This window comes from Bradyrhizobium sp. Cp5.3 (assembly GCF_000426265.1).
GTDB lineage: Bacteria > Pseudomonadota > Alphaproteobacteria > Rhizobiales > Xanthobacteraceae > Bradyrhizobium > Bradyrhizobium neotropicale.
In genome coordinates, this window is sequence record NZ_AUFA01000005.1 from 223,401 (window position 1) to 337,055 (window position 113,655).

Sequence of the window (113,655 nt, forward strand, 5' to 3'; positions counted from 1 at the left end):
TCGGGCAGATAGGACGCCTTCAACAGGTTCTTGCCGATCTCCGGCCCCGGCGTGCGCGTCATCTGCTCGACGCCGACGACCAGCACGATCTTGGCAGCCCCTGCGGCGATCGCGCGCAGTCCCTGGTGCACTGCGGCGGAGCCGGTCGCGCAGGCGTTCTCCACGCGGGTCGCCGGCTTGAAGCGCAGATGCGGGTCGGCCTGGAGCACCAGCGAGGCGGTAAAATCCTGCGGCGAGAAGCCGGCGTTGAAATGGCCGAGCACGATCTCGTCGACGTCGGAGGCGGCAATGCCGGCGTCCGCCAGCGCCTCATTGGCGACGCGGGTGACGAGGCTTTCGACGGTCTCGGTGTCGAACTTGCCGAACGGCGTATGCGCCCATCCGACGATGCTGGCGGTCATGGTCAATCTCCCTAGGTCTTACCTGACCTAAGTCTTAGCCCATCGATCGCAAGACTTCACGCGGCTTTCAGGGCCTCCAGGGTGCGCTGGCAGATGGCAGTTATGCCGGCCCAGTTCCCGGCCCTGATCTCCGCCGTCGGGCACAGCCAGGACCCGCCGACCGCCACCACATTGGGCTCGGCAAGCCAGGTCGCGGCATTGGCCTCCCCGACGCCGCCGGTGGGACAGAACCGCACGTTCGGGAACGGACCGCCGAGCGCCCGCAGGCCCTTGATGCCGCCGGCCTGCTCGGCCGGGAAGAACTTTGCGAGGTCGAAGCCCGCCGCCAGGGCCATCATCAGCTCGGACGCGGTCGCGATGCCCGGCGCGAACGGCAAGGCGCTGTCGGCTGCGGCCTTCAGCAGATCGGGGGTCAGGCCCGGGCTGATGCCGAACTTGACGCCCAGCTTCTCGACGCGGGCGAAGTCGGCCGGATTGAGGATGGTTCCGATGCCGACGATCGCCTCGGGCACCTCTGACATCATCGCCCTCGCTGCCTCGATCGCAACGGGGGTGCGCAGGGTCACCTCCAGCGTGCGGACGCCCCCGGCGACCAGCGCACGCGCCAGCGGCACGGCATCCTGGATACGCTCGATGGTGAGGACGGGGATGACAGTCGCGGCCTTGAACAGCGCGACGAGTTGGTTCTGTTGGGCAGTCGTGGTCATCGCGTGAATCTTGGCTTTCGTTTCACTTGGTCGCTTATCACTTGGTCGCTTGGCGTGAGGTCGCCGGCCGGTGCCGTTTCTTCGGCGGCATGGCATAGCCCGGAATGATGGCGCCGGGATAGCAGATCACGAGGCTCGCGAGACGGTGACCGGCCTGGGCAGCCTCGACCGGATCGGAACCGGCGAGCCGGGCCGCGATATAGGCCGCGGCAAAGCTGTCGCCGGCCGCGGTGGTGTCGACCACCGGCTTGGTCATCGGCTCGGCACGGATCTCGCTCGTCCCGCCGGGAAAGCGCAGCAGGCTGACGGGCTCGGCGAGCCGGAACACAAGTTCTGGCGCCGGAATGCGCGCCATCAGCTGGTCATGGCTCTCGCCGGGATAGAGCGCGAGCAAATCCTCGGTCGAGGTCAGTACGATATCGGCTGTCGCAAACGCCGCATCGAAGACCTCGCGAGCGACGTCGCGATCCGGCCAGCCGCGCGCGCGGAAATTGGTGTCGAACACGAAGCGGGTGCCGAGCAGCCGCGCGCGCTTGATCGCCGCGAACAGGCGCTCGCGCCCGGCCGGATCGTAGATCGAGAGCGTGATCGCCGAGAGATAGATGATGTCGTAGCTCATCAACGAGTTGAGGATCTCCTCCGTCTCCGGAATATCCATCAGCCGGCGCGCCGCCGCGCTGTCGCGCCAGTGGAAGAACTGGCGCTCGCCCTTGGCATCTAGCTGGATCATGTAGAGGCCCGGCAGCTTGCCCGGCAGTCGCACGACGCGCCTGGTGCCGACGCCCTCCGCGGCCCAGGCCGCGACCATTTCCTCGCTCAAGGCGTCATCGCCGAGCGCGGTGAAATAGTCGACCTTGACCTCGAGCCGCGCCAGATAGACCGCCGTGTTGAGGGTGTCGCCGCCGAAGCCGCGCGAATAGAGGCCGCCGCCCTGCCCGCTGGATTGTCCGGCAGACTGTCCACCTTGGGCCTGCCTGAGCTCGACCATGCACTCGCCGATGCAAGCAACGCTCGCCATCTGTCGACCCACACTGTTCACCGGTTTACGTCAGGCGACGAAGTTGCCGCCAAGCTCGTCTTCGATGTGAATGCGGATGATATCGTCGAAGCTCTGCTCGGCGGTGGTGAAGCCTAGCTCGCGCGAGCGCTTCGCATCGAAATTGCGCGGCCAGCCGCCGACGATGCCGACGATGAAGGGATCCGGCTCGCGCTTGATGCGCGCGGCGACTTTCTCGCCAGCGACGCGCTTCAGGGCGGCAATTTGCTCGCCGACGGTTGCGGACAGGCCGGGCATGGTGAGGTTGCGGCGCGGACCGACAGCGGCGAGATCCATCGTGCCGGCATGGAGCAGGAAGCCCACGGCAGAGCGCGGCGTGGCGTGCCAGTGGCGGACGTCCTCCGAGACCGGCAGGATCGCCTCCTTGCCGGCAAGCGGCTCGCGCAGGATGTTGGAGAAGAAGCCGGATGCCGCCTTGTTGGGCAGGCCGGGCCGGATGCAGATGGTCGGCAGGCGGATGCCGATGCCGTCGAGGAAGCCGCGGCGCGAATAGTCGGCGAGCAGCAGTTCGCCGATCGCCTTCTGGGTGCCGTAGCTGAGCAACGGCGTGTGGAAGAACTCGTCGCCGATCGCGTCCGGGAACGGCGCGCCGAACACCGCGATCGAGGACGTGAACACCACGCGCGGCTTGTAGCCGCCGCCCGCAAGGCGGATGGCGTCGAGCAGCATCCGCGTGCCGTCGAGATTGATGCGGTAGCCTTTGTCGAAATCGAGCTCGGCTTCGCCGGAGACGATGGCGGCGAGATGGAAGATCACGTCCGGACGGCCCGCGATCAGCTTCTCGGCCGCGCCCGGCACGGCGAAGTCACCCGACACGGTCTCGACGGGAAAGCCGGCGTTTTCCGGCTTCTTCGGCTCGACCACGTCATGCATGGTCAATTTTGTGATGTCGCTCTTGCCGAGGCGGCCGTCGCGCAGCAGCCGTTCACAGAGTTTGCGGCCGACCATGCCGGCAGCGCCGAGAACCAGAATGTGCAAGAGCCTACTCCTTCTTATTGGTTAGAGAACGCGTCGCGCTTGGTACTTTCTCTTCGTACGTTTTCTTGGCGCGTTCTCATGGCAGGCCCGCAGGTCACTCCTTCACGGCGCCGGTCATCGCCGACACATAGTGCTCAACGAAGAAGGCGTAAAGGATGACGAGCGGCAGCGAGCCGGCCAGCGCTCCCGCCATCAGCGAGCCCCAGCGGTAGATGTCACCGTCCACGAACTCGTTGACGATCGCGACCGGCACGGTCTTGTTGCTGGTCGATTGCAGGAAGGTCAGCGCGTAGATGAACTCGTTCCAGCACAGCGTGAAGCAGAAGATGAAGGCCGAGATCAGGCCGGGCACCGCGAGCGGCAGCACGATCTTGATCAGGATTTGCCAGCGGCTCGCCCCGTCGATCAGCGCGCACTCTTCGAGCTCGAACGGGATGGTCTTGAAATAGCCCATCAACAGCCAGGTCGAGAACGGGATCAGGATCGTCGGATAAGTCAGGATCAGCGCCAACGGCGAGTCGAACAGGCCGTACTGGAACACGACGGTGGCGAGCGGAATGAACAGGATCGACGGCGGCACGAGATAGGCGAGGAAGATCAGTCCCCCGACGAGATTTGCTCCCTTGTAGCGCAGCCGCACGATGGCATAGGCGGCCAGCACGCTGGCGAAAATCGAAAGCACCGTCGCGCAGACGGCGACGTACATCGTATTCCAGAGCCAGTGCGGGTAGTAGCTCTCGAACAACAGCTTGTGGAAGTGCTTGAACGTCGGATTCCAGGTCCAGAACGGATTGTACCGTTCGAGGTCGAGCAGCTGGTCGTCGGGCTTCACCGACGTCAGCGCCATCCAGTAGAACGGGAACAGCAGGATGAAGACGATGATCGCGAGCGGCAGATAGAGCGTCACGATCCTGCGCGGCACCGACTGCAGATAGCTCATGCCCTCGCTGTGATCGGCACGCGCCGGCGTCGATATGACGGCCTTGAGATCGACTTTCGAGGCAGGAAGATCAGTCATTGCTTTCTCCCTGTTGCCACTTGCGCCGCTGCAGACCGAACCAGGAGACCATGATCGCAGCGAGCAGGAACGGAATCATGGCGCTCGAGATCGCGGCCCCCTCGCCCAGCTGCCCGGCGATGATCGCGCGCTGATAGGACAGGGTCGCCATCAGATGAGTGGCGTTGACCGGGCCGCCGCGGGTCATCGCCCAGATCAGCTGGAAGTCGGTAAAGGTGAAGAGCACCGAAAACGTCATGACGACGGCAATGATCGGCGTCAGCAGCGGATAGGTGATGTGCCGGAACATCTGCCAGCGCGACGCGCCGTCGAGGGTTGCAGCCTCATAGAGCGACGGCGAGACGGTCTGCAGCCCCGCCAGCAGCGTGATCGCCACGAACGGAACGCCGCGCCAGACATTGGCGAAGATCACGCAGATGCGTGCCCAGGTGGTGTCGCCCAGGAAATTGATGTTCTGACTGATCAGTCCGAGATGCTTCAACGACCAGGAAATGATTGAGAATTGCGAGTCGAAGATCCACCAGAAGGCGAGCGCCGACAGCACCGTCGGAACGATGAAGGGAATGAGGACCATTGCGCGCAGCATCGCCTTGAAAGGCATGTGCTCGTTCAACAGCAGCGCGAGGTACAGCCCAATGCCGAATTTGAAGGCGCTGGCGACGAAGGTGTAGAGCAGCGTGTTGGTCACCGACAACCAGAAGATGGCGTCGTCCCAGAGCCACTCATAGTTCTCGGTTCCGATAAACTGCCCGACCCTGCCGATGCGGGTGTCCGTGAAGGACAGCCAGATGCCGAGCCCCAGCGGATAGGCCAGGAAGAAGATCAGGAACGCCATGGCCGGCAGCATGAACCAGAAGCCGAGCCAGTTGCGATTGTGTTTGAGCTGGGTCCAGGCATTGACCTCGCTCATCTGAGGCTTGGCCCGGGGAACTACGACATCAGCCATGCCCGATATCCCTGATCGAAGTGTTGACGAGCGGGCGGCCAGACTGCCGCCCGCTCCGTGACCCTCAGCGATAGATGCGCTTCAGCTGACGCTCGGCTTCCACCATCGCGCCCTTCGCATCCTTGGAGCCGGTGCAATAGTTGGCGAACATGTCGACGACGATGAAGTCGGCGATCGCAGTTGCCGCCTTCTCGCCGACCGTGCCGACGCCGGACGCCGGCAGGGTGCGCTTGGAGGCCTGGGAGAACACGAAGTTCTTGGGATCCGCCGTCCAGATCGGCGCCGACTCATAGGCGTTCAAGGTCTGCGTCAGATAGCCTTGCGCGCCATCCAGCCACTTCTCGTAGTTTTCCTTCTCCAGCATGAAGGCGACGAAGGCCTTCGCCGCGTTCGGATATTTGGTGAAGTTGAAGGCGAGGATCGGCAGCGCAAGCTGCAGCTCGGTCGGCTTGCCGATCGGCCCTACCGGCCAAAGCGCGTGATAGGTGTCCTCGGCAAGCTCCTTCTTGGTCGGATCGGTCTTGGCGGCCACGTAGATCGAGATGCCGTTCGCCGTGCAATAGAGCTCGCCGGCGAGGAACGCCTTGTTGTTGGAGGAATCGTTCCAGGACGGCGTGCCCGGGATGAAGCTCTCGTACAGCGCCTTGCAATATTCCAGCGCCTTTGCCGTCTCCGGCGAGTTGATGATGATCTTGTCGTTCTGGTCGACCGTGTAGGCGCCGTGCCCCCACAGCACCCAGTGCAGCCACGAATTGGCGTCGCCCGACGCATGGCCGAGAGCGAAGCCGGCCGGCGTGTTGTTCGCCTTGAGGGCCTTGCACATCTCGAGGAAGCTGGGGAAGTCCTTCGGGAACTCCTTGAAGCCCGCCTTGTCGAGCGCCGACTTGCGGTAGGTCATGTAACCGCCGTTGGTCGCGACGGGAATGCCGAGCCAGTCGTCGCCGAGCTTGCAGGTCTTGGCGGCCGCATCCGTCCAGCCGCCATATTTCTTGCCGAGATAATCGGCGACGTCGTTCATCTTCAGCACTTTGGTGGGGAAGAGCTGCGGCAGCGTGTGCAAGCCCCAGGCGAGATCGAGCCCTGAGCCGGTATTGGCCGCAACCGACGCCTTCGGCTGCACGTCCTCGAAGGATTCGCTGAACACGTTCATCTCGGTGCCGGTCGCAGTCTTGAACGCCGCGACCATTGCGTTGAACGCATCGTCCTCCTGCGGCACGAAACGCTTCCAGCGCATCACGGTCAGCTTGGCGCCCGGCTCCGCCTTCCACGGCGAGCTCTGCGCCCAGGCCTTGGCGAACTCGAACAGTGCCGGCCCAGTCAGCACGCCGGTGGCAGCCAGAGCCGTTCCGCCTTGAAGCAGAGTCCGGCGGGTAAAGTCTTGCATGTCGTCCTCCCTGTGATGCTTTTTATTGTCTTGCTATGGTCTTGCGCTACGCGTTCAGCCGCTTGCCGGTCGCCTCGTCGAACAAGTGGACCAGGGCCGGATCCGGCTTCAGCCGGACCTTGTCGCCCGGGTTGAACTGATGTCGCTCGCGGAAGACCGCGACGACCTGCTCGCCGCCGATCTTCGCGAACACCTGCGTTTCGGAGCCGGTCGGCTCGACCACGACGATCTCGGCCTCGGCGCCATCGTCGGCGATCGTGAAGTGCTCGGGCCGCACGCCATAGACCGCAGGACGGCCGTCGGAGGCGGTCGGCGCGGTCTTGAGCGGCAGCTTGACGCCGTTCGGTCCCTCGAAGACGGCAACGCCGTTCGTGCGCACATGGCCTTTCAGGAAGTTCATGGCCGGGGAGCCGATGAAGCCGGCGACGAACTGGTTGTCCGGCTTGTCGTAGAGCTCGAGCGGCGTGCCCATCTGCTCGACGATGCCGTCATGCATGACGACGATCTTGTCGGCCATCGTCATGGCCTCGATCTGGTCGTGGGTGACGTAGACGGTGGTCGTCTTCAGCCGCTGGTGCAGCTCCTTGATCTCGGTACGCATGGCAACGCGCAGCTTGGCGTCGAGGTTCGACAGCGGTTCGTCGAACAGGAACACCTGCGGATCGCGCACGATGGCGCGGCCCATGGCGACGCGCTGGCGCTGGCCGCCGGAGAGCTGCCGCGGATAGCGTTCGAGCAGCGGCGACAGCGCGAGAATTTCAGCGGCGCGCTTGACGCGCTTGTTGATCTCGTCGGAGCTCGCGCCGCGCAGCTTGAGCGAGAAGCCCATGTTGTCCCCAACCGTCATGTGCGGGTACAGCGCGTAGTTCTGGAACACCATCGCAATGTCCCGCTCCTTGGGCTGGACATTGTTGACGACGCGATCGCCGATCGAGATCGTGCCCGAGGTGATGTTCTCGAGGCCGGCCAGCATGCGCAGAAGCGTCGACTTGCCGCAGCCGGAGGGGCCAACCAGGACGACGAACTGACCGTCCTCGATCGGAACCGTCACGCCGTGCAGGACTTCAAAATTGCCGAACGATTTCCGCACGTCGCGGATTTGCACAGACGACATCTAGCTCCCTCCTCACGAATCCACGACGCCCCTAGCGCCGCGACCGTCTTGTTCTTTCAGGCTTCACCGACCGAAGCCCGATCTTAACGGGCGACATTGTCGGCAGTTTGTGCGGTTTTGGCAATTTGTCTTTGGTTAGTATTTGCTGGTAGCGCTGTCAACGTTCCTTTGTTTGCGGGAGGGCCTGTGCTATGAGCAGCAAATGGGTCGAAAGCGCACCAAGTCAGGCAAAATCCGGCTGGCGGAAGTCGCCGAGCTTGCCGGCGTCAGCCCGATCACGGCCTCCCGCTTCTTCCGCAATCCCGAGGCCTTGTCGGTCGCCAAGCGGGCCCGGGTCGAAAGCGCCGCCAAGGAGCTCGGCTATGTGCCGAACCTCGCGGCGCGCGCGCTGGCCTCGCAGCGCACCGAGGTGATCGGCGTCCTGATCCCCTCGCTCACCAACAACGTGTTCTCGGACGTGCTGCGCGGCATCTATGATGCCTCCGAAGGCAGCCGCTATTCGATCCAGCTCTCCAACACCCGCTACAGCATCCTCCAGGAGGAGAGACTGTTGCGGCTATTTCTGGCGCAGAAGCCGGCCGGGCTGATCGTCACAGGGATCGACCAGACCGCGGAATCACGCGCGATGATGGAGGCGGCCGACTGCCCGATCGTGCAGATCATGGAGCTCGGACCTAGTCCCGTCGACATGATGATCGGCTTTTCGCACTATGATGCAGCGCGCGCGGCGGTTGCGCACCTGTTCGCGCAGGGCTGTCGCCGGATTGGATTCGTGGGGGCGCGCATGGACCCGCGGGTGCAGCGGCGGCTCGACGGCTATGTCTCGGCCATGAAGGACACCGCGCTGTACGAGCAGCGTCTCGTCGTCACGACCGCCACACCGACCTCGGTGACGCTCGGCGGCGCCCTGTTCGCCGATCTGCTGGCGCGGGAGCCTGGCATCGATGGGGTGTTCTGCGCCAACGACGACCTCGCGCTCGGCGTGCTGTTTGAATGCCGTCGCCGGGAGATCGAAGTGCCCGAGCAGATCGCGATCGTCGGCTTCAACGATCTCGAATTCATGGCAAGCACCGTCCCCACCCTGACCAGCGTGCGCACCAACCGCTATGAGATGGGCCGCACCGCCGCCACGATGCTGGTCGAGGCGATCGAAGGACGGCGACCGGAGGAGCCGGTGCTCGATCTCGGCTTCAAGGTGATCGAACGGCAGAGCTCGCTGGCGCAGCGCGCGGAGAGCCAGCCAATGGTGTCCGAGCTGGTGGCGGATCGAACAAAATGATAGCGTTACCAACCGCCCATGACTAGTATCGCACTTGTGAGGAAATGACCCGCCAGCGGCGGCAAACGATCCATCGTCCGCGCCGTTGGGCATCGCACAAGCCGACAACGCAAGACCGACGCCAGTGCGTTTGCATTGCAGGAGAGACCAATGACAAAAAAACCAACCAACGGGCATGCGCCCGCCAGCAACGGCAGTCGCCGGCACCTTCGTTCCCAGGAATGGTTCAACAACCCGCATAATCCCGGCATGACCGCGCTCTATATGGAGCGCTATCTCAATTACGGCCTCACCCGTGCCGAGCTGCAATCCGGCAAGCCGATCATCGGCATCGCGCAAACCGGCAACGACCTCTCCCCCTGCAACCGCCACCATATCGAGCTCGCCCATCGCGTCCGCGAAGGCATCCGCGAGGCCGGCGGCATCGCGATGGAATTTCCAACCCATCCGATCCAGGAGACCGGCAAGCGCCCGACCGCGGCGCTCGATCGCAACCTCGCCTATCTCGGCCTGGTCGAGATCCTGTACGGCTATCCGCTCGACGGCGTCGTACTCACCACCGGCTGCGACAAGACCACGCCGGCCTGCATGATGGCGGCCGCCACCGTGAACCTGCCGGCGATCGTGCTGTCGGGCGGCCCGATGCTCAACGGCTGGCACGACGGCGAGCGCACCGGCTCCGGCACCATCGTCTGGAAGTCGCGCGAGCGGCTCGCCGCCGGCGAGATCGACTATGAGGAGTTCATGGAGATCGTGGCGTCGTCGGCGCCCTCGGTCGGCCATTGCAACACCATGGGCACCGCCTCGACCATGAACGGGCTTGCCGAAGCCCTGGGCTTCTCGCTGCCGGGCTGCGCGGCGATCCCGGCGCCCTATCGCGAGCGCGGCCAGATCGCCTACGAGACGGGCAAGCGCATCGTCGAGATGGTCTGGGAGGATCTGAAGCCCTCGGACATCCTGACCCGCAAGGCGTTCGAGAACTGCATCGTGATCAACTCGGCGATCGGCGGCTCGACCAACGCGCCGATCCACATCAACGCGCTGGCGCGCCACATCGGCGTGGAGCTGTCGATCGACGACTGGCAGAAATACGGCCACGACGTGCCGCTGCTCGTCAACATGCAGCCGGCCGGCTTCTATCTCGGCGAGGAATTTCACCGCGCCGGCGGCATACCGGCTGTGGTGCGCGAGCTGATGCAGCACAAGCGCATCCATGAGGACGCGGTCACGGTCAACGGCCGCGGCATTGGCGAGAACTGCAAGGATGCGCCCAAGCCCGACAACGACGTGATCTGGAATTACGACAAGCCGCTGGTGAAGGACGCCGGCTTCCTTGTGCTGAGAGGCAACCTGTTCGACTCCGCGATCATGAAGACCAGCGTGATCTCCAAGGAGTTTCGCGACCGCTACCTCAGCAACCCGAAGGACCTCAACGCCTTCGAGGGCCGCGCCATCGTGTTCGAGGGGCCCGAGGACTATCACGAGCGGATCGACGATCCCTCGCTCGACATCGACGAGCGCTGCGTGCTGTTCATCCGCGGCACCGGCCCGATCGGCTATCCCGGCGGCGCCGAGGTCGTGAACATGCAGCCACCCGCGGCGCTGATCAAACGCGGCATCCTGTCCCTGCCCTGCATCGGCGACGGCCGCCAGTCCGGCACCTCGGGCTCGCCGTCGATCCTCAACGCCTCGCCGGAAGCCGCCGCCAATGGCGGGCTCGCGATTCTCAAGACCGGCGACAAGGTGCGCATCGACCTCAACAAGGGCAGCGCCAACATCCTGATCTCCGACGACGAGGTGAAGAAGCGCCACGCCGAGCTGACGGCCAATGGCGGCTTCAAGCATCCGCCGAACCAGACGCCCTGGCAGGAGATCTATCGCAACACCGTCGGCCAGCAGTCGACCGGGGCCTGCATGGAGCTCGCCACGCGCTATCAGAACGTCGCCGGCACATTCGGTGTGGCGCGGGATAATCACTAGCGAGAATCGTCATTCCGGGATGCGCCGCAAGGCGCAGGCCCGGAATCCATACCCCGATCGTGGTTATGGATTCCGGGCTCGCGGCCGCGCCGCGCCCCGGAATGACGCCAGTATTCAAAGGAGAAGAAAAAAATGGCAGACCGCCTCAAGGGAAAACGCGCCGTTGTCACCGCCGCAGCCGCGGGCATCGGGCGTGCATGCGCAATCGCATTCGCGCGTGAAGGCGCAACCGTGATCGCCACCGACATCAACGAGAGCGGCATCGCCAGCCTCGGCAAGGAGGGCATCGCCGAGACGGCCAAGCTCGACGTTCGCAACAGCGCCGACGTCAACGCCTTCGCCAAGCGCATCGGCAAGGTCGATATCCTGCTCAACGCGGCGGGCTTCGTGCACCACGGCACCATCCTGGACTGCTCGGAAGAGGATTGGGATTTTTCGTTCGACCTCAACGTCAAGTCCATGCACCGGACCATCAAGGCGTTTCTGCCGGCAATGCTGGCCGGCGGGGGCGGCAGCATTGTCAACATCTCGTCCTGCGCGGCGCTCAGGCCACCGGCCAATCGTTATGTCTACAGCGCATCCAAGGCGGCGGCGTCGCTCTTGACGCGCGCGGTTGCGCTCGACTTCATCACGCAAGGCATCCGCTGCAACAGCATCTGCCCCGGCACCGTCGAGACACCGTCGATGCTCGACCGTGCCGCCGCCCAGGGCCCGCAGGGCAAGGAGATGTTCATCTCCCGACAGAAGATGGGCCGGCTCGGCACCGCGGAGGAAATCGCGGCCATGGCCGTCTATCTCGGCAGCGACGAAAGCGCGTTCACCACCGGCGTCGACCTCGTCGTCGACGGCGGCTACATGCTCTGATCACGCCTCATCCCGAGAAGGCGCGACCAGCTCCGTCTCGAGGGATAGGCCACGAGCTTCATGGTTCGAGACGCTCGCAAAAGCGGGCTCCTCACCATGAGGGATAGAGAACGGGGATTCTGCATGAACAAGATCGATCTGAACGGCCGCGTTGCCATCGTCACGGGCGGCGCGCAGGGCTTTGGCCGCGCCATCGCCGAACGTTTCGTCGCCTCCGGCGCCAAGGTCGCGATCTGGGATTTTGATGCGAACCTGGCCGAGAAGACGGCAAAGGAGATCGGCGGCGACGCGCGCGTCTTCAAGGTCGACATCACTGACACTGCCGCAGTCGAGCAGGCGCGCGATGCCACTTTGGCTGCCTTCGGCAAGATCGACATCCTCGTCAACAATGCCGGTATCGCCGGCGTCAACAAGAGCGTCTGGGAGACCGACCTCGAGGAATGGCGGAAAGTCCTGCGCATCAACCTCGACGGCCCCTTCATCTGCTGCAAGGCGATCGTGCCCGCGATGCTCAAGCAGAAATACGGGCGGATCGTGAACATCGCCTCGATCGCCGGCAAGGAAGGCAATCCCAACGCGGCGCACTACTCGGCCTCCAAGGCCGGACTGATCGCGCTGACGAAATCGCTCGGCAAGGAGCTCGCCGCGCATGACATCCTCGTGAATGCGGTGACGCCGGCGGCGGCGAAAACCGCGATCTTCGACCAGATGACGCAGCAGCATATCGAGTTCATGCTGTCAAAAATCCCGAAGGGTCGCTTCGTGCTGGTGGAAGAGCTTGCCGCGATGGTGGCCTGGCTTGCATCCGAAGATTGTGCCTTCTCCACCGGCGCGGTGTTTGATATCTCCGGTGGCCGGGCGACCTACTGAGACATTGGACGCCCTTAAGGGGGCGACCATGGGGCTTGCACGTCGGGATTTTGTAAAGCTCGCAGCGGGAGCGTGCGCGCTGCCGCTCGTTGGCCCTGCCTTCGCGCAACTGGCGCCCAATCCCCCGAACATCCGTCCGCCATCGCCGGCCGAGCGCGGCGCGATGGCGCGGCTGGCGCGCGCCTTCATGGACAAGTACGACGTGCCGGCGCTCTCCTTCGCCATCGGCTATGCCGGCGCGATCGTCCACCAGGACGCACTCGGTCTTGCCGATCGCGAGCGCAACGAGGCGGTGACGCCGCGGCATCTGTTCCGGATCGCCAGTGTCAGCAAGATGATCACTTCGGTCACGATCTTCCGCCTGATCGAAGAGAACCGCGTCAAGCTGTCGGACCGGGTGTTCGGCCCTGGTGCGATCCTCGGCACCGACTACGGGCAGCCGCCCTACTCCGCCGGCATCGACCAGATCACGCTCGAGCACCTGTTGACGCACACCGCCGGCGGCTGGAGCAACGACAACCGCGATCCCATGTTCACGCATCCGCGGATGGATCACGCACAGCTCATCGCATGGACGCTCGCCAACCGGCCGCTCGATCGCCCGCCCGGCCAGCGCTACGCCTATTCCAACTTCGGCTATTGCGTGGTGGGTCGGATCATCGAGAAGCTCACCGGCCAGCCCTATGCGGATTACGTCCGCACTGAGGTGCTCGGCCGCTGCGGCGTCTCCGACATGTCGATCGCCGGCAACACCCGCGATCAGCGCCAGGCCGGCGAAGTCGCCTACTACAGCCAGGGCGAAAACCCCTACGACATGAACGTGAGGCGGATGGACTCTCACGGCGGCTGGATCGCGACGCCCGCCGATCTCGTGCAGTTCCTGATGCATGTCGACGGCTACGCGAGGCCGGCAAACATCCTGCGGCCGCGGACCATCCAGACCATGACAACAGCCCCCACGGTCAGCCCGGATTACGCCAAGGGCTTTTGCGTCAACAAATCCGACAATTGGTGGCACAATGGCAGCCTGCCCGGCACCAGCACGATTGCCGTGCGCACCCATGGCGGCTTCTGCTGGGCCGCCTTCACCAACACACGGCGCGGGAATTCCAACATGGACGGCGATCTCGACGAGCTCAACTGGAACATGGCGCGCCAGGTCGGCGAGTGGCGGGTGGCCTGAGCCATGATCCGGGAAGGTGGATGCCTGTGCGGCGCAGTGCGGTTCAAGGCAGAAGGCGAGCCGCTCAATGTCCGCATCTGCCACTGCCGCAACTGCCAGAAGGCGATGGGTTCGCCCTTCTTCGCCCGCGCGCAGTTCGATCAGAAGGCGCTGACGGTCGAGGGCGACACCGCCCGCTATGCCTCATCGGAGCACATCGATCGCGTGTTCTGCACCCGCTGCGGCACGCGTCTGTTCGCCTGGCGGCGCAACGGCACGCTCGCGGGCGTGGCGCTGGCGACATTCGACGATCGCAACGCCTTCGCACCGACCGAGCACATCTGGGTCTCGGAAAAGATCGCCTGGCTGAAGCTCGACGACGGCCTGCCGCAATATTCGACGACGATCCCGGCGTGACGTCAGGATTGGCTTGACGCGGACGCGCTCGCGGCCTGAATGCGCGTCCCCGTTGTCGTGGCGATCCAGATTCCGGCAAAGACCGCGACGATGCCGGCTGCCAGATTCCAGCGCAGCGGCTCCTGCAGCAGCCAGGCGCCGACCAGCGACGCCGTGATCGGATTGACCGTCACCGAGATCGCCACGCGCGTCGGCGTCGTTCGCTCCAGCGCGAAGGCCCAAAGATAGAACGTCAGCGCCGCGCCGAAGGCGCCGAGATAGAAGGCCGCCAGCCATTGCGGCGCACCGAAGCCCGCGACCGGGGCAAAGCTGCCGCGGAGATAGGAGAGCAGGATGAGGCAGGCCGCGCCCGCCGCCATGCTCATCGTCGTGAAGCCGATCGGACTGGAGCGGCGGATCAGCGGCTTCGACCAGATGCCATACAGTGCCATGCAGAGCGCGGCGGCGACCATCAAGAGATCACCACGCCAGGCGCCTGCAGGCGCCGAGGTCAGGTCGGTAAGCAGCGCGACCGCAACCCCCAATGTCGCCACCACAACGCCGACGGATTTGCGCAGTGTCAGCGCTTCGCTGCCGAGCGCGGCCCCGATCACCAGCGTCAGCAGCGGTAGCGTCGACAGGGCGAGCGCACCGCGCGCGGCGGTCGTGAAGATGAGCGATGCATTGAACAGAATTGGAAACAGGGCGAAGAACAGAAAGCCGAGCCCGGCTGCGGCGGCCCAGTCCGCTCGCTGCGGCCAGCGATCGCCGCGCAGGATCGTCAGCGGCAACAATAGCAAAAAGCCGATGCCGAAGCGGAACGAGCCGATCGCAAGCGGATCGATCGCACTGACGAGATAACGCGTGGCGCCGATCGAGGTGCCGCCCAGCGCACTCGACAGCACAGCGGCCAAGACGCCGGAGATCTCGCCCATGTCCTTCCCCATTCACGATTATGCAAACAGCATAGGAGGCGCGCCGAAACAGGGAATGGAATTTCCGTCATGCTGGGATAAATTTTCATCATGACCGCGCCCGATCTCGATCCCGACCTTCTGAAGGCGTTCCTCGCCGTCGCCGAGCATCGCTCGTTCACGCTTGCCGCAGCGGCGCTCAACCGGACCCAATCGGCCGTGAGCGTCCAGATCAGGCGCCTTGAGCAGCGGCTCGGCACAAGGCTATTCCACCGCACGAGGGCCGGCGTCGCTCTAACGGCGGCCGGTGAAGAGCTGCGCGGATATGCGCGTCGCATTCTCGCGCTCAACACTGAGGCGGTCGGCGCACTCCGCGCGCGCAAGATCGACGGCGTGGTCCGGCTCGGCGTGATGGATGATTACGGCACCATCGTCATTCCGCCATTGCTGGCGAGCTTTGCCAAAAGCCACCCGCAGGTGCGAGTCGAGATCGAGACCGGACTGACCGCGACGATGCCGGCCCGGCTCGGCGAGACTTACGACCTCGTCATCGCCATGCATCCGCAAGGCCGCGGCGACGGCGAGCTGCTGCGACGCGAGCAGGCGGTCTGGGCGGCGGCCGCCTCATATCCGGCCGCAGCGCAAGATCCGCTGCCGGTCGCGCTCTACCCTCCGGGATGCCTGTTCAGGCAGTGGGCCGCGGAGGCCCTCGATGCTGCCCGCCTCCCCTGGCGGCTCGCCTTTGTCAGCCGCACCCTTGCGGCGGTGGAAGCGATCGCGGCCCAGGGCCTCGCGGTGACCGTGGTGAAGGCCGGCACCCTGCCTGCCCGCCTGCGGCGCCTCTGCGAGGGCGACGGTCTGCCGCCGCTGCCTGCGGCCGACATTCGCCTTCACCGCGCGCCCAATCTGTCACGCGCATGTGCCCTGCTGGCGGATCATTTGCAGTGGAGCATTTCAGAATCGGCCCCCATATGTTGACCTGAAGCGTCGCTGCACCGCCGGACTTGGCCGGGTCGGCTGCAAGGCCGCAAGCCACAACCAAGGCGGATGAGCCGTGAACATTTCCTTCTATGACCTGTCGGTCTGGGTACTCCCGCTGGTGATCGCCATCACCTTCCACGAAGCCGCGCATGGCTTCGTGGCGCATCGTCTCGGCGACGATACCGCCTGGAAGCTCGGCCGGGTCAGCTTCAACCCGCTCCGGCATATCGATCCATTCGGCACTTTGATCCTGCCGGCGATGTTGTTGTTTGCGCATTCGCCGTTCCTGTTCGGCTATGCCAAGCCGGTGCCGGTGAATTTCCGCAAGCTCAACAATCCAAGGCTCGACATGGTCTGGGTCGCGCTGGCAGGTCCGGCGACGAACATTCTGCTCGCACTCGTCACGGCTCTCGCCTTCCATGCCCTGCCCTGGGTGCCCGCCAGTTCGGCGCAATGGGTCGCCGACAATCTCAAGAATTCACTCGTGATCAATGCGGTGCTGGCCGTATTCAACATGATGCCGATCCCGCCGCTCGATGGCGGAAGGGTCGCGGTCGGGCTGCTACCGCGGCCGCTCGCCTTGCCGCTGGCGCGGCTCGAGCCGTTCGGCATGCTGATCCTGATCGGACTGCTGATCCTGCTACCGCTGGCGGGTTCCCAGTTCGGTCTAAATCTTGATGTTATTTCAGCAATACTGCGAACGTTGACCGGTTATGTGATTCAGGCTGTTTTCTTGCTGACCGGCAACGCGTAATTGAAGCAAGACTCTGAAGACGAGCCGAAGGGCCAGAGGCCAACTTGGTCAAAGCTGCCGATATGCTGATCGCGCGACGAGCCGATACCCGTGCCCGCGCCGATTTTGCCACGTGGAAGATGATGGCCAAGCTCAACGGGTTGTCGGCCCTGCCTCCGGACGCGCAAGGCTTCCTCGCGAGCTACAAGAACCTTCTGGAGCAGATGAGCGAGATGGAAGCGACCGAAACCACCATCGCGGCGGTCTACAAGGCCTATTATGCCGAGATGGGCGGCGCGGGAACCGCACCTGACGTCCGCCCGCGCACGGCCGAGCCGGTCACGGACAATGTCACCGCGTTCCGGCGGCCAGCGCCCAAGCCGAAGAAGGCTCCGTTCGGGGCGGCGGCATACAGCGGAACCCAGAAGCGGCCGCTTCCGGTTGCCCTGATCTTCGCCTGCCTGGTCGTGGTCTACGTCGCGATCCGCTACTACTGGCGCTGACGGCTACCCCAGCTATTTCGGCTTCTTGAAGTTCACGGGCAGGCTGAAGGCGAACTGATCATCCGTGAGCTCGGCCGGCGGAACCGGCACCGGATCCGAACGGCGCACCATGGCTACGGCCTCATTGTCGAAAACGGTGTCGCCGGAGGACTGGGTCACATCGACCGAGACGACATTGCCGCGGCGGTTCAACACCAGGCTGAGTACGACGGACGCCGTCTTGCTCTTCTCCTTGGGATAGCGCTTGTGAAGCTCGAAATAGGCGCTGATCCTCTTGCCCCACTCGGCCGTCAACTTGCGAATGTCCTTGCCGATGCCCCGGTTCGGTGCAGCGGCCTTCTCATCCTCGCGCGCGTTCTCATCCAGCGCCTGCTTCGCCGACTCCTGGGCATTCGGCATTTCCTCGACGGCCTGGGTTTCAACCTTGGCCACCTTCGTGTTTTCCTCGACCGGCTTCTTGGAGTCGTTCTCGGTGACGACCCGGTCCGGGTCTTCGGCTTCCTGAGGCCGATCCTTCGGTAGATCGGTCTCCTTCACCTCGGCCTGCTGCTGCATTTGCTGCGGCTGGAACTGCGAGGCCTCACTGTCCGGGCCCGGCGGCAGATCGGTTTCCGGAAGCTTCGGCGAGGTCATCTCGACGGCGTATTCCGCACCATTGGCCCCGAGGCCATCGTCACCGTCGTCGGCCCGCAGGTTCGCCAGCGCCAGCGCGGCACCGCCAAGATGCAATGCGAGCGCGGCCACTGCGGCCAGAATCCACAGCCGCCGGGATGGTTTCACCTCGATCAAAGGATCAGACATCGCGCTGCCATCAGGGCTGGGGCGCCCCTTGGGACGGCCCAGCCGCCGCAGGAGCCGCTTCGAGCGCCACCAGCTTGACCCGAGAATAGCCGCCGGCACGCAGGATTTCCATCACGCCCATCAGCTCGCCATAAGGCACGGCACGGTCGGCGCGCAGGAACACATATTTGTCCTTGCTCATGTCGGCCATCCCGTTGAGGGAGCCGATCAGCTCGGTTCGTTTGACCGGATTCTCCCCGATCGCCAGCGTCAGATCGGGCTTGATGCTGACATAGGTCGGCTTGTCCGGCTTCTTTTGCGGCGTCGAGCTCGACGTCGGCAGGTCGATCGGCAGGTCGACCGTCGACAGCGGTGCAGCGACCATGAAGATGATCAGCAGCACCAGAATGACGTCGATGAACGGCGTGACGTTGATGTCATGCGTCTCGGAAAAGTCCGCATCGTCGTCGAGGTCGTTGTCTGCGATCGAGGCGCCCATGGTTTACTCCGCCGCGCGCGAATGCATGGTGCCGTGCGTGCGATCGAGATCGCGCGAGAGCAGCCGGGCCGAAGCGCCGGAGGCGCGGCTGACCAGCTCGAGATAGCTCTTCGTCACGCGCGAGAAGTGATTGTAGACGATGACCGCCGGGATGGCGGCGACGAGGCCGATTGCGGTCGCCAGCAACGCTTCGGCGATGCCGGGCGCGACGACCGCGAGGTTCGTCGTCTGCGACTTCGAGATGCCGATGAAGCTGTTCATGATGCCCCACACCGTGCCGAACAGGCCGACGAAGGGCGACGTGGAGCCGATGGTCGCCAGCACGCCCATGCCGATGCGGATGCGCCGCTGCTCCGCGCGCACGATCTCGGCGAAGCTCGAGGCCGCGCGCTCCTTGATGCCGGTATCGCTGGAAAGGCCGGCCGACATCCGTGCCTCGCGCAGCGCTGCCGCCAGGAACGACGGCAGGATCCCCTGCTTGGTGCCGAGCGCCATCTGCGCTTCAGCGAGCGAGCGCGACTCCGCAATCTTCTTCAGCGCCGAACGGAGCTTGCCGGATGCAACCGACAGCTCGATCGACTTCGCGATGAAGACGGTCCAGGTCACGAGCGAGGCGAAGGCGAGCCCGATCATCACCGCCTTCACGATGATGTCCGCGGACATGAACATCACCCAGGGCGACAATTCCTTCATGACCGGCCCGGCCGATTTCTGCGCGCGGTCGGCGGACGCCACCTCGCCGGCTGCCGGACCAGCATCGGTCGACGACGCGGCGGGCGCGGCGGCCGGCGTGGAGACAGCCGGCGTCGTGGCCGCGGGTGCCGCGGTCGATGGCGCGACCGGCGCCACCGCGCTTGGCTGCGGCGCCACGGGAGCCGGAGCGGCCACGGGCCGCTGAGCCGCCGCTGGCGCCGGCCCCGCCGGCTGGGTTTGTTGCTGGGCAGATACAGGGGATGCGAGCCACGTCGCCGCCATCAGCACGGCTGCGGCAAGGCTTGCTTGGAGAGATGTGGTCTTCATACTTCTGCCCAGTAGCGAATGAGATTGTGATAGATGCCCGTCAATTTGACCGTTTCGGGATCGTCGCGCCCGAGCCGTTCCACCAGCGCTTGGATGGCAGAGTCGAGGTCAAAGATCATGCTGCGGGCGTGGTCATCCCGTATCATGCTCTGAAGCCAGAAGAAAGACGCAACCCGGGCTCCCCGGGTCACCGGAGTCACGAGGTGCAGGCTGGTCGAGGGATACAGCACGCAGTCGCCGGCCGGCAACTTCACTTCATGCGAGCCGTAGGTGTCCTCAATCACAAGTTCGCCACCGTCGTACTCTTCCGGCTCGGCCAGAAACAGCGTGACCGACAGATCGGTGCGGATGCGCAGGCCGGTCAGGCGGTCGCCGCGGATCGCGTTGTCGACGTGCAGGCCGAAATGGTGGCCGCTGCTCGCCGCATAGCGGTTGAACAGCGGCGGGAAGATCTGCAGCGGGATCGCCGCGGCGAGGAATCGCGGGTGCGACGTCAGCGCCGAAATGATGCGGTTGCCGAGCTTGCGCGCGACCTCGCTGTCGGGCGGCAACTGCTCGTTGCGCTTGACCATTGCCGACTGCGCGCCCGCGGTAGAACGGCCGTCCTCCCATTCGCTGGCGTCCATGATGCGGCGGAAGTCCGCCACATCATCCTTGCTCAGGACGCCTTCTATGCATGTCAGCATGGCACCTCGTCTGACTCCATCAGTAGCGCGCCGAGATCACGACGTAGGCTGCACGACCCGGTGCTTCGAGCACGAACGGCGCAGAGCTCTGGTACAGCGCGTCGTAGTAGCGCTTGTCGAAGATGTTGTTCACGAACAGCTTGGCCGTCCAGTTCTTGTTGATCTTGGCTTCCGCGAACACGTCGAACCGCCAATAGCTCGGAATCGACGTGCCCTGGTTGGCCGCGAGGAACGTGCCGCCGTAGATCTTCGAGCGGTATACCGCCTGGCCACCGAGTTCCCAGACATCCGTCAATTGATACTTGCTGAGCATGCTGAATGACTGATGTGCCACGTTCGAAAGCGGCAGCCCAACGTTCGTTGTATAGAGGGTCGCGTTGGCCGGCGGGATCAGCGACTTCGTTACTTCCGACTGCATCAGGACGAGACCGCCGAAGACACTCCACTTGTCGGTGATCTTGCCGCCAACTTCAAGGTCAATACCGCGAATGCGATATGCCGCGCCCGCGCTTATGCAGGAGACATTCCCTGACGTAGCCGTGTAGGGGCATGCCGCAGTCGCAGTGGCTGCCGTGACGTTACGCGACTCGCGGGCATTTTCCTTTTCCGTCTGGAAGAGCGCGGCTGTCACCAGCAGACGCCGGTCGAACAGCTCCCACTTGGTACCAAGTTCAATCGCCTTGTTCTTTTCCGGACCGAAGATTTGAGGAACGTTGCCGTTGAGCACCGGCGCAAGGCCACCATACTGAATGCTCGTACCGTCAAATTCGGCTCCGACCGGGTTCGACGAGGTCGCGTAGGCCGCATAAACGCTTCCATTCGGCAGCGGTTTCAAGGTGAGGCCGAGATTGAAGTTCGGCATCCCGTAGTCCTGCTGTTGCTGGCCGAAGACGCCCGAGACTCCGTTGACGGTGCCGAAACCGTTCACCTTGATGTTGTAATCGTCGTAACGGACACCACCGTTCAGGATCAGCAGGTCGTTATAGTTGGCCGTATCCAGCGCGTAGACACTCTTGGTGTCGATCCGAATGTTTGTCGGCTTGCCTGTAAGCCCGCCGGGGATTCCGAACGGAAGGTTCGTGTATTGTGGGTAGAACACGCTAACGCCAGACAATGAATTGCCGGTGAAGCCACCAGGAAGCGCTTCCGAGGCAAGGCCAGTATAGCTGTCGATAGACGACGTTTCGTGGTCGTATTCAAAACCGGCAAGTGCCGTATGCTTGAACCCTACGCCGTCATTGAACTTGTACGTCGCCTCCGTCTGGTTGGCGATGACGTCAGTGGCTTGATAGCGGCTCTGCGGATTTGCCGTAAGCGTGTAGGCCGTGAACGGAGCGCCCGCGGCAAGCGTCGGCGATTCAGGCAGCGTACCGATATAGTTTTGCGTGGAGTGAGAATCCCGGAACCTGTTGGTGATCAAGAGATCAGGCGTGACCTGCACTTCGGCATTGAGCGAGCCGATGTCCTGGCCGGTCCGATAGAAGTCGCGATTGACGAAACCGTACCAGTTGTTGCGGTTGGCGCCGAAATCCGGGAACGGGCCGCCGGCAGTGCTCGCAGTGCTCGGCCGGTAGTACGGGACGCCGAAGTCCGGAAGGCCGGTCAGTTCAGTATGGATGTAGCCGGCGGTGATTTTGACCGCATCGACCGGCTTCCACGTGGTGGCGACGAACGCGCCGTCGCGATTGTCCTTCACGTAGTCGCGCCCGGCGACGCCGGCGTCCTGAAAGAGGCCGCCGGCGCGAATGGCGAACGTCGGATCGATCACCTGGTTGACGTCAAGCACCACGCGCTTGGTCCTGTCGGTGCCAAACGTAGTGTCCATGTTGTAGAAGTTGCCTGCGGTGGTTGCCTGCTTGGTGACGATGTTGATCGCGCCGCCAGCCGTGCCGCGGCCCGCGAAGGACGACGCCGGGCCGCGCAGGATCTCGACCTGCTCGGTGAAGAAGTTCTCCCGGACGCTGACGCCGGCATCGCGCACGCCGTCGATGAAGATGTCATTGCGGGCATCGAAGCCGCGGATGAAGAAGCGGTCGCCAAAGGCGTTGCCGCCCTCGCCCGTGCCCAGCGTCACGCCGGCCGTACTGAGAATCGCCTGCTTCAGTGTCGTGGCGTTCTTGTCCTCCAGGACGTCCTTTGTGAGCACTGTGATCGATTTCGGCGTGTTGAGGATCGGCTCAGGAAATTTACCCGACGCCTGCACGCGGTTGGCCATGTAGGGCGCTGCCGGATTTGCGTATGGGTCAGCGTCTGGCGCAACAGCGGACGGCGCCTGCGGCGCCTGCTGGCGCTGTGCTGCGCGGCGCAGCGCGGTGCGCGCGCGAATCTGCTCGGGCGACGGCTTCGAGGCTGCCGGACGCGGGCGCTCCTTGGGCGCGTCGACCGTCACAGGCGGCAAGTTCGACTGCTGCGCCTGCGCTCCGGTTGAAACCGATGCGACCGCGATCAGGCTCGCAACGGCGGACACCGTCTTGCCCGTTGCCGCATCGAAATTGTTCTCGAAAGACTTTCTCACCGCAGCCGAACGCAACGACCGCGGTGCCAGAACGCCACCCATTTTAAGCCCCACCACATGAAGACGATTGGTCGCATTGTGACAACGCGACGCGATCGTTGGTATCGAGCGAGATAGATGGGGTCAACGCGACGACGGCGGCGATACGATTGAATCGCTCCATTTCAAAACGATTCTAAACTTGTCGACGCCTTGCAATTTGAAACGGTTCTAAAGTTGTAGTTTTTAAGCGTTCTAAACTGTACTTGAATCATTCACTGAGCCGCGCTCGTTTCGCCAGTTGTTCGCGCGCTCACGCGGCAAATGCAGAGGGCGTATCGCATCCCTTGCTTCGGCGCCTTCTCATGTTGCAGCGATCAATCGCTGCTCGGCGGCTTCATCAGCGAGAACAATTCATCGATGGTCCGCTGCGCGACCGCACGGACACGATCGGTGTTGTCCATGCCGGCGATGTTGACGCCGTTCACGACGGCTTTGATCTCGTCGCGAAAGTCGGTGAGGAAGCGCAAGGGATCGCGCTGCTCGTTGGCGACGCGCGCGATCAGGCCCGTGATCAGAATCTGACACGCGATCATCTTGCCGTTCAGCTCGTCCATTACTTGCGCTCCCGTTGTGGCGGCGCTGATATGAACGAGGCCGATTTTCCTGACAACCGAAACGCCGCGGGAGCGATTTAGAACCGTTCTCGCCAAGGCCATGCCGACGACGTCGCGCGCGCCGCCTGCACTCGCGCAGCGCGTTGTACGAGACCATGCGCAGGCATTTCGGACCTCCTGCAGGCAGGCCGTTTGCGTGCGGAAAATGCAGCGCTGCACGCTGTCGCGCCAGGCCGCCTGAAGCCCGTGCAAAGCTTTCCAATTGTTTAGGATTCTCAACCGATAGTGCTGTTTACACTGGAACTTGGCGTGTATTATACAAGCGCGCTGGAACCCTACGATTGCCTCACAATTCGTAGTTTTGGGCATACGAGCCGATAACGAGCCGAAATGAAAAAATCACGGCCGATCCTCTGGATTTTGATCATCGCGGCCGTGGGCTCCGCGGGCTATTACGGGTGGCAGCGATACTCCGCTGCTGAGGCCGGAAAAGCCCAGACCGCACAGAAGGGTCCGGCGCGGGTACCCGCCATTCCTGTGAGCGTTGCGCCGGTCGAGAAGACGGATTTTCCGGTCTATTTGACGGGTCTCGGCACGGTTCAGGGCTTCAACACGGTGCAGGTCCGGACCCGCGTGGATGGCCAGATCGACAAGATCGCCTTCACTGAGGGCCAGATCGTCAATCAGGGCGATCTCCTGGTCGAAATCGATCCGCGGCCGTTCCAGGCCGTGCTCGACCAGGCCAAGGCCAAGAAGCAGCAGGACGAGGCCAACCTCGCCAACGCCAATCTCGACCTGCAGCGCTATACCAAGCTCGGCGAGTTCGCGACGCGGCAGCAGACCGATACCCAGCGCTCCACCGTCGCCCAGCTCACCGCCCAGATCGCCGCCGACGAAGCCGCGATCGCCAACGCCCAGACCCAGCTCGACTATACCCAGATCAAGGCGCCGATCACCGGCGTCGCGGGCCTCCGCCAAGTCGACATCGGCAACATCGTCAACGCCGTTACACAGACCGGCATCGTCACGATCTCGCAGATCGAGCCCATCTCGGTGATCTTCACGGCGCCGGAGGATCAACTTCCCTACATCAGCGAGGGGCAGAAGGCCGGCGCACTCAAGGTGATCGCGCTCACCACCGACGGCAAGAAGACGCTCGCGGAAGGCAAGCTCGCCGTCATCAACAACCAGGTCGACACGACCAGCGGAACTATTCGTCTCAAGGCGGTGTTCGACAACAAGGACCACACGTTGTGGCCGGGACAGTCGGTTTCGACACGGCTGCTGGTGCGCACCCTCAAGGATGCGACCGTGGTTCCGGATGATGCGGTCCAGCATTCGACCAATGGCCTGTACGCATATACCGTCAACCAAGAGAACAAGGCCGAGCTGCGCAAGATCAAGGCCAGCTACTCCATCGACGGACGTTCCGTCGTTGATGAAGGACTGACGCCAGGGCAGCAGGTGATCACCGGCGGTCAATTCAAGGTACAGCCGGGAAGCCTCGTCACCACGACCGTGGCGAGTTCGGATCCCGGCCAGAACAAGGTTCGACAGGAATGACCGAGGGCGGGATTTCGGCACCTTTCATCCGTTATCCCATCGGCACCTCGCTGCTGATGGCCGGCATCCTCTTTGTCGGTCTCGTCGCCTATCCACTGCTGCCCGTCGCGCCGCTGCCGCAGGTGGACTTCCCGACCATCCAGATCACCGCGAATCTGCCCGGCGGCAGTCCCGAGACCATGGCCTCGTCGGTGGCACAGCCGCTTGAACGGCAATTCGCCCAGATTCCCGGCATCGCCCAGATGACCTCGACGAGCTATCTGGGCACGGCGTCGATCACCATCCAGTTCGACCTCAACCGCAGCATCGACGGCGCCGCAAACGACGTGCAGGGCGCGATCAACGCGGCGAGCGGCCAGCTGCCCAAGAATCTTCCCTCGCCGCCGACCTACCGCAAGGTGAACCCTGCGGACGCGCCGATCCTGCTATTGTCGGCGACCTCAGACACCCTGCCGCTCACCAGCGTCAGCGACGCGGTCGACGCCCAGCTTGCCCAGCAGATCAGCCAGCTTTCCGGCGTTGCGCAGGTCTTCATCGGCGGTCAGCAGAAACCGTCCGTCCGCGTCCAGATCGATCCCGCGAAACTCGTCGCCAAGGGCCTGTCGCTCGAGGATGTGCGTAGCCAGATCGCGATCGCCACGGTCGACAGCCCAAAGGGCAACATCGACGGCGAGAAGCGCGCCTATACGATCTACGCCAACGACCAGCTCACCCAGTCAAAGGACTGGAACGACGTCATCATCGCCTATCGCAACGGCGGCCCCTTGCGGATTCGGGACATCGGCCAGGCCGTCACCGGTCCCGAGGACGCCAAGCAGGCAGCTTGGGCCAACGGCAAGCGCGGCGTGTTCCTGGTGGTGTTCAAGCAGCCCGGCGCCAACGTCATCGAGACCGTCGACCGGATCAAGGCAACGCTGCCCCGGCTCGTCGCGGCGATCCCGCCGGCCATCAAGATCGAGGTCATCAGCGACCGCACCACGACCATCCGCGCCGCGGTCGAGGACGTCCAGTTCACGCTGCTTCTGACCATTGCCCTCGTGGTCATGGTCATCTTCATCTTCCTGCGCAGCTTCTGGGCGACCGTGATTCCGACTGTCACGGTTCCGCTGGCGCTCCTCGGCGCCTGCGCCCTGATGTGGGTCTTTGGCTATTCCTTGGACAATCTCTCACTGATGGCGCTGACGATCGCGGTCGGTTTCGTCGTCGACGACGCCATCGTGATGCTCGAGAACATCACGCGCTATATCGAGGAAGGCGCTTCCCCGCTGGCCGCCGCCTACAAGGGGTCGAAGGAAATCGGCTTCACCATCGTGTCGATCAGCGTCTCGCTGGTCGCCGTGCTCATCCCGTTGCTGCTGATGGGCGGCATCATCGGACGCCTGTTCCGCGAATTCGCCGTCGTGCTGGCGATGACGATCTTCGTCTCGATGTTCGTGTCGCTGACGCTGACGCCGATGATGGCCTCACGCTTCCTGCGCGCGCATGGTGAAGTGACCCACGGCAAGTTCTACCAGTGGAGCGAACGCGCCTTCGACGCGATGTTGCGCGGCTACGAATACGTCCTCGATCACGCCTTGAGCTGGCGGCGCACCACGCTCGCGATTTTCTTCGCGACGCTCGCCCTGTCGGTCTATCTGTTCATCCTGATCCCGAAAGGCTTCTTCCCGCAGCAAGACGTCGGCCTGATCACCGCGACGTCGGAAGCCTCCCAGGACATTTCGTTCGCCGAGATGCAGCGGCGGCAGGTCGAGCTCGGCAAGGTCGTGATGGCCGATCCCGACGTCGCCTCGATCGCAATGAACATCGGCGGCAGCGGCCGCGCCGGCAACAACGGCAACATGTTCATCACGCTGAAGCCGCGCGACCAGCGCCAGGCCTCCGCGCAGCAGATCATCGGCCGGCTGCGCCCGCAGCTCGAGAAAGTGTCAGGCGCCCGCCTCTACATGCAAGCGGCCCAGGACGTGCGGCTCGGCGGCCGTCCGACCCGTACGCAGTTTGAGTTTACCCTGCAGGATGCCGATCTCGGCGAGCTCAACGAATGGGCGCCAAAAATCCTCGCCAAGATGCAGACGCTGCCGCAGCTGCGCGACGTCGCGACGGACCAGCAAACGCAGGGCACAACCGTCCAGCTCAAGATCAACCGCGACACTGCCTCGCGCTACGGCATCCAGCCGCAGCTGATCGACGACACGCTCTACGACGCCTTCGGCCAGCGCCAGGTCGCCCAGTACTTCACCCAGCTCAACAGCTATCACGTGATCCTGGAAATCCTGCCGGAGATGCAGGGCAATCTGGATTCGCTCAACAAGCTCTACCTGAAGTCGCCGCTGACCGGCGACCAGGTGCCGCTGTCGACCTTTGCGACCTGGACCACCGATCCGGTCCGGCCGCTCTCGATCAGCCACCAGGGCCAGTTCCCGGCAATCACGATCAGCTTCAACCTCGCGCAGGGCGTCGCGCTCGGTCAGGCCACCGAGGCGGTGCAGAAGGCAATGGCTGATCTGGGCGCGCCGGCGACGCTCAATTCGAGCTTCCAGGGCACCGCGCAGGCATTCCAGCAGTCGCTCGGCACCGTGCCGCTGCTGATCCTCGCGGCGCTCGTCGTGGTCTATCTGATCCTCGGCATCCTCTACGAGAGCTACATCCATCCGATCACGATTCTGTCGACCCTGCCCTCGGCCGGCGTCGGAGCACTCTTGATCCTGATGGCGGCCGGCTTCGACTTCAGCCTGATCGCGCTGATCGGCATCATCCTGCTGATCGGCATCGTGAAGAAGAACGGCATCATGATGGTCGACTTCGCCATCGCCGCCGAACGCGACGAGCACAAGACGCCGGAGGAATCGATCCGTCAGGCCGCGATCCTGCGCTTCCGCCCGATCATGATGACGACGATGGCGGCGTTGCTGGGCGGCGTGCCCTTGATGCTCGGCCACGGCACCGGCGCCGAAATCCGCCAGCCGCTCGGCTACGCCATGGTCGGCGGCCTGATCGTCAGCCAGGCGCTGACCCTGTTCACCACCCCGGTCGTCTACCTCTATCTCGACAAGTTCTCCAACCTGTTCTCGAGCTGGGGCCGTTCGGGCGATGGCGACGGGGACGAGGTGGCCGAGCACGGCACCGTCAAGGAAGCCGCAGAGTAAGCTTGCGCTACCCGTCCTGCGACGGTACAGCGACACTCCCCTTTCACGCCAACGCGATATTTCATGCCCATGCGATCCAAACTGATTGCCTTCACTGCCGCTGCCCTGTTGTCGACGGGCGCCGCGTACGCTCAGCAAGCCGCCAAGAAGAATGCGGCGCCGGCCCACCCCGCGCCAGCCGCAGTGCCGTCGCCCGCCCCGCAAGCGCAGGCCGACGCCGCGCAAGGCAACGCGCAGCAGCCGGGCTGGATCGCGCGCTGCACCAGCCCGAGCCGAGACGCACCGCTCGAATGCGCGATCGAGCAGAACGCCGTCCTGACCAAGACCGGCCAGACCGTCGTCCTGATCAACATCCGCGTCGCCCCCGATACCCGCACGCCGGTGGCACTGCTCCAGCTTCCGCTCGGCCTCAACCTTCCCGTGGGCGCAAAGCTCCAGGTCGACGAAGGCAAGGCGATCGACCTTCAGATCCAGACCTGTGAAAACCGCGGCTGTTATGCCTCTACCCCGATCGCGCCGGATCTGCTCGCGACGCTGAAGTCGGGCAAGCAGTTGAAGGTCTCCTTCCAGAACATGGCCAAGGAGACGCTCACGATCCCGATGCCGCTCAGCGACTTCGCGGCCGCCTACGACAAGATCAAGTAACGGGCGTTTCCTTCCCTTTACTGCCGCGCCATCTGCGCATTGCCGACGGCATCGCCATCGAGCGTCTGGTCGTTGTGCATGGTGACGGTGACGCGCGACAGCCGTCCAGCGAATTCGAACGGCGCCTCGTAATGCGACACGGGGCTGCCGCGGTCGCGGCCAATGTCGAGGCCGGACCACGAGATCAGCGTGTGAAAACCGAGCTGGGTCTGAAGCGACCCGGCCGGCTCGCCATCGATCAGCAGCGTGTATTCGGAGATGCCGGTGCGCGAGCCCTTGGCGGGCGGCTCCTTGCGCACGAGGCGCTCGACATGCACCCCTAGCCGCTGGACGCCCGACGGCACCTTGCGATCCGAGCGCACGATCTGGTGGCTGCCGCCGATGTTGAGGTCGTGCACCAAGAGACCATCCTTGATGTAAAGGCTGTAGCCCGACGTCGCGTCGCCATGCGCGATCAACACGCCGTCGGCGCCCGTCCCATCGATCTCGACATGCGCCTCGATCGTGTAGCTGCGGCTGCGCACGTCGGGCGCAACGTCGGTCGGCACGTGTCCCATGCCGGCATGGAAGACGAAATGGTGACGCGCGCCGTGGAAGCGCGCGGCGTTCTCGGCAAAGCGCGGGCCAAAACGGTCGTCGAGCGGCAGCACGTTGTGCGTCTCGGCCTCCGCCCACCAGAGCGCGATCATCTCGGCCAAACGATCCGGCTGCTCTGCGGCAAGATCATTGGTTTCGGAAAAATCCAGGTCGAGATGAAACAGCTCCCATTTGTCGTTCTCGAACGGCGTGCCCGGTGGATGATAGGCGACCGCCTTCCAGCCGCCGTGCCAGAGGCCGCGATGGCCGAACATCTCGAAATATTGCGGCGAGCGCTTCGATGGCGCCGACGCATCGGTGATCGAGCGCGCAAAGCTCTCGCCCTCGAGCGGCATCTGCGGACAGCCCGCGATCGTGTTGGGTGCCTCGATGCCGATCAGATCCAAGAGCGTCGGCGTGAGGTCGCAGGCATGCACGAACTGGTGGCGTAGCTCGCCCCGGCCCGAGATGGGCTTCGGCCAGTTGATCACGAAGGGATCGCGGATACCGCCGCCATGGGTGTTCTGCTTGTAGCGACGCAGCGGCGTGTTCGAGGCCATCGCCCAGCCATGTGGGAAATTGCTGTGGGTGTCGGGCCCGCCGATGTCGTCGATGCGGCGCAGCTTCTCCGCGATCGGCTCCGGCTTGAAATTGAACGGCCCCATCGCATTGACGAAGCCGAGCGGCCCACCCTCCTGGCTCGCGCCGTTGTCGGACATCACGATGATCATCGTGTTGTCGCGGATGCCGGCCGTCTCCAGGAAGGCGACGAGCCGCGCCAGATGCCGATCGGAATGGTCGAGCATGCCGGCGAAGGCGGCTTGCAGGCGCGTGAACACGCGCCGCTCGTCGGCGGAATGCTCCTCCCAGGCCTTCACGCCGTCGTTGCGCGCGGGCATTCGCGTATCCTGCGGCACCAGCCCCATCGCCTTCTGCCGCGACAGCCGCTGCTCACGCTCGACGTCCCAGCCGTGCGCGAACGCAGCGTCATAACTCCTGATGATATCGGATGGCGCCTGGTGCGGCGCATGACAGGCGCCCAGCGCGACCCAGGTCAGCCAGGGGATATCGGGCCGGTCCGCGATGTGATCGCCGATGAAGCGGATGGCCTGATCGATGAGATCTTCGGTCAGATGATAGCCGTCGGCATATGTCCCAGGCGGATCGATATGCGTGTTGTCGCTGACGAGCTCGGGCGCGTATTGATCGGTCTCGGCATCAAGGAAGCCGTAGAAGCGGTCGAAGCCGCGCCCGAGCGGCCAGCCGTCGAACGGGCCCGTGGCGCCGCTTTCGGTCAGCGGCGTGACGTGCCATTTGCCGACCATGTAGTTGCGATAGCCGTGCACGCGCAGCATCTCGGCGAGCGTCCCCGCCTCGCGTGCAATCTTGCCGCGATAGCCGGGATAACCGGAGTCGAAATTGGCAAGGCATCCGACCCCGACGGAATGATGGTTGCGCCCGGTGAGCAGCGCCGCGCGCGTCGTCGAGCACATCGCCGTGGTGTGGAAGCCGGTGTAGCGCAAGCCTTCGGCGGCGAGCCGGTCGATGGTCGGCGTCCTGATCGCTGAGCCGTAGCAGCCGAAATCGGAGAAGCCGACGTCGTCGAACAGCACGACCAGGATGTTCGGCGCGCCCTCAGGCGGCTTCGGCGCCTCCGGCCACCAGGGCTTCGAGTCTGCAACCGTCTTGCCGACGGTACCGCGGAACGGCGTGCCGCTGCCTGCGCTCATCTGCTCCTCCCTGATTGCTGCGCGAGCGGCCACGGTTGACCCAAGGCCCGTCTACGCATAAATTATAATCCGAATTATGATTATAATTTAAGCTGGATGCAAGCACGGATGCGGCCACGATCAAGGGAGCCGGAACTTCGCGAGTTCGACCTGCCGGGCGTTGCCCCGTCGCGCCAGAAGCGCAGCCGGGAGATGACGTTCGCGCTGTTGCGCGCAGGCGCCGACATGCTGCGCACGCGCAGCCTTGGCGAACTCGCGATCGAGCCCCTCTGCGCCGAGGTCGGCGTGACCGTCGGCGCGTTCTACAGCCGCTTCGAGAGCAAGGAAGCCTATTTCAACGCGCTGATTGCCCTCGCTGCGCGCGATGGCGAACAACGGCTGACGGACATGGGCAGCGCTTCGTCAGCGAACGTCGGTCTTGATGAGCTCTGTCGCGTCATCGTCAGCGGCATCATTGCCTGGATACGCAAGCACGAGGGCGTGCTGCGCGCCGCGCTTCAGCATGACGATACGCGCCCGGACAAATGGACGATGTTCAAGGCCCTCGCCCGCGCCACCGGCGAGCGCGCCACCCCTCTCCTGCTGCCGGCGATGGGCAAGGGCCGCAGGGCGGCAAAGACCCGTGCCATCGCCTTCGGCTTCCAGGTCGTGCTCGGCACGCTCGTGAATGCAATCCTCAACGATCCCGGCCCGCTATCGCTCCAGTCGAAAGAGATGGAGACCCGGCTCGCCGACTGCCTGTTGCTGCTGCTTCAGGCAGAGATCGGTCAGTCGACGCCCAGATAGGCCTTCTGCACCTGCGGATCGTCGGCCAGCGCCGCCGCCGTGCCGGACAGCACGCTTCTGCCGACCTGGAGCACGGTCGCGAAATCCGACACTTCCAGCGCGAGCTCGATCGACTGCTCGGCGAGCAGGATGGTCAGGCCCTCGCGATGCAGGCGGCCGAAGGTCTCGTACATCGATTCGACGACCGCCGGCGCAAGGCCGAGCGACGGCTCGTCGAGCATCAGCAGTTTTGGATCGCTCATCAAGGCGCGGCCGACCGCGAGCATCTGCCGCTCGCCGCCGGACATGGTGCCGGCGCGCTGGTTGCGGCGCTCCTTCAGGCGCGGAAAAATCTCGTAGACGCGCTCGAGCAGTGCGGCCTTGCGCGACTTGTCGTGTAGCGGCGTTGCCCCGAGCAAGAGATTGTTCTCGACGCTCTGCTGCACGAACAGCTGCCAGCCTTCCGGTGACAACGCGAGCCCCTTGCGCACGATCGCGAAGGCGTTCTGGCCCGCGATGTCCTCGTCCCGAAAGCTGATCACGCCGGAATGCACCGGGATGAGGCCGGCAACCGCGTTCAACGTCGTGGTCTTGCCACCGCCGTTCGAGCCGAGCAGCGCGACGACGCTGCCCTCGGGCACCTCCAGCGACACGTCGGAGACGCCGATCAAATCGCCGTAGCGCACCTCGAGGTGCTCGATCCGGAGCAAAGGCCCGCTCATGTGAGCGGCCCGCCCATCAGCTCGATCGGCGTGTGTCCCGCGGCCGCCTTGGCCGCACGGGTGCCGAGATAGGCCGCGATCACCGCCGGGTTGGATGTCACCTCGCGCGGACCGCCGCGGGCGATCTCCTTGCCCTGATGGAACACCATCACGCGGCTTGCCAGCGACATGATCACTTCCATGATGTGCTCAACGATGACGAGCGTGATGCCGGAGCGGTGGATGTCGCGCACGAGGTCGATCGCGAGCTTCACCTCATTGGCGTTGAGACCGGCCATGGCCTCGTCGAGCAACAACACCTTCGGCTCGGTCGCGAGCGCCCGCGCAATCTCCAGCCGCTTGCGCCCGGGCGTGCCGAGCGAGCGCGCGGGCGCCTCCGCAAGCCGGCTCATCCCGACGCGCTCCAGCACGGCGTGCGCCTTGGTCTCGGCTTCGGCGCGATGCGAAGACCGCAGGAAGGCGCCGATCATGACGTTCTCGAGCACCGTCATGCCCTCGAACGTCTGCGGCACCTGGAAGGTGCGCGCGAGCCCGAGCTCCGCGCGCAGCTCCGGCGTGAAGTCGGTGATGTCACGCCCCCCGAATAGCACGCGGCCGGAGGTGGCCTTGAGGTCGCCGGTCAGGCAATTGAAGAAGGTGGACTTGCCGGCGCCGTTCGGACCGATCAGGCCGAGGATGTCGCCTTGCTCCAGCGTCACGGAGGCATCGTCCACTGCCTTGAAGCTGCCGAACGCCTTGGTGATGCCGCGTGCTTCAAGGAGCATGGCTTGCTCCCGTATCGGCGCCCGGCTTGCCGCGCCGCTTGAACAGGCTGAGGATACCACCCGGCTGGAAGCGGGCGATCAGCACGATGATCGCGCCATAGACCACGAAGGTGAGCCCGGCGCCCTTGCCGCCGAGCCAGCTGTTGGAGATCTCCTCCAGCGGCACCAGGATCGCGGCACCGACCAAAGGGCCAAACAAAAGCCCCGCCCCGCCCAGCGCCGCCATGATCAGGATCTTCACCGAGATCAGGATGCCGAGACCCGACTCGGGATCGACGAAGCCGAACATCATCGCATAGAGCGCGCCGGCGACGCTCGTCAGCGCCGCGCTCAGCATGAACGCATAGAGCTTCGTGCGGCTGGCGGGCGCTCCAAGCGAACGCGCGGCGCGCTCGGAATCCTTGATCGCGCGCAGGTAAAATCCCATCCGGCTATTGGCCATCCACCAGGTGATGAGAAGCGTGATCGCGAGGATGACGAGGAAGAGATAGTAGTACGGCAGCGACGACAGGAACGAGAGATCGAAGATGTTGCGCGGCACGGTCGGACCGGAGAGACCTACGGCCGCACCGAGATAATCGGTGTTGGTGACGATCAGCCGGATCGTCTCGGCGACCGCGATCGTCGCCATGCTGAAATAATGGCCGGATAGCCGCAGCGTCGGCACGCCGACGATGGCCGCGAGCACCACCGCCAGCACGATGCCGCCGGGAATTCCGAACAGCGGCGACAGGCCGAACTTCGCGTAGGAGCCCATCGCGGCATAGGCGCCGCAGCCGAAGAACACGACATGACCGACCGAGACCTGGCCGGCATAGCCGCCGACGATGTTCCACGCAGAGGCTGCAATCGCATAGAGCAGCACCAGCGCGCCGAGGCGTTGCTGGAACGGCGAAGACAGAAGCAGCGGATAGGCAATCGCCACCGCTGCGACGACCGAGAGCCAGAGCAGGCGGCGCATCACATCTTCCCCATCAAGCCTTGCGGCCGGAACCAGAGGAAGAACAGGAACAGGACATAGACGACGATGTCCTTGTAGACGGCGCCGATCAGATAGCCGGACAACGACTCGATCACGCCGATCAGGAGCCCTGCGACGAGCGCGCCGGGCACGCTGCCGAAGCCGCCGAGCGACACCGTGACGAAGGCGACGATGGCGAGCGTCTCGCCGACCGTCGGCACGATGTAGAAGAAATTCGCGATCAGCGCGCCGGCAAGGCCCGTCGCGCCGGCCGCGATCGCCCAGGCAATCGCCTGCATCGTGTCGGGCCGGATGCCCATGAGCTGGGCCGCGGTCGCATCCTCCGCCACCGCCAGCATCTTCGAGCCCAGCGAGGTACGCGTCAGCAATAAATGCAGGCCGAACGTCACCAGCAGCGCGACGACGCCGGCCAGCAATCGCGAAGCCTCGATGCGCAGGCCCGCGAACGCATAAGTGCCGCCGACGATGTCCTGCGGCATCGAGAGGAAGTTGGCGCCGAACCACCAGAACACCGAGTATCGCAAGAGCAGCGCGAGCCCGAACGTGCCGAGGATCTGCGCCAGCATCGGCCCCTTCATGATGTCGCGGATCAGGGCGAAATAGACGACGACGCCGAGGGTCGCGAGCACCAGCGTTGCCAGCGGCGCGCCGAGGATCGGCCCTCCCCCCATCAAGGTGTACACGACATAGGCGACGTACATGCCGAGCATGACGAAATCGCCATGGGCGAAATTGACGATGTTCATCATGCCCCACACCAGGGTGAGGCCCGAGGAAAACAGGGCGTAGACGGCGCCAAGCAGCAGCCCGCCGACGATCACCTGCACGAGAACAAAGGACATCAGTCAACGTTGCTCTGATCGAATCCCAACAGGAAGGGCGGGGCCGACGGCCCCGCCCTCAGAGATCACCAGCCCTTGTAGGGCAGCATCGGGGCCTTCTCGGCACTGGCCTTCGGCCACACCGCGACGTAGTTCTCACCGTCCTGAAGCTGGATGATCAGACCCGAGGCGAGAACGTTCTGGCCCTTGTCGTCGAACTTCACGCCTTTGTAGCCCATCATGAGCTGCTCGGGCTTCAGATCGGTCGCCTTCAGCGCCGCCTGGATCTTTGCAGGCTCGGTCGAGCCGGCGCGGTCGATCGCGTCGGCCAGCACGAAGAACCCCTGCATCTGGCGGCCGACGGTGTCGTCCATCTCCTCGCCGCTCTTCTTCTTGTACATGTCGGCGATGATGGCCGAGGGCGAGCCGGACGGCCCGACCGCCCAGGACGAGCGATTGAAGACGCCTTGAGAAATCTTGCCGACGGCCTTGATGAAGGACGGGTCGGAATAGCCGGCGTCGTCGGCGAGCAGCACCGGCGGCTTGTAGTCGAGCGACTGCATGGTCTTGGCGAACAGGATCGCATCCGACGTGTAGCTGATCATGATGATCACGTCGGGCTTCTTGTCCTTGAGCTGCAGCACCTGCCCCTGCACGTCCGTTGCATTCGCGGGATAGGCGACGTCGACCGCGATCGGCTGGCCCTTCTCCTTGAAGGCGGTGCTGATCGTGTTCGCGACCGAGGCGCCGTATTCGGTGTTGTCGTGGACCAGCGCGATCGCGTCGGTCTTGATACCCTGCGCCTTCAGGTCGGCGAGGAAGTCGACGTAGATCTTGGCGAAGTCGGTGGCGATCGGCGTGGTGCGGAAAAACCATTTGAAGCCGCGCTCGGTGAGATTGGCGGCGACCGACTCCGAGTTCAGATAGGGAATGCCGTATTTCTCGGCGATCGCGCTCGAGGTCAGCGTGATGCCGGACTGATAGGCGCCGAACACGGCCGCGACCTTCTCTTCCGTGATCAGGCGCAGCGCCTGGTTCTGTCCCGTGGCGGGGTTGCCCTGGTTGTCGGCGAACACGGCTTCGATCCTGGCGCCGCCGAGGCCGGCAAGCCCGGCGTTCTTCGCCAGCGGCAGATTGCCGAGCTCGGGATGGGCGTTGTTGATGATGTCCATGGCGACCTCGATCGCCGCCTTGGCATGCGCCCCGATCGACGCGGTGCCGCCGGACATCGGCATGATCACGCCGATCTTGACGACCTTGTCCTCGGCCCGCGCGCCTGCCGCGAGCGCAAGGGACATCGCGGCCGCGCAAAGCAGCCCGGTGACGTGCTTCAATGTCATGAAATCAGACCTCCCAAAGGGTTTCCCCAACCAAGGTTTTTTGGAAGCTCGGCGTTGCGCCGGCCGCCGTTTGATTATTCCTGGCAATGCGAGGATGGCATGCCGGTCAGGAGCCGGCAAGGTGAAACGGGCTGCCACGATGCTGCACAGATGCAGCGGGAGCGCCGCATCGTTCATTGTGAGCGCGACAACCGGCGAGGTTGTCCATGTCTACAACGACGCCCGCTGCGTAGGGTGGGTTAGCGAAGCGTATCCCACCACTGTCTGTTTCCGCGGAAACAAAAGAGGTGAGTTACGCCTAGCGGACTGCGCTTCGCGCAGCCGCAGGGGCTAACCCACCCTACGAAACACGTCTACGGTTCCCACGCGTCAGCCCGTGGCGTCGCGCGCCTGGAGCAGCGTTTCGAAACCGCCATAGATCATCCGCTTGCCGTCGAACGGCATGTCGCCGGCCTTGAGTCGCGGGTCGGCCATCACCTGCTTGTTGACGGCATCGCGATGCTGGCGGTCGCGGTAGACGATCCAGGAGAACACCACGACCTCGTCCTCCTTCGCCATCACCGCGCGCGGAAAGGAGGTCAGCTCGCCATAGGGGACGTCGTCGCCGATGCACTCGACGTAATTGAGCGCGCCGTATTCCATCCAGACAGCGCAGGCCGTTCGCGCCAGCGCCTTGTAGGCCTCGATCTTGTCCTTCGGCACGGCCAGCACGAAACCATCGACATAAGGCATCTCGGATCTCCTTGGGTGACGTTGAGCCCCAAGGACGATGCAGCGGGTGGTGATCCGACGCCCGCCGACCGTTTCGAGATGAGGCAAACCGTCGCGAGCTCCAGTCGGGGCGAGCCGGCGGCGTGAATGATCGATGCGCAGGAGCTTGTCGGGAGGCGCCTTCTCTTCAGAGGCGCGGCTGGCTGGGGAACCTGGATTCGAACCAAGACAAACAGAGTCAGAGTCTGTTGTGCTACCGTTACACCATTCCCCAACGGAATAGTCGAACAAATTCAATATCTTACTGATCTGTCCGACTTTGCCGGAAGCGCGTTTCGCGCAAATCACGGCTCAGGCGTGGAGGGTTTCTACCCGCTCGGCTTTGGGCTGGCAAGCGCCGTGGTGAACAGGTGTTTTGCGGACGGTCAGGAGGTGGCCGGGCGTCGGAAATGGCCGCCCTCCACTACGATATCCCTGCGCGGCAGCTTCCAATCCAGCCCTGAGTCTCAGGTCTCGTCCAGCCTGCGGACGTGATATCCGGCCGGGAGGATCCGGCCGCCCTCCTCGTCCGCCACCGGGACATCGGTCACCAGCCCTTCGATCAGGGCGGCCTCCCACACCTCTTTCTCGGTGGGAAAGGGATCGCCGATCTGTCTGTCACCTTCGAACAGCGCGTACAACGGCTCAGTCCTGGTTCATTGTGCGGCCGGCTGCAGGCCGCGGATCCCCGCGGTCATCTACCCGGTGGCCTACTGACGCACGCTATCCGGCGGCAGTTCGAATTGTGCGATCCGCGTATCCAGGCGCCACAGCTCGATGCGGTGGAGCAGCACGAGCCGGGCAGCCTCGCGCTTGGCCTCCTCGTCGTCGCCGCAGACGAGATTGATGCAGCCGGACACGTGGCCGTCGGGATCGATCTGGAAGGCACGGTAGTGCTTGATGGTCTGCATGGTCATACCCTCCGACGCGTGAAGCCGGGGGCGCTCAGCCAATCCGTCAGGTTCGAGGTCACTTCATTCTGCTTGGCGCGGCGCAGCAACAGCTCGCGCTCCTTGCCCGCGGGCATGCGGCGCGCAAGCTCGCGCGCCTTTTCGGCGGACGCGTGCAAACGCTCCTGGAGCGATTGCGTCTGTTTGGTTCGATTGCGTTTGGTGGTCATCGCTTTTCACGGACGAGTTCGGAAGGACCTTGGCCCCGGCGGGAGGTAGCGCCGGGGCCGACGCGATGCCGGACTGGGGCGGCCCAACCGGGCAGGTTCGTTTGCAGCTTCCGGCGCAGGTGCGGGTTCCGGCATTTCAATAGGTTAACGCTGCGCGAATTTAGCTGGCGCAGGCGACCTACGGCAAAGCCGAATTTCGGCTAAGTGGAATATTTTGACGGCCGGGGCCTTGACCGATCAATTGCGGATTTGGCTGACGGGGCAACACAAGGATTTAATGACAACCGGACGCGCTGATATCCGCCCCGTTCCCGGCGCGTGCAGCCTGCCTCTCGCGCCCGATCGGCGCGGCCTCAGAGAACCATCGAGACAATAGCCAGCACACCGAGAGCGGCCAGGAGCCAAACCAGCGATTGGACTATTAACGGCCGCGTCATGGTGCGCCCCGTTCGGATTTTCCTGCCCCTATGGCAGGCAACTCCCGAACGAAACGCGCTCGTTGAGCTAGATCAAAAGCCGAGCAAAAGAACCGAGACGGCGCCGACGGTGAAAGCACCGGCCGCGACGGCAATCGCCAGGATGACGCGCTCACGTCCCATGCCCGAAAATTAACATAGGATAGGTCTGATCGACTATGCAGTTGGTGCCAGTTTTTCCCGACCGGAAAGGACAAGAGTATTACCGCTATTGGGCCTCTTCCTTCGGAAACGGCTCGTAAGTCTTGCGGCCCAGGAAAGTGTCGGGCATCGCCACGTCGAGAACCTTGCGCGCCTCCTCCAGGAACTGGCGCAACAAATCGACGTGCTGTGTCTCATCGTTGGAAGGTCGATAGACCCATTGTCTATCCGGCATGATGGCGCTCCCTGTTTGCAGGCGGGAGCGCAAATCGGTCTCTCAGCCACCAGCGCCTACGGGCAGAGCCTGTGCCGGTGATGCGGGTCAACCGGCCTGCACCGATTTGGTTCAAAAGTGAACCTTGGGCGTTACTGGCGGGACACGGGACACGCATATTTTGCGAATGAAGCGCCTCGTTCGGGCCAGTTGCTGCCGACTTGAGCCGAGCGAACCGGTTCCGTGGACAGGCCGGCCGGGCCTCTGTGAGCAAAGCCGGTCAACCGCGGCGATAGAGTTGCAGATAGCTCGGCGAATACAGCGCGGCATCCTTAAGCGCGCCGAGGTCGCTGATGGTCAAGGTGCGCTCCCGCAGTGCTATCAGACCGGTCGCCCGCAGCTCCTGCAGCGTGCGGTTCAAGTGAACGACGGAAAGGCCGGTGGCATCAGCGAGATCCATCTGCGTCACCGGCATGATGCAGGAATTGCCCTCGATCAACCCGACCGGGCGAAGCCGCTCGAAGATTTCGCAAAAGAGGTGCGCCACGCGCTCAAGTGCCGTACGGCGACCAAGATTGATGGCCCACTCGCGCTGAATTGCGTTGTTGACCAGCGTCTCGCACCAGAATGCTTCGGCGAGCGAGCGATCACTCGCCAACAGGCTCTCGAAGCGCTGACGCTTGATTTCGCTATAGACCACCGGCGTCATCGTCGAGATGGAATGATCCATCACCGTCAGCAGGAACGCATGCGCGTCGCAGGTTTCGCCCGGAAAGACGAAATTGACGATCTGGCGCCGGCCGTCCTCCAGCGTCTTGTAGCGGCTGAGCCAGCCCGAGAGCACGATGCGGACGCTGTCGACGGGATCGCCCTCCGAGATCAGATCTTCGCCTGCCCCGGCGCGCTGCATCCCTTCGAGCATGGCGTGCTCGAGCACGGCGGAAGCCTCAGCCGACAATGGCCGCAGCGCATTCAACCGGCGGATGACCGGCTCAGTGACGCTTCGATCGAGGGTCGACAAAGGCATCAATTACCGCTCCCCGCCCCTCCCCCCCGCCGTATGGAAAGTACGCTTGCTCAGGGGAATGATGATCGTGCATTGCAGTCCGGGTCCATTGAACGCCATCGTGGTCTGCCCCTTGAACTCGAACGCCAGCGTACGCTCCAGGAGCTCGGCGCCAAAGCCCTTTCGTGACGATGGCGCGACCTGCGGCCCGCCCCGCTCGCGCCATTCGAACACGAGCTCGGCTGGGGCGGCGCTCTCATCGAGACGCCAGGATATTTCAATCCGCCCGGTCGGCTGGCTCAAGGCACCGTATTTCAGCGCATTGGTCGCAAGCTCGTGGATGGCGAGCGCAAAGGTTTCGGCGGCCTTCGGCTGGAAACGCACGCGGGGACCTGAGACACGCACCTGCTCGCCTTCCCTGGCATTGTAGGCCAGCAGCTCCTCGACGACGAGATATTCGAGATCGACGCCACCTTCGGGATCGCGGGTCACCAGCGCCTGGGTGCGTGCGAAGGCGTTGAGGCGGCCGTCAAGATGAGAGGCGAACTCCTCGACAGTGGCGCTCGAATCCGCCGTACGGCGGGAGATCGAGCGGACCACGCCGAGTGTGTTGCGGACACGATGCTGAAGCTCGGCGAGTAACAGGCGCTGCCGCTCCTCGGCGCGGGTGATCGCGGTGACGTCGATGAAAGTGATGACGACGCCGGCGATGAAATTATCGATGCTGCGATAAGGCAAGATGCGCACGATGTAGCGCGTGCCGCTGTCCGGCGCGCTCAGCTCGCGCTCGGCGCTCGCGAGCGTCCGCAGCACGCGGCGGACGTCATCGTAGAGTTCCTCGATCGGAATGCGTGCCTTGATGTGGGCGATGGGGCGGCCGACGTCGGTTTCGACGAGATGCAGGACCTGGGTGATCGCGGGCGTGAAATTCATCACCCGCAGGTCATTGTCGAGGAACACGGTTGCGATCTGCGTGCTCTCGAGGAAGTTCTTGAGATCGCTGGTCGCGCGCGTCAATTCCTGGACGCGATGTGCCAGCTCGCCGTTGACGGTGGTGAGTTCCTCGTTGACCGATTGCAATTCCTCGCGCGAAGTCTCGAGCTCTTCATTGGCCGATTGCAGCTCCTCATTGAGCGACTGGTATTCCTCGTTCGAGGATTTCAGCTCCTCGTTGGTGCTCTCCAGCTCCTCGATGGTCGCCTGCAGGCGCTCGCGCGTGGCGCGCAGCTCGCTTTCGAGCCGCTCGACATGTTCGGTCCGCACCAGTGCGTTCGGGTTGTTCTGGCTGGCGTCGATCACGCGGGCCGGGCCGTCCTTGAACAGCACGACGAAATTGCGGTGGCCGCCGGCGCCTTCCTGGATCGGCTCGACCGTGATGTCGACCAGGACGCGATGGCCGTTCACCCCGAGCTGCACCTGCTCGGCATGGGCGGGCTCGTTGGTCTCCGCGGCGCGGCTGAGCGCAGTGCGCAATTCGAGCCTGAGATCGCGGTGCACGAGCTGGAGCAGGTCGAGCGTCGCGGTCCCCGCCGTCGGCTCGATGTAGCGCCCGGTACGCCCGGAGAAGTGCAGGATCTGGAAATTGTCGTCGGTGATGACATAGGCCGGCGCATAGCGCTCCGCGATGCGCTGCGCGCGGCGCTCGAGGCCGACGTCGGGGCCGAACGAGCGCACCGGCGGCACCTCGACCGGCGCCCTGCCCGCGCTGGTCGTGATCGGAAATTCCGGCGGCAGCCGCGTCCCGGTCTCGAGCTTCTTGAAGATGCGGGCGCGGCGGTCGACCGGCGAGAACAGTTTTGGATGCCGCGTCACGTTCTCGGAATTGCCCAGGAACAGGAACCGGTCGGCCAGCAGGGCGAAATGGAACAGCGGGATCACCCGGTTCTGCAGCTCGGCGTTGAGATAGATCAGAAGATTACGGCAGGAGACGAGGTCGAGCTTGGAGAACGGCGCGTCCTTGATGACGTTGTGCTGCGAGAAGATGCACATCTCGCGCAGCTCCTTCACCACGCAATAGGTGTCGCCTTCGCGCACGAACCAGCGCGCGAGGCGCTCGTTGGTCATATCCGCCTCGATGTTGGTGCGGTAGCGGCCGACGCGCGCCGCCGCGAGCGCCCGCCCGTCGATGTCGGTCGCAAAGATCTGCACCTGCGGCGCGGAATCCAGCCGCGCCATGTGTTCGCGCAGGAGGATGCCGATCGAATAGGCCTCCTCGCCGGTGGCGCAGCCGAGCACCCAGACGCGAACCTGCTGGCCGGCCTCCTTGCCTTCGAAGATCTTCGGGATGATCTGGTTCTCCAGCACCTCGAATTCGCGCTTGTCACGGAAAAACTCGGTGACCCCGATCAGCAGGTCGTTGAAGAGATGCTGGGCCTCGTCCTTGTCGTTGCGGAGGAAATCGACGTAGGCCGGAATATCGTCGATCTGGACCACCTGCATGCGCCGCTGCACGCGGCGCAGGAAGGTGTTCTGCTTGTAGCCATGGAAATCATTGCCGGTCTTGTTGCGCAGGATGTCGGCGATGCGCGACAGCGACGTCGCGGCCGCAGCCAGCACCTCGTCAAACCCCTGCTTCTCCTCCAGGCGCCGCAGATGGCGGGCATAGACCTGGATATGCTCCGGGATATCCTCCGGCGGCAGCACGTAGTCCGCGATCGCCGCCGGCGTGTTGCCGTCGAGCTGGTGATCGGCCTCGTGGCTTACGACCCTCTCGGCGATCGCGAGGCCGCCATGATCCTTCAGCGTCGCGGTGCCCAGCGTGCCGTCGCCGCCGGTGCCGGCCAGGATCACGCCGATCGATTGTTCGGCGCGCTCTTCGGCCAGCGACACCAGAAAGCTGTCGATCGTGGCGCGCTCGCCGGGCGCCTGCTCGGCCTTGCGAAGTGCGAACCGATCGCCCTGGATGGTCGTGATCATCGCCGGTGGGCACAGATAGACCGTGCCGCCCTCGATCGTCTGAGCATCAGCGATGTCGGCGACCCTGCCCCCATTCGACCCCTGGACGATCGCGCGCAGCCGGGACCCATCGAAGGCGTCGTGATGCTGAAGCGCCAGCACGAGGGCCTGATCGTTCGCCACGGTCAGCTTGGCGAAGAAGCGCTCGATGCTCTCCAGCGCGCCGGGCGATGCGCCAACCCCGATGATGAGCGGGCTCTTGATCTGGCGCTCTCCCTCGACCGGCTGGTCGCCTACTTCATTCATGGTCTGGTAGCTTTCACTGGCTGGCGCGAGCAACCGGCGCTCGCTCCCTGCAAATAGCAGAAGTTGATCTTACCCCAACAGATCAAAGGCGGAAATGTAATGCGCTCCGTTCGAGCGTGTGTTCCCGGGCGTTGTCAGACCGCGAGGTAAGGTCCATGCTCGCCGGGTCCCGCAGGAGCCCGCGATGCAGATATCGGAAGAACTCGCGGCGCTGATCCGTCGAGCCGACGGCGCCACCGCGACCGCCCGTCGGCTGCTCGACGAGAACGACCGCTGGCGCCGCAGCGTCGAGCGGCAGCTCGACTATATGTTCGAGCTCGGTGCGGAATTCAGGAAACCGTCGGTCAGCCGGCCTTTGGCGGGGTCAGATCAACCTGCTGACGAAGATAGATGACGCGCTGCTCGATCAGCGTGCGGTGGCGCTCCCACTCGGTCAGGGTCTGCTTGAGCAGGTCGACCAGCCGTTCCGCCTGGCGTATGTCGTGGCCGTCGGCCTGAAGGTCGAGCACCCGGTTCTCCTGGTCGCGCAATCGCTGCCGACCTTCCTCGATATCCCGGTCCGCCTTGATGAGAAGGCGCTGCTCGGCGTTGAGCTGCTCGGTGCGTTCGGCAAGGGACAGGGCCATGGCAGCGCCTCAAGCTTCCTGCTTGCGAACCGGAGGATCGAGCGAGTGTAGCACGACGCGCCGGATCATGTCGGCATATTCACGATATTCAGCGGCGCGCTCCTCGTATATCTCGGCGACCGCAAGCCGGCCGCTGCGCCGACCGTCTCTGGCCATGCGCTGCACCAGCTCCGCCCGCTCCTCGATGATGCGGAGCGCGACGCGCAAGGCTTCATCGACGCGTCCCTCCTGCTCCTTGGCCAACGCATCGGCCGTGTAGGCGTGACCGACCTGGCAGCGGAACCGCATGGGGCGCACCTCCTTCATCTCGGAGAGGACGCCGCCGCATCCCGGACAAGTCAGCGCGACCGGATCGGCGAGCAAGGCAAGGCTGTCACTGCCGATGCGGTCACCAGCCGCAATCTCGACCTCAAGCCTGATTTCCGGAGGGATCGGCAGCGCCGCTCCCGCCGGTTCTCTGACGAGTTCGGACAGGACATCGCCCATTCCGGCGCCGGGCACGCAGAGATCAATCGTCGTCGCCTCCAGGGCGCGCCGTGGCATCTCGTCGGCAATGGCATCCCGGGGGTCCTGGACCACGGTCGTTCCACCACAGCGCTTGATGGCGTTGAGGCCGGCCGCGCCGTCGGATAACAGGCCGCTGAGGAGAACACCGATCACGCGTGGACCATGATGCAGCGCAGCCGAACGGAACAACGCATCGATCGCCGGCCGCACCATGTTTTCGCGCGGACCACGGCCGAGGAACACATGATGCTCGGACAGCAGCAGATGGTGGTCCGGCGCCGCCAGATAAATCTGGCCAGCCTCGATTTTCATGCCGTTTTCGGCCTGCCGCACCGGAAGCTTGCCGGCACTCCTCACCACCGTTGAGAGGATGCCGATGCCCTGCGCCGGTATGTGCAGCACGATGAATATGGCTGCCGGCAGGTCCGCCGGCAGGCGGCCCAGGATCTGCTTTAGCGGTGGCGTCGCCCCAGCCGAGCCCCCGATGACGATGATGTCGCGGTTGCTCATGGAACCCACCTTCGCTTGCATCGTTTGCACCAAGGCGGGTCCCGGGCTTATGTTCCTAATTGTTCAAGGGACCGCTGGAGGCATCATGCCCTTATCGTCCACGCTGCCCCGTGAAAGCTCACCGCTGACGGGTCGCCGCATTCTTGTGGTCGAGGACGAATATTTCCTCGCTGACGATATCGGCAAGACACTGCGCGCGCTCGGCGCCGAGGTGGCGGGTCCGGTGGGCCATATCGAGGACGCGGTGGGAATCCTGCACGGTGGCGGCATTCTCGATGCGGCGGTGCTCGACGTGAACATTCGCAACGAGACGATCTATCGCGTTGCCCGCGAGCTCAGGGCGCGTCAGGTGCCGTTCGTGTTCACGACGGGCTACGACAAGATCACCATTGAGCCGGATTTTCAGGACGTGCCGCTTTGGGAGAAGCCGATCGATATCGTGGCAATGGCCCGGAATCTGGCTGCGATCATCGGCGACCAACTGGCATGACGCGCGACGGAGGCGCTGCCGGTCTGCTCAACGAAAACTGAAGGGATATTCGATGATCTATTCACCGAATTCCGCTATCGACGCGCAACTCCTGACCCATTCGCGCGACCTGGTTCGCAAGGCATTGGCGTTGCTGCGCAACAGCGACCATCTCGTCAGCGCGCAGCGCCTGCGCGAGGAGTTGAGCCGAGAAAATTCCTGCAGCGACGGTCAACCGTACGGACATAAACGCCTGACCGTCACGCTCACGGCAAATTGACTGTCAGAACAGATGCACGAAGGCGAGCCAAGCGGTCACCGCCAGGCACAGGATCACGGCGGCGTAAGGCAGCGCAACGCGCAAAATGATCTCCCCGCCGTCAGCTCAACATCATCCAAACAATCGCCCCCGTCATCACGATAAAGCCCGTGATTGCGGTCGCGACAAAGGCCTGCTCGATGCGATCCATCACCATCGCAGCCCCCGTTTCCAGCCCGTGCAGTCTGATGGCCGGAGGAACCGCGCGCATTATGCTATGTGAATCGCCGGCACTGCTTTTTTTTGAAAGGCGACGTGCGCCTTGGGATGCACGGCGGCGCAGAGACTGGAACGCGCCCGCCGGGACACGGTTGATGCGTGGCGATCTCCTCAACCACAGGAGCGGTCCGTGCCAAGACTTTCAGTACTCGCTTGCCTGGTCATCGCGATCGGTGCGTTCGCGGGGTCGGCGCCTGCCCATGCCCAGGATTATCCCTGGTGCGTCCAGGGCAAGGGCGTGGGCTATCCCGGCGACTGCAGCTACAGCACACGGGCGCAATGCCTGGCATCGGCGTCGGGGCGCAACGTCGGCTGCGGCCTGAACCCGCGCGTTGCATACGGCCTGCAACGCCGATATCGCTACTGACGCCTAAGGGACAGCCAGTCGCACGCCGGCTGCACCGGGACGTTCGCCGCCTGCAGCAGGCGATGCCGCCTTGCCGCGCGGATCGTGGCAGGACACTCAGAGCAAGAATCCCTTCATCGCCTCGAGAAACTGCCCCGGCGATTGAAGCTGTGGCACGTGCGCGCAACCCGGAATGATCTTGAGTTCGGCACGCGATAACCCGGCGGCCAACTCATGCGACATCGGCGGAGGCGTCGCTTCGTCGTATTCGCCGACCAGGACGAGAACCGGGACTTTTACCCCGGCGAGTTCGGGGCGCAGATCCAGGCTTGCCAACGCGTCGCACGCGGCGCGAAACACGTTTGGATCCGTCCGCAGAAACGCTTCACGGCGCCCCCGCATCAACTCCGGATGCTGCTCCTGAAACTCGGGCGCGAACAGGCGCCGCATCGCGACATCAGTGATCGCTTCAAGCCCCTTCTCGCGAGATACCCTCGCCATGTTGCGGAACGCCTCGCGGCCGGGCTCCGAGAAAGCTGCGCCGCAATCGGCGAGGATCAGCTTGCTGGCAATCTCCGGGTGGCGAATGACCATCTGCAAGGCGACGAACCCGCCATAGCCATTGCCGAGCACGATCGTCGGCGCGCCCGCTGCAGCATCTTTCACGGCCTCTGCCATCCGGTCCGCGACCGCGACAAGTCCGCCTTCCACCGCATGTGAACGGCCGAACCCCGGCAGCTCCGGCACGATGGTCCGAAACGATTTCTCCAGCTCGGGCACGATCGCATCGAAACTCGCACGATCCGACAACAGCGAGTGAAAGAGGAAAAGCGGCGACCCCTCGCCCGATTGCGCTGCGTTGACGGTCCCGTTGGCAAGAAGCCTGTCCATGTCCGGTCTTTCCTAGACTGCGTCGGTCGGATCACGCGCAACTGCGTGCCCTGAACCGGCGATTGATAAATCAAATCTTCCGGATTTCAAGCATTTGACACTTGACGTGATATTTCAGGATAGCAATATTAGAGCCACGGAGGCCTTCCAGAATCATGCTTTTGCGCGAAAATATCTATGATCTCCTTAGAGCTGATATTTTAGCATGTCGCCTCGCGCCGGGCGATGAAATGCGAGAGCAGGATCTGGCCGAGCGCTATTCGGTGAGCCGGCAGCCGGTCCGCGATGCGCTCTTGAGGCTGCAGCGCGAGCACCTCGTGACGGTGCAGCCGCGCCAGGGCTATCGGGTCACCCCGATCTCGCTCGCCGACGCTCGCGACCTGCTGCGCTTCCGCCTCGCGCTGGAGCCCGCCTGCGTCGCCGAGGCGATCGAGAGTGCTCCTGACAGCGTCTTGAAATCGCTCGACGAATTTCGCCGCTTCTCCGGCAGCCACGAAGACTTCATCGCCTACAACCGCGGCTTCCACACTGCGCTGGCCCATGCGTCCGGCAATCGCCGCATGGCGGCGGCGCTGTGCGACCTGATTGGCCAGGCCGACCGGCTGGTCCGCGTCAGCGTGTCCAATCTCAGAGGGCACGATCCGGCGAAGCTCGTCGCCGAGCACGTCGCCCTGATCGAGGCTATGCAGCGGCGCGAGGTTCGAACCGCGACGCGCATCATCAAGGCCCACATCGCGGCCACCGAAAAACGCGTCCTGCCGGCGCTTAAGCGTAACGCCGTCATCGTTGAAGAGAGGTCATCATGAACATTCCGTCGAAACCCGCGTCCATCGACGTCGAAATCCACGGCAACTTCATTGATGGGCGTGAAGTCGAAGCCGGGAACGGCGCATTGCTGGACATCCGCAATCCCGCCACCGGCGACGTCATCGCCCGAATTCCCAACTCGACCGCCGAAGACATCGACCGCGCGATGAAGAGCGCGCGTGCGGCGTTCGAAGGCAAGGGATGGGGCGGCATGGACACGCGCACGCGTGCCAAGCTGATCAACAGGCTGGCCGATGCCTTCGAGGCGAACCTCGACAGCCTGTACCGGCTGGAAACCCTCAACAACGGCCGCCCGGTCAACGAGACCCGCGCGCAGCTCTCCCGCCTGCCCGATTTCTTCCGCTACTTTGCCGGCCTCGCGCTCGCGCGCCGCGACTCCGTGATCCCCGTCGAGGGCGCGTATCTGAACTACACGCTCCGCACCCCCATCGGCATCGTCGCCAACTGCACGCCGTTCAATCACCCTCTCATGATCCTGTGCAAGTCGCTCGCCGTGGTGCTGGCGACCGGATGCGTCACCGTGGTCAAACCGTCGGAATACACGCCGTTGACGACGTTGAAGCTCGCGAAGATCTTCACCGAAGCCGGCCTGCCGCCCGGCGTCTTCAATATCGTGCTGGGGCTGGGCCAGAACGCCGGCAAGATGCTGGCCGAGCATGGCGACATCGACAAGCTGGTCTTGACCGGCGGCACCGAGGCAGGTCGCATCGCCGGCAGCGCGGCCGCGAAGGTGTTTGCGCATCAAACCATGGAGCTCGGCGGCAAGACGCCGGTGATGGTGTTCGACGATTTCGACGTCGACCGCGCCGTCAACTATGCCGCGTTCGGCGCCTTCATCGGCGCTGGACAAACCTGCGTCTGCGCCTCGCGCCATATCGTTCAGGCCACGATCTATGACGAATTCGTCGAGAAGCTGAAGGCGAAGACCCGCACCATCCGCATCGGCGATCCCTTCGATCCGAGCACGCAATTGGGGCCGGTCATCTCGGCCCGGCAACGCGACCGTGTGCTCACCTATTCCCGCTACGGTCACGAAGACGGCGCGCGTCTCGTCACCGGGGGTGTTGCCGCGAAGGTACCGGGCCATGACAACGGCTATTTCGTCGAGCCGACCGTCTTCGCCGACGTCAAATCCGACATGCGCATCTTTCAGGAGGAAGTGTTCGGGCCGTTCACCTCGGTGACGCCGTTCAAGGACGAGGCAGATGCGCTGCGACTTGCCAACGACTCGCCCTTCGGCCTCGCCGCAGCAATTCGTACCCGCGATGTCGCCCGAGCTCATCGAGTGGCCGCCGCCGTCAAGGCCGGCATCGTCTGGATCAACGACCACCACCGGCTCGATCCGGCCTCACCCTGGGGCGGCGTCGACGACTCTGGCATCGGCCGTGAATGCGGCAGTGAGAGCTTCGACGACCACTTCAACACCAAGAGCGTGATGGTCGCAACCCACGAACAGCCGTTCGACTGGTATCGCGACACGGCCAGTCAGCGGCGGCTGAACTAGCAGACTTGCAGGCCAGCAGAACTGCAAGCGGCCGACCGCCCGCAGAAGGCGGGCCGCATCAACGAGAATAACGGGCAAGGGAGAGCGTATATGTCGACATCGGTGAACGCAGGCAGCCGTCTTGATCGGCTTCCGATCGGGCCATTCCATCGCCGCATCATGCTGCTGATCGGCATCGGGATGTTTTTTGACGGTTTCGACATCTACATCGCCGGGACCGTGCTCAGTGTGACGCTGAAAACGGGCTTTTCGACGCTCGCTCAGAACGCGGCTTTCATCTCGGCGACCTTTGTCGGCATGATGCTGGGATCGTTCGGCACCGGTTTCCTCGGCGACCGCTACGGACGCCGATTTACGTATCAATTCAATTTGCTCCTTTTCGGCATCGCCTCCCTTGCTGCGGCGTTCGCTCCGAACATGGCCTTCCTCATCGCCTGCCGTTTCGTGATGGGCGTCGGGCTCGGCGCGGAGAACGTCGTCGGCTATTCGACGATGACTGAATTCGTGCCTGCCCGCACGCGCGGCAAATGGCTCGGCTTCACGGCCGTGTGCGTCGTGACGGGCCTGCCCGTGGCGCTGCTGGTCGCATCGGTGCTCGTGCCGCAATTTGGCTGGCGCTCCATGTTCGTACTTGGGGGCGTCGGCGCGCTCGTCGTGTGGTACATGCGCAAGTCGCTGCCGGAATCGCCGCGCTGGCTGGAAGCCGTGGGACGCACCGCCGAAGCAGAAGCGCTCATGCAAGCCATCGAGAAGGAGGCGGCCCAGGGTCGGCCCCTGCCCGCTCCCGCGGTCACAACACCGGTCCCGGTCTCCCCCGATCTCGGCACGTTGTTCACCGCTCCTCTGCTGTCGCGGATGATCGTCGGTGCCATCTGCCTGATCACGATCAACACCCTGCTCTACGGCTTCGTGACCTGGCTGCCCGTGTTCTTCGTCAAGCAAGGGCTTTCGATTGCGACATCGTTCGGCTATTCGCTGCTGATGGCACTCGGTGCGCCGATCGGCTCGGCCATCGGCGCGTTGACCGCCGACCGCTGGGGCCGAAAGCCGACCATCATTGGCGCGTCCATGATCTCAGTGATGCTCGGAATCCTCTACCCGATGATCTCGGATCCGATTCTGCTGCCGGCCGTGGGGTTCGCGCTGACCGTGCCGATCTACGTGCTGGTCGCCATCCTGTTCGGCGTCTACATTCCCGAGCTGTTTCCGACCGAGGTCCGCCTGCGCGCTTCCGGCATAGTCAATACGCTGGGGCGCGGCGCCACGATCGTCACACCGTTCCTCGTTGTGTCGCTGTTCGAGTCGCGCGGCGTGGCAGGCGTCATGGCGCTGATGATCGGACTGCTCGTGCTGCAGATCATCACGGTCTGGGCACTCGGCATCGAGCCTCGACATCGCAGCCTCGAGGAGCTCAAGGCCGAAGAATCCGCTTCGCCTGTTCTGAGCGAAGCTTCCTGAGAATATCCTCAGGCCTTGCGCAACTCTTGTCGTACTGTGGACGCTCCGATGCCTGCATCGGAGCGTCACGTTTTTCCTGCGCCCGCTGATACCGACCTACTCTCGCCCCGACTGCGCCTCGACCGCTTGCACGGCGACGCTCGCGACTTGCCGCAGCGCCTCGCGGTCGGCGCCTGAGGACGCCATCACGCCCATGCCGACGGCAACGGCCGAGACGTAGCGTGCGAGCGCTGCGGGATCTGACGTCTCCTTGAGATCGCCTTCGGCCTTGGCGCGGATGAAGCGATCGCGGAGCTGATCTTCGTTCTGGGCGCGGCGGGCGGCGAGCTCGAACGGGACATTCTCGGAGCCGGTGCCGCAGGCGATGCCGCCTTGCACGAGCAGGCAGCCGGGCGGATTGGCGGGATCGGTCTGCTTCTCGGCGATGCCCATCAGCATGCGCTCGGCGACCTCGCGGGCGGTCGGGGCGGCCACCACCTCTTCCATCCAGGCACCGCGCAGCTTGGTGTAGCGGTCGAGCGCGGCCTTCAGCAGCCCTTCCTTGTTGCCGAAGCAGGCATAAAGGCTCGGAGGGTTGATGCCCATGGCCTCGGTGAGCTGGGCGATCGTGGCGCCCTCATAGCCATGGCGCCAAAACACTTCCATCGCCTGGTCCAACGCTGCATCTGCGTCGAATCCACGGGGGCGTCCCATGGCCATGTGCCTGTCTCCTCGGAATTCGCGTTCTACCTGAGGCTCAACGCCAAATCCTATCTATTTGTTCTAGCTTTATTTTTTCTTGCGTCTTCCAACTTTCGCATTCGGCAGCTACGATTTTCGTAGTGAATGGTACATAAGTATCTTGCACTGCGGCGTCCAGCTCCACATCTGTAGCGAACACTACAAATCTGGAGCGCGCAAATGCCCCCGTCCCCCAACACCCGTACCGCCCGTTTCCGACGCCTTCTTGGCGGCATCGCCGTTGTCGGCGTCCTGGCGACGGCCGGTTCGATCGCAACCGGCCGCTATTTTCATGCAGCACAGGCGACCTCAGCGGCCGCCACAGCCGAGCAAGCCGTATCCGTCACAGTCGCCATGATCGAGCCACGGCAAACCGCGCTGTGGGACGATTTCTCCGGACGGTTAGAGGCCATCAACCGCGTCGAGCTCCGCCCGCGCGTGGCCGGCGCGATCCTCGCGACCAACTTCACCGAGGGCGCGCTGGTGAAGGCCGGCGACGTCCTGTTCAAGATCGATCCGGCGCCCTATGCGGCAGAGGTCGATAAGGCCGCAGCCCAGCTCGAAGCCGCCAAGGCGCGCGTGGTCTTCACCACCAGCGAGGTCGAGCGCGGCGCCCAGCTCGTCGGCAACGCCGTGGTCACGCGGCGCGATTTCGACCAGCGCGAGAACGCCAACCGCGAAGCCATCGCCAATGTGAAGGCGGCTGAAGCGACGCTTACGACCGCAAAGCTCAATCTCGACTACACCGAGGTGCGCGCGCCGGTCGACGGTCGCGTCGGCAAGATCGAAGTCACCGTCGGCAATCTCGTCGCCGCCGGCACCGCCTCCCCGGTCCTGACCTCGCTGGTTTCGGTCAATCCGATCTACGCCTCCTTCGATGCCGACGAGGAAGTGGTGCTGCGCGCGCTCAGCTCGATCGCCGATGCCTCCGGCAAGCGCGGCAATCTCGACCAGATCCCGGTCGAGATGACGACCTCCGGCGGGCTCTCGGCAAAGGGCCACATCCAGCTCATCGACAATCAGGTCAACGGCCAGAGCGGCACCATCCGCGTCCGCGCGGTGTTCCGCAACGACGACGGCCGCCTCATCCCCGGCCAGTTCGCCCGCGTGCGGATGGGCCAGCCGAAGCAGCAGACGCTGGTGATGATCGACGAGCGCGCGATCGGCACCGACCAGGACAAGAAGTTCGTGATGGCGGTCTCTGACGACGGCCGAGCCGTCTACCGGCCGATCACGCTCGGCGGCTCGGTCGATGGCCTGCGCATCGTCACCTCGGGCCTGAAGTCCGGCGAGCGCATCGTCGTCAACGGCCTGCAGCGCGTTCGACCAGGCGCCCTCCTCAAGACGGAGGTGGCCACGATGGGCGCGCGCGGACCGCAGCAGGCCTCCAACCACAGCAACCAGGACGTCGTGCAACGCTAGCTACATCATTCCGGGCCGCGCGCGGCGCGAGCTATGGTGCGCACCGCGCACCTGGGAATCTCGAAGTTACTGAACTCCGAAGACATGACTTCCGGATTCCGGGTTCGCGGGCTCAGCCGGCGCCCCGGGATGATGGGAGAGCTGTCTCTCGCGCAGGGGCAAAGCCATGAATCTCTCGAAATTTTTCATCGACCGTCCGATCTTCGCCGGTGTGCTCTCGGTCCTGATTTTCCTTGCGGGCCTGATCTCGTTGTTCGCGATGCCGATCTCGGAATACCCGGACGTCGTGCCGCCCTCCGTCGTGGTGCGCGCGACCTATCCCGGCGCCAATCCCAAGGTGATTGCCGAGACGGTGGCGACGCCGATCGAGGAGCAGATCAACGGCGTCGAGAACATGCTCTACATGTCGAGCCAGGCGACCACCGACGGCGCGATGACGCTGACGGTGACCTTCCGCCTCGGCACCGATCCCGACAAGGCGACGCAGCTCGTGCAGAACCGCGTGCAGCAGGCCGAGCCCCGCCTGCCGGCGGTGGTGCGCCAGCTCGGCATCATCACCAAGAAATCGTCGCCCGACCTCACCATGGTCGTGCACCTGCTTTCGCCGAACGGCCGCTACGACATGACTTACTTGCGCAACTACGCGGTGCTCAACGTCAAGGACCGGCTGGCGCGGATCGACGGCGTCGGCGACGTCCAGCTCTACGGCGCCGGCGACTATTCGATGCGGGTCTGGGTCGATCCGCAGAAGGCCGCCGAGCACGGGCTGACCGCAAGCGACATTGTCAAGTCGATCCAGGCGCAGAACGTCGAGGCTGCCGCCGGCGTGGTCGGCTCCTCCCCGAACGTCAAGGGCATCGACTTGCAACTGTCCGTCAATGCGGAAGGCCGGCTCGCGAACGAAGAGCAGTTCGGCGACATCGTGGTCAAGACCGGCTCGAAGGGTGAAGTCGTGCGGCTGCGCGACGTCGCCCGCATCGAGCTTGGCGCCTCCGAATACGGCCTGCGCTCGCTGCTCGACAACAAGCAGGCGGTGGCGATCCCGATCTTCCAGGCGCCGGGCTCCAACGCACTGCAGATCTCGGACCACGTCCGCGCCACCATGGCCGAGATCAAGAAGAACATGCCGGAGGGCGTGACCTACCAGATCGTCTACGACCCCACCCAGTTCGTGCGCTCGTCGATCGAGGCGGTGATCCATACGCTGCTCGAAGCGATCGCGCTGGTGGTTCTGGTCGTGATCCTGTTCCTGCAGACCTGGCGCGCCTCGATCATTCCGCTGCTGGCGGTGCCTGTATCGATCGTCGGCACCTTCGCCGTGATGCATGTCTTCGGCTTCTCCATCAACGCGCTCAGCCTGTTCGGCCTGGTGCTCGCGATCGGCATCGTCGTCGACGACGCCATTGTCGTGGTCGAGAACGTCGAGCGCAACATCGAGACCGGGCTGTCGCCGCGCGACGCCACCTATCAGGCGATGCGCGAGGTCTCCGGTCCGATCATCGCGATCGCGCTGGTGCTGATCGCGGTGTTCGTGCCGCTCGCCTTCATCTCCGGCCTCACCGGCCAGTTCTACAAGCAGTTCGCGCTGACGATCGCGATCTCGACCGTGATCTCCGCCGTCAACTCGCTGACGCTCTCGCCGGCACTGTCGGCCTTGCTGCTCAAGGGGCACAACGAGCCGAAGGACCGGCTGACGCTCGTCCTCGAAAAGGCCCTTGGCTGGTTCTTCCGCGGCTTCAACCGCGCCTTCACGCGCTCGTCGGAGAACTACAGCGGCACCGTGACCAAGGTGATCTTCGGCAAGGCCGCGGTCATGGGCCTCTATGTCGTCCTGGTCGGCCTGACCGCCCTGCTGTTCCAGCAGGTGCCGAGCGGCTTCGTGCCGGGGCAGGACAAGCAGTATCTCGTCGGCTTCGCGCGCCTGCCCGACGGCGCGACGCTCGACCGCACCGAAGAGGTGATCCGCAAGATGAGCGACATCGCGCTGACCCAGCCCGGCGTCGAGAGCTCGGTCGCATTCCCAGGCCTGTCGATCTCCGGCTTCACCAACTCCTCCAATGCCGGCATCGTGTTCTCGACGCTGAAGCCGTTCGATGAGCGCAAGGATCCTTCGCTGAGTGGCCCGGCGATCGCCGCCGAGTTGAACAAGAAATATGCCGGCATCCAGGAAGCCTTCATCGCCATGTTCCCGCCGCCGCCGGTCAATGGCCTCGGCACCATCGGCGGCTTCAAGCTCCAGATCGAGGACCGGGCCGGTCTCGGCTATGAGGCGCTGAACGATGCGACCAAGGCGTTCATGGCGGCGATGCAGAAGGCACCGGAGATCGCCGGCGTGTTCTCGAGCTTCCAGGTCAACGTTCCCCAGCTCTTCGCCGACATCGACCGCACCAAGGCGCTGCAGCTTGGCGTCCCTGTGACAGAGGTGTTCAACACGCTGCAGATCTATCTCGGCTCCTACTACGTCAACGACTTCAACAAATTCGGCCGCACCTACTCGGTCTATGTCCAGGCCGATGCACCGTTCCGCGCGCGTGCCGACGACATCAGGCAATTGAAGGTGCGCTCGTCCTCCGGCGACATGGTGCCGCTGTCAGCGCTGCTGAAGATTCGCCAGAGCGCGGGGCCGGAGCGTGCGATCCGCTACAACGGCTTCCTGTCGTCCGACATCAACGCCGCCGCGGCGCCCGGCTATTCCTCCGGCCAGGCACAGGAAGCGGCAACGCGGATCGCGGCGGAAGTGCTGCCGCCCGGCTTTGCCTTCGAATGGACCGACCTGACCTATCAGGAGTTCATCGCCGGCAATTCCGGCATCTGGGTGTTTCCGCTGGCTATCCTGCTCGTGTTCCTCGTGCTCGCCGCGCTCTATGAGAGCCTGACGCTGCCGCTCTCGATCATCATGATCGTGCCGATGGGATTGCTGGCCGCCATGTTCGGCGTCTGGATCTCGAAGGGCGACAACAACGTCTTCACCCAGATCGGTCTGATCGTGCTCGTTGGTCTTTCGGCCAAGAACGCGATCCTGATCGTCGAATTCGCGCGCGAGCTCGAATTCGCGGGACGCTCGCCGATCCGGGCCGCGATCGAGGCGAGCCGGCTGCGGCTGCGTCCGATCCTGATGACGTCGATGGCGTTCATCATGGGCGTCTTGCCGCTGGTGCTCTCGACCGGCGCCGGTTCCGAGATGCGCCGCGCCATGGGCGTGGCGGTGTTCTCCGGCATGATCGGCGTCACCGTATTTGGCCTGTTCCTGACGCCTGTGTTCTATGTGCTGCTCCGCACCGTCACCGGCATGAAGCCGCTGGTGCATCACACCAGCGACACCAGCGCGGCGCCGGTCCAGGGGCTCGGCCACTAGATCAGCGATATCCCGGATACCAACAATAAAACGAGCACGGTCTTGCGAAAGACCGTCTCGTTGACCCGGTGAAAGGCGATCACGCCAAGCGCCGAGCCGGCAAAGAGCGCAGGCAGACTGATCGCGAGGTCGACGAACACCTTCGACGACAGATCCTGGTGTCCGACCAGCAGGACGATCGCGAAGAGCTGCATCGCAGCGATGAACGGCTGCACCAGACCGCGCTGCTCGCTCTTTGGCATGCCGCGCATATCGCACCAGATCGTCGGGATGGCCCCGGGCATGGCCGTCAGCCCACCGATCAGCCCGCCTCCGAACCCGATCAGCGCGACCCAGTGCCGGCCGACGGCTTCACCGGCCGTCACCAGCGTCGGCCGCAGCAGCATGTAGGCTGCATAAAGCGCGACCACGATGCCAAAACCGCGCCTGAGCAGATGCGTATCCGTCGTCTGCAGCAGCGAGACCGCGATGGGAACGCCGATCAGACCGCCGACGATAAGCAGCAGGCTGCCCTCCCAGCGGATGCTGCGGCGGAGCGCCCACAGATTGGTGGCCTGCACGCCGATGCTGCATGCCATCATCAGCGGCACCGCTTCGAGCGGCTGGAACACGCGCAGCAGGATCGCGCCCGCCACGGCCGAGAACGCGAAACCCGAGAGCCCGGAGACGAACGCTCCGGCGAACACGGCAATGCTGAGCAGAATGTTGGTTGAGAAATCGGGCACGACGACGTCCTCCGCTCAGTCGTAGTACGTCTGCGGCACCGGGACGTCGGTGCTCTCGGTGCAGATCGGCGCATTGTGCAGATTCGCTGACGATGGAGGCGTCGGCTGTGCGCGAGAGCGCTCCAGCATCGCCAGACCCGCCAGCTGCAGAATGACGAGCGCCGCTGTCAGCACCATTGCGACGATATTGGCGTTACGCGCGCTCGAAGGTCTGGCGCTTGTCCGCGCGCTCACGCGCATCAAATCCGTGGGCATTTCCTGAAATTTCCTCTTCATGGCAGACCGGAATGATTTCAATCAAAAGCGATGCGTCATGCGGCGGCTCGAGCAGATGGCGGTATCTCCGCAGCATGCGTCCTGCCTCGATCGATCGCTGTTGGTGCAACGCCGCGATTGCGCGACCGACGATTCTGCGCAGCTTGCGAAGAACATTCGACGGTGTTCGCATGACAATCTCCTTTCAACTGGCGTGAGAGATTGAAGGCGTTGACCCGCGCTGACTGTGAATCGCTTCACACAGATCTCGAAACGACAGCACAAGAAATCGTGTGTACGGTCTCTTAGGGGAGAACGCCGCAATTCGCGTCATCCAATCGAATGACGCGCGATAACTTTCTAATGATGTTTCTGCTTGAACCAATTGGCGGGTCGCATCGACCAGCCTGTGCCGCGAAAGCGCGTCAGTGAACGAGCGGGTTGGAAAATCCCGCCACGAGCTTAACGAGATCGGCCTGACGAGAAACGCCCGTCTTGGCGAACACACGATGCAGATGCGTCTTCACGGTGGTCTCTGCGATGCCGAGCGCGGCCGCTGTTTCCGGCACGCCGCCGACCTCAACGATCGATTGCAGAACCCGCAGCTCCGAAGAGGTCAACTCGAACGCACGGTCAATGAGGCCAGCACAGGAGCGGGCATCGAGCTCTGCCTTCCAGATGAACAACGCTCCGACCGCTGAGGTTCGCTCCGCTGCACCATCGCGCAGCAGCGACGGCAGCGCGATGACATGTGCGACGTGGTAGGAACCGTCATGCGACATCAGCGGAATTTTCCGGCCGGCAGCCGCCGCCACGGACACCTCTCCCGCGTCACGGAAGATATCGCGCAGGGCCAGATTCGCCTCGGAGGATCTTGCGACGAGCCGCCCGCTGACTGACCGCAGGAAATCATCGGCGGCCAGGATCGTCTCGGCGGCCGGATTGCTGTGAACGATAAGGCAGGCTGCATCAAGCAAGATCACGCCGGCATTCAGCCTGTCCACGACTTCAGCAAGCGCGATCGCCCGCTGCTGCTTCCGCTCGACGGCCTGATTGATCAACAGCGCCCGGCTCGCATGCGGGACCAGAAGCTGCATCCGTGCCCGCTTCTCCGCGTCAAGCATTTCCTTGCCGGGGATAACGGTCAGCAACATCGGACAAGGCGACTTCGACCGCTCCAGCACCACGTTCGCCACATCGACACAGCCCTGGGGACGCAGCCATTCCTGATAAAAACGTCCACGGCGATACTCGTCGAAATTCACGAGATCGGGGATGTTGCGTACCTCACCGTATCTCGGGAGCCTGGCGAGCGGATCGTACCGGGCGTAGGTTTCGGCATAGAGCTGAATGTAGTGAGGATCGACCCCGCAATAGTAGTGCGTCGCGCCGGACTTGCTGACCGGGTCCTTCGAGATCAAGCCGCAGGCCTGGCTGCCGATGAATGCATTGAGCGAGACGACGACCTCGCTCCACAGCTCGGGGTGGAGGCCAGCGTCATATATTCTCTCGATCAATTCGGAATGTTTTGGAGGTCGGGGCATCGAAAGAGCCAATGGTCAAACATTGAGATGGCGAAATGTTCTTCATGCCCGGCGGCTTCTGTGAGTCTAACACGGGAGCAAAAGGTTCAACTCCGACAGTGATTTACGGATCAGTTGACAGGTGGAATGGAGAATCCCGCCGCGAGCCCGACGAGATCGGCTGGATGCAATGAAACGAACTGCGGTAGCATAGCACAACCACAGCATGCGGCATCCTCCGATTGGAGGATGCCGCCGGCCGGGCGGATGGGGCCCGGCCGGCGGACGTCGCGTTTGAACCGCCAGGGCTGGTGCCGGCTCAGAACGCGACGCGTACCCCGCCCTTGGCGGTGCCGGTGCGGCTCTGGTCGGACATCATCATGCCTTCGACCGCTCCGAACACCGACACGTTCCGGCTGGTGCGGTAGTCGAGGCCGAAGCCGGCCACCGCGCCGACGGCGCTGCGGCTGCCGGGCGTGACGAAGGCCAGGTTCTGCCCAATCAGCACCGCGTTGATAGTGGTGTCGCCGACGCGCTGGAGCGCGATCACGCCGCCATGGATGTTGGCCTTGAGCTCGCCGCCGCCAAGGCTCGTTACCCGCGAGAGATCGACCTCGCCGCGCTCTTCAAAATCCTGCAGCGTGCGGCCGCCGACCGAGAGCCCCTGCGCCGAGCCGGTCTCGCTATAGCCATCGAACCGGCCCGCGACGTAGCGCAGCCGCGCGGTCGGCGTGAGCAGATAGCCATTGCCGATCTCGAGCCTGTAGCCATAGGCGATCTCCGGGCTGACGTACCAGCCACTGTAATTCGCCCTCGCCGTCTCCATGCCGCCCACCGCGGCGTTGTTGAGCACCAGGCGGCGCGACTTGTTGTCGGCGTTGCCGCCCTGGACGGTGAAATCGAAGAACTGCGCAGCCCATTCGAAGCGACCATAGGCCCCGGCAAACACGTAGTTGGTGTCGACCGATTGCGAGTTGAGATCGACCGAGAGGCCGCCCTGCCCGCCGCCGAGGAAGGCACCGACCAGCCAGTTCGGCTGCACCTTGCGGTCGATGCCGATCGCCCCGGCCCAGGCCGTGGAAGTCGCGCGCAGGGTCGCGGCGGTCTCGTCCTGGATACGCTGGCCGCCAAAGCTGTTGGCCCAGACCGTGATCGGCGCCGGATCGGTCCAGAGGCTTCGTGGCGCCTTGGTGAAGGGACCGGCTTGCGCCGTCTCCGGCGCATAGGCCATCGCCATCATGTTGCTGCCGGCTGCGCCAGTGCCGTTCAGGCGGCCCTGCACCAGCGAGGACACTCCGCCGGTGAAATCCATCAGCGTGCGATCGGTCTGCGCCAGCGCGGTGGGATCGAGTGTTGCGAGCGTGGTGCCGGAGACGACTGACGGGCCGTTGAAGCCGCCGTTCGAAACGTTTGTGTTGATGACACCTTCGAAGTTGACAAAGGTCGGCAGATTGATCGTCGTCAGCGACGACACCCTGCTGCTGATCGGCGAGAGATTAATGTTGACCACGTCGGCACCGAAGCCGAAATCGACCACGCCGTTGATCTTCGAGCCCGGCAAGAGCGTCAAAGTATCGGCATTGCTGGACAGCTTGATCGCGGTCCCGCCGGTGCCGGTGATCGCGCCGCCGTTCGTGATATTGGCTCCGCCCAACACCTGCAGACCGGTCGCACCGGAGATGAGTCCGCCGGACGCATTCTCGATCGCCGCCGCGCCGTTGGCGCGGATTCCTGTGCCACTGCCCGCGCCCCCTTTGATCGTACCGGCATTGACGACGGTCGCGTTTGTTTCGGCAAAAATCGCTGTAGAACTGGCGTTCGTGGATAAGATCGTGCCGCCGTTGTTGTTGACCGTGACCGAACCTGTCGGCGATCGGATCGCACTGGCGTCGCCCGAGATCGTGCCGGTGTTGGCCGTTACATTCACCGTTTCCGCAACGATCCCAAAGCTGTCGGCGCCCGTTGCAACGATCTGTCCAGCGTTGGAGACATTCGCGACCAGCGCGTTGATGGCGGAGGCGCTGGCGTCGAACACCGAGATCGTGCCGCCAGCGCTATTCGCGACGGTTACGCTATCGCCGATCACGGCCGCCGATCCGCCTGAGATCGTGCCTGAATTCGAGGACACGACAACGGTCCTCGCCTCAATGGCCCAGCTTCCGGTCGCCTCCCCGCTGATCGTGCCTGTGTTGGCGACCGTCGCCGAGTCCCTGCCGGAAATGGCGATGCCATTGTCGGCCCCCGCGTCGATCACGCCGCCACCGTTGTTGTTGATCGTAGCCGTGAAGGCGAAGATGCCGATCGCGTTACCTTCGATTCTGCCGGTGTTGCTCGCAACCGTCACATTGCTGGTGCGAATTGCGGAACTGCCATCGGCGCTTGCGGCGATCGTGCCGGAATTTTTGATGACAAGGTTGCCGCCGGCAAAGACGGCGGTGCCGTTGTTTCCGGCGGCAAGGATCGAGCCTGTCCCGTTGGTGATTGTGGCATCGCTCGACGCATAGACTCCGTAGCGCACCCCGAGGATCTGGCCGCTGTTGGCCGTCAGATTGACCGCACTGCCCTTGATCGCGAACCCGCCCGCAGCGGTCACCAGGATATCCGACTCATTTTCCACGTTGATCGTACCGAGGCTGCTGACGGCGATGGCGTTGCTACCGAACACCCGAATGCCGATCACGCCAGCAGTTCCGGTGGGATTGTTCGTCAGGTTCAGGTCCCCCATGGCGGCAATTCCGGTCGCGCCGTTCGAGGCCCCAGTGCCCGCCACGATAAAGCCGCCGTTGGTGATCGTGCCCTGATTGAGCGTGATGCCGGAGGTCGTTCCGAACACGGTCGCGCCGGACACCAGGTTGAAGGTGTTGCCGGTATCGGTTGCCGATCCATAACCGATCGTGCCGTTCGCATTGGTCGTTGTTCCGGTACAGGTCACGACCGCATCATTGACCGGCGACGGTGGCGTGCACGCGGCCCCCGCGGGTTCAACCATGATCCATGGCGCCAGCAGGAACGCGGACGCGGGAATCCGCAGCAGGCCGCGGTTGACGGTCGAAAGAAGCCTTCGTTTCATTTTCATTCCACGGTCGACGCCGTTGGCCCTTATGAGCGCACAGGCATGTTGCGACCGGCCTCCTCCGATCGGAGGAGGCCGGCTGTTGCGACAACTGAATCGCTGAACGCCAAGGTAGAAGGAGGCTAGTCATCCGACTTGGACGGAAACGACCGCGTCTCGGCTTAGAACGAACCGAAGGCTGTTCACTCGGGACTGGTGCAGAGATGCGACACCGCGCACGCGGCTTAGGCCAGATCCCAGCCCTGCTTGTCCGCATGCTCCGCCCAGACCGCGGCGCGATAAACTTCGCGTCCGCTCGCATCCCTCACACGGATGCACGCATCGCGGTCGCGCAGATCGTCACGCCACACGAACAGATGCCTGGCCATGTCGTCGGCCGCCGAAAAAGTGGCCTCGGCGCGTTCGAAGACCATGCCGCCCGGGTCGATCATCACGACATTGCCGACCAGAAGATCGAAAAAGAAACGACGCATTCCAAAACTCCAGCGGGCGTCGCAGGCGACGCCCGGTCATGACCTATTCCGCGCGCCAGAACACGTAGTCGGCCGAATACGGCACGCTGCGAAAGATCCCGGCCTGATCGCAGGGACCTTTGACCATGCCACCCTGCGTGTTGATGCGCTGCACGTGGGTGACGCCATAGAACAGGCCGTTGCCGGTCTGGGTGACGACGGTGAATTTCAGCCACGGCATATCGTCAGCGGTCCGGCCCGCGACGCGGGCGGCGACCTTGGCCTTCACGGAGCTGCCGTCCTTGTGCTCCCACACCAGCGTGCCGGCGTCGACGGATTCCCAATGCAGTGCCGCGTAATGGCGGCCGACCGAATTGTCGCCGTCCATGAGCGTCGCGGCCGGCTCGCGCGCCTGCCAAACAAGCTGGTTCGCGGCGTCGGCTGGCATTCATAGATCTGCGCGCCCTCTGCATGGAGCGCGATGCCCGGTATCTCGCCGGGCACCCTGATCTCGTCGGGCATGCCTGCGAGCGCCGCACCTGCATAAAGGATAAAGAGAGCAACACTGCCGCTCAGCAGCCGAACAACAGCCATGACTCCACGATCAAGGGGCATGTCCAAATCCCTTCCTCTTGGTTGCAATCAACAGTTCACTGAAAGCCTGCGGAGGCCGATCACTCCACCATGCCGCTCCGGACATCGCTTGGCGTGGCGCCAAAGGTCCGCCGGAAACAGCGGTTGAAATAGGACAAGTCACCGAATCCGACGTCGTAGGCGATCGAGCTCACCGGACGTTCGGCAAATTCCGGCTTCCGCAGCATGCGATGGGCGCGCTTGAGGCGCTGCTCGATCAGAAAGGAAGAAAAAGTCTTGCCGTCCGCCTCGAACAAGCGCTGGAGATAGCGCGGCGTCACGCCGAGCTCCTGGGCGACGGTCGTAACCGACAGATCCGGCTGCCCGCAATTGTCGGCGATGAAGTGCTTCGTCCTCCGCAGCCGCGCGGCCTTGACGCCTTGCCGTCCTGCCAGCTCCCGAACCTCGCCCGTCGCGCCGAGGACAAGCGCCAGAAGATCATGCAGATGCGCAACGCCAAGCTGGCGCAACGCAGGCGTTGCAAGCGCCTCCCCCCGCATAAGAGCTATGGCGTAGTCGACAAGCAGCCGAAGTCCGGTCGTGTCGGCCGCCATGACGCGCATCACCGCATCGTCGATGTCCACGATCTTTGTCGCCAGCGCACGCCGCGGCACGCGCAGCGAAAAGCAGCCCCCCGGCGCAAATCGCTCCAAAGTCGCTACATCCTCCGCACTCGTCAACACTGCGTCTCCGGGATGAAGCCGCAGATCATGTCCTCGCGCGGATATTCCGATGATGCCGGATCGATTCACGACCAGGGCCAGGCTGTCATTGCCATCAATGACCTGTTGCTTCGTACGGATGATCCGCGCGCCAAACAGCCCGCCGGTCATCAACTGGGCTTCCGGCAGCGCAAGGGCTGTGAAGTTCGCCGCGAACGGCTCTCCTTCATTGGCGTCGACTTCGGCCTTGGCCAGGCCCCGGCAATAGAATTCGCGCAGCAATGGGACGCGCTCGCTTTCGGGAACCTCGTTCGTTGAAACGTAGAAAATGGAAAAATCGTCCTTGCCGCTCACTCCAATCCCTCCAATCGACGAGCAGGCCACGCGCTATTGAGTCCTGGCGGTTTTGTTTTTTGGCGCGCACTGCCCTTCAGGAGGCGCGATATACGAAAGTATCAGGCGAAAGGCGTCCTACGTTCGGAGGACCCGACCGCCCTGCTCATCACAATGGATTTAGGGCCCGGTGGCGAAATAACTCACAGGTGCCGGTGTTAGTGTCCGCGCTTCGCGCGAAGGGCGCGGTAAATCCGGCGGCGATCTTCACGAGATCGGCCTGCCTACCGGCGCCCGTCTTTTCAAAGAGGCGACCGAGATGTGTCTTCACCGTGGTCTCGGCGATACCGAGCTTGGCCGCGATATCGGGGACGCCGCCGATCTCGACGATGGCCGTCAAAACACGCAGCTCGGATGGCGTCAGCCTGAAAGCCTCAGCGATCGCATCGACGGCGATCGTCGGCGTCAGGGACGCTCTTTGCACGAAGAGCACGGCGGCTGCGGAATCCGCCAGCTGCTCCGGCCGGCCGCGTTCGCGCTTCAACCGGAGGGCGTGGACCAGATAGTGGGAGCCATCGACCGATCTCACCGGCTCGATCTGACGACGGCCGGCCGAGCTCGCAACACCATCGACGGCCTCGAACAGGCCGCGGACGATCCTGTCCGCCTGGCTGGTACGGGCCACGATCCGGTCGCCGACCATCGCAAACAGATTGGCGTCAGCAAATAGCTGCCGGCATGCCGCGTTGGCGTGCATGAGCCTCCCCTCTGCGTCGAGCAGGCATATTGCCGTCGTCAGTCCGTCGAGGACATCGGCAAGATCGGTGACCGTGTGGGAGCGGGCTCTCATGTGCCGCCCCATGATCCGCGACCGCTGGATGTGCGGAGCCACGAGCCGCATCCGCTCGCGCATCGCATCGTCGACGAGACCGCGGGACTGATGACGCATTACCTGCAAGATCGTCGTGCGCGCGCCCGATCTCTCGAGCGTGATCGTCGCGAGGTCCACGGCACTCTGCGGCTCCACCCACTCCCGATGGAAGCTCGTCGCGAGGAAGTCGGCATGGGGCATCACATCCGCCACGCTGATCGCCTGTTCGCTGGCGAGGTCGAGATGAAAATCGAGCAGAGGATCGAGCTCCACATACCTGTCACGATAGAGCTGCCGGAAGTGAGCGTCCGTTCCAAAGTGCTGGTGGATCTCGATCGAGAGCCTGGCCGCATCCCTCGACAGAATGGTTGCGGCCGATCCGCCGACGAAATTTGCAATCCGCTCCAGCACTGCGGCGCGCAGCGAAGGATCGGCTGCTGCATCATAGATCCCGCCGACCAGCGACGAGAACCGATTGGCCTCCGGGATGGTCATTGGTCGACGGACGCAATCTGCGGGTTGCCCCGATGAAAAATGCGAACGCTCCCGCTTCGGAGCGAGCCGAAGAAGACCGGCCGGGAAACTGTCGCCTTCAGCGCTGAGAGAACGATGCAGCCAAACGCTGGAATCTCGAACATCGTCCTTGGGTAACGTCAACCAAGGGAAGCTGCTTGGACGTTTTCGCCAAAGACTAGGAGAAATGCGAACTGCAAGCGGGCTGTGTGCCCAAGGACCGCGCCCGCTCGCACGGGCCTGATGCCTGAACCCGCGGCCCCGGCCACCTGCCTCGTGTCTTTACTTCCTGTTCTCCTCGCAGAACTTCAGCGCGGCGAGCGCTTCGCCGGCGCGGGGAACCTGCATCTCGATACTGTCGTCGTCATCATCCTCGAAATCGAGCGCCAGGCGCTTGGCCTTCGACAGCCGGTCCATGATCGATTGATCGAATTCGAAGATGCCGCGCACGGTGGTCTTGTCCATGACCTCCCACTTCGCCTTCTTCATGATGTCGGCGTCATCCGTGCTGAAATCCGCTCGCAATATCTCGCCGACCTTGTCCCATTCCCAGCCGTCGTAAATCATCACGATGACGATGGCCTTGTCGGAATAGGTGATCACGATCACGTAGTCGCGGTTCTCGTCCTCCTTGTCCTTGTAGCCGCGGCTCGCATTGCAATGCGTGTCCTGGGTGCGCTTCTCGATGGTCCAGTCGCCCACCTTGCTTTGTTGCGCGAGCGCAGGCCCGCCCACGACACCCGCGAGCAGCCCGGCAGCAAGAAGGAATCCTTTCATGTGAGCCTCCAGCCTGTTCCCCGTGGCAAGCTGACCACCTCAGCGGGAGAGCCGCAAGGGCTTCCAGTGATGCGACACAACCAATGGCGGACGGTGGCCTACCCGCGCCGCGGCACGATCGCGATCGGGGTGAAGGTGTAAACCTCCTCTCCGTTCTGATTGAACATGGTCCATTTCACCAGCGCGATGCCCTGCGGCTTCGATTTCGATGGCGTCAGGCTCATGACCTCGCCTTCGAGGTGGAGGCGGTCATTGGGCCGCACGGGCACCGTCCAGCGCAGGCCGTCGACGCCGGCGCCGATCAATGGATGCGGGCCAAACGGACGGGCCTGGATGGCGAGGTTCATGGCGATGGCCGCAGTGTGCCATCCTGACGCAGCAAGGCCCTTGAACAGCGTCGCCTTGGCGGCCTCGTGATCCAGGTGCATCGGTTGTGGATCGAACTCGGCGGCAAAGCGCTTGATGTCGGCTTCGGTGACCTGGATCTCCGGAGATTTGAAACGCATTCCGACGGTGAGATCGTCAAACCATTCAACTGGCACCATTATTTCGCCTCGCAATGGATAGGCCGCCGGAGGGAAGCTGCGCGGCTAAAAGGATGGACCAATTGTGGATTTTAGCGGGCCCACGGCTCACAAGCCAGCCCAGGGTTCCCCACGAAACCCCTTTCCCAGGTCGACGAAACACCCCTGAAACAGATGGCCGGTTATGTAGTTGTCAAAAGCCTACAGGGACGGCCACGATGCAATTCTTCCTCGACCTGATCCGGGATTATTCCTGCTGCCAACATCTCGTCGCCCTGCCGCTACGGGAGGATGAGCTATGATCGAGCTGATTTCGGGGCTGCTTGCCCTTTGCAGCATCGGCGTGTTCGCGGCGCATGCGCTCGACGCCTATCGGACGTCGCACTACTGAGGCACGCCTGAAGCGCGATGAGATGAGGATGAATCGTCATCGCGCTTAAGGTTGTTGTTTGAGCATGATCTTCTACACACTTGTCCGGATCACGCTCCAGCCGGTCACAAACTAGAACGGCCGCCGATAGAAATGCTCTGAATGCGTCGCCGGTGGAAATCGGTTGGCGAGCGCCAAAGCTCCCCGTTCGTTCGTCTCGAGGGCGATCTTCTGCGCCAGCATCACGTCGCCGGGCACCAAGAAGCCTGACGGGACGAAGCACCATCCCATCGTCGCAATTCCGGCTTCGTTGATCTCATGGACGTTCGCGGCCGTGCCGTAGTGAATGCGGTACCGCTTGCCGGTGTCGCACCCGACCACATCGAAATACCGGTGCTGCTCGAACTGTGCGAGCTGCGCCGGCGTCAGCCATTCGGACAGCAGCCGGCGTCCGCGGGCGTCCGGCGTGTTCTCTCCGAAGAAGCGCCGGTACAGCTCCCGCAGCGCATGCAGGCGCGCCCGCGCCGGCGCGCCGAGCCTGAACACCGCGATCATGAGCTGTTCGGATCAGCCGCCGACGAGGCGGGGATAGAACAGCGTTTCGTGCGCGGTCGGGTCGAATGACCGGATACGGGACACTTCACCGGGCGCCGTTCTCACGGCGGCAGTGAAGCCCAAGCCGGTCAGCTCGCGAAAGCGTCGTTCGGCCCGCGCCACCGCTTCCGCATTCTCGGGATCAAACTCGTGGCGCGTATCGCCGGTATGATCCATCACGATCTGGGTTGCCATGTTGAGCTCTCCTCGTGCCAGCCCCTGTCCCCGATCAAAGCAAAGCTTACACCGTCGGTTCCTTCTGCGACAGCAACTTTCTCACGCGCGACCCAGGCACTTCCTCGTGAAGCGCCTCAGCGGGCTGCCGACGCTCCGCCTCCCTCATCGATCTGCCGTCCCATCAACGCGATCGCCTTCTGATAGACGCCCGCGGCATTCCAGGCCTCGATGGCGGCGAAATTCGGTTCTCCCGGCTGGTAGCCGGCGCCTGCGCGCCAACCATGGGCCTTGAGGAAATTCGCGGTCGAGTTCAGAGCGTTGGCAGCGACGTCGAGATTGCCGGTGCCATAGGCCAGGATGTTCTTGGGCATGAACTGGGTCTGGCCGACCTCGCCGTGCATGGAGCCACGGGTCGCGCCCGACAGCGCGCCGCGGTCGATCAGCTTCAGCGCCGCATAGAGCTGGTCGGTGAAGAATTCGGGGCGGCGGCAATCATAGGCAAGCGTTGCGATCGACGACAGCATGTTCTGGTTGCCGCGCTGGCTGCCGAAACCGGTCTCCATGCCCCAGATCGCGATCAGCGGCCCCGGTGGTACGCCATAGCGCTGCTGGATCGAGGCAAACAGTGCGGCCTGCGACTGCTTCAGCGATCGGCCCCGCGCCACAATGGTGGTGGCGCCGCGCTTGGCGAGAAACTGGTCGAGCGACAGCGAAAAGCTGCGCTGGCCGCGGTCCGCCGCAATGGTGGCGCTGGCGTAATGGGCCTGCATCAGCGCCGAGATGGCGGTCTGTCCGATGCCCTTGGCTCGGGCTTCCTCGCTGAACTCACGCTTCCAGGCCTCGAAGCCGGCCGGCGAGCTGCCGCATTGCGCGGCATCGGCCGCTTGCATCAAAGAGAGAAGCAGCGCGGTAGCGCCGATCATCGCCGTCGCAACTGTCCTGCCCTTGGTCATTCCGCCTTCCTCTCTCTAGCTATGCGCGACCGGCTCGCGCGGGCGCATGATCCTACGTCAATAGCCCCTGCTCAAGCCCCGGCGAACGTAATCAGCGCCGGTCAGGCCCTTGACACCCCGCCGATCTCCTAATTTCCGTCACCGTCGTGGCCGAGCAGGAAATCCACCATAATGCCCTGGTGCTGCCGGTACATGTCGGCGCCGGTCGCGGTGATGCAGCCGATCTTGCGGGCCGCCGCAATGAACGGCGAGACCTCAGGCTTGGTGATTACGCAACCGCAATAGGCTGTTGGCACGAGCCGCGTGACATCGACCGGCAGCGGGTCGCCCTCTTTCATCCCTGCCGGCGTCGCATTGGCGACAAAGTCGAAGCCGGCGGGATCCACGCTCCCGAGCCGGGCGGGCGCCCTGCCAAGCCGGTTGAGCTGGTCGATCAGCGCGTCGCGGCGCTCGGCCGCGCTGTCGTGAACGGCGATCTCGCTGACACCCGCCTCGACCAGTGCCAGCGCGATGGCCGATCCGGCGCCACCGGCGCCGACCAGCGGCGCGCGCATGCCCCTGGGATCGATCCCCTTCGCCCGCGCGGCGCCGACGAAGCCGAGGCCATCCACCATGTCGCCATGCCAGGCGCCATCGGCGCGCCGGCGCATCAGGTTCACCGTGCGCAGGAAATGTGCACGCTCCGTCGCGCTGGCGCAGGCCTGGTAACAGGCGAATTTGTGCGGAATGGTCACGACGATGCCGTCGAGGTTCTTCAACCGCACCGCAACCGAGAGGAAATCTGGCAGATCGTGGGGCGCGACCTGAACGGGCGCGAGGATGCCATCATGGCCACGCGCGGCGAAGGCGGCCGTCACGCCCGCGGGCGAGCGCACCTGCGCAATGGGATCGCCGACGATGACGTAGAGCCGTGTCGCGCCGCTGAGTGTTGGGGTCATGCCGATCAAGCCAGGGCCGGAGAGCTGCCGGCCGCTGCCGCCTCATGGGTCAACTCCAATCCGTCCAGCCGGCCCTCCTTCCGCCACCGTTCCAGCAGCCGCAGGAACGCCACCGGCCCGCGCCAATATTGGCTGTTTCTCGCCGCGATCGGATCGAACACGCCTTCATTGTTGTAATAGCCGGGCGTGCATTCGGCGAGATAGGTCTGGCGCCCGACCGCTGCCTTGACAACTTCGTCGACCCAGGCGTTTTCCGCCTCGAGTGTTGGCTCCAGCGTGCGGGCTTTGCGCTTGCGCGCCTCTGCGATCACATAGGCAATGTGCTGCGACTGCTCGTCGATGATGTGCGGGAAGTTGGCGCTCTGGCCGGCCTGAACCGTGACGATCAGGAAGCAGTTGGGAAAGCCGCGGCTGTAGAAGCCGTGCAGCGTCTTGACGCCGTCGCGCCAGCGATCGCTCAGGCTCATGCCGCCGCGGCCATGGACCTCAAAACCCATGCGGCGGGCGTAGTCGGTGCCGACCTCGAAGCCGCTGGCATAGATCAGGCAGTCGAGCTCATGGGCCTTGCCGTCGACGATGACGGCATTTCCGGTGATGCGTTCGACGCCCCTGCCTTTGGTGTCCACGAGATGCACGTTGGGACGGTTGAACGTGTCGAGATATTCGTCGTGAAAGCACGGCCGCTTGCAGAACGCCTTGTACCAGGGCTTTAGCGCCGCCGCCGTCGCCTCGTCCTTCACCACCCGATCGACGCGGATGCGGATCTCCTCCATCTTGCGGTAGTCGGCCTGTTCGATCACCTTCAGCGCTTCCTCCATCGAGGTCACCGGCTGCGGCTGGCGGCGCGGCGCTAGCAGAATCTCGCCGAGCAGGCCGGTCCAGCCGTCCTGCACCAGATCCTGTTCGAACGGCTCGCCGGAGATCACCGCCGTGAAATTGTCCATGCGCTCGCGCTGCCAGCCCGGCGTCAGGCTCTTCGCCCAGACCTCGTCCGTCGGCCGATCGTCGCGCACGCCGATTGCGGACGGCGTGCGCTGGAAGACGTAGAGCTCCTTCGCGGAACGGCCGAGATGCGGCACGCACTGCACCGCGGTGGCGCCCGTTCCGATGATGCCGACGCGCTTGTCGGCAAGGTTGGAGAGACCGCCCTCGGCGTTGCCGCCGGTGTAGGCATAATCCCAGCGGCTGGTGTGGAAGCTGTGGCCCTTGAAGGTCTCGATGCCGGGAATCCCCGGTAGCTTCGGCCGGCTCAGCGGGCCGCCGGCGAGAATGACGAAGCGCGCGCGGATGCGATCGCCGCGATCGGTCTCGACCAGCCAGCGTGCGTCGTCTTCCCGCCATTCCATCCGCGAGATGATGGTCTGAAACAGCGCGCGCTCGTAGAGGCCGAAGTGGCGGCCGATGCGGCGCGAATGTTCGTAGATCTCGGGCGCGCGCGCATATTTGCGCACAGGCATGTAGCCGGTCTCTTCCAAGAGCGGCAGATAGATGTAGCTCTCGGTATCACAGGCCGCACCCGGATAGCGATTCCAGTACCAGGTGCCGCCGAAGTCGGCGGCCTTTTCCACGATCCGGAAATCATCAATGCCGGCTTCGCGCAGGCGCGCACCGCACAAGAGACCGCCGAAGCCACCGCCGACGATGACCACTTCGGTCTCTTCGCTGAAGGCCTCGCGCTTAAATTCCGCATCGGCCCAGGGATCGTCGAGATAGCGGGCAAAGCCGCCGGTCACCTCGACATATTGCGCCTTGCCTTCAGCGCGCAGGCGAAGGTCGCGCTCGTCCCGATAGCGCGCACGCAAGGTTGCGATGTCGATCGTAGACGTGCCGGCTGCGCCGGTCTTGTGTTTTTCCGCTGACATCCCTGTCCTCCACGGGCGAACGCTGCTTCGCCGGCAGCTCGCATCAATTAGCCCTGAAAAAGTGACGCACGCAATCACATCGCTCGTTTTTTGCGTGAAGGCGGCGCGACGTTCCGCTAGCTTGCACGGAAATCTACAAGCGCGCCGCGTAACGACGTGGCGATCTGGAGGAGATGATGCAGGGATTGATGATGGACATGCCGCTCCTGATCAGCGGCTTGATCCAGTATGCGGCCGACTATCACGGCGAAGCGGAGATCGTCGCGCGCGAGATCGAGGGCGACATCCATCGCTACACCTATGCGGACGCCCATCCGCGCATCAAGCGCATGGCGTTGGCCTTGAAGCGGCTTGGCATGAATCCCGGCGACCGCGTCGGCACGCTCGCCTGGAATACCCACCGTCATTTCGAAATGTTCTACGCCGCGCCCGGCATGGGCTACGTGCTGCATACCGTCAATCCGCGACTGTTTCCCGAGCAGCTCATCTACATCATCAACCATGCCGAAGACCGGCTGCTGTTCATCGACCGCGCCACGCTGCCGATCGTCGAGGCGATCGCGCCGCAGCTCAACACGATCGAAGCCTATGTCGTGATGACCTCGCGCGAGCGCATGCCGGAAACAACGCTTGCGAACGTGCATTGCTACGAGGAACTGCTGGAGAAGGAGAACGACGCCGGCTTCGCCTGGCCGCTGTTCGACGAAAAATCCGCCTCCACCATCTGCTACACCTCGGGTACGACGGGCAATCCCAAGGGCGTGATCTATTCGCACCGCGCCGCGATCCTGCAGGCCATGACCTGCTGCAATTTCGACTTCCTGCCGGGACATATCGAAGGCGTGCGCGAGGTAATGATGCCGATGGCGCCCCTCTTCCACGGCAATGGCTGGAACATGCCGTTCACCGCGCCCTACACCGGCTCGAAGCTGGTGCTGCCCGGCCGCAACTACGAGCCAGACAAGCTCTATGAACTGCTCGAGGGCGAGAAGGTGACGCTGTCGGCGGGCGTGCCGAGCTTCTGGCTGATCCTGCTCGACTGGCTGGGGCGCACCGGCAACAGGTTCACGAACTTGCGTGCAACGCTGTCGTCGGGCTCGGCGCCGCCGCGCGCGATGGTCGAGAAGCTCAAGCGCGAGTACGATGTCGATTACATCCAGGCCTGGGGCATGACCGAGGCCCTGGGCTGCTCGATGCCGGGCTTGCGGCCGGGCTCGGAGCATCTCAGCGACAAAGAGAAGTTCGACCGGCGCGTGGTGTCGGGCCGCGCCTGCTTCGGCACGAGCTTGCGCATCGTCGATGACGGCGGCAACGAGCTGCCCCGCGACGGCAAGACGGTCGGGCATTTGCGTGCTCGTGGGCCGTGGGTCGCCTCAGGCTACATGAAGCTCGACGCAGGCCTCGACCGCGACGGCTGGCTGGTCACCGGCGACATGGCCGTGATCGATGCCCAGGGCCACGTCACGCTGACCGACCGCTCCAAGGACGTGATCAAGTCCGGCGGCGAATGGATCTCCTCGATCCAGCTCGAGGACATCGCGCTCTCTCATCCCGAGGTGCTGCAAGCCGCCGTGGTCGCGATCACACACGAGAAATGGCAGGAACGTCCTTTGCTCCTCGTCGTCCGCAAGCAAGGCTCGACGCTCGACGGCAAGACGCTGCTCGACCATATGCGCCCGAGGGTCGCGAGTTGGTGGATGCCGGACGCCGTCGAATTCATGGACCAGTTTCCGATGACCGGCACCGGCAAGGTGCTGAAGTCGGCGCTGCGCGAGCAGTTCAGGGAGTACCGCGTCGGATAGGCCGCCGCACGATCGCGTCGCGGGCCGTCTCTGTCCGCGATCGTCTTCACCTTTTGGTAGATTCGCCGGCGATATATCGAGGCATCGCTAACGCTGGATCGAGGACACCATGGCGTTTTCCGGATTGGGCATGCATCTCGGCAATCTGTCGCGGCTGTCGAATGCGCTGACGCGTTCGATCAGCCCCGAGAATTTTACCGGCGACAAAGGCAAGGGCGGCATGTCCGTCGACGGCCCCGCGGCGCGCCAGGCACGCGACCTGGGCCAAGGCTGGAAGGTCTCGCCCTATGTCGTCATCGAACCGGGCACGACTTTCACGCTTGCGGACATCTCGGGCCAGGGCGCGATCCAGCAGATCTGGATGACGCTGGCGCGCGGGCGCCTGCGCCATTCGATCCTGCGGATCTACTGGGACGACCAGGAGCAGCCGAGCGTCGAATGCCCGGCCGGCGATTTCTTCGCCTGCGGATGGGAGGAGTTCGCGCAAGTGTCCTCGCTCGCGGTCTGCGTCAATCCCGGGCGCGCCTTCAATTGCTATTGGGAAATGCCGTTCCGCAAGCGCGCGCGCTTCACGCTGGAGAACCGCAGCGAGGAGCCGCTCACCGTCTACTACCAGATCAACTACACGCTGACCGACGTGCCCGAAGACTGCGCCTATTTCCACGCGCAGTTCCGCCGCACCAATCCGCTGCCGTACAGGGAGGTCTACACCATCCTCGACGGCGTGGCGGGGGCGGGCCACTATGTCGGCACCTACATGGCCTGGGGCGTTCACAACAACGGCTGGTGGGGCGAAGGCGAGATCAAGTTCTTCATCGATGACGACGGCGAATTTCCGACGATCTGCGGCACCGGCACGGAGGACTACTTTTGCGGCGCCTATAATTTCGATCCCTATGTCGCCCATTCCGGCCAGGGCCCCGCGCAGCAATCGCGCTACCAGGAATTCACGACGCCCTATGCCGGCCTGCCGCAGGTGATCCGCCCCGACGGCGTCTACAAGTCGCAGCAGCGCTTCGGCATGTACCGCTGGCACATCCCGGATCCGATCCGCTTCCGCTCCGATCTGCGTGTGACCATCCAGGCGCTAGGCTGGCTGCCCGGCACCAAGGAGCCCAAATATCTTCCACTGCAGGACGACATCGCCTCGGTCGCGTTCTGGTACCAGACGCTGCCGACGGTGCCGTTCCCAAAGCTGCCTGATCCGGACTATCTCGAAATCGGCTAAACCGCCGCTCATCGATCAAGGAGACGAAAGATGCTCTACCCGATGTCGCCAAAAGTCGTCGAGCTCAAGCGCAAGCTCGAAGGTTTCATGGATCGGCACATCTATCCGAACGAGGAGCGGTTCTATCGCGAGGCAGAGGAACTCGGGCCCTGGAAGGTCTATCCCGTCGTCGAGGAGCTCAAGCCGCTCGCACGCGCCGAGGGCCTCTGGAACCTGTTCCTGCCAGACTCCCATCATGGCGCAGGACTCACCAATCTCGAATATGCCCCGCTCTGCGAGGTGATGGGCCGCTCGCATCTCGCGCCCGAGGTGTTCAACTGCTCGGCGCCGGATACCGGCAACATGGAGGTGCTGGAGCGCTACGGCACGGAGAAGGACAAGGAGCGCTGGCTGAAGCCGCTCCTCGCTGGTGAAATCCGCTCCTGCTTCGCCATGACCGAGCCAGCGGTCGCCTCGTCGGACGCGACCAACATCGAGAGCTCGATCGTGCGCGACGGCGACCACTACGTCATCAACGGCCGCAAATGGTACACGACCAATGCGACCGACCCGCGCTGCAAGATCTGCATCTTCATGGGCAAGACCGATCCGGACAATCCGGACCGCCACAAGCAGCAGTCCATGATCCTGGTACCGATGGATACGCCGGGCATCGAGGTGAAACGTCCCCTGCCCGTGTTCGGCTTCTACGGCGTGCCCGATCGCGCCTCGGAGGTCGTCTTCACCAATGTGCGCGTGCCGAAGGAGAACATGCTGCTGGGCGAAGGCCGCGGCTTTGAGATCGCGCAGGGCCGCCTCGGCCCCGGCCGCATCCACCACTGCATGCGGCTGATAGGCCTTGCCGAACGCACGCTGGAGAAGATGTGCCGCCGCGTGCGCAGCCGCGTCGCCTTCGGCAAGCCGGTCTCCGAACAGACCGTGACTCAGGAGCGGATCGCCGAGGCCCGCATCATGATCGAGCAGGCGCGGCTGCTGACGCTGAACGCCGCCTACGCGATGGACACGGTCGGCAACAAGGTGGCGAAGGCCGAGATCGCGATGATCAAGGTCGCCGTGCCCAACATGGCCTGCCAGATCATCGACTGGGCGATCCAGGCCCATGGCGGCGGCGGCACGTCGAACGATTTTGGCCTGACGCAGGCCTACGCTACGGCCCGCCTGCTCCGCCTCGCGGACGGGCCGGACGAGGTCCACCGAAACCAGATCGCGCGGCTGGAGCTGAAGAAATATTCGAATGCCTGAACCGGCGTTGGCTCGTCGGCAAACAACGAAGCCAACGCATCGGCCTGGGGGGCTAATCGAAGCTTGGCGGCTCGTCGAACGTTGCTGACACACTCTGCTTCGACATTGCGTCGAGCATCGCTCCAAAGATGATGAACGGCAGATAAAACATAAGCATGATCGCATTCCTCCTGCTGTGACAACCTCGGCCTGCAGAGCCGAGTTCCTGAAATTGACACGCGCGAGCCCTGGAACATTCTCGTCACTTATCCGACTACCGACGAGAACGGACCACGGCGAGTATCAGGAACGCATCGCGTCGATCGCATGAGCGATCAAAACCATTGCGCTCGCGGCAATGAGAAACACAAACACCCAACTCACGTCCGCCTCCAACGCCGGGAGTGAACGCGCTCATCCATGCACAGTCAAAAACCATCGGTCTGGAACCGCAATTCAGCGGCTCGCTGATGCTTCGCGGCAACAAGTGCATCCGCTGTCGGCCCTATCGGCAGAATGCCAAAAGGAGCAACGCGCCAACCACGCAGGCCGCGAGGAATAAAAGCAAAACGCTCAATAGAGCTCCCCCGACTCACACACGTGCGTCAGGATTAGCCCTGCCATTTGGCATTGAAACCTTTGTTGCCAATTTTTCCCCAACCCAAACGCGCTGCCGTGCAATCGTTGCGTTAGTCCAATACCTCCACCGTCGCCGAGCGGCCGGCGACGAGCGACATGTTGTCGGGGACATTGTCCAGCGCGATGCGCACGGGAACGCGCTGGGCGAGGCGCACCCAGCTGAACGTCGGGTTGACGTTCGCGAGCAGGTTCGCGCCCTCGGCGCGGTCGCGGTCCTCGATGCCGGCCGCGATGCTCTCGACGTGACCGGTGAGCGTGACCTTCTCGCCCATCAGGCGTACCTGCACCTTGTCGCCGACGCGGATGCGCGCGAGTTTTGTCTCTTCGAAATAGCCCTCGACATGCAGCGTGTCGGTGTCGACCAGCGCCATCACGCCCTTGCCGGCCGTGACGTAAGCGCCGGGGCGCAAATCCATGTTGGTGATCACGCCGTTGACGGAGGCGCGGACCTCGCTGCGGTCGAGATTGAGCTGGGCCACCGCGCGATCGGCGACGGCCTGATCAAAGGCTGCCTTGGCCTGGAGCTGAGTGGCCAGAACCTGCTCCTGCTTCTGCTGTGACACCGCATCGGTCGTCAGCGCGCTGTAGCGCTTCAGGTCTGAATTGGCCTGATCGAGGGTCGCCTGGTGACCTGCGACAGCGGCGTCGGCCTGCCGCAACGCCAGGGCGAAACGTTCGCGATCGATCCGGAACAGCACATCGCCTCGACGGACTTTCTGGTTGTCCTTGACCAGCACCTCCGTGACGAAGCCGGACACGTCGGGCGCGACCTGGACCACGTCGGCGCGCACGCGGCCATCACGCGTCCACGGCGAGTCCATGTAGTAGACCCAAAGCTCGCGGCCGACGAAAAGCGCCGCGACGACGACAATAACGGTCAGCGCAAGGCGGCCGAGCCAGCCAAGATTCGCTTTCATGGCAGAAACTCCGAGAGATAGACGACGCCGCCCAACAGGCAGACGAACAGCGCGAAATCGAACAGCGCGCGGTGCCAGACCAGCCGGTAGAGGTCGAAGCGCAGCATCAGCCGGCGAAGGAAGGCGCTCAGCACATAGGCGACGATGATCCACAGGAGCAGCGCCGGCACGAGCACACCGTAGATGTCGATCTGATATCTCATGCCGCAACACTCTCCCCTGAGCGCGGCCGATAGGCCGGCGCATCCGGAAACAGGCCGCGCCGGATGCCGACGAGGCCGATCAGGGCGTCTTCGCGCGCCTGGTCATTGGGGTCCTTGACGGCCCGGGCCAGCGCCCGATCGACGCTCGTCAGCAGCTCCGACGGCATGCCGCCACCCGAATAGCTGCGGCAGGCCGTGGCGAGTTGGTCGAGCATGTCGTCGATGACGTGAATGGTCGATGCCGCAAGCCCATAGCGGGCGCGACGGAGGTCGATGATGTTGATCCCGATGCGGAGCTGGGCCAGGCTGTCGGCATCGCGGCGATCGCTCTCGGACAGGAAGGCGATACGCTGCACCAGCAGTCCGAGCCGGTGCAACATCAGGCCCGCAAACTCCGCGCGGTCGCGCTTGCCGCGACGTTCGGCGGCGACCGCAAGCGTCTTCCAGCTCGACGACACCAGACGATTGGCGATCCATTCCGCACCCACGCCGCGCGCGATCCGAGTCACGAGCTCGGCGATGACGACACCGACGAAGAAAGCGACCGCGGAATTGGCGTAAGACGCAAAATCCGCGCTGTAGGTCGACTGCAGCGCGAGCAGCGTCGCCGTATTGGCCGCGAGCGCCATGCCGGTTCCAGCTGTCGCCGGCCGTGCGATCAGGAAACCGTAGAGCAGGAAGGTCGGCGCCAGCGCGACGACAAGGACCTCGATGTGGGAGATCGCGGGCACCAGCGCGAACAGGTAGACCGCGACGACCACGATCGCGACCAGCGACCACAGGCCAAAGCTGCGGATGAAGCGTGCGGGTTCGTCCTGCGCGGCGAAGAACGAACAGGCCACCGCCGCCATCATCGGCGCCGACGCCCCGTCCGGCCAACCGGTCCCGATCCAGAACGCGCAGCAGATCAGGATGGCGATGGCCGCGCCTGCCGCGGACCAAAGAGCAAGGCCGCGATCCCGGTGGCGCACGGGTGCCGCGCCGGCCTCGGAATGAAAGGCCAGATCGAGCGTCGATATGTTGCGGCTATCGGCAATCGCCTCGCTCAGCGTACGGCAGTCGCGCGAGAGATCGACGAGCTCCCGCAGCCGCGACAACAGGCTGGTGGTGATGATCCGCTCCCAGGATGCGCTGTCATCGAGGACCGCCTGCCGCTCGGCGATCTGCGCGCTGATCCGGTCAGCCGGCTGCCGTGCGCCGACGTCGCTAGTGATCCATTGCGCGAGGTCCCCAAGAAGCTGCTTCAATTCGGGATGCCGACGCAAGGCTTCCTCGCCGAGCGCGGCCAGCCGGTCCTCGAGCGAGGCGATCACCGGCAGCAGCATCAGCATGCGCAGGCGGATCTCGCCGAGGCCACGCACGGCATTGCTGTCGCTCAGCCGGTCATAGGCGAGATGGGTGGAGAGCGTGTCGATCTCGACGATGTCGGTCGCGAGCTTGACGCGCTTGGCGCGGCGCGTTTCTTTCGTGCCCTCGCGCAGCAGCACGACCTGGCTGAGGCGGCGTGCATCCAACAGCCAGCTATCGACGCGACCCGCCACCGCAGGCGCGACGCTGCGGGGGAATATGATGGTGGAGACGAGGCTGGCGCAGATGATGCCGAGGGAGATTTCCTCGAGCCTCGCCACCGCCGTGTCGAAGATGTTGCCGGGCTCGGACACGGAGGGAAAGCCGATCAGCGCGACGGTATATCCGGCCAGCATGAAGACGTAGCTGCGCGGCGTGCCGTCGAGCAGCGACAGATAGAGGCAGAGCCCGACCCAGAGCGCGATCGCGAGGCACAGCAGTTCCGGCGCGTTGATGAGGTTGGGCACCAGCGCCACCGTCATCGTCGCTCCGATCAGCGTGCCCATCACGCGAAAAAAGGCTTTCGAGCTGGTCGCGCCCGCCAGCGGCTGCGAGGTGATGTAGACGGTCGCCATCGCCCAATAGGGCCGCGGCAGGTCCATCGCCAGCGCGATGACGAGCGCGAGCATCGACGCGCAAAACGTCTTCAAAGCGAAAATGAGGTCCGCGTGGCGGACCAGGAACGGCTCTTCCGCGCGCATGGCTACTTCGCCTCTGGAAGAAACTTCGCGTCATGCAGGCGGCTGGCCCGCTGTTCGATGCGCTGGAGCGTCTCGAAGGTTATCGCAAGTTCCTCGGGCCCGATATCCTTGAGCAGGCTTGCCCGCACCCGGCGCAGCACCCGGTTGGTCTCCTCGACCTTGGCCTCGCCCGCTTTCGTGAGATGTAGCGTTTTGGCACGCCGGTCGGTCGGATCCTCGCGGCGTTCCACCAGGCCCTCGGCCTCGAGCAGGTCGATCAGCCGGACCAGCGACGGCCCCTCGATCCCCAATTCATCGGCGAGCACGCCCTGGCGGACATTTTCCCCTTGGCGCGACAGCACCAGAAGCGGAATCGCGGTCGCATAGGACAGGCCGTGCTCGGACAGTGCCTGATCCGACTCGCGTCGCCAGATGCGGCCGAGGCGCGTGATGAGCCGGCCGATCTCGGCATGGATATGAGCCTGCGATGGAGCCATGCAAATTAGATAGGACACGAACTATTAGCTTGCAACTATATACCCCGGATACAGACCGAGCGATCACGAGAAAGCGAGCGAGGACCGCGCGATATGGGTTCCACGGCAGAGGCACGGGAGGCGATTGCGAGCGAAAGCGCGCTGACGCTGGTGCCGACCTTCGTCGTCGTGGCCGTGGATGCCACCGGAATGGGCATCATCCTGCCGCTTCTGCCGTTCTATTCGCAGCGGCTCGGCGCCTCTCCGTTCCTGATCGGCGCGCTGATCTCGGCCTATGCCGTCTGCCAGCTCATCGCGGGTCCTGTGGTCGGCATGCTCTCGGACCGCTATGGCCGCCGAAAAGTTCTGGTTGTGAGCCAGATCGGGACTTTCGTCGGATTCGTGCTGCTTGCGCTCGCCGGCAACCTGACGCTGGTGTTTTTGGCGCGCATCATCGACGGCCTGACCTCAGGCAACATCTCGGTCGCGCACGCCTATGCCGCCGAGCACAGCGCGCCCGCGACGCGCAAGCAGGCGCTCGGCATGACCAGCGGGGCGATCGGAACGGGACTGCTGGTCGGCCCAGCGCTGTCGAGCCTTCTTGTCCGCTACGGCGAAACCGCGCCGGTGTGGGCCGCGGCCGCGCTCTCGTTGATCAGCATCCTTGCGACGATCGCCCTGCTCCCGCCCGACCATCCGGCGTCCGAACCGCTGTACCAGCACCGCGTGCCCGAGCCGACACTGACCCGCTCGGTGCTAGGCATGCGCTACGCCTGGCGGCTGCTCGGCCTGCTCATCGTGTTCTTCTTCGTCAACTCGATGTTCCTGTCGCAGATCGGGCTGTTCCTGTCGGCACGGTTTTCCTGGGACGGACATCCTTTCGGCGCACGCGAGCTCGGCTGGATGTTCGCCTATGCCGGCTTCATCAACATGATCGTCCAGGGCCTTCTGATCACCCGCGCGAACCTGATCGCGTCCGACCGGAGCATCGTCGTGGCGGCGTTCGCCTGCATGGGGCTGGGATTTGCCGGGCTTGCGGCTGGGAGCAGCATCGGCCTGCTCGCGATCGAGCTGACGCTGATCATCGTCGGCACCATGTTCGCCCGCAGCACGCTGACGGCGGAGCTGTCGCGCAGTACCGCGATCAACCGCCAGGGCATGATCATGGGCCTCAATCAATCGCTGATGTCCGGGGCGAACATCAGCGCCCCGCTCGTCAGCGGCGCGCTGATCGGCCATCGGCTGTTCGTCGCCTGGGCGCTGGTGATGGCTGTGATCGCGGCCATCGGCGCGGCGCTGGCGCGGCAGTTGCTCGACACCCCGCGGACGCGCTAGCGCCCTCGCCTTTAGTTCACCACGTAGACGTCCGGGTCGAAGCTCGAGTTCGGCTTCTTGAAGGCATTGCGCAGAGCCGCCGACATCGGGACATTGTAGTTGAGGCCGTTCGGCGGCGTCGGCGATTGCAGCCACTTCTTGTAGAGCACCTCGATCTCCGGGCTCGCATAGAGTTCCGCGGTCGCGCGGTCGGCGAGCGCCTTGAACGGGGCATCCTCCCGCCGCAGCATGATCCCGTAGGGCTCGGGCTTCGAGAAGGTCTCCTCGCTGATCATGAACAGCGACGGCTCCTTCGATCGCGCGATGGCGACTGCAAGCTGCACGTCGTCCAGCGCGTAGGCCTGTGCACGGTCGGTCTCCAGCAACAGGAAGGCCTCTGCCTGGTCCTGGGCCGGCATCACTTTGATGCCGAGATTACGCTCGGTGTTGACCTTGGCGAGTTGCGTCAGATTGACCGATCCCGCCACCGCCGTGACCGCCTTGCCCTTGAGGTCGTCGATCGTGTTGATCTTTGCGGCCTTCTTGGCGGCGAACCGCGTTGCGCTGAGGAAATGCGTATTGGTGAAGGCGACCTGCTTCTGGCGATCGGCATTGTTGGTCGTCGCCGAGCAGTGCAGATCGAGGGTGCCGTTGACCATCAGCGGAATGCGATTCGACGACGTCACCGCAAGGTAGTCCACGGCGATGTCGGGCATGCCCAGGTTTTTCTTCACGGCATCCACGATCTTGAGGCAGATATCCATGGCGAAGCCGACCGGCTTCTGATCTCCGTCCAGATAGCTGAAGGGAACGGAAGCCTCCTGATAGCCCAGCGTGATCTTCTTCGTCTCCTTGACCTTCTGGAGCGTCCCCGAGAGATCTTCGGCCGAGGCGGCACTCGCAAGACAGGTGACGGCCAAGAGAACGGTCGGTAGACGCATCGGGTGCTCCTAAGGGATCATCACCTGCGCCTTCATAGCGAAGCGCAGTCGCGCAGGTGATAGCCCAGCAGCGGAACAATCGCCAGACCAGGCTGCGTCTACCAGCTATCGCGCTTTTCTATGGATTATGGCGAACGAGGCCTGCGCGCGCCTCAGAATCAACTAGCAGTATATATGCCGGCTCCCGCTCAGCGCGCGGCGGCAGCAATTCGCGCGAAAATCGCTTCCGCAGTGGCGCGACTGCCCACAATTTAGTGCTGCCTCTACCCGCAGCTTTCGCTAGGCTAGCTCACCTGAAATCCGACGCCATGACCACCCAGACCGCCTACGACCTGATCTTCCGTAACGCGCTATTGCGATCATCCGCCACACCCGTAGATATCGGCGTGAAGGGCGGGCGGATCGCCGCGATCGAGCCCACACTTTCCTGCGAGGCCATCGAAATCGATATCGGCGGCCGACTGGCCCTGCCCGGCTTCGTCGACACCCACATCCATCTCGACAAGGCCTGCCTGCTGGGCCGCTGCGACCACGATCACGGCAGCCTCGGCGATGCCATCCGCGCCGTATCGGCGATGAAGCGCGACTTCACCGTGGAGGACGTCTATGCGCGCGGCGCCCGGGTGATCGAACGGGCGATCGTTCATGGCACGACGCGCATGCGTACGCATGTCGAGATCGACCCGCGCATCGGTTTGCGCAGTTTCGAGGCCGTGAAGGCGCTCAAGCGCGACTATGCCTGGGCGCTCGATCTCTCTCTCTGCGTCTTTCCGCAGGAAGGCCTGACCAACGATCCCGGCAGCGAGGAGCTGCTCGTCCAGGCGCTGCGCGACGGCGGCGAGGTGATCGGCGGCTGCCCCTATACGGATACCGACCCGCACGCGCATCTCGAACGCATCTTCGATCTCGCGCAGGAGTTCGATGTCGACGTCGATCTCCATCTCGATTTCGATCTCGATCCGTCCTGGTCGCATCTCGATGAAGTCTGCCGGCTGACCGAGCGGCGCAACTATGGAGGCCGCGTAGCCATCGGCCACGCCACAAAGCTCTCGGCGCTGCCGCCGGAGCGCCTGAAATCCGTCACGTCACAATTGGCAAGAGCCGGCATCGCCGTCACCGTGCTGCCCGCCACCGATCTCTATCTGATGGGACGCGAAGCCACCCACAATGCCCCGCGCGGACTGACGCTCGCCCACAAGCTCGCGGCCGACGACGTCGTGTGCTCGGTCGCAACCAACAATGTGCTCAATCCCTTCACGCCGTTCGGCGATGCCTCGCTGCTGCGGATGGCGAATTTCTACGCCAATGTCGCACATGCCTCGGTCGCCGATTTCGACACCTGCCTCGATCTCGTCACCGAGCTACCGGCGCGCCTGATGAACCTGACGGACTACGGCATCAAGGTCGGGAACCCTGCCGACCTCGTCGCGCTCGACACGCAGGACAGCCGCTTCGCCATCGCCGAGCTTCCGGACATCGTGATGGGCTTCAAGAACGGTCGGAAGACGTTTGAGCGGCAACGGCCGGCGCTCTTTCACCCCTCGCGGCCGAGCGGCGCGCGCGCCTGATTTTTGCGCGTATTGTGCAGCAACCAGAGCTGCGCAACTATGCAGCCAAGACAAGACAAAAGAGGATGAGCGGGATGACCTTCGACACGATCTTCCTGAATGCCCGCTTCGACGACGGTTCCGCACATCACATCGCGGTCAAGGACGGCCGCTTCGCCGCAATCACGACCGCTGACGAACACCCCGCCGCGACAGAGACGATCGACCTCGGCAACGCCCTCGTCGTTCCCGGCTTTGTCGAGGGTCATATCCATCTCGACACCAGCTTCTATGGCGACGCCTGGCGGCCGCACAAACCATGCACCAACGGCTTCGACGTGCGCGAGCGCGTCGCCTTCCAGGCCCAGAACATGGCCGAGGCCGCTCCGATGGATGTTCGCGCGCGCAACCAGCTCGATCTCTGCATCGGACATGGCTCCACGCAGATGCGCAGCCATGTCATGGTCGACGGTTCGGTCGGCCTGAAATCGCTCGAGACGATCCTGCGCGTGCGGGAGGAATACAGGCGCCTGATCGACATCCAGCTCGTCGCCTTTCCGCAGAGCGGCATTCTGGCAAGCCCCGGCACGCCGCAATTGCTGGACGAGGCCATCAGGCTCGGCGCCAACGTCGTCGGCGGACTCGATCCCGCGAGCTTCGATCGCGAGGTCGAGAAGCATCTCGACGTCGTCTTCGGCGTGGCCGGCAGGCACGGCGTCGATGTCGATATTCATCTGCACGACGCCGGCACGCTCGGCGCTTTCGAGATCGAGCAGATCGCGGCGCGCACGCGCGCGCTCGGCATGGAAGGCCATGTCGCGATCAGCCACGCTTACGGGCTCGGCGACATCACGCTCGATCATCTCAAAGGTATCGCCGACATCCTCGCCCGCTCCGGCGTCGCCATCATGACCAACGCGCCCGGCGCCCGCCCCTTCCCGCCGGTCCTCGCCTTACGCAATGCCGGCGTGACCGTCTTCAGCGGCAACGACAACATTCGCGACTCCTGGTGGCCTTATGGTGACGGTGACATGCTGCGCCGTGCGACGACCATCGGCTACCGCTCGGGCTTCAACGTCGACGAAGAGCTGCGCGTCGCTTTCGATGTCGTCACCGAGGCCGGCGCGAAGGCGCTTCGGCTCGAGGGTTACGGCCTTAAGGTCGGCGCAAAGGCCGATTTCGTGACGCTGAATGCGGAGCATGTGCCCGAAGCGGTCGTCGCTTGCCCGGCGGCGCGCTCAGTCTACAAGGACGGCAAGCTCGTCGCATCGAATGGCAAGATTGTCGGGAAGCGCAAGTGACGGTCTCGCGCCGACGAAGTCACGGGCCATCGCGGCGGCACGGTGCCGAGCTAACGGCTCGTCTTTCGATTGATCCTCGCCAGGATGCGGTCCGCCTCGGTGCGCCAATCGGCGCTGCGGGCGAACTCCTTCGTCCCCTTCGTGCCGAACAGGCTCTCATCGGCGAGATCGGCGACCCATGCCTGCCGCTCGGCGGTGCCCTGCGCCGACCATGGCGTCAGCCCCGCCTCGCGCACGGTCTCGGCAACTTCGCGGACCTCTTCTGCGCGGCGGCGGCCGTGCTCGATCACGCGCTGGAAGAAATAGGCGCCCTGCTTCTCCCAATTGATGCCGGGAAAGGTTTCGGCCAGCGACGCCAGAACCGAATCCTCGACGCCATAGGCGCGCGCGGTCGTAAAACTCTCGATGACCATGGCCTCGAGGCCCTTGATCATGATGCTGCGGCACATCTTGACCGCCGATGAAACGCCGAGCTTGTCGCTGGCGACCTTGGCCGCAAAGCCGATCGCGTTCAGCAGCGGCTCCAGCTCCTTCGCGCCGGGGCCGCCGAGCAGAAGCGGCACCTTGATACGATAAGGCGGCACCGAGGTCATCACCGCGCCTTCGACATAGCGCCCACCGGCCGCATCGATCAGCGCGGCGGCACGCTGCTTGGCACCGGGCGAAGCCGAGTTGAAATCGAGGAACCAGGTGCCCTGGTTGACCGATGCCGCACAGGCTTTCGCCACCGGCACCGCCTGGCTGGCGGTGACCGCGGAGACGATGAAGTCGGATTTGGCGGTCAGCTCGGCATGGGAGCCTGCGAGCGCGACGCCGAATTTCGCCGCATGCTCCTTCAGCGGCGCGCCCTGCTCGTCTGCCAGCTTGATGTCACAGGCGGCAACCCTGATGTCCTGCAGGCGCAAATCCTCGGCCAAAATCCTGCCGACCTCGCCGTAGCCGACGAGCCCTATCTGCCAACGCCTCGGATCCGACATCAGTTCAACCTTCTGGTGGTATCGTCAAACAGCTCGTTGACGCTGAAACGTCGCGGGATCAGCGCCTGCTGAAAGGCGTAGTCGATGATCAGCTCCAGCGGCTTGCGATTGGCCTCGACCCCGAACGGCAGGAGGTCGGGCGTCGTAGCAGCGCCCATCTGCGTCTTGTTCTGCTTGAGAAGATCATAGACGCCCGCAACGACGTCCGCGTGCGATTTCGCGAGCCGCTCGGTCACGACCACGAGATGATTGACCGGAACGGCGCCGCGCCGGGCGTACCATTTCGCGGCTTCCGCGGCCGGATCACGGAATAGCGGCTTCAGTCGCGGATCGTTCGAGGTCTCGCCGAGAACGGCGTCGAGCTCGCCATCGAGCAGCATCTGCTGGATCTTCTTGTCCTTCGGCGCGCGCTCGGTCGTGTCGACATATTCGGCGACGTGCGGATCCTCGAACGTCACCCAGCGGATATTGTCGAGATTGACGCCGTAGTCGTTGGCGAGAATGCCCCTGATCCAGGCGCCCGTCGTCGTCGTGAACGAGCGGATGCCGACGCGCTTGCCTTCGAGATCGGAAGGCCCGAGCGTTCCGCGCTCGGGATTGTACAGCGCATACGAATGCTGGAAGCGCGCGAGCATGGTTGCCGGGAGCAGCACCAGCGGCTTGCCATGCGCTTTCGCCATCAGATAGGTCACGATCGCCATCTCGCAGATGTCGAACGCCTGCTCCCGCACCATCGGCTTGAATGCCGTGTTGGTCGGCGTGTACTCGATGAAGTCGAGATCAAAGCGGTCGGAGCGGAGCTCACCGCTCTTCACCGCCTGGACATGGGGGTGACTGCCGAGCACGGCCCGCAGCTTGAGACGATCCATCCGATCACTCCGCTTCTCTTGCTTCGCCGCTCAGACGTCCTCGGGATTGTCGACATAGACAAGCCCGGCTTTGGCCAGCGCCTCGCGCATGTTGTACATGTCGAGCCCGAGCTCGCCCGAGGCAAGGCGCGTGCGCTTGCCGCCCTCGTCCGCGTTGCGCTTCTTCGCCTTCTCGGCGACTTCAGCGGCGTAGCGCTTCGGCACCACCACCACGCCGTCGTCATCGGCCACGATGATGTCACCAGGATCGACGTTGACCCCGGCACAGACCACGGGGACGTTGACCGAGCCGAGCGTCGCCTTGACGGTTCCCTTGGCGGAGACCGCGCGCGACCACACCGGAAACTTCATCTCGTGCAGCGCTTTGACGTCGCGGCAGCCGGCATCGATGATCAGCCCCTGCACGCCGCGGGCCTGGAGCGAGGTCGCGAGCAGCTCGCCGAACATGCCGTCGGTATTGTCCGTGGTGCAACCGACAACGAGAATGTCGCCCTTCCTGCACTGCTCGACCGCGACATGAATCATCCAGTTGTCGCCGGGCTGCGCCAGCACGGTGACGGCGGGACCGGCAATCGCCGTGCCCGGCCAGACCGGCCGCAAGTACGGCTTCATGAGGCCGACGCGGCCATAGGCCTCGTGCACGGTCGAAACGCCGTATTCCGCCATCCCGGCGGGATCGGCGCGCCTGATGTTGCGAACGACGACCGGCTTCATGCCAAGACCTCCTCGACCGTCGGGAACAGACGCTGATACGCCTCGCCATAGGTCATGGGCACGCCGGTGTTGCGGCTGCCCTGGATGCCGCGATTGAGCGCGACGCGCTCGTAATAGCCCCAGAGATGCTTTTGCGCAGCGAGAATCTGGAACGCCTCGTACTTCTCCTTCCAGACCTCATCGATCTTGAGGATCAGGTTCGGCTTGAAGTTGCACATCTCCGGCTGATGCGGCTCGAACAGGAACACGGGGGGCGCGGAATATTTGTACTGCGCGCCGGGCTTGTGGCCCATCGCCTGCGCCACGACGCGGGTCTCCTGGGCGAAATGCGCCGCGTTCGGATGATCGAAATTGTAGGGGTCTTCCAGCGCGTGCGTCAGCACGAAGCTCGGATTGAGCTCACGGTAGATGTCGACCATGCGGTCGAAATGCGCCTCGGTCAGCTTCAGCGGATAGTCGCCGCAGTCGAAGAACTCGATCTCGGCGCCGAGCAGCTTAGCCGCCCGCTCCGCCTCGTCCTTGCGGCCGGCCTTCACCGACTCCAGCGTCGCGCCCTTCTCCTTCCAGGCGAACTGGCTTTCGCCGCGCTCGCCAAAGGACATGCAGACGATCTTCATACGAAAACCCTTCTTCGCATGCAGCGCGATGGCGCCGCCGGCCCGCCAGACGAAGTCGCCCGGATGGGCAGTGATCACGAGACCTGTTTTCATGGGACAAACTCCCCTCTTTCATTCGTAAGCATCATAGGTTGCCGGCTTCATGCAGGCAGCAAGTCCGCAAGCCGCGGCGGCCACGGGTTCCTCTCCGTCGGCCGCCATGGCGATGAGCACCTGGATCCAGAGCTCCTTCCACCAGGCGCGGCCGCGCGGCTTGTCGATCGCGAGCGCCGTCATGCGTCGAACCCGAACAGGCGCGCCGGATTACCGACCAGGATCTTCTCCTGGAATTCTGCCTCCGGCGCGAACAGCGGGATCAGGTCGACGAGGTCGCCGTCATTTGGCATCACCTTGACGTTCGGATGCGGCCAGTCGGTGCCCCAGATGACGCGGTCCACCGCCGTCTCGACGATCTTTCGCGCGAAGGGCATGGCGTCCGTAAAGGGCGGTCCGGCCGAGGACACCCGCTCCGAGCCGCAGATCTTGACCCAGCACTTCTCGTCGCGCTGCATCAGCTCGATCAGGATCTTAAACGGAAGCTGGTCGAGCCCGTCGGAAGCTTTCACCCGGCCCATGTGGTCGACGGTGTAGCTCAGCGGCAGCTTGGCCAGCATGTCCGCATATTCGGGCAGATCGATTGCATCGAAATGCAGGTCGATGTGCCAGCCGAGCGGCGCGACCATCGCGATGACGCGGTCGAACACCCGCTTGTCGGGAACGCCGCCGAGATGGCGGACGAAATTGAAGCGGCAGCCGCGGAAGCCGCCCTCGTGCAGCTCGCGCAGGTCCCGCTCGGTAATGGTGTCGTCGATATTGGCGACCGCGCGATAGGCCCCGTTGCTCTGTGCGATGGCATCGAGCGCGACCGTGTTGTCGGTGCCGTGAACGCTGGCATTGACGATGACGGCGCGCTCCACGCCAAGCTTGGCATGCAGCGCCCGGAAATCCTCAAGCGGCGCATCGGGCGGTGTGTAGGAACGGTCCGGCGCATAGGGGTATTTCGCCCCGGGCCCGAAGATGTGGCAATGCGCGTCGCAGGACAGCTTTGGCAGCTTGAACTTCGGCGTGCGCGTGTTCGGATCGGGCGGCGGAATGGTCGGCGTGTACTTCATCGTCATCATCAGGTGAATTTGAACAGCCGCGCCGGATTGTCGACCAGCAGCTTCTGCTGTCTGGCGATGCCGGGCAATAGCTGCAAGCACTCCCGCCTGTTCATGCCATCAACATCCACTCAAGTCGTCCGCTTGCGAGCAGAAACGCTAACCGCGTCCGCTCGACGGTTTCTTTCAAGTCTTGCTGCTTGCGACCGTGCGCCGTCGCGCGGGCGCCGTCTGATCGAGCGCCGGCGCCTGGAACGCGGCGACTGTGGCCTGCACGAGCTGCTCGATGGCACTGGCGGCATCGCTGCCGTCGGCCTCGCCGCGCGACAGGCGCGAGACGCGCTCCGGCGTCACCAGCGAGTAATAGAGTGCGCCGAGCAGGAAGTGGCTGCGCCAGACGATCTCGGTGCGCGGTATGTGCGGCAGGCTTTCGTGGATCGCGTCGATGAAGGCGTGGCTGGTGTCGTCGAAGGTCTGCGCGATGATCCGCCGCGCGACCTCGTTGCCCTCGGCCGACATCACGGCACGCAGCCGCGTGAAACGCGCCCCGCCCCCGGCAAGGTCGCTACCCGAGGTGAAGGCCGGCACGACATAGGCCCGCACGATCGCTTCCAGCCGATCCTGCAGATCACGCACGCGCTTGGCGGCGGCGAGCAGCTCGGAACGGCGCAGATTCATCGGCCCGCAATGACGCCGGTAGATCTCCAGCAGCAGGCCGTCCTTGGTCTTGAAATGATAGGTCACGCTGCCGGGATTGGCCCCGGCGGCCTGCGCGATGTCGCGCACCGACACGGCGTTGAAGCCGTTGGTGGCGAACAGCTCCTCGGCCGCCGCGAGGATCGCCTCGCGCATGTTCGGCTTGCGTGCCGTTTCCTTGCTGGTGGGCTTGCGTACCATGTGATTTGTACTATCGTACAAAAGATCAGGTCTCGTCAACAAAAACCATGGGCAACGTCCGGGGCGGCTCGGAAAGACCGCCGCGGGGAAGCGAATGCCCTTACGGAGTGCTGGGAAAATGCTGGGTTTGAACAAGAAGATCGGCGGTCTGCTGCTCGGTGCCGGGCTGCTGCTGGGAAGCGTCAGCGCGCAGGCGGAGAATTATCCGAGCAAGCCGGTCCACATCCTCGTGCCCTACGCGGCCGGCGGCGCGGTCGACGTGCTCGCGCGCACGCTCGGCCAGGCGCTCGCGAAGACCTGGGGCCAGCAGCCCGTGATCGACAACCGTCCCGGCGCCGGCGGCATCGTCGCCTCGCAGGCGCTGACGCAAGCCACCCCCGACGGATACACGCTGATCCTGGTCGCAAGCGGCCATCCGCTCAACCAGTTCATCTATCCGAGCGTGCCCTACGACACGTTCAAGGACTTCACCGCGATCACCGAAGTGGCGTCCTCGCCGCTTGCGATCGTGGTGGCGAAGGACAGCCCGTACAAGACGCTCGGCGATCTCCTCGCCGCCGCCAGGAAAGAGCCGGACAAGCTCTCCTACGGCATGTCCGGCAACGGCACCTCGGCGCACCTCGCCGGCGAGCTTCTCAAACACATGTCCGGCACCAAGATCGTCGCGATCCCCTACAAGGGCGGCGCGCCGGCGCTGACCGCAGTGATCGCCGGCGAGATTCCGCTCAGCATCAATCCGCTCGCGGAAGCCATCGGCCAGCTCGAAGGCGGTCCGGTGCGCGCGCTCGCAGTGACCTCGGCGGAGCGCTCCAAGGCGCTGCCGGACGTACCGACCATCGCTGAGTCCGGTGTCCCCGGCTACGACGTGTCGGTCTGGTGGGGTGTTCTTGGCCCGGCAAAAATGCCGCCGGAGATCGTGGCGAAGCTGGAGACCGATTTGAAGGCGGCGCTGCAGGATCCAAGCGTGCTGTCGACACTCGGCAAGATCGGCGCCGCCCCGGTCGGCTCCTCCGCCAAGGATTTTGACGCCTACATGCACACTGAAGCGACCAAGTGGGAGCCGGTGCTGAAGGCCGCCGACATCCGCGCGCAATGAGCCGAGCTCTTCACACAATGACCTTATCTCATCCGCGGCGCCTTGCAGGCGCAGTCCTCCTCGCACTCGCATTTGTCGGGCTGTTCGGCGCGACCGCCAGGGCCGATGAGGAAGCAAAAATCCTAGCGCCGAGCGGCACGTTGCGCGTCGGCATCTATCCGGGCAGCCCGACCTCGATGGTGACTGATGCCAGCGGAACGCCGCACGGCCTGAGCTACGATCTCGGCGGCGAGCTGGCAAAGCGGCTCGGCGTTGCCGTCGATTACGTCAGGTTTCAGCGTGTGGCCGACATCGTCAGCGCGATCCATGACGGCCAGGTCGATTTCACCGTGACCAACGCCACGCCTGCCCGCGCCAAGGAGGTCAGCTTCAGCCAGCCCGTGCTGGCGATCGAGCTCGGCTATCTCGTTCCAGCGAACTCGCCGATCGGCAAGGTCGAGGATATCGACCGGCCCGGCGTGAAGATCGGCGTCACCAAGGGCTCGACCTCCGAGCGCACGCTGCCTGCGAAATTCAGCAACGCAACCATCGTCCCTGCCGAAAGCGTCAAGGTCGCGATTGCGATGTTCGGCCGCGGCGAGATCGATCTCTACGCGACCAATAAGCCGACGCTGTTCGAGATGTCCGACCAGATGCCGGGCGCGCGGATTCTCAACGGCAATTGGGGCCTGGAGCACATGGCGATCGCGATCCCCAGGGGACGCGAGGATGCGCTTCCCCTGCTCAACCGCTTCGTCGCAGAGGAGCAGTCATCCGGCGCGCTGGACACAATCCAGCAACAGGCCGGGTTGCGCGGCGCGAGCACGGCCAGGCGCGAATGAGTTGCACTCGCGCGATGCACCTGGTGCGCGGCGATCGCGCTGAACTTTGATGCCGATTGCTGCAGATCAACGCATCGACATGGACAAAGCGTCATTTGTCTTTTCCACCGTGCTGCGCGAGCAAGACTGCAGCATGCCGGAGATGACGAATGAGCAAGCCCGCAATGTTGACACTCCATCGCTGGATCACGCTGGTCTTTGCCCTTCCCCTGCTCACGATCATCGCCACCGGCCTGATCCTGTCCTTTGAGCCGATGGTACAAGCCAGCAGCGTCGGCGGTTCGGCAATCGAGGCTGCGCGCCTCGTCGAACTGGTGCAGCGGCACGATCCTGACGGCAAGGCGCGCGGCCTTTCGATCGACGCGGGCGCCCAGCGACTGACGCTGCAAGGCGCCGGCGCCTCGGCGATCGACCTCGCGACCGGCCAACCGGCGACCACCGGATCATCGCTCTCCGATATCTTCCTGTGGGCGCGCTTCACGCATGAGCGCCTGTTGGGTCAGGCCTGGCTGGTGACCACATCGACGATCGCCATGGTCGCAATCATGCTGCTCGGCATCCTCATGGGACTGCCACGCCTGCGCAACACGCTTTCCGGATGGCACAAGGGAACGGCATGGTTCACGCTGCCACTGATCCTCTTGAGCCCGCTGACCGGCCTGTGCATGGCGTTCGGCCTGACCTTTCAAGTCGGGCCTGCTCCCGCGGGCGGCGGACGTACGGTCACCCTGCCCGACGCCGTTCGCATGGTCGCCGCCTCTCACGAACTGTCGCATGTGATTTCCATCGGCGCGCGCGGCGGACGCATGATGGCGCGCATCTATGAGGACGGCGAGCTGCGCGCCTATGCGATCGGCCCGGCCGGTGTCACGGCGCTTCCCCGCAACTGGCCTCGCCTGATCCATGAGGGAAACTGGTCGGCCATGATCGCGTCGCCCTTGAACGTCGTGATCTCGATCGCGCTTCTGACGCTGCTGTCGACCGGCCTCGTGATCTGGGCGCGGCGAAAACTGCGCAAACCGCGATCGCGCCGCAGCGGACAAGCCGGCGCCGCCGTCGCGCCAGCCGCCTAGTCGGGCCGAGGCCCGCCGCATTCAATTGTGCGCGTGCGCCCGCATCTCCTCCTCCGGCGCAACGGCGGGGCGCAGGAATTCATTGTCGTCACCGCCCGACGGGATCAGGATCGCACGCTCGCGCGGCAGGGCTTCCGGCATCTCGTCGCGAATGAAGGCGATGAGCTTCTCCCTCATCTCGCAGCGCAGGTCCCAGGATTGCGGCGCGTTTCTGGCGCTGACCAGCGCCCGCAGCTCGATGGTGCGCGAATCTGCATCGATCACCTGAAGATTGACCACCGCGCCATCCCATAGCCTGGAGCCCTTCACCGCCTCCTCGAGCCAGCGCCGGATGCGCGTCACGTCGGCGCGGTAATCGACATGCAGCGCGATCACGCCGATCAGGGACGCGGTGTCGCGCGTCCAGTTCTGGAATGGCTTTTCGATGAAGTAGGACAGCGGCACCACCATACGGCGCCAGTCCCAGAGCCGGATCACGACATAGGTCGAGGCGATGTCCTCGACCCAACCCCACTCGTTCTCGATGATCACGGCATCCTCGATCCGGATCGGCTGGGTGATCGCGATCTGCACGCCGGCGATCAAATTGCTGAGCAATGGCCGTGCGGCAAGACCAACGATGATGCCGGCGGCGCCGGCGGAGGCGAACAGGCTGACACCGTACTGTTTCACAGAGTCGAACGTCATCAGAGCGGTGGACACCGTGATGATAATGATGATCGTATCGGTCACGCGCTTGAACACGCGAACTTGCGTGACGTGCTTGCGGGCGATGAAGTTCTCGGTGACATCGCGAAAATTCTGGAGATAGCGCGCCGCGCTCATGTCGACGATCCTGATCGAGATCCATCCGATCAGGGCGATGAAGGCGACGACGAACAGCCGCGTCAGCGGCGTGCGGATCGAATCGTCGAGCGGTGCGAGCGGCAGGACCAGCGCCACTGCGGCAAGACACAGCGCCATGCGAACTGGCCCGGCCGTGCGCTCGACGAACACGTGCATGAGCGGGAAGCGGACGCCGAACGTGCGATTGAGGAGCCACACCGCGACCCGATAGGCAGACAGGGCCAGCAGGGTCGCACCGACGATCAGTCCGAGACCGATGATCCATGAGGGTACCCAGCCAAGCATCTTCTCGATGTCAGCCATCAAAACCTGCCGATTCATCCCTGTCCCCGCATTGCCATTCGCACTTGCGCTCAACGCGTTCCCGCCGGCTTCGCTCCCCCGCCCGGTGCAATGCAGTATTCCCTCGGTGCAACCGTCGCCGAACTGCGCTAATTTGAAGCAATCATGACTCGACGTACCGGCAGCGCCGATCTTCCCTTGCACAGCGGACGGGTTCCGCCGTGGCTTGCGACCCGCATGGCCTCGCTCGGCGCGGTCGTCACGCAGGCGATCGTGCATCATTACGGGCGCGATGCATTCCTGCAGCGGCTCTCGCATCCGTTCTGGTTCCAGTCGTTCGGCGCCGTGATGGGGATGGACTGGCACTCCTCCGGCATCACCACTTCCGTGATCGGCGCGCTGAAGCGCGGGCTCGGACCGATCCAGGATGAGCTCGGCATCTATGTCTGCGGCGGCCGCGGGCAGCATTCGCGCAAGACGCCGGACGAGCTGCTGCTGCTCGGCGACCGCGTCGGATTCGATGGCGCGAAGCTCACCCGCGCCAGCCGCCTGGTGGCGAAGGTCGACAGCGCGGCGGTCCAGGACGGGTTCGACCTCTATCTCCACGGCTTCTTCGTCACAGCCGACGGCAAGTGGACCGTGGTGCAGCAGGGCATGAACGGCGACAAGCGCCAGGCCCGGCGCTATCACTGGCACTCCGAGGCGTTGAAGAGCTTTGTCGACACGCCGCACAGCGCGATCGACGGCCCCGAGCAGGGCGAGATCGTCAACCTCACCGACCATCGCGCCGAACTCTCCCGCACCGCCCAACTCGAACTGTTGACGGATCTCGGCCCCGACCGTCTCGTCTCGGAGTTCGAGCGGATCAACGGCACCGAACCGGCGCCGGCGCAGGGCATGCTGCCGCATCTGATCATGCCGGCGCATCACGATGTCAGGCCGAAGGACGTGTTCGCGCGGCGCCTGCACGGCACGCTTGCTGCGGCGGCCGAGCGCGGCCCGGTCGATTTCCCCGAACTGTTGCTGACGCCCGGCGTCGGCGCGCGCACCGTGCGCTCGCTCGCGATGGTCGCCGAGGTCGTGCACGGCGCGCCCTTCCGCTTCACGGATCCCGCGCGCTTCTCGCTCGCCCATGGCGGCAAGGACCGCCACCCCTACCCGGTCCCGATCAAGGTCTATGACGAGACCATCCGCGTTCTGAAGGGCGCGATCCAGAACGCCAAGCTCGGGCGCGAGGAGGAGATGCAGGCGATCAAGCGCCTCGACGATCAGGCGCGACGGCTCGAGCGGACCGCCCGCGGGCCGTCGGTCGAAGCCTACATCGCCGGGGAGCGCGCAGCCTCACCCGACCTCGACGGCCGGTCCGTATTCGGCTGGGAGCGCGATCTCGTCGCTTCGAAAAAGTCGACAGGCTCCTGAGGAAACCGTTCAGAACGATCGCCTACTCTTCGGCCTCCTCGTCGTCGGTGAGCCGGTTGGCCGAATGGTCCTGATATTGTTCGGTCTGGATGAATTTTCCGTCCAAGCCGCGAATGTCGGAATGCTGCGCCTTGTCGCGGTTCGACAGGATCATGTTGTCGCCGATCTTGTCCTTCGGGATGTCCGTGAAGGCACCGTTCCCCGCGCCCTTGCCGTGTGTCCCCGCTCCGATATGCGTCTTGCCTCCGTTGGGCATGGATTGCTCCATTGTCTGTTGTCGGCATTGGATCAACGCCCGCGCAACGGAGATTGTTTCGCGGATGCATGGCGGAACGCTGGATCGCGGTTCCCTGCGATCCGCAGGATCGCTATCAACTGGCGAGCAATGACTCGACTTTGGTCGCGGTGGCGTCTGCCTGGCGGCTTCCGCCAGAATCGGCAACGACGGGCAATTTCGCGATCGCGCGGAGGCCCGGCCGTTTCCGCCAATGAACCTGCGTGGGCTCGACCGCGAGGCCAAGCCGCGGCCATCGCACGAACAACGCCTCAAGCGCGCAAGCAGCCTCGATACGCGCGAGCTGATGGCCGAGGCAGAAATGGATTCCCGTGCCGAACGAGATGTGGCGGTTCGGCTTGCGTTCGAGATCAAGTTTCTCGGGATCATCGTGCACCGCCGGATCCATGTTCGCCGCCGCGAGCATCACCATGACGCGATCGCCCTTCTTCAGACGCACGCCAGCGAGCTCGACATCGCGACGAATATAGCGTGGCTTGGAGAACTGCACCGGCGAGACGAAGCGCAGGAACTCCTCGACCGCAAGCCCGGCGCGGCTCCAGTCCTGTTCCAGCCAATCCCGGAGGCCGGGGTTCCTGAGAAGCTCGTAAACCGAGCCGCTGATGAGATGGGTGGTCGTCTCGGAGCCGGCCGCGAGCAGCAGAAACACCATCGACACCATTTCGTCCGGCGTGATCTGGCCGCCCTCGCGTTCGACCTGGACCAGCTCGGCGATCAGGCCCTCGCCGCCCTGCTTGCGCGCGAGCCGCAACTGTTCCTCGAGGTAGCCCCGCATCTTGCGGAAGGCGAACAGCAGCCGAAAGAAGCTGACGACGTTCGTCAGCGACGACATCGCATTGGCCCAGGCAATGAAGCGCGGACGGTCGGCCTGCGGCAGGCCGAGCAGCTCGGAGATCACTGAGAGCGGCAGGATGCGCGCATAGCGCTGGACCAGATCGGCCGGGCTTCCTTGCGCGAACAGCTCGTCAGCGAGACCATCCGCGATGGCGCGAATGCGCGGCTCCATCGCGACGATCGCGCGGCGGCGGAAAGCTTCGTCGACGATGCTGCGCAGCCGGGTGTGGTCCGGCTCGTCCATGGTCAGCATGTTGTTGGCGATGGTCCTGACGAGTCTCGGCATCCACCAGCGTAAACCCGCGACGTCGCCATCCTCCTTCCGCAGCGTGAAGGTCGTGCTGTCCTTCAGCACCTGCGCGGTGGCGTCGTGGGTCGTGGTGATCCAGACCTCACCAACGAGAGGAAATCGCGTCGCGACCACGGGGCCGGACGCTCGCAAATCCGCGATCGCCTGGGGCGGATCGCGGAAGAAAGCCTCGCTGGTGAAATCGAGGCGCGGTGCCATGGGATCACCGGACTGGTTGGTGGCGCCTCACCCAGATGGTGCGCGGCGCTGCCGGCGCAAGGGGCCGGAACTATCCCCGTCCCGTCGAGCGCGGGCCGGTCTTGCGCTGCTGCTGGTTGGTGTAGGCGTCCCAATGGCTCCAGCTGCCATTGCTCAGGCTTTGCAGATCGGTGGCGAGCGGGCGGCGCGTGCGTTTCTCGTGGTCGGCGATCAAGCGCTCGGACTGCGCGATCTTGCGCTGGAGTTCCGTGATCTCGTTCTGGGTCTGCCCGCTTCGCTTCGAGGTCGCGATCTCGCCCATCGTGAAGCGCGCAGTCTCGAGCGCCTTCAACTCGGCGCGATTCTTCCTTAACTGAACCCGGTGCCAGGCGATGTTGCTGTCGCTGTCCGCAACCATGTGGGAACTCCGCTGATTCGTTCCCACATAGTATCGTGCCCCGATTCGGCGCCGCAACGGGCGCCAAGCGGCGAAAATGCGGCCTTATTGCGCAGAACCCCCGCGAATCAGCGTTCGGCGAAGGCCTTTTCGACCACGAACTGGGCCGGCTCGCCGTGATTGCCCTCGACGAAGCCGCGCTCGGTCAGGAGCACACGGGTGTCGGCGACCAGCGCCGGACTGCCGCAGATCATGACGCGGTCATGCGCCGCTTCCAGCGGCGGCAGGCCGATATCAGCGAACAGCTTACCCGAGGTGATGAGGTCGGTGATGCGGCCGCGGTTGCGGAATGGATCGCGGGTCACGGTCGGATAGTAGATGAGTTGGGCGCGGATGTAGTCGCCGAGCAGCTCGTCGTTCGGCAGCTTCTCGGTGATCATCTCGCCATAGGCGAGCTCCCTGACGTGGCGGCAGCCGTGCAGCAGCACCACCTTCTCGAAGCGCTCATAGGTCTCGGGATCCTTGATGACGCTGAGGAACGGCGCGAGCCCTGTGCCGGTGCCGATCAAATAGAGGTTGCGGCCCTCTTCCAGGTTGTCGATCACCAGCGTGCCGGTGGCCTTGCGGCTGACGATGATCTCATCGCCCTCCTTCAGGTGCTGGAGGCGCGAGGTCAGTGGACCATCCGGCACCTTGATCGAGAAGAATTCGAGCGTGTCCTCGTAATTGGCGCTGGCAACGCTGTAGGCCCGCAGCAGCGGCTTCTCGCCGACCTTGAGCCCGATCATGGTGAATTCGCCGTTGCGGAAGCGGAAGGTCGGGCTGCGGGTGGTCTTGAAGCTGAACAGCGTGTCGGTCCAGTGATGGACGCTCAAAACGCTTTCCTGGTTGAAATTGCTCATCTCACCTTCCCTGTCGCTTCCATGCGGTTCCGAGGCGGGCAGCTATGCGTCGTTTGTACACGATCATTCGTATACTAATGAATAATCCTGCTTGATCCCGCGGTCAAGGCTGCCCAAGATCGAAAGCGTTGCAGTTAGGAATGAGGAGCCCTTCCATGGCGCATGACGCACCCCAGGCCACCGGACCTTCGAAGCTGGTGATCCGCAATATCGGCCTGATCCTGTCCGGCGCGCTGGAAAAGCCGATCCTCGATGGCGACACCATCGTCGCCGAGAACGGCAAGATCACCGCGATCGGCCGCTTCAAAGACTGCAACATCGAGGGCGCGACCACCATCGTCGACGCCAACGGCACCACGGTCGCGCCGGGCCTGATCGACAGCCACGTCCACCCCGTCGCCGGCGACTGGACGCCGCGGCAAAACCAGATCAACTGGATCGACAGCTACCTCCATGGCGGCGTCACCACCATGATCTCGGCCGGCGAAGTGCACATGCCCGGCCGTCCCCGCGACGTCGTTGGTCTCAAGGCCATGGCGGTGTTCGCGCAGCGCGCGTTCTGGACACTGCGGCCCGGCGGCGTGAAGGTTCACGCCGGCGCGCCCGTCATCGAATGCGAGATGGTCGAGGAGGACTTCAAGGAGATGGCCGCCAACGGCGTGAAACTGCTCGGCGAGGTCGGCCTTGGCGGCGTGAAAGACGGCCCAACCGCGCGGAAAATGGTCGGCTGGGCACGCAAATACGGCATCCAGAGCACGATTCACACCGGCGGCCCCTCGATCCCCGGCTCCGGCCTGATCGACAAGGACGTGGTGCTGGAGGCCGACACTGACGTCGTCGGTCACATCAACGGCGGCCACACGGCGCTGCCCGACGACCAGATCCGCTGTATCTGCGAGGGCTGCAAGCGCGGGCTCGAGCTCGTGCACAACGGCAACGAGCGCTCGGCCCTGTTCACGCTGCGCACCGCGCGCGAGATGGGCGATCTGCACCGCGTCATCCTCGGCACCGACGCGCCGGCCGGCTCCGGCGTGCAGCCGCTCGGCATCTTGCGCATGGTCTCGATGCTGTCTTCGCTGGGCGAACTGCCGGCCGAGATCGCCTTCTGCCTTGCCACCGGCAACACCGCGCGGATGCGCGAGCTCGACTGCGGCCTGATCGAGGTCGGCCGCTCCGCCGACTTCGTCATCATGGACAAGGCGCAGCATTCGCCCGGCAAGAACATCCTCGAGAGCGTGCAGCTCGGCGACCTCCCCGGCATCGGCATGACCATCATCGACGGCATCGTGCGAACCCAGCGCAGCCGCAACACGCCGCCGGCAGGCAAGGTGCCCGAGGTGGTGGGGAAGTAGACCGGGCGTAAGCTTGAGACCGTGATCCTGAGGCGCTCGCCTTGCAAAGCAAGGCTGGCCTCGAAGGATGGGCAGCCGAGATGCAGCCGGGCCGTCGCCCTTCGAGGGCCGCTGAAGAAGCGGCCACCTCAGGGTGGTGAGAGAGCAGAATTCACCGCAGTATCGTAGGGTGGGCAAAGCGAAGCGTGCCCACCATCGCCACCATACTCCGGAAGTGGTGGGCACGGCGCTAACGCGCCTTTGCCTACCCTACGACACCGGCGTCACCGCAGCTTGTTCAGCAGCGCCATCAGAGTCTCGCGCTCCTTGGCATCGAGCGGCGCCAGCGTCTCGCGGGTGATCGCGAGCGCATTCGGCGCAACCTTCTCCGCGAGCTGTTGACCCGCGCGCGTCAGGCTGACCACCAGCCGCCGTCCGTCCTCGGGATCCTGGCTCGTCTCCGTCAAGCCGCGCGCACTGAGCCGGTCGATCACGCCCTTGATGGTCGCGACGTCCATCGCCGTGAGGCGGCCGAGCTGGTTCTGCGAGCACGGACCGGTCTCGGCGAGCTTCGACAGCGCCGCCCATTGCGTCGGCGTCAGGTTGGTGCCGATGTCGCGCGCGAAGATCGCGCTGTGGCGCTGCCAGACCTGGCGCAGGATGAAGCCCACCTGCTCGTCGAGCACGTAAGACGATTTTGCCGGCTTGACGTTCTTCTTGACCGCGACGCTTCTCGCCATTGCCCCCCGCCCCTCACAACGACAGATGCGCGTCGCGGATGTCCGGACGCGCGTCGAGCTCGGCCATCGTGCCGCCAAAGCAGATCCTGCCGCGCTCGATGATGTAGGCGCGATCCGAAATCAGCCGCGCAAAGTGCAAATTCTGCTCGGAGACGACGATGCTGACGCCCTCCTTCTTCATGGTCAGGATCGCATCGACCATCTGCTCGACGATCTTCGGTGACAGGCCTTCGGACGGCTCGTCCAAGAGCACCAGCGTCGGATTGCCCATCAGCGTGCGCGCGATCGTCAGCATCTGCTGCTCGCCGCCGCTCATGCGCCCGCCCGGACGGTTGCGCATCTCGCTCAAATTCGGGAACAGCGCGAACAGTTTTTCGCGCGTCCAGTATGGCGCATTCGCCCGCTTCGGCTGACGGCCGACCGCGAGATTCTCCTCGACCGTCAGATCGGTGAAGATGCGCCGCTCTTCCGGCACATAGCCGAGCCCGCCGCGCACGATCTCATGCGTCGGCCGCGCCGTGACGTCCTTGCCCTCGAACATGATGCGGCCGGAGCGCTGCGCCACCAGGCCAACGATCGAGCGGAACGTCGTCGACTTGCCGGCGCCGTTGCGCCCGAGCAGCGCCACCACCTCGCCCTCGCCGACCTCGAAGCCGATGTCGAACAGGATGTGCGCGGGGCCGTAATGGCTGTTGAGGTCCTGCACCGTGAGCTTCATGTGGACGCTCCCTCGCGGTGGCGGGCGTCGTAGACGAGGCCCTCGCCGAGATAGACCGCCTGCACCTGCGGATTGCCGCGCACCTCGTCCGGCGAGCCCTCGGCGATCAGCGTGCCGCGGTTGAGCACGATGATACGGTCGGCATGCTCGAACACCACGTCCATGTCGTGTTCAGTGAAGAGCACGCCGATGGATTTCTCCCGCGCGATGTTTGCCGTGAGCCGCATCAGGTCGACGCGCTCGCGCGGCGCCATGCCGGCGGTCGGCTCGTCCATGAGCAGCAGCTTTGGCTGGTTGGCGAGCGCCACGGCAAGCTCGAGCCGCTTGAGGTCGCCATAGGCGAGCTCGCCGCAGGGCCGGTCCGCATAGCCGCCCATGCCGACCAGCTCAAGCAAACGGCCGGCCTCGTCGCGATCGAAGCGCGGCGCCGAGCCCCAGAGGTTGAACAACTGCTTCTGATGCGAGATCAGCGCGACCTGCACGTTCTCACGTACGGTCATGGTCGCGAAGGTCGCCGTGATCTGGAAGGTACGCCCAACGCCGAGCCGCCAGATCTCGCGCGGCTTGTTGCCGGTGACGTCCTCACCGTTGAGACGAACGTGCCCCGAATCCGGCTTGTTCTGGCCGTTGAGCATGTCGAAGCAGGTGCTCTTGCCTGCGCCGTTCGGTCCGATCAGCGCCAGGATTTCGCCGGCGCGCAGCGAGAACGAGACGCCGCGCACCGCATGGATGCCGCCATAGGACTTGGTCAGGCCTTCGACCGCAAGAAGTGGGGGGGCGACGCTCATTCGGCGGACTCGATCGGCTTGGCAAGCAGGGCTGATCCCGGCGGTGACGCGTTCCTGCGCCGCTGCGCGAGCATCTCCAGCATCCCGACGATGCCCTTGGGGAAGACGACCACGATCAGAACGATGAAGCCTCCGAGCACCAGCTTCGACAGATCGGTCTGGCTGACCAGCCAGATGTTGAGCGCCTTGTAGACGATTGCGCCGATCACGGCGCCAGAGACCGTCTCGACGCCGCCGAGCAGCACCATGACCAGGGCATCGACCGAGAGCGAGATGCCGAGATTGTCGGGGAAGACGCTGCCCTTGAGATACGCGAACAATGCGCCGCCGATGCCGGCGGTGGTCCCCGCGATCACGAAGGCGGTCCACTGGATGCGCTTGGCGTTGATGCCGATCGCCTCGCTGCGCAGGGCGGAGTCGCGCGTGGCCCGAAGCGCGTAGCCGAACGGCGAGAACACCGCGATCCGCAGGGCAACCGTGACGATTGCCGCGACGCCGAGCGCCAGCCAGTAGAAATGCGACGGGCTCGCCGCCCATTTCTCGGGCCAGATGCTTAGAATGCCGTTATCACCGCCGGTCACGCTCACCCACTGGAACGCGATCGACCACACGATCTGCGCGAAGGCGAGTGTCAGCATCGCGAAGTAAACCCCGGAGAGCTGCACCGCGAAGAATCCGAATACGGCGGCGCCTAAGCAGCCGAGCAGCGGCCCGAGCAGGAGGCAGACGATCATCGGCAGCCCCGCCATCTTGGCCAGGAAGGCGACGCCGTAGGCGCCAAGGCCGAAATAGGCGGCGTGGCCGAAGGACGCGAGCCCGCCGACCGACATCAGGAAGTGCAGGCTGACGGCGAAGATCACGAAGATCGCGATCTCCGAGCCGACGGTCAGCGCGTAGTTGCCGGCCAACAGCGGCAGCATTGCCGCGACGACGAGCGCTGCGAGCGCGGCAAGCCGCTCATTCGACGTCAGCGGCCGCCAGGGATTGACGGTGAGACCGGGCGTCTTGCGCGCCGGCGCCTCGGGCTTTCCAAACAGGCCCCATGGCCGCACGATCAGCACCGCCGCCATCACCAGAAAGACGAGGATGATCGAGATCTTCGGGAAGATCAGGATGCCGAAGGCGTTGAGCTCGGAGACCAGCACCGCCGCGACGAAGGCGCCGACGATGCTGCCGAGGCCGCCGATCACGACCACGACGAAAACTTCGACGATGATGCGCAAATCCATGGCGTGATGCACGGCATCGCGCGGGATCTGGAGCGCGCCGCCGAGCGCGGCGAGGAACACGCCGACTGCAAACACGCTGGTGAACAGCCATTTCTGATTGACGCCGAGCGCCGCAACCATGTCGCGGTCCTGCGTCGCCGCACGCACCAGCACGCCCCAGCGCGTGCGCTGGAATAGCAGCCAGAGAATACCGAGCACGACCGGCCCTAGCACGATCAGGAACAAGTCATAGCTCGGGATGTTCTGGCCGAAGAAATCGACCGCACCCTTGAAGCCCGGCGCGCGGCGGCCGAGGAGATCATCGGGGCCCCAGATCAGGACGACGAGGTCCTCGACCATCAGCGTCAGGCCGAAGGTCGCCAGCAGCTGGAACAACTCGGGCGCGTGATAGATGCGCCGGAGCAGCACCATCTCGACCAGGACGCCGATCAGCGCCACCGTGAGCGCAGCGGCGACAATTCCGCCCCAGAAGCCGAACGCGCCGGCGAAGCGGTCCGTCAGCGTGAAGGCGATGTAGGCGCCGATCATGTAGAAGGCGCCATGCGCGAAATTCACGATCCGCGTCACGCCGAAGATGATCGACAGGCCCGAGGCCACCAGGAACAGCGACGCTGCGCTGGCGAGACCGGTCAGAAACTGTACGACATAAAAGGCCATCGGCGGTCCGGGTTGGGTTTCGGTGCGCTCCCAGCGCGGGGAGCGAGAGCTTCGTAGGCTTTCGTAGGGTGGGTTAGCCTTGCGACTGCGCGAAGCGCGCAGTTCGCTAGGCGTAACCCACCTCTTCTCGCGCGGCACCGAAGGTGGTGGGTTACGCCTTCCGCCTTCGCTTGTGGAAGCTACGGCGAATGCAATCGGCTAACCCACCCCACGGCAGCGGCGAGCGCGGCAGAATCAATCCTTCGGCCGCAGCTTCTCGACTTCGGCATCGCTCGGCAGATAGTCCGAGCCCTTCTTGTAGGACGAGTCCACCATGATGCCCTTGCCGTCCTTGACCGAGGTCTTGCCGACATAGGCACCAAGGGTCGACTGGTGGTCGATCTTGCGGAAGGTGATCTCGCCGAAGGGCGAGCCGACCGACAGGCCTTCTGCTGCCGTGATCAGCTTCTCCGGATCGGTCGAGCCCGCCTTGGCAAGGATAGCCGCCGCCGACTTCATGGTCTGGTAGCCGACGATCGAGCCGAGCCGCGGATAGTCGTTGTACTTGGCCTGGTAGGCCTTCAGGAACGCATCATGCTCCGGCGTCTTGATCGAGTACCAGGGATAGCCGGTGACGATCCAACCCTCCGGCGTCTCGTCCTTGAGCGGATCGAGATATTCGGGCTCGCCTGTCAGGAAGGAGACGACCTCGCGGCCCTTGAACAGGCCACGCGTGTTGCCTTCACGCACGAGCTTCACGAGATCGGCGCCGAAGGTGACGTTGAGGATCGCTTCCGGATTGGCTTGCGCCACCGCCTGCACCACCGGGCCCGCGTCGATCTTGCCCTGCGGCGGCCACTGCTCGTCGACCCACTGGATGTCGGGACGCTTCTCCGACATCAGCTTCTTGAACACCGCAACCGCCGACTGGCCGTATTCATAGTTCGGCGCGATCGTCGCCCAGCGCTTGGCCGGCAGTTTGCTGGCTGCTTCCACCAGCATCGCCGCCTGCATGTAGTTGGAGGGGCGCAGGCGGAAGGTGTACTTGTTGCCCTTCGACCAGGTGACGGCGTCCGTCAGCGGCTCGGCCGCGAGGAAGAACACCTTCTTCTGATTGGCGAAGTCGCTGACCGCAAGGCCGATGTTGGACAGGAACGTGCCGGTGAGCATTGCAACGCCCTCGCTCGAGACGAGTTCGTTGGCCGCGGTCTGCGCGTCCGCCGGCTTGCCGCCGTCGTCCTTGGAGATGACGACGAGCTTCTTGCCGTTGATGCCGCCGCCCGCGTTGATCTCTTCCACCGCGAGCTGCCAGCCCTTGCGGTAGGGTTCGGTGAAGGCCGGCAGCAGCGAATAGCTGTTGATCTCGCCGATCTTGATCTCGGCCTGCGCCATCGCCGAGCTGGCCATGCCACTTGCCAGCAGCCCGAACGCCGCGCCAACAAAGAAATTCTTAGCTCGCATCCCAACCTCCACTGTTAAACTCTATTTATTGAGCATGACCCGATCGAAAAACCGGCTCCCACTCTTTCGGATCACGCTCTAACGCAGGCCGTCTTCGCCCTTGATCTCCGCAACCGTCAGCCCGCCGACGCGAGGCAGCGGACGGCCGCTGTCGGTGACGGCCACTGCGACCATGATCTCGTTGGCCCGCGGCGCGTCGTTGATCTGCACTTCCATCCCATCGAAATGGCTGCGTACGAAGGCCGCATCCTTGTGGCCGAGGGGAATGTCGAGCGTCGTGCCCGGACCGCTGCGCTTCTTCGAGGACGGAATCAGAGCAGCGCCCTTGCTCAGCACTTTCCGCACTGGAGCGCCCATCTTCGGGTGAAGGATTGCGGCTGCGTGTTCCAGCTCGCCGTTCTCGCCGACGGCGGCCGCCTTGCCATAGCTCTGCGCCTTGGAACCATCGATGCCGAGCGCCGCGACCGCGCGCTTGGACAGGAGATCGCCGAGCTCCTCGCCGATCGCGATCAGCGGCGAGAGGTCCTCGACATACTTTCCGGCAAAGGGATTTTCGATCACGGCAATCGCCGCGGCGCGGCGGGTCGGCGGCGACACCCGCCGGCCCATCTCCATCTGGGTCTCTTCGACCACGGTGACGATCTTGCGGATGATCGCGCTCATGTTTCACGTCCCTGTTGAGGCATGGACCGCGTTCTCCAGCACCAGCGGGCGCGATCGTTGCTGTTCTATATCCCTGGTTCCGATGACAAGCATATCACCACAAAGCCGCAGCACAGCCCCCTCGATCAATCCGCGATCGAACAATTGCCGTGCACATTCCGCGCCAGATTCGAGCGCCGTCGCAATCTCGGCCTGCGACAATCGACCGACATCGCGGGTGACGAGGCGTGCGCCGAGATCGCTGTCTGGCTGAAGCTCATTGGCGGGTTGCCGGGTGATGGCGGGATGACCCGGCAAATCCACCGCATTGGCGATGACAGTCGCGGCCGCATCGGCCTTCGACGCCGTGGCAGCCAGCACCGTCACGGCATCGGCGACGCCAAGCGAAAAGCTGCGGCCATGGCGACCGCTGGTCGCGATCCCTCGCGCGGGATCGTCCGCATCAATCGTCATCGTCCGCATCGCGCCATCGCCGTCGGGCCGGTCCATCAGGCCGATCGAAAAATGCTCTCCCTCGCCCAGATGCAACGCGATATCGCCGCCGTTATTGACGTAGGCACGATCGAGCGACGCAGCGTTCAGCATCGCGCCCAGGATTTCTTCCGCTACGCTGCCTGCGACCGCAGCCATCGGCGTGATGAAGCAATCGGCCGCATGGGGCGCGACGGCGGCATGCATGCGACGTGCGACGACGCCTTTCAGCGAGGTTCGCGCCGGATCGGCAGCCATGCGCAATTCCGTCAGCTCGGCGCAGAGCTCGTCGAGCAGGCCAGTGAACCGCCGCGCCGCCGCTTCATAGGCCGCGCGCACCGCACGCGCCCCTCCCCTCGCCTCGACGATCAGATCAATCGGTCCATCCTGCAAATGCAGCCGCCGGCCATCAGACAGCAATGCAATTTGCGGGAGCCTCATGCGCGCCTTCCCGGGATGGGATTCTGCCAGGGCAATTGGCGGACATCGTCACCATTCTGCACCTCGGACAGCGGCTTCACGTAATCCATGTGTCCGCCGAGCGCAGCATAGTCAGATAGTCTCATGGTGAACTCGATCGGCGCGACCAGCGCCGGGGTCGGCACGTAGCCGAACGCGCCGGCGGGCATCTGGGTCACATCAACCATGTAGGTGATGCCGCCGCCCGGCCAGACATAGACCGGCGCGCCGCCGCTGGTGACGCGGGTCAGCGCGTCCTTCACCGAGCGCGTCAGCCGCACCGGATTATCGGTCACGCCCGCACGCAGCGAGCCGCCGGCACCGGCCATGAACAGCACCGTGCACAGCGCCGGCTCGCAATTTTCCTGGATGCGCTCGACCGAAAACTTCAGATCGGCCGGCATTTCCGTTTCGACCGGCTTCAAGGTCTCGTCGAGCACGTAATAAGATGAATGCTCGCCCGTCGTGGAAACCATGAGCATGGTCAGACCGGGCTTGGCTTCCTTCGCATCGAAGGCACCAAGAATCGCCAAGGGATCGGAGATGCTGGTGCCGCCCCAGCCCGTGCCGGGATCGGCGACCTGGAAATACCGGCCGGGCGTCGAGCGGCGACCCTTCATCTTGATGCCGGTATCGGCGATGTCGAGCAGCTTACCGGCCTGGTGCTCGCTCAGCACGCCAGTGATGTGATCGTCGACGACCACGACTTCATCGACCTTGCCGTGCCACTGCTTTGCGAACATGCCGATCGTCGCCGAGCCGCAGCCGACGCGCATCCGCTCTTCCCTGACGCCGTTGACGATCGGCGGCTGGCCGGCCTGCACCACCACGCTCGCGCCGCCGTCGATGGTGAGTTCGACCGCCTTGCAATTGGCGAGGTCCATCAGCGTGTCGCAGGTGACGCGGCCCTCTTTCTTGGAGCCGCCGGTCAGATGATGCACACCGCCGAGCGAAAGCATCTGTGAGCCGTATTCGCTGGTGGTGACATGACCGACCGCTTCGCCCTGCGCGCGGACGGTCGCGGTCTCGGGCCCGAGATAGCGATCGGTGTCGATCTTCACCTTGATGCCGCAGTAGGAGAAGATGCCCTCGGTGACCACGGTCACCATGTCGACGCCGTCGACCTCGGCGGAGACGATGAACGGCGCCGGCTTGTAGTCGGGATACGTGGTGCCGGCGCCGATCGCAGTCACGAAGGTCGAGGGCTCGTGGACGATCTTGCCGTCCCAATCTTCCGTGCGGCTGAACGGCACCAGCTTGCCGCCCTGCGAGACCGTGCGTTCGAGGATGATGTGCGGATCGACGCGGACCAGCTTGCCGTCCTGATTGGCATAGCGGTCGCAGGCTCCCGCCGCGCCCGGCTTGATGTAGCACATCACCGGACAGGCATCGCAGCGGATCTTGTCGGAGACGGCGCTCGTCGTTTCAGTCACCATGTCAAAGCCAGCGGATCACGACGGGTTATCATTCGTATACGAACGATGTTGCGCGCGCCTTCGAGAGCTGTCAAGCGGCGGGGCGAGCGAAAAGGCGACGCTACCGAATAAAAGCTCATTTGCCTCCTGCCCCTGTCCACAAAGCGGGCAGTCACGCTGCACTGCGGCATGCGCCGCTTGCACGTTTGTGTACAAACGGTATCGTCGCGACGTAGATTTTTTGCCGTCGCGTGGTCGCAAGGCTTGGGAACGAGGATGACGCAGACACCGATCCGCCTCACCGTCAACGGCAGGATCCACGACATCGCTGCGGCGCGAGAGACGCCGCTGCTCTACGTGCTGCGCAACGATCTCGCGCTCAACGGTCCGAAATATGGTTGCGGGCTTGGCGAATGCGGCACCTGTACTGTCCTGATCGACGGCAGCGCCGCGCGCTCCTGCGTCATCCCGATCAGCGGCTGTGTAGGGCGCGACATCGTGACGCTCGAAGGGCTCGGTACGCGCGATCAACCCGATCCCGTGCAGCAGGCCTTCATCGACGAGCAGGCGGCGCAGTGCGGCTATTGCCTCAACGGCATGATCATGACCACCAAGGCGCTGCTCGCGATCAATCCGCGGCCCACCGAGCAGGAAGCGCTGGCGGCGCTGCGCTACAATCTCTGCCGCTGCGGCACGCATGTCGAAATCCTGCGGGCGGTGATGCGCGCATCGGGCCAGCTCACTGAGGCCGCTGATTGATGGCCTCCCCTGTCTCGAACGGAGCTGAGCGACATTCCGGCTCGCTCGTCGTCGTCCGCACGGTGGACGAGTGCACATCTGAGACCTTCATCCGCATCACCGCGGACGGTTCGGTCTCGGCCTATAACGGTCATGTCGATCTCGGCACCGGCATCCGCACCGCACTCGGCCAGATCGTCGCCGAGGAGCTCGACGTGTCCTTTGCGCGCGTCGTCGTCGTGCTCGGCGATACCGCTGATGTGCCGAACCAGGGCGCGACGATCGCGAGCGAAACCATCCAGATCACCGCGGTGCCTTTGCGCAAGGCCGCGGCACAGGCGCGGCATTTTCTGATTGCGCGTGCAGCCGAGCGGCTGGAGCTGCCGGCCGCCGAGCTGAGCGTCGAAGACGGCCTCGTGCGCGGGCACAACCGCAGCGTCAGCTATGGCGAGCTGATCGACGGCGAGACGATCAGTCTCGAGCTCGCCGACGACGTAGACGTCAAACCGGTCGGCGACTATGCCATCGTCGGTCAATCCGTTCCCCGCGTCGATCTGCCGGCCAAGGCCACGGGCGAGCTGACCTTCGTGCACGACATCCGCGTGCCCCGCATGCTGCACGGGCGCGTGGTGCGTCCGCCCTATGCCGGCGTCGACGCCGGCCCGTTCGTCGGCACCAGCCTGATCGCGGTCGACGAATCCTCGGTCCGAGACATCCCCGGTCTCGTCGCCGTCGTGCACATTGGTGACTTCGTCGGCCTGGTCGCCGAGCGCGAGGAGAATGCGATTCGAGCTGCCGCGCAGCTCGAGGTGAGCTGGAAGCCGACGCCCACCCTGCCAGATCTCGCAGATGTCGAAACGGCGCTACGCGCCAATCCGTCGACGCCGCGCACGCTGATCGACAAGGGCGACGTCAACGCGGCGATTGCGGGCGCAGCGAAGCCGATCCAGCGCAGTTATGTCTGGCCCTACCAGATGCATGCCTCGATCGGTCCGTCCTGCGCGGTCGCCGACTTCCAGCATGGTAACATCCGGGTCTGGTCGGGCACGCAAAATCCGCATCTGCTGCGCAGCGACCTCGCGCTGCTGATCGAGCGGCCCGAGAGCGAGATCGAGGTGATCCGGCTTGAAGCGGCCGGCTGCTACGGCCGCAACTGCGCCGACGACGTCACGGCGGACGCGCTGCTGCTGTCGCGCGCCGTCGGCCGGCCCGTGCGCGTGCAGCTCTCGCGCGAGCAGGAGCACGCCTGGGAACCCAAGGGCACCGCACAGCTCATCGACGTCAATGGCGGGCTGAACGCCGACGGCGGCGTTGCCGGTTACGACCTCGCCACGCGCTATCCTTCGAATGCCGCGCCGACGTTGGCGCTGCTGCTTACGGGGCGGATCTCGCCCGAGCCGGCCGTGCTGCAAATGGGCGATCGCACCGCGATCCCGCCCTACGACTACGACCACATGCGCGTCGTCGCTCACGACATGCCGCCGATCGTGCGCGCCTCCTGGTTTCGCGGCGTCTCGGCGCTGCCGAACACCTTTGCGCACGAATCCTATATCGACGAGCTCGCGACCGAGGCCGGCGTCGACCCGATCGAATATCGCCTGCGCTATCTGAAGGACCAGCGCGCCGTCGATCTCGTCAATGCGGTCGCCGAACGCGCGGGCTGGACGCCGCGGCCGGTACGGCAGGAGAAGGATGGCGAGGTCGTGCACGGGCGCGGCTTTGCCTACGCACTCTATGTCCACAGCAAGTTTCCCGGCTATGGCGCGGCGTGGTCCGCCTGGATCGCCGACGTCGCGGTGAACAAGACCACCGGCGATGTCAGCGTCACCCGCGTGGTCGCAGGCCAGGACTCCGGGTTGATGATCAATCCGGACGGCGTGCGCCACCAGATCCAGGGCAACGTCATCCAGTCCACCAGCCGCACGCTGATGGAAGAGGTCTCGTTCGAGCGCGGCGCGGTGGCGGCGCGCGAATGGGGCGCCTATCCGATCATCCCCTTTCCCGACGTGCCGAAGATCGACGTCTTGATGCTGCCGCGACCGGATCAGCCGCCGCTCGGCGTCGGCGAGTCCGCGTCCGTGCCGAGCGCAGCGGCGATCGCGAATGCGATCTTCGATGCCACCGGCGTGCGCTTTCGCGAGCCGCCGTTCACGCCGGAGCGCATCCTGAGGGGATTGCACGGCGATGCGGCGGCCGCGCCGCAAGCCTTGCCGGCCCCTGCCGCCGCGCCTCCATCACGCATCTGGCAAAATCCGTTCGCCAAGCGCGCAGGCATCTTCGCAACGATTGCGGCAGTCTGCACTGCTGCGATCGGCGTCGGCGCGGCGTTTCTTCCGGGGCGCGCCATCGCGCCGATCGCCCGGCCCGATGCCTCGGTCTATTCGGCGGCAACGATCGCCCGCGGCCAGCAACTAGCGGCGCTCGGCAATTGCGCGGAGTGCCACACGACGATCGGCGGTGTGCTGAATGCCGGCGGCCGCGCGCTGGAGACGCCGTTCGGCACGATCTACAGCACCAACATCACGCCCGATGTCGAGACCGGCATCGGCGCCTGGTCCTACTCCGCCTTCGAGCGCGCGATGCGCGACGGGCTTCATCGCGACGGGCGCCAGCTCTACCCCGCCTTTCCCTACACGCACTTTTCGAGGACGAGCGACGCCGACCTTCAGGCGCTCTACGCCTACCTGATGGCGCAGCCCGCGGTCCGCGCGACGCAGCCTGCGAACACGCTCGCCTTCCCGTTCAACCTCCGGCCGCTGCTGGCGGGATGGAACGCACTGTTCCATCAGACGCGCGGGCTCAAGCCCGATCCGGCAAAATCCGAGCTGTGGAATCGCGGCGCCTATCTCGTCGAAGGCCTCGGCCATTGCAGCGCCTGCCATTCGCCGCGCAATGCGCTCGGCGCCGAGCAGCGCGAGGCCTATCTCGCCGGCGGCTTTGCCGAGGGCTGGGAAGCGCCGTCGCTGACATCGCTCTCGCATGCCCCGATCCCGTGGAGCGAAGCCGAGCTCTACACTTATTTGCGCACCGGCCAGTCGCGCTATCACGGCGTGGCCGCCGGCCCGATGGCGCCGATCGTGAGGGATCTTGCCGCGCTGCCCGATCAGGACATCCGGGCGATGGCCGTCTATCTCAACTCGTTCAACGACACCCCAACCAATGGTCAGACGCCGGACGCGCTCGCCGCCAAGCTCGAGAGCGCGACGCAGGTCACCGTCGCCGCGTCCACCGGCGCGCGGCTTTATCAGGGCGCCTGCGCCGTCTGCCACGAGGTCGGCGGCCTGCCGCTGTTCGGCAGCCGGCCCTCGCTCGCGCTCAACAGCAATCTGCACAGCACGACACCGGACAATCTCGTGCAGGTCATCCTGCACGGCATCGCCGAGCCCGCATCAGGCGATCTCGGCTACATGCCCGCCTTCAAGAACAGCATGAGCGACGCGCAGGTCGAGGAACTCGTCACATTTCTGCGCCAGCAGTTCGCGCCGGACAAGCCGGCGTGGACCGGCGTGAAGGAGACGATCGCGCGCGTGCGATCGTCCATCAACTAAACTAAGCGTGCTTCTTGACCTCCACCGGCGGCGTGCCGTGGGTATGGAAGGACTCGATCGTCTTCAGGCCCCAGGCCTGCCCCTTCTTGCGCTCCTCCTCCGTCCACACGATCGGCTTCCAGTCGGGCGCGAGGATCAGGCGCGCGCCAGCATTGGCGACTTCGACGCGATTGCCGCCGGGCTCATAGACATAGAGGAAGAAGGTCTGCTGGATCGCGTGCTTGTGCGGGCCGGTCTCGATGTAGATGCCGTTCTCGAGGAAGATGTCCGCGGCGCGCAATATCTCCTCGCGGCTGTCGAGCGCGTAGGTGACGTGGTGGAAGCGGCCGGGCACGCCGGAATGGTCGAGTGAATAGGCGAAATCGTAGCTCTTGTTCGACATCGTCAGCCACATCGCAGCCTCGCGCCCGTCATTGAGCACGATCT

108 protein-coding genes and 1 tRNA gene (2 of these 109 running past the window's edge) are annotated in these 113,655 nt (G+C 64.3%); 34 read left to right on the plus strand and 75 right to left on the minus strand.

The features are described 5' to 3' along the window. The 8 genes from K289_RS0111120 to K289_RS0111155 form a co-directional block, all read right to left on the minus strand. Positions 1–401: the 5' portion of an acetyl-CoA acetyltransferase gene (locus K289_RS0111120; RefSeq protein WP_027551580.1), read on the minus strand. 769 nt of this gene lie to the left of the window's left edge; only the first 401 of its 1,170 coding nucleotides appear in the window; its start codon is at positions 399–401; the stop codon falls past the left edge of the window. A 56-nt stretch (positions 402–457) separates the two neighbouring features. Beyond that, positions 458–1,108 carry a bifunctional 4-hydroxy-2-oxoglutarate aldolase/2-dehydro-3-deoxy-phosphogluconate aldolase gene (eda, locus tag K289_RS0111125; protein WP_027551581.1) on the minus strand — a complete coding sequence of 217 codons (651 nt, stop codon included), beginning with the start codon at positions 1,106–1,108 and terminating at the stop codon, positions 458–460. Between the two features lie 37 nt (positions 1,109–1,145). Next, a complete protein-coding gene (locus tag K289_RS0111130) occupies positions 1,146–2,126 on the minus strand; it encodes a sugar kinase (RefSeq protein ID WP_027551582.1) in 981 nt (326 codons plus the stop codon). A 30-nt stretch (positions 2,127–2,156) separates the two neighbouring features. Next, complete coding sequence (gene denD, locus K289_RS0111135; RefSeq protein ID WP_027551583.1) at positions 2,157–3,143, minus strand: D-erythronate dehydrogenase; 987 nt, start codon at positions 3,141–3,143, stop codon at positions 2,157–2,159. 94 nt (positions 3,144–3,237) lie between these two features. Then, positions 3,238–4,161, minus strand: coding sequence for a carbohydrate ABC transporter permease (locus K289_RS0111140; protein ID WP_027551584.1), 924 nt, complete (start codon positions 4,159–4,161; stop codon positions 3,238–3,240). Beyond that, a complete protein-coding gene (locus K289_RS0111145) occupies positions 4,154–5,071 on the minus strand; it encodes a carbohydrate ABC transporter permease (RefSeq protein ID WP_198024689.1) in 918 nt (305 codons plus the stop codon). Before K289_RS0111145 ends, K289_RS0111140 begins: the two co-directional genes overlap by 8 nt. A 100-nt stretch (positions 5,072–5,171) precedes the next feature. Then, entirely contained in the window at positions 5,172–6,491 is a 1,320-nt protein-coding gene (locus K289_RS0111150) for an ABC transporter substrate-binding protein (RefSeq protein ID WP_027551586.1), read from the minus strand. 46 nt (positions 6,492–6,537) lie between these two features. Then, positions 6,538–7,605: an ABC transporter ATP-binding protein gene (locus K289_RS0111155; RefSeq protein ID WP_027551587.1), complete on the minus strand. Its 1,068-nt coding sequence runs from the start codon at positions 7,603–7,605 to the stop codon at positions 6,538–6,540. Positions 7,606–7,807: 202 nt separating this feature from the next. Here K289_RS0111155 and K289_RS44210 point away from each other — a divergent pair, with 202 nt between their 5' ends. The 6 genes from K289_RS44210 (at position 7,808) to K289_RS0111185 (ending at position 14,177) form a co-directional block, all read left to right on the plus strand. After that, entirely contained in the window at positions 7,808–8,884 is a 1,077-nt protein-coding gene (locus K289_RS44210; protein WP_051310549.1) for a LacI family DNA-binding transcriptional regulator, read from the plus strand. A gap of 150 nt (positions 8,885–9,034) precedes the next feature. Then, positions 9,035–10,864, plus strand: a complete 1,830-nt coding sequence (locus K289_RS0111165; protein ID WP_027551588.1) for an IlvD/Edd family dehydratase — start codon at positions 9,035–9,037, stop codon at positions 10,862–10,864. Positions 10,865–10,996: 132 nt separating this feature from the next. Continuing rightward, positions 10,997–11,728, plus strand: coding sequence for an SDR family oxidoreductase (locus K289_RS0111170; protein WP_027551589.1), 732 nt, complete (start codon positions 10,997–10,999; stop codon positions 11,726–11,728). A gap of 123 nt (positions 11,729–11,851) precedes the next feature. Then, positions 11,852–12,598, plus strand: a complete 747-nt coding sequence (locus K289_RS0111175) for an SDR family NAD(P)-dependent oxidoreductase (RefSeq protein WP_027551590.1) — start codon at positions 11,852–11,854, stop codon at positions 12,596–12,598. Between the two features lie 28 nt (positions 12,599–12,626). After that, complete coding sequence (locus K289_RS0111180) at positions 12,627–13,781, plus strand: serine hydrolase (protein ID WP_027551591.1); 1,155 nt, start codon at positions 12,627–12,629, stop codon at positions 13,779–13,781. A 3-nt stretch (positions 13,782–13,784) separates the two neighbouring features. Beyond that, positions 13,785–14,177 carry a GFA family protein gene (locus K289_RS0111185; RefSeq protein WP_027551592.1) on the plus strand — a complete coding sequence of 131 codons (393 nt, stop codon included), beginning with the start codon at positions 13,785–13,787 and terminating at the stop codon, positions 14,175–14,177. A 2-nt stretch (positions 14,178–14,179) separates the two neighbouring features. On the opposite strand, the gene K289_RS0111190 is transcribed toward K289_RS0111185, so the two are convergent. Beyond that, positions 14,180–15,091: a DMT family transporter gene (locus K289_RS0111190; RefSeq protein ID WP_027551593.1), complete on the minus strand. Its 912-nt coding sequence runs from the start codon at positions 15,089–15,091 to the stop codon at positions 14,180–14,182. 90 nt (positions 15,092–15,181) lie between these two features. Here K289_RS0111190 and K289_RS0111195 point away from each other — a divergent pair, with 90 nt between their 5' ends. From K289_RS0111195 to K289_RS0111205, 3 genes are all read left to right on the plus strand, one after another. Further along, positions 15,182–16,048 (plus strand): LysR substrate-binding domain-containing protein, encoded by an 867-nt coding sequence (locus K289_RS0111195; RefSeq protein ID WP_027551594.1) that lies wholly within the window; start codon positions 15,182–15,184, stop codon positions 16,046–16,048. A gap of 76 nt (positions 16,049–16,124) precedes the next feature. Next, complete coding sequence (locus tag K289_RS0111200) at positions 16,125–16,805, plus strand: site-2 protease family protein (RefSeq protein WP_027551595.1); 681 nt, start codon at positions 16,125–16,127, stop codon at positions 16,803–16,805. A gap of 62 nt (positions 16,806–16,867) precedes the next feature. After that, positions 16,868–17,287, plus strand: coding sequence for a hypothetical protein (locus K289_RS0111205; protein WP_027551596.1), 420 nt, complete (start codon positions 16,868–16,870; stop codon positions 17,285–17,287). Between the two features lie 12 nt (positions 17,288–17,299). On the opposite strand, the gene K289_RS0111210 is transcribed toward K289_RS0111205, so the two are convergent. The 6 genes from K289_RS0111210 to K289_RS0111235 form a co-directional block, all read right to left on the minus strand. Next, a complete protein-coding gene (locus tag K289_RS0111210) occupies positions 17,300–18,088 on the minus strand; it encodes an energy transducer TonB (RefSeq protein ID WP_027551597.1) in 789 nt (262 codons plus the stop codon). A 10-nt stretch (positions 18,089–18,098) separates the two neighbouring features. Beyond that, on the minus strand, positions 18,099–18,566 hold the full coding sequence (gene exbD, locus K289_RS0111215; RefSeq protein WP_027551598.1) for a TonB system transport protein ExbD: 468 nt from the start codon (positions 18,564–18,566) through the stop codon (positions 18,099–18,101). Between the two features lie 3 nt (positions 18,567–18,569). Next, entirely contained in the window at positions 18,570–19,586 is a 1,017-nt protein-coding gene (exbB, locus tag K289_RS0111220) for a tonB-system energizer ExbB (RefSeq protein WP_027551599.1), read from the minus strand. Next, complete coding sequence (locus K289_RS0111225; RefSeq protein ID WP_027551600.1) at positions 19,583–20,272, minus strand: Fe2+-dependent dioxygenase; 690 nt, start codon at positions 20,270–20,272, stop codon at positions 19,583–19,585. The genes exbB and K289_RS0111225 overlap by 4 nt, the downstream gene beginning before the upstream one ends. Positions 20,273–20,291: 19 nt before the next feature. Further along, entirely contained in the window at positions 20,292–22,829 is a 2,538-nt protein-coding gene (locus K289_RS0111230) for a TonB-dependent siderophore receptor (protein WP_027551601.1), read from the minus strand. Between the two features lie 314 nt (positions 22,830–23,143). Beyond that, a complete protein-coding gene (locus tag K289_RS0111235; protein WP_027551602.1) occupies positions 23,144–23,383 on the minus strand; it encodes a hypothetical protein in 240 nt (79 codons plus the stop codon). A gap of 390 nt (positions 23,384–23,773) precedes the next feature. Here K289_RS0111235 and K289_RS0111240 point away from each other — a divergent pair, with 390 nt between their 5' ends. The 3 genes from K289_RS0111240 (at position 23,774) to K289_RS0111250 (ending at position 28,734) form a co-directional block, all read left to right on the plus strand. Further along, positions 23,774–24,946 (plus strand): efflux RND transporter periplasmic adaptor subunit, encoded by a 1,173-nt coding sequence (locus K289_RS0111240; RefSeq protein WP_027551603.1) that lies wholly within the window; start codon positions 23,774–23,776, stop codon positions 24,944–24,946. Next, positions 24,943–28,089 (plus strand): multidrug efflux RND transporter permease subunit, encoded by a 3,147-nt coding sequence (locus K289_RS0111245; protein ID WP_027551604.1) that lies wholly within the window; start codon positions 24,943–24,945, stop codon positions 28,087–28,089. The genes K289_RS0111240 and K289_RS0111245 overlap by 4 nt, the downstream gene beginning before the upstream one ends. Positions 28,090–28,152: 63 nt before the next feature. Beyond that, on the plus strand, positions 28,153–28,734 hold the full coding sequence (locus K289_RS0111250; RefSeq protein WP_027551605.1) for an invasion associated locus B family protein: 582 nt from the start codon (positions 28,153–28,155) through the stop codon (positions 28,732–28,734). Positions 28,735–28,751: 17 nt separating this feature from the next. Here K289_RS0111250 and K289_RS0111255 read toward each other — a convergent pair whose 3' ends face one another. Beyond that, positions 28,752–31,040, minus strand: coding sequence for an arylsulfatase (locus tag K289_RS0111255; protein WP_027551606.1), 2,289 nt, complete (start codon positions 31,038–31,040; stop codon positions 28,752–28,754). Between the two features lie 108 nt (positions 31,041–31,148). On the opposite strand from K289_RS0111255, the gene K289_RS0111260 reads away from it, so the two are divergent. Continuing rightward, a complete protein-coding gene (locus K289_RS0111260) occupies positions 31,149–31,826 on the plus strand; it encodes a TetR/AcrR family transcriptional regulator (protein WP_035684447.1) in 678 nt (225 codons plus the stop codon). Here K289_RS0111260 and K289_RS0111265 read toward each other — a convergent pair. The 15 genes from K289_RS0111265 to K289_RS0111340 all read right to left on the minus strand — a co-directional run bounded on the left by K289_RS0111265 (position 31,808) and on the right by K289_RS0111340 (position 44,985). Continuing rightward, positions 31,808–32,527 (minus strand): ABC transporter ATP-binding protein, encoded by a 720-nt coding sequence (locus tag K289_RS0111265; RefSeq protein ID WP_027551608.1) that lies wholly within the window; start codon positions 32,525–32,527, stop codon positions 31,808–31,810. The genes K289_RS0111260 and K289_RS0111265 overlap by 19 nt on opposite strands. Then, entirely contained in the window at positions 32,524–33,291 is a 768-nt protein-coding gene (locus K289_RS0111270) for an ABC transporter ATP-binding protein (RefSeq protein WP_027551609.1), read from the minus strand. Before K289_RS0111270 ends, K289_RS0111265 begins: the two co-directional genes overlap by 4 nt. After that, entirely contained in the window at positions 33,281–34,252 is a 972-nt protein-coding gene (locus tag K289_RS0111275; RefSeq protein WP_027551610.1) for a branched-chain amino acid ABC transporter permease, read from the minus strand. Before K289_RS0111275 ends, K289_RS0111270 begins: the two co-directional genes overlap by 11 nt. Then, on the minus strand, positions 34,252–35,115 hold the full coding sequence (locus tag K289_RS0111280) for a branched-chain amino acid ABC transporter permease (RefSeq protein WP_027551611.1): 864 nt from the start codon (positions 35,113–35,115) through the stop codon (positions 34,252–34,254). Before K289_RS0111280 ends, K289_RS0111275 begins: the two co-directional genes overlap by 1 nt. 65 nt (positions 35,116–35,180) lie before the next feature. Beyond that, entirely contained in the window at positions 35,181–36,434 is a 1,254-nt protein-coding gene (locus K289_RS0111285; RefSeq protein WP_027551612.1) for an ABC transporter substrate-binding protein, read from the minus strand. Positions 36,435–36,803: 369 nt separating this feature from the next. Beyond that, positions 36,804–37,166 (minus strand): DUF1428 domain-containing protein, encoded by a 363-nt coding sequence (locus tag K289_RS0111290; RefSeq protein WP_027551613.1) that lies wholly within the window; start codon positions 37,164–37,166, stop codon positions 36,804–36,806. 179 nt (positions 37,167–37,345) lie between these two features. After that, positions 37,346–37,419: transfer RNA gene (locus K289_RS0111295), tRNA-Gln, on the minus strand. 232 nt (positions 37,420–37,651) lie between these two features. Continuing rightward, positions 37,652–37,825, minus strand: a complete 174-nt coding sequence (locus K289_RS51490; protein WP_198024685.1) for a hypothetical protein — start codon at positions 37,823–37,825, stop codon at positions 37,652–37,654. Between the two features lie 69 nt (positions 37,826–37,894). Beyond that, positions 37,895–38,095, minus strand: a complete 201-nt coding sequence (locus K289_RS0111305) for a hypothetical protein (protein ID WP_027551614.1) — start codon at positions 38,093–38,095, stop codon at positions 37,895–37,897. A 2-nt stretch (positions 38,096–38,097) separates the two neighbouring features. Continuing rightward, a complete protein-coding gene (locus tag K289_RS0111310) occupies positions 38,098–38,304 on the minus strand; it encodes a hypothetical protein (RefSeq protein WP_027551615.1) in 207 nt (68 codons plus the stop codon). Between the two features lie 684 nt (positions 38,305–38,988). Next, positions 38,989–39,156 (minus strand): hypothetical protein, encoded by a 168-nt coding sequence (locus K289_RS50350; protein ID WP_156917915.1) that lies wholly within the window; start codon positions 39,154–39,156, stop codon positions 38,989–38,991. Positions 39,157–39,415: 259 nt separating this feature from the next. Further along, the gene (locus tag K289_RS0111325; protein WP_027551617.1) at positions 39,416–40,162 is read right to left on the minus strand and encodes a Crp/Fnr family transcriptional regulator; all 747 of its coding nucleotides are present in this window, start codon (positions 40,160–40,162) and stop codon (positions 39,416–39,418) included. A 3-nt stretch (positions 40,163–40,165) separates the two neighbouring features. Further along, positions 40,166–43,342 carry a CheR family methyltransferase gene (locus tag K289_RS0111330; protein ID WP_027551618.1) on the minus strand — a complete coding sequence of 1,059 codons (3,177 nt, stop codon included), beginning with the start codon at positions 43,340–43,342 and terminating at the stop codon, positions 40,166–40,168. Between the two features lie 344 nt (positions 43,343–43,686). Further along, positions 43,687–43,968, minus strand: a complete 282-nt coding sequence (locus tag K289_RS0111335) for a hypothetical protein (protein WP_027551619.1) — start codon at positions 43,966–43,968, stop codon at positions 43,687–43,689. Between the two features lie 9 nt (positions 43,969–43,977). Then, positions 43,978–44,985 (minus strand): chemotaxis protein CheB, encoded by a 1,008-nt coding sequence (locus K289_RS0111340; RefSeq protein ID WP_027551620.1) that lies wholly within the window; start codon positions 44,983–44,985, stop codon positions 43,978–43,980. Positions 44,986–45,070: 85 nt separating this feature from the next. Here K289_RS0111340 and K289_RS0111345 point away from each other — a divergent pair, with 85 nt between their 5' ends. From K289_RS0111345 to K289_RS48590, 3 genes are all read left to right on the plus strand, one after another. Further along, entirely contained in the window at positions 45,071–45,475 is a 405-nt protein-coding gene (locus K289_RS0111345) for a response regulator (RefSeq protein WP_027551621.1), read from the plus strand. Positions 45,476–45,527: 52 nt separating this feature from the next. Beyond that, positions 45,528–45,734 carry a hypothetical protein gene (locus K289_RS0111350; protein ID WP_027551622.1) on the plus strand — a complete coding sequence of 69 codons (207 nt, stop codon included), beginning with the start codon at positions 45,528–45,530 and terminating at the stop codon, positions 45,732–45,734. Positions 45,735–46,149: 415 nt separating this feature from the next. Beyond that, positions 46,150–46,359, plus strand: a complete 210-nt coding sequence (locus K289_RS48590) for a DUF3551 domain-containing protein (protein ID WP_245283897.1) — start codon at positions 46,150–46,152, stop codon at positions 46,357–46,359. Positions 46,360–46,455: 96 nt separating this feature from the next. Here the strand turns inward: K289_RS48590 and K289_RS0111365 are convergent, their stop codons facing one another. After that, positions 46,456–47,229, minus strand: coding sequence for an alpha/beta fold hydrolase (locus K289_RS0111365; RefSeq protein WP_027551623.1), 774 nt, complete (start codon positions 47,227–47,229; stop codon positions 46,456–46,458). Between the two features lie 155 nt (positions 47,230–47,384). On the opposite strand from K289_RS0111365, the gene K289_RS0111370 reads away from it, so the two are divergent. From K289_RS0111370 to K289_RS0111380, 3 genes are all read left to right on the plus strand, one after another. Further along, the gene (locus K289_RS0111370) at positions 47,385–48,035 is read left to right on the plus strand and encodes a GntR family transcriptional regulator (protein ID WP_027551624.1); all 651 of its coding nucleotides are present in this window, start codon (positions 47,385–47,387) and stop codon (positions 48,033–48,035) included. Then, positions 48,032–49,561, plus strand: coding sequence for an aldehyde dehydrogenase (locus tag K289_RS0111375; protein ID WP_027551625.1), 1,530 nt, complete (start codon positions 48,032–48,034; stop codon positions 49,559–49,561). The genes K289_RS0111370 and K289_RS0111375 overlap by 4 nt, the downstream gene beginning before the upstream one ends. A 90-nt stretch (positions 49,562–49,651) precedes the next feature. Then, on the plus strand, positions 49,652–51,019 hold the full coding sequence (locus K289_RS0111380; RefSeq protein ID WP_027551626.1) for an MFS transporter: 1,368 nt from the start codon (positions 49,652–49,654) through the stop codon (positions 51,017–51,019). A gap of 96 nt (positions 51,020–51,115) precedes the next feature. Here the strand turns inward: K289_RS0111380 and K289_RS0111385 are convergent, their stop codons facing one another. Next, positions 51,116–51,718 (minus strand): TetR/AcrR family transcriptional regulator, encoded by a 603-nt coding sequence (locus K289_RS0111385; RefSeq protein WP_027551627.1) that lies wholly within the window; start codon positions 51,716–51,718, stop codon positions 51,116–51,118. Positions 51,719–51,919: 201 nt separating this feature from the next. Between K289_RS0111385 and K289_RS0111390 the strand changes: the two genes are divergently transcribed. Together K289_RS0111390 and K289_RS0111395 are read left to right on the plus strand one after the other, a co-directional pair. After that, on the plus strand, positions 51,920–53,161 hold the full coding sequence (locus tag K289_RS0111390) for an efflux RND transporter periplasmic adaptor subunit (protein WP_027551628.1): 1,242 nt from the start codon (positions 51,920–51,922) through the stop codon (positions 53,159–53,161). Positions 53,162–53,327: 166 nt separating this feature from the next. After that, positions 53,328–56,516 (plus strand): efflux RND transporter permease subunit, encoded by a 3,189-nt coding sequence (locus K289_RS0111395; protein WP_027551629.1) that lies wholly within the window; start codon positions 53,328–53,330, stop codon positions 56,514–56,516. Here the strand turns inward: K289_RS0111395 and K289_RS0111400 are convergent. The 16 genes from K289_RS0111400 to K289_RS0111485 form a co-directional block, all read right to left on the minus strand. Continuing rightward, a complete protein-coding gene (locus K289_RS0111400) occupies positions 56,513–57,241 on the minus strand; it encodes a sulfite exporter TauE/SafE family protein (RefSeq protein WP_027551630.1) in 729 nt (242 codons plus the stop codon). The genes K289_RS0111395 and K289_RS0111400 overlap by 4 nt on opposite strands. 15 nt (positions 57,242–57,256) lie before the next feature. Continuing rightward, positions 57,257–57,481, minus strand: coding sequence for a hypothetical protein (locus K289_RS0111405; protein WP_245283890.1), 225 nt, complete (start codon positions 57,479–57,481; stop codon positions 57,257–57,259). Continuing rightward, on the minus strand, positions 57,435–57,689 hold the full coding sequence (locus K289_RS0111410; protein ID WP_027551632.1) for a hypothetical protein: 255 nt from the start codon (positions 57,687–57,689) through the stop codon (positions 57,435–57,437). The genes K289_RS0111405 and K289_RS0111410 overlap by 47 nt, the downstream gene beginning before the upstream one ends. A 232-nt stretch (positions 57,690–57,921) precedes the next feature. After that, complete coding sequence (locus K289_RS0111415; protein ID WP_027551633.1) at positions 57,922–59,040, minus strand: helix-turn-helix transcriptional regulator; 1,119 nt, start codon at positions 59,038–59,040, stop codon at positions 57,922–57,924. A gap of 298 nt (positions 59,041–59,338) precedes the next feature. After that, a complete protein-coding gene (locus K289_RS0111420; protein WP_027551634.1) occupies positions 59,339–62,089 on the minus strand; it encodes an autotransporter outer membrane beta-barrel domain-containing protein in 2,751 nt (916 codons plus the stop codon). Between the two features lie 227 nt (positions 62,090–62,316). Next, on the minus strand, positions 62,317–62,565 hold the full coding sequence (locus K289_RS0111425; RefSeq protein WP_027551635.1) for a hypothetical protein: 249 nt from the start codon (positions 62,563–62,565) through the stop codon (positions 62,317–62,319). A 43-nt stretch (positions 62,566–62,608) separates the two neighbouring features. Further along, positions 62,609–62,992, minus strand: coding sequence for a DUF3455 domain-containing protein (locus K289_RS44215; protein ID WP_245283891.1), 384 nt, complete (start codon positions 62,990–62,992; stop codon positions 62,609–62,611). Positions 62,993–63,218: 226 nt separating this feature from the next. After that, the gene (locus K289_RS0111435) at positions 63,219–64,193 is read right to left on the minus strand and encodes an AraC family transcriptional regulator (RefSeq protein WP_027551636.1); all 975 of its coding nucleotides are present in this window, start codon (positions 64,191–64,193) and stop codon (positions 63,219–63,221) included. Positions 64,194–64,341: 148 nt separating this feature from the next. Continuing rightward, positions 64,342–65,538: a LuxR C-terminal-related transcriptional regulator gene (locus tag K289_RS44220; protein ID WP_051310550.1), complete on the minus strand. Its 1,197-nt coding sequence runs from the start codon at positions 65,536–65,538 to the stop codon at positions 64,342–64,344. 300 nt (positions 65,539–65,838) lie between these two features. Then, entirely contained in the window at positions 65,839–66,333 is a 495-nt protein-coding gene (locus K289_RS0111450) for a hypothetical protein (RefSeq protein ID WP_027551637.1), read from the minus strand. A gap of 98 nt (positions 66,334–66,431) precedes the next feature. Continuing rightward, the gene (locus tag K289_RS0111455) at positions 66,432–66,878 is read right to left on the minus strand and encodes a MaoC family dehydratase (RefSeq protein WP_027551638.1); all 447 of its coding nucleotides are present in this window, start codon (positions 66,876–66,878) and stop codon (positions 66,432–66,434) included. Between the two features lie 481 nt (positions 66,879–67,359). After that, positions 67,360–67,782: a hypothetical protein gene (locus tag K289_RS0111465; protein ID WP_027551639.1), complete on the minus strand. Its 423-nt coding sequence runs from the start codon at positions 67,780–67,782 to the stop codon at positions 67,360–67,362. 12 nt (positions 67,783–67,794) lie between these two features. Beyond that, a complete protein-coding gene (locus tag K289_RS0111470) occupies positions 67,795–68,016 on the minus strand; it encodes a hypothetical protein (RefSeq protein WP_027551640.1) in 222 nt (73 codons plus the stop codon). Between the two features lie 116 nt (positions 68,017–68,132). Continuing rightward, on the minus strand, positions 68,133–68,951 hold the full coding sequence (locus tag K289_RS0111475; protein WP_027551641.1) for a lytic transglycosylase domain-containing protein: 819 nt from the start codon (positions 68,949–68,951) through the stop codon (positions 68,133–68,135). Between the two features lie 128 nt (positions 68,952–69,079). Further along, the gene (locus tag K289_RS0111480; RefSeq protein ID WP_027551642.1) at positions 69,080–69,889 is read right to left on the minus strand and encodes a shikimate dehydrogenase; all 810 of its coding nucleotides are present in this window, start codon (positions 69,887–69,889) and stop codon (positions 69,080–69,082) included. 5 nt (positions 69,890–69,894) lie between these two features. Then, positions 69,895–71,751: an NAD(P)/FAD-dependent oxidoreductase gene (locus tag K289_RS0111485; protein ID WP_027551643.1), complete on the minus strand. Its 1,857-nt coding sequence runs from the start codon at positions 71,749–71,751 to the stop codon at positions 69,895–69,897. A gap of 176 nt (positions 71,752–71,927) precedes the next feature. Here K289_RS0111485 and K289_RS0111490 point away from each other — a divergent pair, with 176 nt between their 5' ends. From K289_RS0111490 to K289_RS0111500, 3 genes are all read left to right on the plus strand, one after another. Beyond that, a complete protein-coding gene (locus K289_RS0111490; protein ID WP_027551644.1) occupies positions 71,928–73,553 on the plus strand; it encodes a long-chain fatty acid--CoA ligase in 1,626 nt (541 codons plus the stop codon). A 109-nt stretch (positions 73,554–73,662) separates the two neighbouring features. Beyond that, the gene (locus K289_RS0111495; RefSeq protein ID WP_027551645.1) at positions 73,663–74,781 is read left to right on the plus strand and encodes a glycoside hydrolase family 172 protein; all 1,119 of its coding nucleotides are present in this window, start codon (positions 73,663–73,665) and stop codon (positions 74,779–74,781) included. Positions 74,782–74,811: 30 nt separating this feature from the next. After that, complete coding sequence (locus tag K289_RS0111500) at positions 74,812–76,023, plus strand: acyl-CoA dehydrogenase family protein (RefSeq protein ID WP_027551646.1); 1,212 nt, start codon at positions 74,812–74,814, stop codon at positions 76,021–76,023. 668 nt (positions 76,024–76,691) lie between these two features. Here K289_RS0111500 and K289_RS0111510 read toward each other — a convergent pair. The 4 genes from K289_RS0111510 to K289_RS0111525 are packed head-to-tail and all read right to left on the minus strand — an operon-like array spanning position 76,692 to position 80,285. Beyond that, entirely contained in the window at positions 76,692–77,558 is an 867-nt protein-coding gene (locus K289_RS0111510; protein ID WP_027551647.1) for an HlyD family secretion protein, read from the minus strand. Further along, on the minus strand, positions 77,555–77,761 hold the full coding sequence (locus K289_RS0111515; RefSeq protein ID WP_027551648.1) for a DUF1656 domain-containing protein: 207 nt from the start codon (positions 77,759–77,761) through the stop codon (positions 77,555–77,557). Before K289_RS0111515 ends, K289_RS0111510 begins: the two co-directional genes overlap by 4 nt. After that, positions 77,758–79,809 carry an FUSC family protein gene (locus K289_RS0111520; RefSeq protein ID WP_027551649.1) on the minus strand — a complete coding sequence of 684 codons (2,052 nt, stop codon included), beginning with the start codon at positions 79,807–79,809 and terminating at the stop codon, positions 77,758–77,760. The genes K289_RS0111515 and K289_RS0111520 overlap by 4 nt, the downstream gene beginning before the upstream one ends. A 2-nt stretch (positions 79,810–79,811) precedes the next feature. After that, positions 79,812–80,285, minus strand: coding sequence for a MarR family winged helix-turn-helix transcriptional regulator (locus K289_RS0111525; RefSeq protein WP_027551650.1), 474 nt, complete (start codon positions 80,283–80,285; stop codon positions 79,812–79,814). A gap of 48 nt (positions 80,286–80,333) precedes the next feature. Between K289_RS0111525 and K289_RS0111530 the strand changes: the two genes are divergently transcribed. After that, entirely contained in the window at positions 80,334–81,599 is a 1,266-nt protein-coding gene (locus tag K289_RS0111530; RefSeq protein WP_371260806.1) for an MFS transporter, read from the plus strand. Positions 81,600–81,610: 11 nt separating this feature from the next. On the opposite strand, the gene K289_RS0111535 is transcribed toward K289_RS0111530, so the two are convergent. Continuing rightward, entirely contained in the window at positions 81,611–82,519 is a 909-nt protein-coding gene (locus tag K289_RS0111535) for an amino acid ABC transporter substrate-binding protein (RefSeq protein WP_027551652.1), read from the minus strand. A gap of 308 nt (positions 82,520–82,827) precedes the next feature. Between K289_RS0111535 and K289_RS0111540 the strand changes: the two genes are divergently transcribed. Both K289_RS0111540 and K289_RS0111545 read left to right on the plus strand, forming a co-directional pair. Further along, the gene (locus tag K289_RS0111540) at positions 82,828–84,087 is read left to right on the plus strand and encodes an amidohydrolase family protein (protein WP_027551653.1); all 1,260 of its coding nucleotides are present in this window, start codon (positions 82,828–82,830) and stop codon (positions 84,085–84,087) included. 74 nt (positions 84,088–84,161) lie between these two features. After that, entirely contained in the window at positions 84,162–85,367 is a 1,206-nt protein-coding gene (locus K289_RS0111545) for an amidohydrolase family protein (RefSeq protein ID WP_027551654.1), read from the plus strand. Positions 85,368–85,417: 50 nt separating this feature from the next. On the opposite strand, the gene K289_RS0111550 is transcribed toward K289_RS0111545, so the two are convergent. From K289_RS0111550 to K289_RS0111585, 7 genes are all read right to left on the minus strand, one after another. Beyond that, the gene (locus K289_RS0111550) at positions 85,418–86,347 is read right to left on the minus strand and encodes a DUF1932 domain-containing protein (protein ID WP_027551655.1); all 930 of its coding nucleotides are present in this window, start codon (positions 86,345–86,347) and stop codon (positions 85,418–85,420) included. Next, positions 86,344–87,213 (minus strand): ABC transporter substrate-binding protein, encoded by an 870-nt coding sequence (locus K289_RS0111555; RefSeq protein ID WP_027551656.1) that lies wholly within the window; start codon positions 87,211–87,213, stop codon positions 86,344–86,346. Before K289_RS0111555 ends, K289_RS0111550 begins: the two co-directional genes overlap by 4 nt. Before the next feature lie 30 nt (positions 87,214–87,243). Next, positions 87,244–87,927: a 4-carboxy-4-hydroxy-2-oxoadipate aldolase/oxaloacetate decarboxylase gene (locus K289_RS0111560; RefSeq protein ID WP_027551657.1), complete on the minus strand. Its 684-nt coding sequence runs from the start codon at positions 87,925–87,927 to the stop codon at positions 87,244–87,246. Beyond that, complete coding sequence (locus tag K289_RS0111565; protein ID WP_027551658.1) at positions 87,924–88,637, minus strand: PIG-L deacetylase family protein; 714 nt, start codon at positions 88,635–88,637, stop codon at positions 87,924–87,926. The genes K289_RS0111560 and K289_RS0111565 overlap by 4 nt, the downstream gene beginning before the upstream one ends. An 18-nt stretch (positions 88,638–88,655) precedes the next feature. After that, positions 88,656–88,820, minus strand: a complete 165-nt coding sequence (locus K289_RS50355; RefSeq protein WP_156917917.1) for a hypothetical protein — start codon at positions 88,818–88,820, stop codon at positions 88,656–88,658. Then, positions 88,817–89,701, minus strand: coding sequence for an amidohydrolase (locus K289_RS0111575; protein ID WP_027551659.1), 885 nt, complete (start codon positions 89,699–89,701; stop codon positions 88,817–88,819). Before K289_RS0111575 ends, K289_RS50355 begins: the two co-directional genes overlap by 4 nt. Positions 89,702–89,869: 168 nt before the next feature. Continuing rightward, positions 89,870–90,580 carry a TetR/AcrR family transcriptional regulator gene (locus K289_RS0111585; RefSeq protein WP_027551660.1) on the minus strand — a complete coding sequence of 237 codons (711 nt, stop codon included), beginning with the start codon at positions 90,578–90,580 and terminating at the stop codon, positions 89,870–89,872. Positions 90,581–90,698: 118 nt separating this feature from the next. On the opposite strand from K289_RS0111585, the gene K289_RS0111590 reads away from it, so the two are divergent. From K289_RS0111590 to K289_RS0111600, 3 genes are all read left to right on the plus strand, one after another. Then, positions 90,699–91,676, plus strand: coding sequence for a tripartite tricarboxylate transporter substrate binding protein (locus tag K289_RS0111590; RefSeq protein ID WP_027551661.1), 978 nt, complete (start codon positions 90,699–90,701; stop codon positions 91,674–91,676). Between the two features lie 17 nt (positions 91,677–91,693). Beyond that, complete coding sequence (locus tag K289_RS0111595; protein WP_035684455.1) at positions 91,694–92,497, plus strand: ABC transporter substrate-binding protein; 804 nt, start codon at positions 91,694–91,696, stop codon at positions 92,495–92,497. Between the two features lie 149 nt (positions 92,498–92,646). Continuing rightward, positions 92,647–93,570, plus strand: a complete 924-nt coding sequence (locus K289_RS0111600; RefSeq protein ID WP_027551663.1) for a PepSY-associated TM helix domain-containing protein — start codon at positions 92,647–92,649, stop codon at positions 93,568–93,570. 21 nt (positions 93,571–93,591) lie between these two features. On the opposite strand, the gene K289_RS0111605 is transcribed toward K289_RS0111600, so the two are convergent. Further along, positions 93,592–94,737 (minus strand): mechanosensitive ion channel family protein, encoded by a 1,146-nt coding sequence (locus K289_RS0111605; protein WP_027551664.1) that lies wholly within the window; start codon positions 94,735–94,737, stop codon positions 93,592–93,594. A 126-nt stretch (positions 94,738–94,863) separates the two neighbouring features. Here K289_RS0111605 and K289_RS0111610 point away from each other — a divergent pair, with 126 nt between their 5' ends. Further along, positions 94,864–96,117, plus strand: coding sequence for a DUF763 domain-containing protein (locus tag K289_RS0111610; RefSeq protein ID WP_027551665.1), 1,254 nt, complete (start codon positions 94,864–94,866; stop codon positions 96,115–96,117). Between the two features lie 22 nt (positions 96,118–96,139). Here the strand turns inward: K289_RS0111610 and K289_RS0111615 are convergent, their stop codons facing one another. The 4 genes from K289_RS0111615 to K289_RS0111630 form a co-directional block, all read right to left on the minus strand. Then, the gene (locus K289_RS0111615) at positions 96,140–96,373 is read right to left on the minus strand and encodes a hypothetical protein (protein ID WP_027551666.1); all 234 of its coding nucleotides are present in this window, start codon (positions 96,371–96,373) and stop codon (positions 96,140–96,142) included. A 115-nt stretch (positions 96,374–96,488) separates the two neighbouring features. Further along, entirely contained in the window at positions 96,489–97,754 is a 1,266-nt protein-coding gene (locus K289_RS0111620; RefSeq protein WP_027551667.1) for a cytochrome P450, read from the minus strand. 70 nt (positions 97,755–97,824) lie between these two features. Continuing rightward, positions 97,825–98,151 (minus strand): hypothetical protein, encoded by a 327-nt coding sequence (locus K289_RS0111625; RefSeq protein WP_027551668.1) that lies wholly within the window; start codon positions 98,149–98,151, stop codon positions 97,825–97,827. A 107-nt stretch (positions 98,152–98,258) separates the two neighbouring features. Continuing rightward, positions 98,259–99,032: a ferredoxin--NADP reductase gene (locus K289_RS0111630; protein ID WP_027551669.1), complete on the minus strand. Its 774-nt coding sequence runs from the start codon at positions 99,030–99,032 to the stop codon at positions 98,259–98,261. 155 nt (positions 99,033–99,187) lie between these two features. Here K289_RS0111630 and K289_RS0111635 point away from each other — a divergent pair, with 155 nt between their 5' ends. After that, the gene (locus K289_RS0111635; protein WP_027551670.1) at positions 99,188–100,384 is read left to right on the plus strand and encodes an amidohydrolase family protein; all 1,197 of its coding nucleotides are present in this window, start codon (positions 99,188–99,190) and stop codon (positions 100,382–100,384) included. 263 nt (positions 100,385–100,647) lie between these two features. On the opposite strand, the gene K289_RS0111640 is transcribed toward K289_RS0111635, so the two are convergent. From K289_RS0111640 to K289_RS0111675, 8 genes are all read right to left on the minus strand, one after another. Further along, positions 100,648–101,103: a MarR family winged helix-turn-helix transcriptional regulator gene (locus K289_RS0111640; protein WP_027551671.1), complete on the minus strand. Its 456-nt coding sequence runs from the start codon at positions 101,101–101,103 to the stop codon at positions 100,648–100,650. Positions 101,104–101,116: 13 nt separating this feature from the next. Then, on the minus strand, positions 101,117–101,821 hold the full coding sequence (locus tag K289_RS0111645; RefSeq protein WP_027551672.1) for an ABC transporter ATP-binding protein: 705 nt from the start codon (positions 101,819–101,821) through the stop codon (positions 101,117–101,119). After that, positions 101,818–102,609 (minus strand): ABC transporter ATP-binding protein, encoded by a 792-nt coding sequence (locus K289_RS0111650; protein ID WP_027551673.1) that lies wholly within the window; start codon positions 102,607–102,609, stop codon positions 101,818–101,820. The genes K289_RS0111645 and K289_RS0111650 overlap by 4 nt, the downstream gene beginning before the upstream one ends. Then, positions 102,606–104,495: an ABC transporter permease gene (locus K289_RS0111655; protein WP_027551674.1), complete on the minus strand. Its 1,890-nt coding sequence runs from the start codon at positions 104,493–104,495 to the stop codon at positions 102,606–102,608. The genes K289_RS0111650 and K289_RS0111655 overlap by 4 nt, the downstream gene beginning before the upstream one ends. A gap of 234 nt (positions 104,496–104,729) precedes the next feature. Next, complete coding sequence (locus tag K289_RS0111660; protein ID WP_027551675.1) at positions 104,730–105,935, minus strand: ABC transporter substrate-binding protein; 1,206 nt, start codon at positions 105,933–105,935, stop codon at positions 104,730–104,732. Positions 105,936–106,013: 78 nt separating this feature from the next. Next, the gene (locus K289_RS0111665; protein WP_027551676.1) at positions 106,014–106,598 is read right to left on the minus strand and encodes an amino acid synthesis family protein; all 585 of its coding nucleotides are present in this window, start codon (positions 106,596–106,598) and stop codon (positions 106,014–106,016) included. 3 nt (positions 106,599–106,601) lie between these two features. Next, entirely contained in the window at positions 106,602–107,510 is a 909-nt protein-coding gene (locus K289_RS0111670; RefSeq protein ID WP_027551677.1) for a UPF0280 family protein, read from the minus strand. After that, positions 107,507–108,964, minus strand: coding sequence for a hypothetical protein (locus tag K289_RS0111675; protein ID WP_027551678.1), 1,458 nt, complete (start codon positions 108,962–108,964; stop codon positions 107,507–107,509). The genes K289_RS0111670 and K289_RS0111675 overlap by 4 nt, the downstream gene beginning before the upstream one ends. Before the next feature lie 255 nt (positions 108,965–109,219). Between K289_RS0111675 and K289_RS0111680 the strand changes: the two genes are divergently transcribed. Next, positions 109,220–109,702 (plus strand): (2Fe-2S)-binding protein, encoded by a 483-nt coding sequence (locus K289_RS0111680; RefSeq protein WP_027551679.1) that lies wholly within the window; start codon positions 109,220–109,222, stop codon positions 109,700–109,702. Beyond that, positions 109,702–113,229 carry a molybdopterin cofactor-binding domain-containing protein gene (locus K289_RS0111685; RefSeq protein WP_027551680.1) on the plus strand — a complete coding sequence of 1,176 codons (3,528 nt, stop codon included), beginning with the start codon at positions 109,702–109,704 and terminating at the stop codon, positions 113,227–113,229. The genes K289_RS0111680 and K289_RS0111685 overlap by 1 nt, the downstream gene beginning before the upstream one ends. Before the next feature lies 1 nt (position 113,230). Here K289_RS0111685 and K289_RS0111690 read toward each other — a convergent pair whose 3' ends face one another. Continuing rightward, positions 113,231–113,655, minus strand: partial view of a catechol 2,3-dioxygenase gene (locus K289_RS0111690; RefSeq protein ID WP_027551681.1) — the final stretch only. The gene runs 544 nt beyond the window's last position; the window shows 425 of its 969 coding nt (coding positions 545–969); the start codon falls outside the window, past its right edge — the gene reads right to left on this strand; its stop codon occupies positions 113,231–113,233.

Bases quoted from the DNA above. Each gene is read 5' to 3' on its own strand.
- eda (WP_027551581.1), bottom strand. From the start codon at position 1,108: ATGACCACGACTGCCCAACAGAACCAACTCGTCGCGCTGTTCAAGGCC.
- K289_RS0111130 (WP_027551582.1), bottom strand. From the start codon at position 2,126: ATGGCGAGCGTTGCTTGCATCGGCGAGTGCATGGTCGAGCTCAGGCAG.
- K289_RS0111140 (WP_027551584.1), bottom strand. From the start codon at position 4,161: ATGACTGATCTTCCTGCCTCGAAAGTCGATCTCAAGGCCGTCATATCG.
- K289_RS0111145 (WP_198024689.1), bottom strand. From the start codon at position 5,071: ATGAGCGAGGTCAATGCCTGGACCCAGCTCAAACACAATCGCAACTGG.
- K289_RS0111150 (WP_027551586.1), bottom strand. From the start codon at position 6,491: ATGCAAGACTTTACCCGCCGGACTCTGCTTCAAGGCGGAACGGCTCTG.
- K289_RS0111155 (WP_027551587.1), bottom strand. From the start codon at position 7,605: ATGTCGTCTGTGCAAATCCGCGACGTGCGGAAATCGTTCGGCAATTTT.
- K289_RS44210 (WP_051310549.1), top strand. From the start codon at position 7,808: ATGGGTCGAAAGCGCACCAAGTCAGGCAAAATCCGGCTGGCGGAAGTC.
- K289_RS0111165 (WP_027551588.1), top strand. From the start codon at position 9,035: ATGACAAAAAAACCAACCAACGGGCATGCGCCCGCCAGCAACGGCAGT.
- K289_RS0111170 (WP_027551589.1), top strand. From the start codon at position 10,997: ATGGCAGACCGCCTCAAGGGAAAACGCGCCGTTGTCACCGCCGCAGCC.
- K289_RS0111175 (WP_027551590.1), top strand. From the start codon at position 11,852: ATGAACAAGATCGATCTGAACGGCCGCGTTGCCATCGTCACGGGCGGC.
- K289_RS0111180 (WP_027551591.1), top strand. From the start codon at position 12,627: ATGGGGCTTGCACGTCGGGATTTTGTAAAGCTCGCAGCGGGAGCGTGC.
- K289_RS0111185 (WP_027551592.1), top strand. From the start codon at position 13,785: ATGATCCGGGAAGGTGGATGCCTGTGCGGCGCAGTGCGGTTCAAGGCA.
- K289_RS0111190 (WP_027551593.1), bottom strand. From the start codon at position 15,091: ATGGGCGAGATCTCCGGCGTCTTGGCCGCTGTGCTGTCGAGTGCGCTG.
- K289_RS0111195 (WP_027551594.1), top strand. From the start codon at position 15,182: ATGACCGCGCCCGATCTCGATCCCGACCTTCTGAAGGCGTTCCTCGCC.
- K289_RS0111205 (WP_027551596.1), top strand. From the start codon at position 16,868: ATGCTGATCGCGCGACGAGCCGATACCCGTGCCCGCGCCGATTTTGCC.
- K289_RS0111210 (WP_027551597.1), bottom strand. From the start codon at position 18,088: ATGTCTGATCCTTTGATCGAGGTGAAACCATCCCGGCGGCTGTGGATT.
- exbD (WP_027551598.1), bottom strand. From the start codon at position 18,566: ATGGGCGCCTCGATCGCAGACAACGACCTCGACGACGATGCGGACTTT.
- exbB (WP_027551599.1), bottom strand. From the start codon at position 19,586: ATGAAGACCACATCTCTCCAAGCAAGCCTTGCCGCAGCCGTGCTGATG.
- K289_RS0111225 (WP_027551600.1), bottom strand. From the start codon at position 20,272: ATGCTGACATGCATAGAAGGCGTCCTGAGCAAGGATGATGTGGCGGAC.
- K289_RS0111230 (WP_027551601.1), bottom strand. From the start codon at position 22,829: ATGGGTGGCGTTCTGGCACCGCGGTCGTTGCGTTCGGCTGCGGTGAGA.
- K289_RS0111235 (WP_027551602.1), bottom strand. From the start codon at position 23,383: ATGGACGAGCTGAACGGCAAGATGATCGCGTGTCAGATTCTGATCACG.
- K289_RS0111240 (WP_027551603.1), top strand. From the start codon at position 23,774: ATGAAAAAATCACGGCCGATCCTCTGGATTTTGATCATCGCGGCCGTG.
- K289_RS0111245 (WP_027551604.1), top strand. From the start codon at position 24,943: ATGACCGAGGGCGGGATTTCGGCACCTTTCATCCGTTATCCCATCGGC.
- K289_RS0111250 (WP_027551605.1), top strand. From the start codon at position 28,153: ATGCCCATGCGATCCAAACTGATTGCCTTCACTGCCGCTGCCCTGTTG.
- K289_RS0111255 (WP_027551606.1), bottom strand. From the start codon at position 31,040: ATGAGCGCAGGCAGCGGCACGCCGTTCCGCGGTACCGTCGGCAAGACG.
- K289_RS0111260 (WP_035684447.1), top strand. From the start codon at position 31,149: ATGCGGCCACGATCAAGGGAGCCGGAACTTCGCGAGTTCGACCTGCCG.
- K289_RS0111265 (WP_027551608.1), bottom strand. From the start codon at position 32,527: ATGAGCGGGCCTTTGCTCCGGATCGAGCACCTCGAGGTGCGCTACGGC.
- K289_RS0111270 (WP_027551609.1), bottom strand. From the start codon at position 33,291: ATGCTCCTTGAAGCACGCGGCATCACCAAGGCGTTCGGCAGCTTCAAG.
- K289_RS0111275 (WP_027551610.1), bottom strand. From the start codon at position 34,252: ATGCGCCGCCTGCTCTGGCTCTCGGTCGTCGCAGCGGTGGCGATTGCC.
- K289_RS0111280 (WP_027551611.1), bottom strand. From the start codon at position 35,115: ATGTCCTTTGTTCTCGTGCAGGTGATCGTCGGCGGGCTGCTGCTTGGC.
- K289_RS0111285 (WP_027551612.1), bottom strand. From the start codon at position 36,434: ATGACATTGAAGCACGTCACCGGGCTGCTTTGCGCGGCCGCGATGTCC.
- K289_RS0111290 (WP_027551613.1), bottom strand. From the start codon at position 37,166: ATGCCTTATGTCGATGGTTTCGTGCTGGCCGTGCCGAAGGACAAGATC.
- K289_RS0111305 (WP_027551614.1), bottom strand. From the start codon at position 38,095: ATGCAGACCATCAAGCACTACCGTGCCTTCCAGATCGATCCCGACGGC.
- K289_RS0111310 (WP_027551615.1), bottom strand. From the start codon at position 38,304: ATGACCACCAAACGCAATCGAACCAAACAGACGCAATCGCTCCAGGAG.
- K289_RS50350 (WP_156917915.1), bottom strand. From the start codon at position 39,156: ATGCCGGATAGACAATGGGTCTATCGACCTTCCAACGATGAGACACAG.
- K289_RS0111325 (WP_027551617.1), bottom strand. From the start codon at position 40,162: ATGCCTTTGTCGACCCTCGATCGAAGCGTCACTGAGCCGGTCATCCGC.
- K289_RS0111330 (WP_027551618.1), bottom strand. From the start codon at position 43,342: ATGAATGAAGTAGGCGACCAGCCGGTCGAGGGAGAGCGCCAGATCAAG.
- K289_RS0111335 (WP_027551619.1), bottom strand. From the start codon at position 43,968: ATGGCCCTGTCCCTTGCCGAACGCACCGAGCAGCTCAACGCCGAGCAG.
- K289_RS0111340 (WP_027551620.1), bottom strand. From the start codon at position 44,985: ATGAGCAACCGCGACATCATCGTCATCGGGGGCTCGGCTGGGGCGACG.
- K289_RS0111345 (WP_027551621.1), top strand. From the start codon at position 45,071: ATGCCCTTATCGTCCACGCTGCCCCGTGAAAGCTCACCGCTGACGGGT.
- K289_RS0111350 (WP_027551622.1), top strand. From the start codon at position 45,528: ATGATCTATTCACCGAATTCCGCTATCGACGCGCAACTCCTGACCCAT.
- K289_RS0111365 (WP_027551623.1), bottom strand. From the start codon at position 47,229: ATGGACAGGCTTCTTGCCAACGGGACCGTCAACGCAGCGCAATCGGGC.
- K289_RS0111370 (WP_027551624.1), top strand. From the start codon at position 47,385: ATGCTTTTGCGCGAAAATATCTATGATCTCCTTAGAGCTGATATTTTA.
- K289_RS0111375 (WP_027551625.1), top strand. From the start codon at position 48,032: ATGAACATTCCGTCGAAACCCGCGTCCATCGACGTCGAAATCCACGGC.
- K289_RS0111380 (WP_027551626.1), top strand. From the start codon at position 49,652: ATGTCGACATCGGTGAACGCAGGCAGCCGTCTTGATCGGCTTCCGATC.
- K289_RS0111385 (WP_027551627.1), bottom strand. From the start codon at position 51,718: ATGGCCATGGGACGCCCCCGTGGATTCGACGCAGATGCAGCGTTGGAC.
- K289_RS0111390 (WP_027551628.1), top strand. From the start codon at position 51,920: ATGCCCCCGTCCCCCAACACCCGTACCGCCCGTTTCCGACGCCTTCTT.
- K289_RS0111395 (WP_027551629.1), top strand. From the start codon at position 53,328: ATGAATCTCTCGAAATTTTTCATCGACCGTCCGATCTTCGCCGGTGTG.
- K289_RS0111405 (WP_245283890.1), bottom strand. From the start codon at position 57,481: ATGCGCGTGAGCGCGCGGACAAGCGCCAGACCTTCGAGCGCGCGTAAC.
- K289_RS0111410 (WP_027551632.1), bottom strand. From the start codon at position 57,689: ATGCGAACACCGTCGAATGTTCTTCGCAAGCTGCGCAGAATCGTCGGT.
- K289_RS0111415 (WP_027551633.1), bottom strand. From the start codon at position 59,040: ATGCCCCGACCTCCAAAACATTCCGAATTGATCGAGAGAATATATGAC.
- K289_RS0111420 (WP_027551634.1), bottom strand. From the start codon at position 62,089: ATGAAACGAAGGCTTCTTTCGACCGTCAACCGCGGCCTGCTGCGGATT.
- K289_RS0111425 (WP_027551635.1), bottom strand. From the start codon at position 62,565: ATGCGTCGTTTCTTTTTCGATCTTCTGGTCGGCAATGTCGTGATGATC.
- K289_RS44215 (WP_245283891.1), bottom strand. From the start codon at position 62,992: ATGCCAGCCGACGCCGCGAACCAGCTTGTTTGGCAGGCGCGCGAGCCG.
- K289_RS44220 (WP_051310550.1), bottom strand. From the start codon at position 65,538: ATGACCATCCCGGAGGCCAATCGGTTCTCGTCGCTGGTCGGCGGGATC.
- K289_RS0111450 (WP_027551637.1), bottom strand. From the start codon at position 66,333: ATGAAAGGATTCCTTCTTGCTGCCGGGCTGCTCGCGGGTGTCGTGGGC.
- K289_RS0111455 (WP_027551638.1), bottom strand. From the start codon at position 66,878: ATGGTGCCAGTTGAATGGTTTGACGATCTCACCGTCGGAATGCGTTTC.
- K289_RS0111465 (WP_027551639.1), bottom strand. From the start codon at position 67,782: ATGATCGCGGTGTTCAGGCTCGGCGCGCCGGCGCGGGCGCGCCTGCAT.
- K289_RS0111470 (WP_027551640.1), bottom strand. From the start codon at position 68,016: ATGGCAACCCAGATCGTGATGGATCATACCGGCGATACGCGCCACGAG.
- K289_RS0111475 (WP_027551641.1), bottom strand. From the start codon at position 68,951: ATGACCAAGGGCAGGACAGTTGCGACGGCGATGATCGGCGCTACCGCG.
- K289_RS0111480 (WP_027551642.1), bottom strand. From the start codon at position 69,889: ATGACCCCAACACTCAGCGGCGCGACACGGCTCTACGTCATCGTCGGC.
- K289_RS0111485 (WP_027551643.1), bottom strand. From the start codon at position 71,751: ATGTCAGCGGAAAAACACAAGACCGGCGCAGCCGGCACGTCTACGATC.
- K289_RS0111490 (WP_027551644.1), top strand. From the start codon at position 71,928: ATGCAGGGATTGATGATGGACATGCCGCTCCTGATCAGCGGCTTGATC.
- K289_RS0111495 (WP_027551645.1), top strand. From the start codon at position 73,663: ATGGCGTTTTCCGGATTGGGCATGCATCTCGGCAATCTGTCGCGGCTG.
- K289_RS0111500 (WP_027551646.1), top strand. From the start codon at position 74,812: ATGCTCTACCCGATGTCGCCAAAAGTCGTCGAGCTCAAGCGCAAGCTC.
- K289_RS0111510 (WP_027551647.1), bottom strand. From the start codon at position 77,558: ATGAAAGCGAATCTTGGCTGGCTCGGCCGCCTTGCGCTGACCGTTATT.
- K289_RS0111515 (WP_027551648.1), bottom strand. From the start codon at position 77,761: ATGAGATATCAGATCGACATCTACGGTGTGCTCGTGCCGGCGCTGCTC.
- K289_RS0111520 (WP_027551649.1), bottom strand. From the start codon at position 79,809: ATGCGCGCGGAAGAGCCGTTCCTGGTCCGCCACGCGGACCTCATTTTC.
- K289_RS0111525 (WP_027551650.1), bottom strand. From the start codon at position 80,285: ATGGCTCCATCGCAGGCTCATATCCATGCCGAGATCGGCCGGCTCATC.
- K289_RS0111535 (WP_027551652.1), bottom strand. From the start codon at position 82,519: ATGCGTCTACCGACCGTTCTCTTGGCCGTCACCTGTCTTGCGAGTGCC.
- K289_RS0111540 (WP_027551653.1), top strand. From the start codon at position 82,828: ATGACCACCCAGACCGCCTACGACCTGATCTTCCGTAACGCGCTATTG.
- K289_RS0111545 (WP_027551654.1), top strand. From the start codon at position 84,162: ATGACCTTCGACACGATCTTCCTGAATGCCCGCTTCGACGACGGTTCC.
- K289_RS0111555 (WP_027551656.1), bottom strand. From the start codon at position 87,213: ATGGATCGTCTCAAGCTGCGGGCCGTGCTCGGCAGTCACCCCCATGTC.
- K289_RS0111560 (WP_027551657.1), bottom strand. From the start codon at position 87,927: ATGAAGCCGGTCGTCGTTCGCAACATCAGGCGCGCCGATCCCGCCGGG.
- K289_RS0111565 (WP_027551658.1), bottom strand. From the start codon at position 88,637: ATGAAAACAGGTCTCGTGATCACTGCCCATCCGGGCGACTTCGTCTGG.
- K289_RS50355 (WP_156917917.1), bottom strand. From the start codon at position 88,820: ATGACGGCGCTCGCGATCGACAAGCCGCGCGGCCGCGCCTGGTGGAAG.
- K289_RS0111575 (WP_027551659.1), bottom strand. From the start codon at position 89,701: ATGACGATGAAGTACACGCCGACCATTCCGCCGCCCGATCCGAACACG.
- K289_RS0111585 (WP_027551660.1), bottom strand. From the start codon at position 90,580: ATGGTACGCAAGCCCACCAGCAAGGAAACGGCACGCAAGCCGAACATG.
- K289_RS0111590 (WP_027551661.1), top strand. From the start codon at position 90,699: ATGCTGGGTTTGAACAAGAAGATCGGCGGTCTGCTGCTCGGTGCCGGG.
- K289_RS0111595 (WP_035684455.1), top strand. From the start codon at position 91,694: ATGACCTTATCTCATCCGCGGCGCCTTGCAGGCGCAGTCCTCCTCGCA.
- K289_RS0111600 (WP_027551663.1), top strand. From the start codon at position 92,647: ATGAGCAAGCCCGCAATGTTGACACTCCATCGCTGGATCACGCTGGTC.
- K289_RS0111605 (WP_027551664.1), bottom strand. From the start codon at position 94,737: ATGAATCGGCAGGTTTTGATGGCTGACATCGAGAAGATGCTTGGCTGG.
- K289_RS0111610 (WP_027551665.1), top strand. From the start codon at position 94,864: ATGACTCGACGTACCGGCAGCGCCGATCTTCCCTTGCACAGCGGACGG.
- K289_RS0111615 (WP_027551666.1), bottom strand. From the start codon at position 96,373: ATGCCCAACGGAGGCAAGACGCATATCGGAGCGGGGACACACGGCAAG.
- K289_RS0111620 (WP_027551667.1), bottom strand. From the start codon at position 97,754: ATGGCACCGCGCCTCGATTTCACCAGCGAGGCTTTCTTCCGCGATCCG.
- K289_RS0111625 (WP_027551668.1), bottom strand. From the start codon at position 98,151: ATGGTTGCGGACAGCGACAGCAACATCGCCTGGCACCGGGTTCAGTTA.
- K289_RS0111630 (WP_027551669.1), bottom strand. From the start codon at position 99,032: ATGAGCAATTTCAACCAGGAAAGCGTTTTGAGCGTCCATCACTGGACC.
- K289_RS0111635 (WP_027551670.1), top strand. From the start codon at position 99,188: ATGGCGCATGACGCACCCCAGGCCACCGGACCTTCGAAGCTGGTGATC.
- K289_RS0111640 (WP_027551671.1), bottom strand. From the start codon at position 101,103: ATGGCGAGAAGCGTCGCGGTCAAGAAGAACGTCAAGCCGGCAAAATCG.
- K289_RS0111645 (WP_027551672.1), bottom strand. From the start codon at position 101,821: ATGAAGCTCACGGTGCAGGACCTCAACAGCCATTACGGCCCCGCGCAC.
- K289_RS0111650 (WP_027551673.1), bottom strand. From the start codon at position 102,609: ATGAGCGTCGCCCCCCCACTTCTTGCGGTCGAAGGCCTGACCAAGTCC.
- K289_RS0111655 (WP_027551674.1), bottom strand. From the start codon at position 104,495: ATGGCCTTTTATGTCGTACAGTTTCTGACCGGTCTCGCCAGCGCAGCG.
- K289_RS0111660 (WP_027551675.1), bottom strand. From the start codon at position 105,935: ATGCGAGCTAAGAATTTCTTTGTTGGCGCGGCGTTCGGGCTGCTGGCA.
- K289_RS0111665 (WP_027551676.1), bottom strand. From the start codon at position 106,598: ATGAGCGCGATCATCCGCAAGATCGTCACCGTGGTCGAAGAGACCCAG.
- K289_RS0111670 (WP_027551677.1), bottom strand. From the start codon at position 107,510: ATGAGGCTCCCGCAAATTGCATTGCTGTCTGATGGCCGGCGGCTGCAT.
- K289_RS0111675 (WP_027551678.1), bottom strand. From the start codon at position 108,964: ATGGTGACTGAAACGACGAGCGCCGTCTCCGACAAGATCCGCTGCGAT.
- K289_RS0111680 (WP_027551679.1), top strand. From the start codon at position 109,220: ATGACGCAGACACCGATCCGCCTCACCGTCAACGGCAGGATCCACGAC.
- K289_RS0111685 (WP_027551680.1), top strand. From the start codon at position 109,702: ATGGCCTCCCCTGTCTCGAACGGAGCTGAGCGACATTCCGGCTCGCTC.